We start from the raw sequence: 115343 nt of genomic DNA, 5'->3' as shown, positions 1-115343 counted from the left end.
CCAGTTTTTTAACCAATACGCACGCGTTGTGGCCACCAAAACCAAAGGTATTGCTCATGGCAACCTTTACATCTCTTTTCTGAGCTTTGTTGAAAGTGAAGTTTAGTTTTGGGTCTATGTTCTCGTCATCAGTGAAATGGTTGATGGTTGGAGGAACAATTCCGTGCTTTATTGAAAGTATTGAAGCGATTGCCTCTATAGCCCCGGCAGCACCAAGAAGGTGACCTGTCATGGACTTTGTTGAGTTAAGGTTAAGGTTGTATGCGTGCTGGCCAAATACTTCAAGTATGGCTTTAGACTCGGCAATATCCCCAAGCGGAGTAGATGTACCGTGCATATTAACAGCATCAACATCTGATGGTTGTAAACCTGCATCCCTTAAACAGTTAAGCATAACATTTTTAGCACCAAGCCCTTCTGGGTGTGGAGCAGTAATGTGGTGAGCGTCGGCACTCATACCGCCTCCGCCAATTTCGCAGTAAATAGTAGCGCCCCTTGCAATGGCATGCTCATACTCTTCGATAACAAGCGAACCTGCACCTTCACCAAGTACAAAACCATCACGGTCTTTGTCCATTGGTCTTGACGCTGTTTGTGGATCGTCGTTTCTTGTAGAAAGTGCGTGCATAGCGTTAAAACCACCCATACCAGCAATGGTAACGGCAGCCTCACTACCTCCGGTAACCATAGCATCGGCATGGCCTAAACGAATGTAGTTAAAAGCGTCTATTAAAGCATTTGTTGATGATGCACAGGCAGAAACCGTTGTGAAGTTAGGTCCTCTAAAGCCATATTTCATAGAAATGTGACCACCTGCAATATCAGCTATCATTTTAGGAATAAAGAATGGGTTGAATTTTGGAGTACCGTTACCGGCAGCAAAATTCATTACTTCTTCCTGGAAAGTCTCAAGACCTCCAATACCTGAACCCCAAATTACACCTACTCTGTCTTTATCCAGTTTATCAAAATCAAAATTGGCATCTTTTACAGCCTCATCGCTAGAAACAATGGCGTACTGTGCGTAACGGTCCATTTTTCTTGCTTCTTTTCTGTCTATAAAATCTTCTACCTTGAAATTTTTTACTTCGCAGGCAAATTTTGTTTTGAAGTTAGTCGTATCAAAATATGTAATAGGGGCAGCACCGCTAACTCCGTTGATAAGGCTGTTCCAGTACTCCTCAACGTTGTTTCCTATAGGTGTAAGGGCGCCTAAGCCGGTTACTACAACTCTTCTTAATTTCATAAGTTAAATTTTATAGTTTCAATTTATAGAACAATACCCATGCGTCTCTATTGAAAATAATAAGAAAACATGGGCATCAGGATATATTATGAAAGGAATAACCCGTTCATTTTATCAAAGCGTTTAACGCAAACGTTGGTAAGACAATAAATAAGAACATCCATGCATCAGATACATGGATGTATATTATTTATTATTTTTTTGCTTCTTCTATGTAAGAAATAGCCTGACCAACAGTAGAGATGTTCTCAGCCTGATCGTCTGGAATCTGAATATCAAATTCTTTTTCAAACTCCATAATAAGCTCAACAGTGTCTAGTGAATCTGCTCCTAGATCATTTGTGAAGCTAGCCTCTGTTACAACCTCGTTTTCGTCAACACCTAATTTGTCTACGATAATCGCTTTTACTCTTGATGCAATGTCTGACATAATCTTTAATTTTAGAATTTAAATTGATGGCAAAAATAAAAAACTTTATTTTAAAACCATGTTTTACTAAAAAAATGTGACTACTAAAATAAAAAATTAATTTCAGAAATTTGCCAGAGAGCCTTTATTTTACAGTTTATTATTCTTTTTTTTGCACTTTGAAAAAAAATTAAAAAAGGTATGAAAAACATAGTACTTTTTGCTTCAGGAGGGGGGTCTAACGCCGAAAAAATCATGGATTATTTTGGTAAAAAAGACGAATTTAATGTTGTTGGACTGTTTACTAACAATCCAAATGCGGGTGCAATCAGCAGGGCAAAAAGCTATAATGTGCCTGTTTTTGTGTTTAACAGGGAGGAGCTAAATGGCAATATTGTGCTTAAAAATGTACAAAATCTTAACCCTGATGTTATTGTTTTGGCCGGATTTTTATGGAAATTCCCGTCCAATATAATAGCTCAATATCCTGATAAAGTAGTAAATATACATCCTGCATTGCTCCCCAAATATGGCGGAAAAGGTATGTATGGTATGCATGTTCATACTGCTGTTTTGGAAAATAAAGAGGAGGAAAGCGGTATTACCATACACTATGTGAATGATAATTATGATGAGGGGAATGTTATTTTTCAGGCTACGGTAAAAGTGTCTGACTGTGTTACTCCTCAGGAAGTAGCATCAAGGGTACTTGCTTTGGAACACGAACACTTCCCAAGGGTTATAGAAGAGTTTTTGAGTAAGTAATCTGATAATTAAGTTCTTTTCAAATGAAAATCACCATATAATCAAAATACACAAAAATAATGGCACACCAAATACATATATATACTGATGGCGCGGCTAAGGGGAATCCCGGGCCGGGTGGCTATGGTGTGGTTATGGAACAGGTGGGTACCGGTTATAAAAGGGAGTTTTATGAAGGTTTCCGACTTACTACCAATAATCGAATGGAACTGCTGGCTGTTATTGTTGGTCTTGAAAAGCTAAAAACTCAGGGGATGTCGGTACTTGTGGTGTCTGATTCCAAGTATGTGATTGACTCAATTACTAAAGGCTGGGTTTTTGGTTGGGAGAAAAAAGGGTATGCCGGTAAAAAAAATCCAGATTTATGGAAACGTTTCCTGAAAATATACAGACAACACAAAGTAGATTTTAAGTGGGTAAAGGGGCATAATAATCATCCTCAAAACGAACGTTGTGATCAGTTGGCTGTAATGGCATCACAACAGCCTGTGCTTAATGTTGATGCTTATTATGAGGCTGAAGGAGAGAAGTTATTGTAAAACTATTTTGGCCAATTATAACTTAGCCATATAAAAAAGGAGCCTAATAGTAATAAACAAATTAAAGAGCTGTATAAAATCCCTGTTCCTATTTTCTGTATTAATAGATTTGTTTTTTGATATCGCATTATTAGGCCGAGTAACAAACATAAAAAAGGAATTCCGAAAGCAAATTCTGGGCTGTCGAGTACTTTGATTATGCAAACAAATAGTGTTAATACAATAAATGTGGCTAAAGCTGATATGGTTCTTACCATTGAGTTGGTTTTCTGTTTGGGTTAAAAATAGAAAATCCGCTACAAATTAATGCTGCGGATTAGTAGTATTCCTGTAAAAAAACTTTTAACTATTAAAAGTTTCTTCCAGTTTTGCGATGTCCAGTTTTTTCATCTGTAGCATGGCATTCATTACCTTTCCGGCTTTTACTCTGTCCGGATCGCTAATTAGTGTAAAAAATGCTTTAGGGATAACCTGCCATGATACCCCAAATTTATCTTTAAGCCAACCGCATTGTTGTGATTCTGGATTCCCGCCTTCGCCAAGTTTATCCCAGTAATAATCAACTTCTTCCTGGTCTTTACATTTAATAATAAAGGAAACTGATTCGTTTAAATGGAATAATGGACCTCCGTTTAATCCTACGAATTTGGTGCCGTGTACCATAAACTCAACCGTCATTACGGCTCCTTCGGGCATACGGTGTATTTCCTGTCCTTCTTTGCCATAATGAGATGTGCTTAGTATTTCGCCGTCACTAAATACTGCGGTATAAAATTTAGCAGCTTCTTCGGCATTTCTGTCAAACCATAAATTAATAGTTAGCGGCTCTAAGTTTTTTGAATTTTTCATAATATATTATTTGATTGATTTTAAGAATATTACAAAGTTATATGTAATGGTTTGAGGGTAAAGGGTGAATAACAGACAAAGCGTGGTGTATATCCCGACAAACTATAAGAAAAGGCTGTTGTGGGTATAAATGAAATTTATTGACAAATTTGTTGTTATCCAACTTATGAAGTATCTTTGCAGCTTCATTTTTAAACTGTTTATGAATAAATTACTTATTGTAGGTTCAGTTGCTTTTGATGCTATCGAAACACCTTTCGGGAAAACCGATAAGATACTTGGTGGAGCAGGGACTTATATTGGCTTAGCGTCTTCTTTTTTCAAAGTGAAGTCGGCCATCGTTTCGGTAGTAGGAGAAGACTTTCCTCAAGAACATATCAACTTATTTACAAACAGGGGAATTGACGTTTCGGCCATCGAGGTGGTAAAAGGCGGAAAAACCTTTTTTTGGAAAGGGCGTTACCATAACGATCTTAACTCAAGGGATACCTTAGAAACGCAATTAAACGTACTTGGCGATTTTCAGCCTAAAGTTCCTCAAAACTTCAAAGATGCCGATGTGGTAATGCTGGGGAACCTGCACCCGTTGGTACAGATTAGTGTGCTTGACCAAATGGAAAAAACACCTAAACTTGTAGTGCTTGACACCATGAACTTTTGGATGGACTGCGCCCTGCCTGAACTTAAGGAAGTTATAAAACGTGTGGACGTTATTACTATTAATGACGAGGAGGCAAGACAACTTACCGGAGAATACTCCCTTGTTAAGGCAGCAGCTAAGATTCATGAAATGGGGCCTGAGTATGTAGTGATTAAAAAAGGAGAGCACGGCGCATTGTTGTTTCATAACAAACAGGTGTTTTTTGCACCGGCACTTCCGCTTGAAGAGGTGTTTGACCCAACAGGGGCGGGAGATACTTTTGCAGGAGGATTTACAGGTTATATAGCTCAAAGCGAAAACCTGTCGTTTAATAATATGAAGAACGCCATAATTTATGGCTCGACCCTTGCCTCATTTTGTGTAGAGCAGTTTGGTACCCAACGAATGGAGGATGTTTCCAAAGAAGAGGTTATAGACCGCCTGCAACAATTCAAGGCATTAACCCAGTTTGATATATCACTGGATTTAGAAAACGAAGAAGAGTAAAAAATACTAAGGCCTCATTGTGGGGCTTTTTTTAATAAACACGACAATAACACAACTATGAGCGACGCTTTAAAGCATGAATGTGGTATAGCACTTTTAAGATTACGTAAGCCTTTAGAGTATTATAAAGAAAAATACGGTACGGCCTTTTACGGAGTGCAAAAAATGTATTTGCTGATGGAAAAACAGCACAACCGCGGGCAGGATGGTGCCGGGTTTGCCAGTGTGAAAATGGATGTTAAGCCAGGTCAGCGCTACATAAGCAGGATACGTTCTAACAAGCAGCAACCTATACAGGATATATTTACCCAGATAAACGGAAGGATTAATGAGGAGATGATTGCGCATCCTGAATATGCTAACGATGTGCAGCTTCAAAAAGAAAATGTACCTTATGTAGGTGAGGTGTACTTAGGGCACGTGAGGTATGGTACGTTTGGTAAAAACAGTATAGAGAGCGTTCACCCTTTCCTTCGTCAAAACAGCTGGATGCACCGCAACCTTATTGTTGCAGGTAACTTTAACCTTACTAATGTTAAGGAGCTTTTTGACAGCCTTGTAGAGTTAGGGCAGCATCCTAAAGAACTTGCTGATACGGTAACTGTAATGGAAAAGATAGGTCACTTTCTTGATGAAGAAGTGATTGATTTATACCAGGAATGTAAAAAAGAAGGTTTCAGCAAACTTGAAGCTTCTGCAGAAATTGCTAAGAGACTTAATATAGCAAACATACTTAAACGTGCCTCTAAAAAATGGGATGGTGGTTATGCTATGGCAGGTATGATGGGTCATGGGGATGCTTTTGTGATGAGAGATCCTGCAGGTATTCGTCCGGCATACTACTATCAGGATGATGAGATTGTGGTAGTTGCTTCAGAAAGGCCGGTTATTCAAACCGTTTTCAACGTTCCGTTTGAATCAGTTCAGGAATTAGATCCGGGACATGCTGTAATCGTTAAGAAAGACGGTAGTATGGACATTGAAGAAATCAACCCTGCATTACCTAAAAAAGCATGTTCGTTTGAAAGGATTTATTTCTCAAGAGGTAGCGATGCCGAGATATATGAAGAGCGTAAACAGCTTGGTCGTTTAGTGTTACCGCAGGTACTTGAGGCGATTGAAAGCGATACCGATAACGCAGTATTCTCATATATCCCTAATACGGCAGAAACTTCTTTCTTTGGTATGGTTGAGGCGGCACAGGACTTCCTTAATAAGAGAAAGAACGATTATATACTTGATAACAAGGATACATTAACCGAAGATAGCCTGAGAGAGTTGCTTTCGGTTAAAATCCGTACAGAGAAAGTAGCTATCAAGGATGCTAAGCTAAGAACATTTATTACTGAAGACAGTAGTAGGGATGATTTAGTGGCTCACGTTTATGATGTTACTTATGGTGTTATCAAACCGGAAGATAACCTGGTTATTATTGACGACAGTATTGTAAGGGGTACTACGCTTAAAAAGAGTATAATCAAAATGATGGACAGGCTTAATCCTAAGCGTATTGTTGTAGTTTCTTCTGCTCCGCAAATCAGGTATCCTGACTGTTATGGTATTGATATGGCGAAGCTGGAGGGTCTTATTGCCTTTAAGGCAGCTCATGAACTTCTTATTGAAAGAGGTATGGAGCATATTGTTGAAGATGTTTATAAGAAATCGAAAGCACAGGAAAACCTTCCTGATAACGAGGTGATAAACTACGTTAAAGAGTTTTACGCACCGTTTACAGACGAGGAGATTTCTAACAAGATAGCTGAAATGCTAAGTTCGGATGAGATTGATGCTGAGGTTAAGATTATTTACCAAAGCGTAGAGAACCTTCACAAGGCGTGTCCGAAGAATTTAGGTGACTGGTATTTTACAGGTGAATATCCTACTCCGGGAGGTAACCGTGTGGTTAACAGAGCCTTTATTAATTTTTACGAAGGAAACGACGCAAGAGCCTATTAATGAGGTTGTAAAGGTTTGTTAATCAGGATTAAAAGTTGCATTTCGTCGATTATTTAAACTTTTTACCTGATTTTTTACCGAAAAACTTGCAAATTATCAATCGTAATCTTAGTTTTACAGCAAAATAGCATTAGTAAATTAATTTTTACGGTATTTTTGGGGGCAAAGAAGGGGAAACATCGTTTCCCCTTCTTATTTTAAAAGCATTTCAATCGTTTAATATATTGCTGTTTACAGCAAAAAAGGGAGCTCAAATGAACTCCCTTTTTTATTTTTTTTATCAAACTGTAAACACAGTTTGATAATTTTTATTTTTCGTTAGCATAACGTCTTGCTACTTCTTCCCAGTTTACTACGTTAAAGAAAGCCTCAATATAGTCAGGTCTTCTGTTTTGGTAGTTTAGGTAGTAAGCGTGTTCCCAAACGTCAAGTCCCAGTATTGGAGTACCTCCGCAACCCACTTCCGGCATTAACGGGTTATCTTGGTTTGGAGTAGAGCAAACTTCAAGTTTACCACCTTTGTGAACGCATAACCAAGCCCATCCTGATCCAAACTGTGTAGCGGCAGCTTTAGAGAATTTTGCTTTGAACTCTTCAAAAGAACCAAAAGCTTTTTCTATAGCAGCTTCAAGTTCACCTGTTGGCTGGCCTCCTCCTTTTGGAGAAAGTATTTGCCAAAACAGGTTGTGGTTGTAAAAACCACCACCGTTATTTCTAACCGCACCGTTAGCCGGGTCCAGGTTAATTAAAATATTTTCAATTGTTTTACCTTCTAAGTCAGTTCCAGCTATGGCGTTATTTAGGTTGGTAGTATATGCATTATGGTGCTTTGTATGGTGTATTTCCATAGTGCGGGCATCAATATGTGGCTCCAGCGCATCATACGCATACGGAAGTTTTGGTAATTCAAAAGCCATAATATGTCAAAATTTAAAGATTAATATTAATTTTAATCCAAATTTAGAAATTTTACGCTTTATAACGAAATAAGATTTTGTTATAATTTATCTTACTAAATCCTAATTTCATAAAAAACGGAGTGAAAAAAGCTGCTTTTTCAATATACAACGCTTCTGCTGGCTCGGGTAAAACCTATATGCTTGTAAAAGAGTATTTAAAGATACTTCTGCTGGCAGGAAGCGACGATGCCTACAGAAAAATACTGGCCATTACTTTTACCAATAAGGCGGTGGAGGAAATGAAAAACAGGATTATTGCTAACCTGTCTGAATTTTCTAAAGATGAACCTGATATTAAGGCTGAAGGTTTAATGAAGACGCTTTCGGTAGAAACCGGGTTGTCACTGGCCACTATCAAAGATAAATCGAAAGCCATAATTAAGCATATAATTCATAATTATGCCTCGTTTGATATTTCTACGATTGATAGGTTTACACATAAGGTAATACGCGCTTTTGCGCACGACCTAAATCTTTCGGTGTCATTTGATGTGTCACTCGAAACCGATAACCTGCTTCAGGAAGCGGTAGACGCTATTATTGCAAAGGCAGGTGAGAATGATGTGCTTACCAATTTGCTTGTGGATTTCTCGGTAGATAAAACCGATAACGATAAGAGTTGGGATGTTACCTACGAGTTGTTTGAAATAGGGAAGCTGCTCATTAATGAGAACAATCGTAACGAGGTAGCACAGTTTAGTGATAAGCCTATAGAAGAATTTCTTTTTATAAAGGAGAAACTCAAACAGAATATTGAACAACTGGAAGAGGACAGCAGGCATACTGCCGATGCTATTTTTGCCCTGCTGGAGCAGAAAGGAATAGATCTTAAATCATTTTCCAGAGGTACATTTCCTAACCATATTGGTTACATACAAAAAGGGGAGCTGAAATCTACTCACAAGAAATACCACGAACCCGAAGATATAGCGGTGAATAAGGCGGCGAAAGACAGGGAAGTTATCGAAGGTATTTCGGGAGAATTGATAGTAATGCTAAAAAGAGCTTACGAGAATTATGAGAAAAAGAATTTTTATGAAGCCTTCCTTAAAAATATCACCCCGTTATCACTGCTTAATTCTATAAGTCAGGAACTGGAGCGTATCCAGAAAGAGCAAAATGTACTTTCGATATCCGAATTCAATGCTATTATATACAGGGAAATTCAAAACCAACCTGCGCCTTTTATTTATGAAAGGTTAGGGGAGCGATACAGGCACTTTTTTATAGATGAGTTTCAGGATACCTCACAAATGCAGTGGTTTAACCTGATTCCGCTTATTGATAACTCCCTCGCGTCTGAAGATATGGGGGTAAAGGGTTCACTTATGGTAGTGGGCGACCCGAAGCAGTCTATTTACCGTTGGCGTGGTGGTAAGGCCGAACAGTTTATAGAGCTTAGTAAGGAATACAATCCGTTTTCCAATCCCGATAAGGAAATTATAGAACTTGGTCAAAACTACAGGAGTTACAGTGAGGTAATTAACTTTAATAACGAACTGTTTGGTATGTTGTCGGGTGAATTTGATGATCCTGATTATAAAGATTTGTATGCCAATCACAGCAGGCAGGATTTTAACAGTAAAACGGGAGGATATGTAAATATCTCATTTCTTCCGGAAGTTCAGCAACCGGATGATGCAGAGGAAGCTCCCGATAAAAATCAGTTGTATCTTGAAGAGGTGCTTCAAACAATACAAAAGGTTAGGGAAAAAGGTTTTGCTTACAGGGATATTGTTTTGCTTACCAGAAAGAGACAACCGGGGGTATTACTTGCTAATTTTTTAACTGAGAATAAAATACCTATTCTTTCTTCTGAAACATTACTAATAGAGAATGCAGCTGAAGTGAAGCTTATTATTAATTTGCTTCGCTATCTGAAAAGTAATGCCAATAAGGAGGCTAAAGCACACTTTTTATATTTCGCGGCTACCAGTCAGGGTATGGGAGAAAAAATCCACGACTTTATAAGTGAGGGTATGGAACAGCCCGATGAAGAACAACTGGAAAACTGGTTGGCTGAACATAATATACATATTTCTTTCAGGAATTGCAGGAAGCGTTCCCTGTATGAGGCGGTAGAAAGCATAATAGATGCTTTTATAAAAGATAAGAGTAATCAGTCGTATGTGCAGTACTTCCTTGATCTTGTGTTGGAAAAAGATGTAAGGAGTCAGTCGGGTATATCAGACTTTTTAGAATACTGGGATAATAACAGATCAAAATTCAGTATTCCTTCTCCCGAAGGAAATGACGCTGTACGAATAATGACCATACATAAATCTAAAGGTTTGGAGTTTCCTGTTGTAATTTTCCCTTTTGCCGAGGAAGATTATGCCAAGTCGCCCCGAAGTAAAATTTGGCTGGAACTGGATGACGAGACTCTTGGTTTTCAAAAAGCACTTATAGACAGCAAAAAAGAGGTTGCCGAATATGGTGAAAAAGCATCACAGCTATACCATATAAAATCGCAGGAAGAATTACTTGATAACATTAATATACTGTATGTGGCACTTACCCGTGCAGAGGAACAGCTGTATATAATTTCGGGTAAGAACTTTACATCAAAAGGAGAGCTTACTAATAATATGTCATCCTATTTTATAAAATACCTTATGTATAAAGGGTTGTATGACGATGTGACTCTGGAGTATGAATTTGGTAGCCCTGATAAGATTTCTGATAAAGAGGAGTATGTTTCACATCAGGAAACCATTAAGGTAGTTAATGAAAGGTTTAGCCCGCGTGGGGTTAAAATTGCACAACGTGAATCACTTATGTGGGGTACTAACCAGTTAAAGGCAATTGAGTTTGGTAATGTGATGCATGAAATACTGTCATTCATCGAGACATCTTCAGATATTGATTTGGCTGTTGTTAAGGCAATAGAGGCCGGTTTGGTAACAGCTGCTCAGGAGCAGGATATTAAACAAAGCCTTGAATCTATTGTAAATCATGATGAATTAAAAGTCTTTTTTGCCGAGGGGGTTACGGTATTCAATGAGCAGAATATAATAAGAAGAGATATACAAAATATTAAGCCCGACAGGGTTGCAGTCAAAGAGAATAAGGCATGGCTGCTGGATTATAAAACGGGTGCACATCAACCTAAATATGAAATGCAGTTGGCCGAATATGAAATGGCACTGCAGGAAATGGGCTTTGAAGTTGCTAAAAAAGCCTTAGTCTATATAGGAGAAACCATAAATGTGGTACATTTGTCGCAAAATTAGAGTTGATTTATACCATAAAAATATTAAACTGATAAACTATGTACGGAAAAATCAAGAATTATTTAGAGCAGGAACTGGATGCTATTAAAGAAAACGGATTATATAAAAAAGAGCGTATTATCGCTTCTCCTCAGGGAGCAGAAATTACTCTTGATTCAGGACAAAAAGTACTTAACTTTTGTGCTAACAATTACCTGGGGCTTTCGTCTCACCCAGAGGTAATTAAGGCGGCAAAAGACGCGCTTGATACTCATGGTTTCGGTATGTCTTCAGTACGTTTTATTTGTGGTACACAGGATATACATAAAACACTGGAACAAAAAATAGCTGATTTTTACGGAACAGAAGATACTATTCTTTATGCTGCAGCTTTTGATGCTAACGGAGGCGTTTTTGAACCGCTTTTAGGAGAGGAAGATGCAATTATATCAGATAGTCTTAACCATGCTTCTATTATAGATGGTGTTCGTCTTTGTAAAGCAGGACGCTACCGTTATGAGAATAACAACATGGAAGAGCTTGAAAAGCAACTTATAAAAGCTAATGAAGATGGCAGAAGGTTTAAGCTTATTGTTACCGATGGTGTTTTCTCTATGGACGGGCTTGTAGCCCCTCTAGACAAGATTTGTGACCTTGCCGATAAGTATGATGCCATGGTAATGGTAGATGAATGTCATGCTGCTGGTTTTATTGGAGCGACTGGTAAAGGTACGCTTGAGGCTAAAAATGTAATGGGCAGGGTAGATATTATAACAGGTACTCTTGGTAAGGCTTTAGGTGGTGCTATGGGTGGCTATACTACTGCAAAAAAAGAAGTTATTGAGATATTGAGACAACGTTCAAGACCATACCTGTTCTCTAACTCACTGGCACCTTCAATTGTTGGGGCTTCAATTAAAGTTTTCGAACTGTTAAGTGAAAGTACTGAGTTAAGAGATCAATTGGAGTGGAATACCAACTATTTTAAAGATTGTATGAAAAAAGCAGGCTTTGATATTATAGACGGAGATTCTGCTATAGTTCCGGTAATGTTATATGATGCGAAGCTTTCTCAGGAAATGGCCGATAAACTTCTTGAAAAAGGAATCTATGTAATAGGATTCTTTTATCCGGTTGTTCCTAAAGATAAAGCAAGAATAAGAGTGCAACTTTCTGCTGCTCATACAAAGGAACATTTGGATAAGGCAATCGCTGCTTTTACACAGGTAGGGAGAGAATTAACGATAATTTAACTACATTTTCGGTTTTTAGGTAGGATAATTTGTATTAAATAGTTTTGTTGTTATTTCGTAACACGCTAAATTTGTCTACTATAACCTATTTGTAATTAAAATAAAAAAGTATGAAACATCTTAACAAATTAATCGTTGCTGCATGCATGGCAGTGGGCTTAAATGCTCACGCGCAGGACGAGAACAATCCATGGGCTGTCTCTTTTGGTGTCAATGCAGTTGATACCAGAACCAGTACAGCTGATGATTTTGGTGATAGATTCAGTGAGTTCTTTAATGCTAAAGATCATTGGAATATTATCCCTTCAGTTTCTTATTTAAATGTTTCCCGTTATGTTGGGCAAAACCTTTCGGTTGGCTTAACAGGATCGGTTAATAAAATTGACAAGCTTGTAGTTAAAGAAGGTGGAGAGCGTACTGTAATTAATCCGGGTGATGTAAGTTACTATGGTCTTGATGCCTCTGTTAAATACAGCTTCATGAACATGATCGGTTCAAAATGGTTTGATCCTGCACTTTATGTGGGTGGAGGTTACACTTGGATGGATGATAATGGAGATGCTACATTTAACTTTGGTGCTCAGTTTAACTTCTGGTTTACTGAAAACGTAGCTTTAACACTTCAGTCTGGTTACAAAAAATCATTTGCTGATAGCAGAATGGAGCTTCCTTCTCACTTCCAGCACATGGCGGGTCTTACTTTCAAATTTGGAGGAAAAGATACAGATAAGGATGGTATCTATGATAAAGACGATTTATGTCCAAACGAGCCAGGTTTAAAAGAATTCCAAGGATGTCCTGATAGTGACGGAGATGGTATTCCTGATAAAGATGACCAATGTCCAAACGAAGCAGGTACTGCTGAGTTTAACGGATGTCCTGATACTGACGGAGACGGTATTCCTGATAAAAATGATGCTTGTCCGGATGTAGCAGGTGTTAAATCACTACAGGGTTGTCCTGATGCTGACGGAGACGGTATTGCTGATAAAGATGATAAATGTCCAAATGAGGCAGGACCAAAAGAAAACGGTGGTTGCCCATGGCCAGATTCAGACGGTGACGGTGTACTAGACAAAGACGATATGTGTCCTGAAGTTAAAGGTACTGCTGCTAACCGCGGATGTCCTGAAGTTACTGAAGAAGTTATGAAACAACTTAACGACTATGCAAGAACTATCCTGTTCAATAGTGGTAAAGCTACTTTCAAAGAAGAGACTTATGAAGTACTTGAAAACATGAAAGAAATTTTAAAAGAGTACCCTCATGCTAAATTTAGCTTAGAAGGTCACACAGATAGCGATGGTAGTAATGCACTTAACCAAACATTATCTGAAAACAGAGCTCAGGCTGTTAAAACTTACCTTGTTGAGCATGGTATTGCTACCGACAGGTTAAGAGCTGTAGGTTTTGGTGAAACTAAGCCAATCGCTTCTAACAAAACGAGAGCTGGTAAAGCACAAAACAGAAGGGTAGAAGTTAAACTTATCAAAGATTAAGTTAACCCTCTAAAATAAATTGAAACGCCCCGGTTTTTCCGGGGCGTTTTTTTATTTTTATACCATGACACAAAATACTTTTCTTGATAAGCTAAGTGAAAAATTAGTAAGCAGTTACCCTGATAAGTTGCAGGATATTGTCATCGTACTTCCTAATAAAAGGGCAAAGGTTTTTTTGCTGGAAGCGCTAAAAAGGCAACTTGATAAAACTGTTTTTGCACCTGAGATTATCAGTATAGAAGATTTTGTGCAAAACGTTTCGGGTATTCGCGCTATAGATCCTATAGAGCTGTTGTTTGAGTTTTATTCGGTTTACCTTGGAATTACCGAGAAAGAAAAGCAACAACCCTTTGAAAATTTTGCCAACTGGGGCAAAACCCTGTTGCAGGATTTTAACGAGATTGACCGTTATCTGCTAAATCCTAAACACGTACTTTCCTATCTTAAGGATATAGAAGACATTAAGCATTGGTCACTGGATATGGAGAACAGGACTACCATGATAGAGAATTATCTGGAGTTTTGGAATCTGTTACCGGTGTATTATGATGCGCTCTATGAGCATTTGCTTAAAAAAGAGGCAGGCTATCAGGGATTAGTATATAGGGAAGCTGTTGGGAATATCAACCATTTTTCTAATGCCTTTAAAAAACATAAACTGATTTTTGCCGGGTTCAATGCACTTAATGCTGCCGAAGAGCGTATTATTAGGCATTTGCTTTCGGCAGGACAGGCCGAGATCTATTGGGATATAGATGAGACTTTCTTAAACGACCCATATCACGATGCAGGACTGTTTATAAGACGCTTTAAGCAATCGTGGAGAGAATATCATACTCAGCCTTTTGAATGGATTGCTAATGATTTTAGCAAAGAAAAGAATATAAAAATTATCGGTACACCAAAAACAGTTGGTCAGGCAAAAATAGCAGGACAGCTTGTAGAGAAGCTCCAGAGTGAAGGACACGGGTTGGATAAAACCGCCTTGGTACTTGGGGAAGAAAATATGCTTATCCCGATGCTATACAGTTTGCCAAATAGTGTGGGTAGCCTTAATATTACCATGGGCTATAGTAGTAAGAACAATCCGGCACAGTTGCTTGTCCAGAAACTGTTTAAAATGCATACCAATGCCATTAACAGGAGTGAAACCAGTTATACACTGTATTACAGGGAGGTACTGGATGTGCTTACGCATCCTTTGGTGGAACCACATTCGGGGGCATCTTACATGGTAGATGTAATCAATAAAAACAATATTACCTTTTTATCGCTCAATAAACTCTTTGAAATACAGGGAGAGGCTTCGCCTTTCTTCACTTTATTGTTTGAACGATGGGATAATGACGTGAAATCGGTATTAAGCCGACTGTCAGATATATTATTGCTGCTTAAACAGTTTATGGGTAATGACGATGAGGAGGAAAAAATAGCCAAAGCTTTTTTATACTCGGTATTCAAAGTAATCAATAAACTGATTAATTATGCCGATTCACATCCTGAGCTGAATAACCTGGCTGTGCTTTACACCATTTACAAACAGGTGGTGGAGCTGGCAGAGGTTTCTTTTGAAGGGGAACCGTTAACCGGACTGCAGGTTATGGGGGTGCTGGAAAGTCGTGTGCTTGATTTTGAAAATGTAATCATCACCTCAATGAATGAGGGGAAATTCCCGTCGGGGAAAACCCAAAACTCATTTATCCCTTATGATGTGAAAAGGGAACTGGGATTGCCTACTTACAAGGAAAAGGACGCGATTTACAGTTACCACTTTTACCATTTGCTCATGAGGGCAAAAAACATTTACCTGCTATACAATACCGAAAGTGAAGGACTTGATGCAGGGGAACGCAGCCGTTTTTTGACACAGCTTGAAATTGAGAAAAAACCGCTACATAATCTGGAAAGTACAATTTACAATGCCTACCTGCCTGATAAGGCTTATGAGCCTATGCTGATACAAAAGTCAGACAAGGTTATGGAGAGGCTAAAGGAGATTGCTACGGGTAGAGGTTTTTCGCCATCGGCATTAACAGGGTACATCCGTAATCCAATACAGTTTTACTATCAAAGGGTTTTGCGTATTCGTGAGGTAGATGAGGTAGAGGAAAGTATTGCTCTTAATACGCTAGGTACCATTATTCACGGTGCATTGGAGGAACTCTATAAACCTTTTCTGGGTAAATTCCTTACCGTTCAGGATATAGACGGAATGAAGGCTCTTGCCGATGATGAGGTAATGCGACAGTTTGTTTTGGTGTACAAGGAAGGGGAGATTAAAAAAGGACGTAACCTGCTCGCTTTTGAGGTGGCAAAACGAAATGTACACAATTTGCTCAAACAGGAACGAAGGCTGATAGAGGAAGGTGATACTGTAAAGGTACTGGCGCTGGAAGAAACCTTTGAGCGTTGGCTGGAAGACAGCAGGCTGCCTTATGCGGTAAAAATATCGGGTAATATTGACCGTATTGAACAACGCAATGGTAAAATAAGGATAGTGGATTACAAAACGGGTAAGGTGGAGAAAAACAACCTGGTGCTTAAAACATGGGAAGGACTACCTGCCGATATTAAAAATGAAAAGATAATTCAGCTGCTTACCTATGCTTTTATGTATGAGCCTAACATAAACGGTATGGAGACCGAAGCGGGAATCATATCCTTCAAGAATATGAAAACCGGATTTATGAACTTTAGTTTTAAAGAAGGTACAGAACGTAGCGCTCCGCTTATTAGTAGTATTGATACTGATATGCTTGCTGAGTTTAAAATAGAGCTTATAGGGCTGATAAATGAAATTCTTAACCCTAGTGTTCCTTTTGAGGAAAAACTGGACTAGAGCGCTTTATTTGTTGTTTAATAAGGATTAGAGGATTGCTTTATAAAACTGTAGCAGGTCGGTTGTAAGGGCTTCCCTGTTTTCTATGTGAGCCATGTGCCCATCAGGATAGGTAATAAGTTTTACGTTAGTACCGTCCAGTTGACTCAGGCTGTCCTGATAATTCATTACCGGATCTTTTTTCCCTAATATCAATAGTACAGGTATGTCGGTTGTATGAAGTAATATTTCACGGTCCTTGCGTATTTTCATGCCTTCCAGTGCAGCAACAATTCCCTGAACCGGAGTTTTAAGGGCCTCGTTACGCACCGCTTCAATCTCTGCTGTAAGGCGCTCCCTGTTTTCTTCGCTAAAAAGATTAGCAATGGCAAGACGCACGAAGTTAGCGTAGCTTTGTTTTACGGCATTAATAGCCCTGTCGCGGTTCAGTTTTCGTTCTTCACTGTCGGCTTTTGAGGTCGAGTTTTGCAATACGATTCCTTTAACCATATCAGGATACAATTCGGCTATTGCCAGCGCCACATATCCACCCATAGAATGACCTGTAAAAACAGCTTGGGTTATTTCCAACTTTTCCAGTACGGCATATACGGCATCGGCCATATCTTCCATAGTATGAATGTAGCCTAAGCAGTCGGTTTGTCCATGTCCTAAAAGATCTATGGCAATAACACGGTACTGTTTTGAGAATTCGGTTATGTAATGTTCCCACATATTACTGTTTTCCAAAAAACCATGTAGTAACACAAGGGTAGGGCCGTTTCCGGTATCGGTATAACTTATGGTAGAGTTTTTATAGTGAATATGTTTCAACTTGTTTCTTATGAGGGATTAGGGGTAATTGAGTGCAAAATTAGTTTTTACTGATTTAGTAAGCTAAAAGATATGACGATTTAGTAAAAAAATAACGGCTCATAATTATGAGCCGTTATTCTGTTATATTGTAATTAACCAGTATTAGTTACTGATTCATTAAGCTTTCAATCTCATCTGCCTCAATAGGGATATTACGCATCAGGTTAAACGGTTCACCGCTTTCCTGTATTACGACATCATCCTCAAGACGGATACCAAAGCCTTCGGCAGGGATATAAATTCCCGGCTCTACAGTGAATACCATATTCGGTTTCATTGGCTCGACCAGTAAACCATAATCGTGAGTGTCAAGACCTAAGTGGTGAGATGTACCGTGCATAAAATACTTTTTGTATGCAGGCCAGTCCGGGTTTTCGTTCTGTACATCAGCTTTGTCTAAAAGACCAAGATCTAAAAGTTCAGAAGTCATTATTTTACCCACTTCCACATGGTACTGTTTCCATAGCGTGCCCGGTACAAGCAGTTTTGTAGCTTCATCCTTAACACGTAGTACGGCATTGTATACCTCTTTCTGCCTGTCGGTAAAACGACCTGATACCGGGATAGTACGCGACATATCGCTTGAATAGTTGGCATATTCGGCACCTACGTCAAAAAGAATCAATTCGCCCTCGCGGCACTGCTGGTTGTTCTCCACATAGTGCAGTACGTTAGCATTTGCCCCCGATGCGATAATAGGTCCGTAAGCAAAACCCTTAGAGCGGTTACGGATAAACTCGTGGATAAATTCGGCTTCAATCTCATATTCCATTACACCCGGTTTGGTGAACGAAAGTACTCGGCGGAAACCTTTTTCGGTAATATCACAAGCCTTTTGTAGTAAGTCAAGTTCTTCACTTTCTTTAATAGAACGAAGGCGCTGTAGTATAGGGTTACTTTTTGCTACCTGATGTGCAGGGTATTTCTCTTTCCACCATTTTACAAAACGTGCTTCACGTGTTTCTGTCTCTACAGAAGAACGGTAATGTTCGTTTGTATTAATATACATGGTATCGCAGTAAGTCATTACCTCAAAAAGTACTTTTTCAAAGTCCTGTAGCCAGTATACGCTTTTAATGCCCGATACTTCAAAGGCACGGTCTTTTGTTAATTTCTCTCCTTCCCAAACAGCGATGTGCTCGTTAGTTTCGCGAAGGAAAAGTATTTCGCGTAGGTGCTCGTATGGAGCATCCGGGCAAAGTAACAGTATGCTTTCTTCCTGGTCTACACCGCTCAGGTAAAAAATATCACGGTGTTGCTGGAAAGGTATGGTGCTGTCGGCACTAATAGGATAAATATCGTTTGAATTGAATACCGCAACGCTTTTCGGTTTCATTTCTGCCGTAAATTTTTTACGGTTCTTTATAAACAGGTTGCGGTCTATCTGATGGTATTTCATGATAAACGTTTTTTATTTTGAGTACCAAAAGTACTAAGATTAAAACGAAATAATGTTAAACCAATAAGGGAGTTTTTTATATTTACTAAAATTAATAGCCACATCATGAGAAAAATGTATTTCGTTTTAGCTGCTTTCCTGTTGGTTTCATCAGTTGGTATGGCGCAAATGAGAAAAAAGGATCCGGCTGAACTCGAAACGGCTAAGTATGCAGGGAAATATATCTATGGTGAAGGAACCGACTTCGGGAATGGGGAGGTACTTGTTTATCCGGAGAGTGATTCAACTATACTTTTCTATATCAATATTGAAGTGGGAGAGCCTTCGTACAACATGGGTGACTTGTATGGAAGAGTAACTATTGTTGACGGTAAGGGCGTTTTTGAACGTAAAACTGAATATTCCGAAGACGGATGCAAATGGAGTATGACCTTTACTGATGATAAACTGGTTATTGAGATTTTAGACGAGCAATATGAATGCGGCTTTGGCTATGGGGTTTATGCTGATGGCGAATATGATCGCAAAAACAATATTATACCGGAGTACTTCGTTGATTTTGCCGATAAGAAACATTATTTTAAGAAGCTTAGGGTAGAATAATAATTACTCTACCCACTTATAATATCTTGCACCTGTTAAGTTAGGGTTCTCTTTTTCTATATGGTCTAAAACCCATTCATTACGGGGTTGTAAAACACTCGTTTGTTGTTCTTTTTTGTGTAAAGCCAAATAGGTTTCAAAATTGATTTCGTGGTTTTTAGCAAGCGTTTCAAAGAGCTGCGCTTTTTCTGTTGCTGCCTCCCACCCGTTTTGTATTGTCCCTTCAAACACTTTAGATTTAGAGCCGCTACCGTAGGCAAGGAAACCGAATGCTTTTCCGGTAACATCGTTGCCTTTTTCGTTGTACTGACTTAACGCCGATAATAATCCCATAAAAACTGATCCTGTATAAAGGTTGCCTATAAGTGATGATGCCGGTTCGGAAGGTTGAATTTTGTTATTTACAAAGCTTCTGTATTCATCACTTTTACTAATCTCTTTCAGTTTGGCAGTATAGTCCTCACTTCCTTCGGTTACCATAGCTGTTTCTGCGTCGAGTGCAAATATTTCACTAAACATTCTGCGGCCTTGGTAAGCATAGGGAAGGTGCATTATAATGCTTTCCCATCTGTTATAAAGTGAGCCTGAAATGTTGTTGGCTTCTTTAAACCTGAAATAGGCTTCACGGGTACGGTCGGTATAACATTGGTTGGAATATTGTCCGTCAAATACCGGCTGATCTTTGTGTATTTCGATTTCTGCTTCCAGATTCCCAAACCATTCATCGTTCTTGCTGTTGCCGTTTATAGCTTGTTTTTCTATGGTGCGGTACGGTTTAAAAAAATCAAATACCCCTTTCGTGCTAACAGTCCATTTGTGGTTAAAGGCAATAATTCTTGGGTTTACGGTAATAAGCATAGCAAGTGCGCCTGCACCCTGAGTATACTCTCCGGTCGATTCCAAATCATATTTGGCAATATCACTGGTAATAACCACCGCCTTTTGTTCCGGATTCAGTCTCACATAATCAATACAGTTTTGTAAAGCGTCTACGCCACCTATACAGGCAAAGGTTAAGTCTACCGTATCGCAATGTGAAAAACTGCCTTCTCCATGTAACTGTTCCATTAATGTTACTACAAACGAACCTATTGGCTTAGAGCTGTCAATGCCACTTTCTGTACCTACATAAATACGGGAAATCTCTTTAGGCTCAAGATTGTTCTCTTTTATAAGCGTGGTAAGTGCATTTGCAGCAAATACAACAGTATCCTGATGTATGTCGGGCAATGTCATTTTTAATAGCCCCAGTCCTTTTTCAAGTTTATCGGGGTCTATATTTCTTGCTTTGGCAAGTGTTGTAATAGGTAAGTGCAGTTTGGCGATATCGAAAGCGATAGCATCTATTCCGGTAGTCATTTAAATTCTATTTTAAAAAGTAAAATTACGCAGACCAGTCTAATAATATGTTTAAAAATATCTGTTAAAGTGATTTTTGCGGATTTGAGAAAAAACAAGGCTAAAATTTTACAATGTATTAATTTTAAAACACAGTATTATATCTTAATTTAGTCCCGTTTAAAATACCACTATCCTATGAAGAAATTACTGGCATTATTGCTGTTTTTTGCCTTAGCTACTCAGGCTCAGGATAAACAGCCCTATCAACTTTATACTAAAGACGGAAAAAAGACTACTTATAAGAAACTTTTAAAGAAAGCCGGAGAAGCCCAGGTAGTGCTTTTTGGTGAATATCATGACAATTCGTTAGTACACTGGCTCCAATTGGAATTTACGAAAGATATGTCCGCACAAAAATACCTTGTTTTAGGAGCAGAAATGTTTGAGGCCGATAATCAGGACGAGTTACAGCAGTATCTTGACGGCAAGATTGACCAAAAAGCACTTGATACCGTTGCGCGTTTATGGAGTAATTATAAAACGGATTACAAGCCTATTGTTGACTATGCTAAGGAGAATAATATTCCTTTTATTGCAACTAATATACCACGTAGGTATGCCAGCCAGGTATACAAGCAGGGGCTAGAATCGCTGGAATTACTTAGTGAAGAAGAAAAAAGCTGGATAGCTCCTTTACCAATACCGTATGACGGTACTTTACCGGGGTATAAAAAAATGATAGAAATGATGGGTGGCCACGGTGGTGAGAACATGCCAAAGGCACAGGCTATAAAAGATGCGACCATGGCGCATTTTATTACTGAAAATATAAAGGATGATTATGTTTTTATCCATTTTAACGGAACATATCACAGTGATAATTTTGAAGGGATTTCATGGTATCTAAAACAAAATGATCCCAGTGTAAAGGTGATTACAATATCGTCGGTTTCCCAAAAAGATATCTCAAAACTGGATGAAGAAAACAAGGAAAAAGCTGATTTTATATTGGTTGTTGATGAGGATATGACCAAAACTCATTAATAAAGGTCAAAAAATGTATAGGCGTATTGTGATTTTATTGTACTTTTTAAAGTTTTTTAAGATTAAAAAGATATTTCGTAAAATTTTACTGAAAAAAATGCATAAAATCGCCCTACTTTATACTGATTATAAATTAGCCCTCAAAGGTTGTAGTTAATTTGTTTTACCTTTATTTTTGTATGATTTTTTAAAAAACTATATTTCACAAATACTATGGCAAAATCTGCACTATTGAAGTCGTCGCTTGCAAAAAAATACTGGATGGCTTTGACAGGTTTATTTTTATGTTTGTTCTTAATCGGACACTTATTAGGTAACCTTCAATTGCTGGCAACAGGAGAAAACGCGGCTCTTAATTTCAACAAGTATGCGTTGTTTATGACAACTAACCCGGCAGTAAAATTACTGTCTTATCTAACTTACTTCTCAATCCTTTTTCATGCTGTAGACGGGATAGTGCTTACAGTACAAAATAAAAAGGCAAGGCCTGTGGGCTATGTTAAAAACAGTCCTTCAAGTAATACGGTTTGGGCTTCAAGAAACATGGCGGTTTTAGGTACTTTGATTTTAGTTTTCATTGTTACACACATGGTGAACTTTTGGGCAGTAATGCATTTTGATAAAAACATGCCGCTTCAAAAAGTTAAAATTGAAGTTAATGGTATGGAGCAGGAGCTTTACCTAACTACAGACGGCGGTTATATCCCGGTTGCTCAGGTTGAACAGGGAAATATAGAAATTAAGCACAGAACAGAGTTTTATGACGCAAATGCTCATGTGAAAATCAAAGAAGGTTACAAAGATTTATATAAAGTAACTGTAGATTTCTTTAAAGATGAAAAATGGGGCTTAATTGCTACTATACTATATGTATTTGCAATGTTTGTTTTAGCATTCCACCTGTATCACGGGTTTAGTAGTGCTTTCCAGTCATTAGGATTAAACAATCCAAAATACAATTCACTTATCAAAAATTTCGGAAAAGCATTTTCTGTAGTAGTACCGCTTTTATTTGCTTCTATTCCGGTTTTTATTCACTTTATTCTAAAATAAATCAACATCAATACTATGAAGTTAGATTCTAAAATACCAGAAGGGCATATATCAGACAAATGGACGAACTACAAAGACCATTTAAAACTGGTTGCTCCAAACAACAGACCTAAAATTGATGTAATTGTTGTAGGTACAGGTTTAGCAGGAGCTTCGGCTGCAGCTTCACTTGGTGAGATGGGGTACAATGTAAAAGCTTTTTGTTTTCAGGATTCTCCACGTCGTGCACACTCTATTGCTGCACAGGGTGGTATTAATGCTGCAAAAAATTATCAAAATGATGGTGACAGCGTTTACAGGCTGTTTTACGATACGATCAAAGGAGGAGATTACAGGGCGCGTGAGGCAAACGTTCACCGTCTTGCAGAGGTTTCCGGTAATATTATAGACCAGTGTGTGGCTCAGGGTGTTCCGTTTGCACGTGATTACGGCGGACTTCTTGATAACCGTTCATTTGGTGGTGTACAGGTACAGCGTACTTTTTATGCTGCAGGACAAACAGGTCAGCAGCTTTTATTAGGTGCTTACTCGGCGCTTTCAAGACAAATCGGTCTTGGCCGTGTGCAAATGTACAACCGTCACGAAATGCTTGACATCGTTAAGGTAGATGGTAAAGCTCGTGGTATTATTGCACGTAACCTGCTTACAGGTGAGCTTGAAAGACATTCTGCTCACGCAGTGATTATCGCCTCGGGTGGTTACGGTAACGTATATTTCCTTTCTACAAATGCAATGGGAAGTAACGTAACAGCTGCCTGGAAAATACATAAAAAAGGTGCTTACTTCGCTAACCCTTGTTATGTACAAATTCACCCAACATGTATCCCGGTGCACGGTACTAACCAGTCTAAGCTTACGCTTATGTCTGAGTCGTTACGTAACTCTGGGCGTATTTGGGTTCCTAAGAAAAAAGAAGATGCTGAAGCTATTCGTGCAGGTAAATTAAAACCAACACAAATTGCAGAAGCTGACAGAGATTACTACCTGGAGAGAAGATATCCTGCTTTTGGTAACCTTGTACCGCGTGACGTTGCATCGAGAGCTGCAAAAGAGCGTTGTGATGCTGGTTACGGTATTGAGGATAACGAAACAAACGAAGGTGTATATCTTGATTTCTCTTCAGAGATTATAAGCAAAGGTAAACAAACCGCTTATGCTCAGGGTAACCATAACCCGAGTGATGAAGAGGTAATCAAACTTGGTAAGCAATGGATTGAGGAGAAATATGGTAACCTTTTCCAAATGTACCAAAAAATTACTGACGAAAACCCTTATGAAACACCAATGAAAATTTATCCTGCGGTACACTATACCATGGGTGGTGTTTGGGTTGACTATAACCTGCAAAGTACAATTCCGGGTTGTTTTGTTGCCGGTGAGGCTAACTTCTCTGATCACGGTGCTAACCGCTTAGGTGCTTCTGCACTTATGCAGGGTCTTGCAGATGGTTACTTTGTACTTCCTTACACTGTTTCTGATTACCTTGCTAACGATATCCGTACAGGTAAAATATCAACTGACTTGCCAGAGTTTGCTGAAGCAGAAAACAGCGTAAAAGCACAAATCGATAAATTCCTTAGCAATAACGGTTCTAAATCGGTAGATCATTTCCACAAACAATTGGGTCACATTATGTGGAACAAAGTGGGTATGGCCCGTAATGAGCAGGGACTTAAAGAGGCGATCAACGAGATAGACCAGCTTAGAAAAGAGTTCCATAATGATGTTTATGTACCGGGTACTGCTAATGAGCTTAATACCGAGCTTGAGAAAGCACTTCGTGTTGCCGATTTCATGGAACTTGGTCAGCTAATGGCAATGGATGCTTTACAGCGTAAAGAATCTGCCGGAGGTCACTTTAGGGAAGAGTACCAGGATTCTGAAGGAGAGACGTTACGTGATGACGAAAACTTCTCTTTCGTAGGAGCTTGGGAATACCAGGGAGACGATATCAATAAAGAAACGTTGCACAAAGAGGAGCTTAACTATGAGTTTATCAAAATTGCAGCAAGGAATTACAAATAAAAAATTAGAGAGATGGCTTCAAAATATATAAACATAACCCTTAAAATCTGGCGTCAGAAAGATGCTAAATCTAAAGGACAAATAGAGACTTACAAGCTTGATAATGTTTCTACAAGCAGCTCATTCCTTGAAATGCTTGACCAGTTAAACGAGCAGCTTGTAGGAGAGAGAAAAGAACCTGTAGCGTTTGACCACGACTGTCGTGAAGGTATTTGTGGTATGTGTTCGCTTTATATTAATGGTAGAGCTCACGGACCAGATACTAAAATCACTACATGTCAGTTACACATGAGGTCTTTTAAAGATGGCGATACAATTTATGTTGAACCATGGAGATCTAAAGCTTTCCCTGTAATCAAAGACCTTATTGTTGACAGAACTGCATTTGACAGAATCCAACAGGCAGGTGGTTTCGTTTCTGTAAACACTTCCGGCCGTACTATGGATGCTAACGCAATCCCTGTAGCTAAGCATGATGCAGACAGATCGTTTGAAGCTGCTGCATGTATTGGTTGTGGTGCTTGTGTGGCTAGTTGTAAAAACGGTTCTGCTATGCTGTTTGTAGGTGCTAAAGTATCTCAGTATGCTTTATTACCACAAGGTAAGGTAGAGGCTACCCAACGTGTACTTAACATGGTAAGACAAATGGATGAGGAAGGATTTGGTAACTGTACTAATACAGGTGCTTGTGAGGTTGAATGTCCTAAAGGAATTTCTCTTGAGAACATTGCCCGTATGAACAGGGAATACCTTGTCGCAAGTATCAAATAAGAATCATTTTCTATCGATATAAAAAAAGCACCCAAATATGGGTGCTTTTTTTATTAATATGTTGTTTTATTTATTCTGTGGTATCACCGGCTTCATTGGCTACGGCTTCAAGGAAGGAGACAAAGTTATCCTCGTGGTTTACATTAAGCTTTTTTCGGACCCTGTAACGGGCGTTCTCCACGCCGCGTAGGGAAATGTTTAGTAAAGGCGATATTTCCTTATTTGTAAGGTTCATTTTAACGAAAGCACATAACCTTAGTTCTCTCTTGGTAAGGGTAGGGTTAAGTTCCTTTAATCTTTCAAAGAAATTGTGGTGTACCTTCTCAAAGTTTACATCAAATACTTCCATGTATTCCTCACCAATTTTATGCTGGTTTAGCTTTTGGAACATCTCCAGTATCTTTTTGCGGGAGTCTTCATTCTTAACGCTTTCTTTCAGTTGCTTTAGGTCGTCGGTAATTTCGGCAAAAATGTCTTTCTTACTTGCCAGTAGCATAGTGTAATTAGCTAGCTCTTTACTCTTGTTTAGTACATCTTCCTCCAGATGCATTTTGTCTCGTTTAATTTCTTCCTTGTCGCGTTGTAACTTTAGCTGCTCCAGTTCCAGTTCCAGCATTTTTTTAGTGCGCTGAGCCTCTTTCTGGCTTTTTTGGTGTTCCCGTTCCATACGCTTGCTGATGTAGCGTATAATCACAAATAAAAGTAGTATAGCACCTATTATATATAGTGCATATGCTAAAGTAGTTTGATACCATTTAGGGAGTATGGTAAACTGATACACTGTTTCTGAACCCGTAAGTCCGGCAGTATTGCGGCTTTTTACCTTAAAACTATAATTGCCCGGCCTAAGGTGGGTATATTCCTTATAAGCTATGTTTTGCCATGTAGACCAGTTTTTGTCAACATTTTCCAATATGTAACTGTACTGTACTTCGGTGCCGTGAGTCATTTTTGGTGCAGCGAACTCAAAACGTAAAATATCGGTTTGGTTGGGAAGTGTAGTTTCTTCACTGGTAGATAGCGGCAATAATTTAAGCTCCTGATCTTTAGAGTAGGATATTTGGGTGATAATGGTATTAATGCCATCGCTGTTTTTATTACTTTCTATATTGTAGAGATACAGTCCTGTAGTGGTTCCAAACAACACCTTGTTAGGGCTAAGGCTTACAATACATTCCATGCCACGGTTAAAGCTTCCTTTAAGGTTCAGGAAAAGGTCTTTGTGCAGGCTTGGGTGTTTCTCGTTGGTGAAAAAGTAGCCTGCCTCATCGTCCTGTACAAACCAGGTCTTGTCACCATATTCGGTAAGTTTACGTGTGTTTTTACTGCTGTCTAATATTGAGTTGAGTTGTGCGTGGGGTTCAAATCGGTTGTTGTTGGAATTGAAGCGATATATTCCGGTATTGGTGGTAAATACAGTCTCATTTTTCCAACGGGTAACATTTACATTAAAGGACGAACCCAGTCCGTTTTTATTGGTAAAATGGTCAACCGAGCTTACTCTTTCATACGTTGGGTTAATCCTTACCCTGAACACTCCTTTATAGCCGTGGCAAATCCAATAGGTGTCATTTTCGTCGGAAGCCATAATATCACGTGACGATTCGTCAAAACCTGCTATTTTATTGTGTAGTATCCATTCGCTATCGCGCTTTTCCAAAAGGTATATCCCATTGTACTGTGAGGCGAGGTAAAAGCCTTTCTTGTTTTTTATGGGAGTGACTTTCCAAAAGCCGTTTGTATTACCAACTTTAACCGCCTGTCCGTTTTCAATTTTAAAGAGGCCGTTATCATGTCCGGCTATAATATCTCCGTCTAAAAGCTGTAGCGACCAAGCCTGACCATGCAGGTTAGGCACCTTTTTAAAATCAAGTGCCTGTGAACCTGAGTTTTGTGTAGAATAATATACACCCTGATTGGTTGCCAGATAATAGGTGTTGTTATGAACAAGCGCATCATATACCGAAGCCTTGTTGAACAGGTAGGTATATGGCGATTTGAAATCTATAAAAGCAAGGCCAATGTTTTGCATGGCCCATACATTGTTTGACGCCGTTTTGTACAATTGGTGTATTACTGCATCCTGTAAGTTTTGGAATACAGCTGGTGTTTTAAGTACTTCACCCTGATTGTTTATTACCAGTATTTTTGAACTCAAAGTGCCCAGAAAAATAGCATCTGGCGAGTATCGTATCGCTGATATGATTTGGTCTTTTGGCAGGTTGGAAAAAACATTGTTCAGCAACTGCATTGTGCCGGTTTCAGGGTTTCCTTCATATACATTTCCTGATTTTACAGTTACGAGTATTTTGCCTCCTGCTTCAGGAAGTATAGCCGATATTTCCTCGTTGTTATATTCGGTTGAAGGGAATACAGTTGTAAGTTCCCGTCCTTTACTGTCCAGCTTTAAGATGCCATGATTTACATCCTGTATATAGTAGCTGTTACCGGCAAGGTTAGAGTAAGTAAATGAATTAGCTGCAGGGATATGTGTTGCCGTTTTTCCTGTAATTACTATAAGTTCATCGAATGAACGACACAGTAATTTGTTGTTAAGAGCATGGATTTGCCAAATGTTCTCAATGTTCTTGTTTTCAAGCTGGAGGTCTTCCATAAGGGACTTGTAAAAGTACCTTCCGTTGTTGTCTTTTTGTATCGTTCCTATTTCGTTGTAACCTCCGGCATAAACCATGTTGTCATGGCCTATCTGCAAACTTCTTACTGATGAGTTGTTAGGCAGATTTATTTTTTGCCAGTGTTCACCGTCAAAAATTACTACACCATCATTATTGCCAAAAAAAATTGTCCCGCTACTATCTTCACACATGGTCCAAAACTGCGGATCGGCATTAAAATCGTTTCGCGTATACTGTTTTATTTTCCCGGTAAAAGCCTGATTAGGCGCAATGGAGTCCTGTCCAAAAAACGATAAATGAAAAAAAAGGAGGGCGAAAATGTAGAAAATGTTTTTTTTCATGTGCTTTGTTAAGGCTTTGTCATCACTTTGTTAAATAATAAATAAGCGAAAACGATGTAAAAATAGCTTTTTAAGGGAAAGCAAAGCTATTAAAAAGATTGAAATATGCAATTATTTTTTTCTTTTAAAAAATTGGTTATTAGTTTTTTGTAAAAAAAAAGTAACTAAAAAAGTAGTGCTTTTTTAAAAGTGGTGTAAATAAAGTGTATGCAGTTTTTAACCCTGTTCTTTACATAATTATAATTTGGCACCTATCAAAATTAAACCGAAAACGATTTCGGCTTTACTAAAATTGGATTTTTCTCAATTTGGCCATTTGGGAAATTCAAAACAGCAAAGTAAGGGATTGTTTTTCATTAATTTAAATAACTCTAACTTAAAATCTATGGGATTCAAAAACTACTTAATTTTAATTGTGTTGTGTTTTACGACCGCAGCTTTCGCACAGTCTATTGATGTGAAAGGTACTGTTGTGGACGACGCAACAGGTATTACCCTACCGGGTGTTAATATACTGGTAAAGGGTAAGCAGGCTAATGCATCTACAGATATGGACGGTAACTTTGTTATCAAGGCCGACGCAGGTGATGTATTAGTATTTAGTTATATCGGATACGGAACAAAAGAAGTTTCTGTAATTGATAATAGGGCTATTGAAGTAAGAATGGCAGAGGATGCAACACTTCTTAACGAGGTTGTTGTTGTGGGTTATGGTTCACAGGATAAAAAAGATATTACAGGTGCTGTAGCAACCATTGACGGTGAGAAATTTGAGAATCGTGTAAATAATCAGTTAAGCAGCCTTATGCAGGGACAGGCTGCCGGTGTTCAGGTTACCTCTAATTCAGGTAAGCCCGGAGGAGGATTTACTGTTAGGGTACGTGGTACAAGCTCGCTTTCTGCATCAAGTGATCCTATTTATGTTATAGACGGTGTTGTAACTTCAGACACACGTTCACTTAACCCGGCTGATATAGAGAGTATGTCGATACTTAAAGATGCTTCGGCAGCAGCTATTTATGGAGCACAGGGTGCGAATGGTGTTGTTATTATTACCACAAAACAAGGTAAAAGTGAGAAACCTGTTGTAACATATGATACTTATGTAGGCTTTCAGTCTGTTTGGAAAAAAATTGATGTTTTAAATGCTGCTCAGTATAGAGACTTAATGGAAGAAATGGGTAGAAATACTGATTGGAGTTTATATACAGCTGATACTAATTGGCAGGATGAAGTATTCCAAACAGGTTTTTCTACAAGTCATCAGCTTTCGGTTTCAGGTAAAAGCAACAACACTTCATACTATATTTCGGGAGGGGTAGTTGATCAGGAAGGTGCTGTAAGAAGTGCCGAAATGAACAGGAAAACATTTAAAGTTAACCTTACTCAGGATGTAAATGACTGGCTTAAAATAGGTACACATATAAATTATGTTGATTACAGAGATGTAGATGTTACCGATAACTCTGCAGTTAATCAGGGTGGTGTAATTTTGGGTGTTTTAAATACGCCTCAAAATATTGGTATTTACAGAGAGAACGGAACGTATACAAGTAACCCGTTCCAGGATTGGGAAAACCCGATTTCAAGTACAGATGCTGCACAAAGAGGCTACAGAAACCAACGTTTGTTTGGTAATGTATTTGGAGAAATTGAGTTCTTAAAAGGACTTACTTACAGAACCAGTCTTGGTATAGACTACAGTAACGCTACCAGTGATTATTTCCTTGATCCGTTTACTACAAGTTATGGAAGGGCTATGCAGGGTATTAGCCGTTACAATACTAATCTTACAAACTACTATATTTTTGATAATACCCTTAACTACAAGTTACAGGTTAAAAAACATTCACTTGAAGCTTTGGCAGGTGTAGTATATCAAAAATATAAATGGGAAAACAGTCAGCTGGAGACAAGGAATTTTGCAAGTGATCAAATCACTACTCCAAATGCGGGATCTATAATTAATACAGCTACAGCAAACAAGTCTGAAAAAACGAACTCTGCTTTTATATCAAGGCTTAACTATGGTTTTGATGGTAAGTATTTACTTACTGCAAACTTCAGGGCAGACGGTTCCAGTACATTTGGTCCTAACAATAAGTGGGGTTATTTCCCATCAGTATCTGTTGGGTGGAGAATTTCAAGTGAAGAGTTCTTTTCAAATGTTACTACTGTAAATGATTTAAAAGTGAGAGCAGGCTGGGGTCTTGTAGGTAACGACAATATAGGTACTTACCAATGGTTTGGCGGAGTAGGTAGCGGAGGAAATTACCCAATTGGCGGTGTTATCATGCCGGGAACATATCCTAGTTCTATTGAAAACCGTGACTTAAAGTGGGAAGCTACAGAACAGCTAAACATAGGTGTTGACTTTGCTATGCTGAATAACAGAATCCGCTTTAGTGCCGATGTGTACCAAAAGAAAAGTAAAGATCTTTTAATGCGTGTACAGCTGCCTACTACAACAGGTTTTAATGAAGCAATTGTAAATGCCGGTGAGGTTGTAAATAAGGGTCTTGAATTCCAGGTTTCTACTGTGAATTTTGACGGTGACTTTAAATGGAGTACTGATTTAAATATTGCCTTTAACAGAAATGAAGTAACCAATATTTTAGGAGGAACTCTAGGAGCTGGAGATATTGCCGGTAGAGGAACTTCAATAAGAGTTGAAGAAGGGAGACCACTTGGTCAGTTTTACGGATATGAGTGGGGTGGTGTAGATGCCACTACCGGAGATGTATACTACATAGGGGCAGACGGACAGCCAACATTTGATCCTTCGGCAGATACCGACAGAAAAATAATAGGAGATGCAAATCCTGATTTTACCTACGGTATTACAAACACGTTTAGTTATAAAAACTTCGGACTTAATGTTTTCTTCCAGGGTTCACAGGGTAACGATATACTTAACGCAACCCGATTTGATACAGAAAGTATGATAGATGCTAAAAATCAAACTACTGTAGTATTAGACCGTTGGCAGCAACCGGGCGATATTACAGATGTTCCAAGAGTATCTACTGACGGAAGTATCGCTAACTCCAGAATATCATCAAGGTATATAGAGGATGGTTCTTATTTAAGACTTAAGGCTGTTACATTAAATTATAATTTTAATAAGGACTTAATGAGCAGAATAGGTCTTAGCGGACTTAATATATATGTAACAGGAGAGAATTTATTTACAATTACAAACTACTCAGGGTTTGATCCTGAAGTAAATGTTTTTGGCTCTAACAATATGGCTCAGGGTGTAGACTATGGTACTTACCCGCAAACAAGAAATATCATTTTTGGATTAAGAGCATCACTTTAAAAAATTAAATCATGAGACTTATAAATAATTCAAAAACTATATCGGCAGCAATACTTGCTCTTGCAATGTTTACTGCCTGTGACGATAAACTGGACCTGGAACCAATCTCAAATGAAACGTCTGATAACGCATATGTTACGGCAGGTCAAATTGAGGCTGCAATAACAGGTGTATATGAATCTTTCCAGTCTAATGACTACTATGTGTGGGATCATGTGTTGTTTTCAGATGTTCGTTCAGATAATCACTATGCAGGTGGTGATAATCCGGAGATATTCCAGATAGACGCTATTAATATAGAAACTACAAACTCAAGAGTTTATAAGGCTTGGACCGCTATTTACAATGCCATTTCTAAGGCAAATGTTGTTATTGAAAAAGCGCCGGGTATACAGCAGGATCTTACTGAAGAAAGAAGGGAACAAATAATAGGTGAGGCTTATTTTTTAAGGGCTTACCACTATTATACTTTGGCAAGATTATATGGGGGTGTTCCGTTGGTTTTAGAAACTGTAAAATCTGCAGAACCTTCGGTAACACATGTTTTCAGAAATACAGAAGAAGAAGTTTATGCTCAGATAATTGAAGACCTTGAGATGGCAGCTTCAAAGCTTCCTGATACTTATGGTGATGATCCAAGTGTAAACAAAGCACGTGCTACTAAAGGTGCGGCTTATGCACTAATGGCAAAAGCCTATGCTCAAAAGCCTAACCCTGATTACGGCCAGGTAATAAGCTACGCAAACATGGTGATTACCAGTCCTGCAGGATATGACTTAATGGGTAATTATGCCGATCTTTTTGATGGCAGCCATTACAATAATATAGAATCTATTCTTGAGGTACAGTACTTAGGAGGCAACGAAGGTTCATGGGGTCCGCAAATGCACCTGCCACCATCTGTAAGTGGTGATACATGGAGAAAATTTGTTACACCATCTCACAACTTAGTAGATGCTTTTGATTCTGAAGGAGATGTTATCCGTAAAAATGCAACTATTCTTTTTGAAGAAGTAGGCTGGGTAGATCAGTACTGGGGTAATACTCCAAACAGTTCTATACCATTTGCATACAAATGGAAAAACGCAATGGGTTGGGCAAGTTCAGATCATATTTACCTGCTACGTTTATCAGATATTATTCTTCTTAAAGCCGAAGCTCACAATGCATTAGGTGATATTGCTGCTGCTGAGACAGAAGTTAATAAAGTAAGACAAAGGGTAAACCTGCCTGTTCTTACTGCAGAGCAAACGGCTTCTACATCTGTTATGAAACAGGTGATCCTAAAAGAAAGAAGACTTGAGCTGGCACAGGAAGCACACCGTTGGGATGACCTTGTTAGAAACGGTGTAGTGGTTGATGTAATGAATAATGTTCAGGATATCGATCTTAGGGACGGACAGCCGGTAAACTATAATATGCAGGCTTTTGAAAAATTCCTTCCTATACCTCAGGAAGAGATTACAAGAAACCCTAACCTTGTTCAAAACGAAGGGTATAACTAAGAACAAATACTATCATGAAGAAATCGCTTTGGCTCTTTGGCTTAGCCTGTATGTTTTTATCGTGTTCAAACAGTGAAGACGGGTCAACGACCCCGCCGCCATCACCGCCGTCCCAAAACAACGGAAATGTTATTGGCAGTGCCGATGTTTGGGTAACCACGGGGAACAAGACTAAGCTTTTAAGCCAGCAGTCTTCAGTAGCTATTTATGATAACAATGCGACCGATTATCCGTCAGTTTCTGTTGATTTCTCACAGCAGTATCAGGAAATTGACGGTTTCGGGGCCGCATTAACAGGTTCATCTGCCTATGTAATAAGCCAGATGGGAGCTTCGGAAAAGGAAGCATTATTAAAAGATCTTTTCAGTACTGATGAAGGAATCGGGCTTAGTTACCTGAGGTTAACCATAGGAGCATCTGATTTTTCGCTGGAAGACTTCACTTATAATGACCTTCCTGTAGGAAGTACCGATCCTAACCTGGAACAGTTTTCCATAGCTGAAGATGAAGCACATGTTATTCCTGTATTGCAGTCAATACTCAATTATGCTCCCAATATTAAAATACTTTCCAGCCCGTGGAGTGCCCCGGCCTGGATGAAGGATACGGGTAGTTTGGGAGGCGGAAGCCTTGACCCGCAATGGTATGATACCTATGCCGATTATTTTGTGAAGTATATAAATGCTTATGCAAACCACGGTATCAGTATAGCTGCGGTTACACCTCAAAACGAACCACTGCACGAAACTGCAGGATACCCTACTATGGGAATGACTGCCCTTGAGCAGGCCAGTTTTATTAAAAACAGCCTTGGTCCTAAATTTCAGGAGGCAGGATTAAATACAAAAATAATAGCATACGATCATAATTTCGATCAGCCGTCCTATCCTATAACGGTATTGGGCGACGAGCAGGCCAGTCAGTATATAGACGGTTCGGCTTTTCACGCTTATGCCGGAAACGTTTCGGCAATGAATCAGGTACATGCGGCCTTCCCTAATAAGAACCTTTATTTTACCGAGGTTTCGGGAGGCGAATGGAGTACTGATTTTACCTCAAACCTTAACTGGAATATGAGTAATATTTTTATAGGCACCACTAAAAACTGGTCTAAAAACGTATTGCTTTGGAACCTAGCCCTTAACAGTAATCATGGCCCTGCAAATGGTGGGTGTACTGATTGTCGCGGAGTGGTAACCGTGAGTTCGGGCGGGCAGGTAACTAAAAATGTTGAGTACTACAGCCTTGCCCATTTTTCAAAATTTGTAAGGCCGGGTGCAAAACGTGTCAGCTCAACCGAGTTTGATAATTCCCTTAACCTTAAAAATGTAGCTTTTGTGAATACCGACGGGTCGAAAGTACTGGTGGTGCTTAATGCCGGTAGTATTACAAAAAACATATCGGTTATCGTAGGGGATACTAAAATAAATTATACGGTAGAAGCTAATTCGGTAGCAACTATAGTATGGCAATAAAAACCGCATTTATCAAACATATACAATAACAGGGCCTAAGGGCACTTTTAAACATTATGCATAAAAAAAATACCTCACTGAAAAAGATTGCTTTGCCGCTTTTAAGCCTTGCCATGCTGGCGGGATGCGGAACGGCAGAAAAAAAGAACGAAGCCGAATTGTGGTTAACCATGCCCGATAAGTCGGTTGCTTTTGAAAAGCAGGAGAACTTTTTAGTTAAAGAAACAGAAAATCTAAACGAAATAACAATAGATACTTCCAAAACCTATCAGGAAATGGATGGTTTTGGCTATACGCTTACCGGAGGTAGTGCCAAGCACATAACCAATATGTCGGCTTCGGCAAGAGAAAAGTTATTACAGGAATTATATGGCACCGGTGAAGGCGATATTGGCGTAAGCTACATAAGGATAAGCCTGGGGGCTTCAGATCTTGATGAGAAACTGTTCTCTTATAACGATCTTCCGGAAGGGGAGACCGATGAGAATATGGAGAAGTTTGACCTTGGTTATGACAAACAATACCTTATACCGGTATTGCAGCAAATATTGAAAATAAACCCTGATATAAAAATATTAGGTTCGCCGTGGTCACCACCGGTATGGATGAAGGATAACGGCGATACAAGAGGCGGTAGCCTTAAACCGGAATATTACCCTGCTTATGCAAAATACTTTGTGAAGTATATACAGGAAATGAAAGCAAATGGTATTACTATTGATGCCGTTACCATACAAAACGAGCCTTTACATCCGGGTAACAATCCCAGCCTTTTAATGCCGGCAGAGGCACAAAAGGAATTTGTGAGAGACCATTTAGGGCCTGAATTTGAGAAGAACAATATCAAAACCAAAATAATAGTTTACGATCATAATGCTGACCGTCCGGATTATCCTATTACCATTCTAGATGATCCTGAAGCTGCTAAGTATATAGATGGTTCTGCCTTCCATTTGTATGGCGGTACTGTTGATGCAGTTTCTCAGGTTCATGATGCGCATCCAAATAAAAACTTATACTTTACCGAGCAATGGGTAGGAGCTCCGGGCGACTTTGCAAAAGAACTTACATGGCATACTGAGAATCTTATAATAGGCGCGCCAAGAAACTGGTGTAAAACCGTGTTAGAATGGAATCTTGCTGCCGATGAGAACCAAATGCCACATACCGACAGGGGAGGGTGTGACCGTTGCCTTGGTGCGGTTACCATAACCGGAGACGAGGTTACAAGAGAACCGGCTTATTACATCATCGCACATGCTTCCAAGTTTGTGCGCCCGGGTAGTGTAAGGGTAGACTCCAATATGGTAGACGGACTGCCAAACGTGGCTTACCAAACACCAAACGGTAATGTGGTGGCTATTGTGCAAAACACTTCAAAAGAAGACAAAACAGTAAAAGTAAATGCAGGAGAGAAAAATGCTGTTGTTGCCTTAAAGGCAGGAGCGATTGCAACTCTTGTATTACAATAAAAACAAGGTTTAGCGACACATAATTTATCCCTTTAAACATTGAGTTTTTTGTGATGGCCTGACGGCAAAAGGGAAATAAAGGCTGTCCGCAATCTATTTAACAGCACAGGTGTGCGCTAAACCTTTTTAGATAAAGAGTAAAACATAGCTTTTATAGCGGCACTTAAAAAGTCAGAGCTTTCGGCGTAATGTTGTGGAAATCGTTACGACTGGTGATTACAGTGCTGTTATGATCTTAAATAACTTTTTTATTAAAGTATAGTTTATGTTTAGGTTAGTTACTGAGCCGTGCTTTTAGCGCGGCTCTTTGTTTTATAGTTGCAGGAGTACTGTTGTATTTGTACTTTTAATCAAAATACACATACAATGAAAATATCCCTTATCCAAACTGCCCTTAAATGGGAAGACCACGAAGCAAACAGGCAAAACTTTACCCGTTTAATAGACAGTATTAATGAAGAGACCGACCTGATTATACTACCCGAAATGTTTGCTACAGGCTTTACCATGAAACCGGAACCTGTTGCCGAAACGATGGATGGGGAAACGGTACAGTGGTTAAAGGCTATGGCTGTCAAAAAAGGATGTGCCATAACGGGAAGCCTTGTGATAAAAGAGGGGGAGGGATATTATAACAGGCTTATTTTTGTACACCCTGATGGGAAAATACAAACCTATGATAAGCGTCATCTGTTTACCCTAGCGGGCGAAGACAAGGCCTATACACAGGGGGATGAAAAACTGGTGGTGGAATACAAAGGTTGGAAAATCTGTCCGTTGGTGTGTTATGATTTACGTTTCCCTGCATTTTCACGTAATCTGGAAGATTACGATTTGCTACTGTATGTGGCAAACTGGCCTACGCCCAGGGTGCAGGCTTGGGACGCTCTTTTAAAGGCAAGAGCGATAGAGAATATGTGTTATACGGCAGGTGTCAACCGTTGTGGTGCCGATGAGAACAGGCACAACTATCCGGGGCATTCGCAGTTGCTGGATTGTTTTGGTAATGAGCTTGCTAAGGCTGCAAATGACGAAGAGGTTATCACCCTGTCACTGGATAGGGATGCTATGCTGGAAGCCCGTAATAAATTCGGTTTTTTAAACGATAGGGACCGTTTTATTATGGTAGTGTAAAGGTTTCCATTACATCCCAGCTTTCCCTTACGTTTATCTCTTTAGGCTTGTTGCCTTCAAGGAAATAGTGCAGCTCTTCCGGCTGTCGTTTTTCAAGGTAATTGCCCGAATCCCATTTACGGTTTTTATTGTCGTCATAAATAACCCTTACCGAATACATATCGGCAGGGATATTGTCAAACGCCATTTCGGTTTGCGATTCGTTCTCAATATAGTTTGTAGCTATTGTTTTTTCTTTTGAATCAAGAACCTCCAGTATTAAAGGGAAACGCCTCGCATTTGCAATTTTAAGGCGCAGATTCCCATAGTTAGAATACATTTTGGTTGTTACCGTATAATTAAGGGTGTCGTTCTCTTTTTCATAGAAATCTTTAATGGCACCGGGTAACAGGGTAAAACTATACTTTTGGCTTTCTTCTTTTTTAAAGTCTATTTTCAGGTTTTGCTTCATAGCATCATAAGAAGTCTTGAAAGGAACCGCTATGGAGTCTTTATTGATAAGTGAGATTTTAGTAGTATCAATATCTACAATTGGGGTGTTTGTATATATGGCAAAAGTATCCCTAAAGTGTATTGTTCCTTTTTGTATGGCAGAAACGCCTAATGAGTCAATGGCTTTCATTTCCTTAGGTTTTACTACAAACTCTTTTATGGAGTCCAGTTTTTTAACCGATATTAATAGTGAGTCGGCTACATTGTTAATATCTCTTGGAGTCCATATTTGTAGTGAATCTTTTTCAGGTACTTTGGTAACAAGTGTTTTTATAAGCTCCTGCGTAGCGGCATTTTTAACTTCAATAGATACATCTTTAGCATCGCCTTCATACCCTGCAAAGTAACGGTTTGATGAGGCTTGTATAGGTTTTAATGGTTTGAATTCTCTTTTTTCTGAGAAAAGGGTTAGTTCATAAAGCGTGTCGTTAGGGATGTTTATCGGTTCTTCAAAAAAGGCAATTTTGTCTGACTTCGGATCATACTTATAGTTGTTGTTATTGTCTTTTAAGGCGAACAGGTAGTATTTTCCTTCCTTAAGGTTTTCCAGATTGTAGTTAACCATGCTATCCAGCGTATTGGTTACATAGCGTGGTTTTTCTTTATATACGGTAGAGTCGTTAAAGGTTTCGTTTGCCTCATACAGCATTACAGTAACAAAGTTGTCAGGCTTTTTCTCAAAGGCATCTTTAATATTACCTCTTAGCATAAGCGAATCAATGTAAGGGCCTGTAGAGAAAATGAATTTGAACTGTGAATATGGGTTCCCTTCGTTATTATCGGTAATACTCTGCCCGAAGTTAAAACTGTACGTAGTGTTTTCCTGAAGGGTGTCTTTTATTTTAATTCGGATAAACTTACTGGCACTTCCCATAGGGGTAATGTCAGGGTTGTTTTTCATTGGTGGGGATATAATAAGCTGTTTGTTTATATCCTTAATTTTAATGTATTCGCTAAAGTTTATCTGTATCTCCTTGCCTGTAAAATTAGTTGTCATATTATTTGGCGTGCTGTACACCAACACCGGAGGAATGGTATCTTTAGGTCCACCCGATATGGTTCCCCTTTTAGCACAGCTGTTTAATGATAAAAGCGAAGCAAATAATACAACTGCCGATAGATATATGATAAATTTAGTATTGCGCATACAAAGTCCCTTTAACAGCACAAAATAACAATTATATTTAGTGTAAATAAAATGTTTTTGTAAAATTTAAGTGTGTGCATAGGCTATAGTTACGATACTCAACTTTGATTCCGGAATTTTTAACAGTGCTTTGCCACAGGCTTCCAGCGTTGCACCGGTGGTTATTACATCGTCAATAAGTAAAAAATGTTTGTTGCTGTCGGTTTCAGCGGGGTTAACATCAAAAGCCGAACGGGTAATTTCAGCCCTGTCTGTAAGTCCTTTTTTAGTTTGGGTTTTGGTGTAGTTTTTTCTGATTAACAGCGAGTCATTGTAATTAGCATTTAGTCCTTTGGCTAATGCTTTTCCAAATTCGGTTACCTGATTATAACCGCGCTCTTTTAATCGTTTTTTATGCAATGGTACAGGAATCACATCGGTGACCGATTGTAATGCCTCCGTTTTGAGCAGATGAGTTATGTATAATTCTCCCGAAAGTTTGCCTATTTCCTCCCGTCCTCTGTATTTAAGGTTGTGAATAAGTTGTTGTACTATACCTTCCTTATGGAAATATAGTAAAGACGAAGCGTGCTCTAACGGAAGCCTGCCGTAAAATTTGTTATAGGTTTCGTTTTCCTTATTGAGCCAATGCTGTGTATAAGGTAAGTGATGCCGGCATACGGTACACAAAACAATCTCGTTTTCCAGTAGGTTGTTATTGCAGCCGTTACAGGTTTTGGGATATAATAAGTTTACTAAACTTTTAAACATACTATTGCTTTTAAAAAGTTTTTTTCACCCATTGCCATACGCTTTTCTTCTTTTTTTCTGTATTCGGGTTTAGGGATTCTTCGGTTATGTAGAATGTTTCATCCCTGTTACGTGCTCTTCTGTACTTACATTTTCTTAACGGAACCGTAAGTTTTACTTCTTCGCCGTTGTTGTCATAATAGCCTTCAAACACCATTTCTTTACAAGGTCTCCTTGCAGGATATGTAAAAGCGGTAAGGGTGTCATTGATTTTTGCCGAATAAGACAGTGAGTTTCCTTTGTAAGATACTTTAAGGTCTTTAAAATTAAAAGCTCTACAGGTACTTATATACACTGTTTTGTAGCTGCCTGCTGTTATACCTTCATCTTTATTAAATGTTGTTTTTGCGGGTTTGCCCAGGCAAAACAAGTAGTGTCCCTCTTTTCGTGGTGCTTTGAAAAGATAGTTGTTACCCTCTTTAGAAAAAAAGACCTTTAGATTGGTTTCCTTCCATAAAGAATCAGATTTATGTTTTTGATATACTTTTAAATCAGGTTCTCTATTACTCCCTTTTGCCGAAACATATACAATTCCTCCAAACCAGTTATAAGTAAGTGATTTTATATCGATATTGATTTCAGCAATAGCTTTTACGGTCAATATGTTGTTGTTTTTGTCAATAGCATTAACGCCCTTTGCTATCATTTCTTTTGCAGAGGTATGTGATTTACAGTAAATCCCGGGATTTGGTATTTGGGTATAGCCACTATTATTAGCAATAATCCAAACTTCATAGTCTCCAAACCGTTGTATTTCCCGTTTAGGTTTTCCGTCTGCCTGTGCTAAGGAAATAGTTGTGAAAAGGAGAAATATAAGGAGAGTTATGGCTTTCATAGATAAGGTTGGTTGTGCTAAAATAATTCTTTTTGGTAACAGTCAGGTAGTAAGGTGTAAAAAGACGGAAATTTTTACCTATAAATTAATCAGTTTGTTTATAATTTAAAGTATAAAACAATCCCTTTTTATATTTTTGCACCATGGCAAAACAGGAAGATATTTTTAAGAATGTAATTTCGCATGCTAAGGAGTACGGATACATATTTCCGTCAAGCGAAATATATGATGGATTAAGCGCTGTGTATGACTACGGACAGAACGGTGCCGAACTGAAAAAGAACATTAGGGAATACTGGTGGAAATCAATGGTGCAGATGCATGAAAACATTGTAGGTATTGATGCATCTATATTTATGCACCCAACTACATGGAAGGCATCGGGTCACGTTGATGCTTTTAACGATCCGTTGATTGATAACAAGGATTCCAAAAAAAGATACAGGGCAGATGTTCTTATTGAGGACTATGCCGAAAAATTAAACCAAAAAGCCCAAAAGGAAATCGATAAGGCTAAAGCCCGTTATGGGGATGCTTTTAACGAAGAGGAATTTAAGGCGACCAATGCGCGTACTAAGGATTATCTTGAAAAGAAAGATGCTATCCTTAAACGTATGGCTCACAGCCTTGAGACCGAGAATCTTGCTGATGTAAAAGCACTTATTGAGGAACTTGGTATTGCGGATCCTGAAACCGGTTCTAAAAACTGGACAGAGGTACGACAGTTTAATCTTATGTTTGGTACCAAACTTGGTGCTGAAGCTGCAAGTGCGATGGACTTATACCTGCGTCCGGAAACGGCACAGGGTATTTTTGTTAACTTCCTTAACGTACAGAAAACCGGTAGGATGAAGGTGCCTTTTGGTATAGCTCAAACCGGTAAAGCTTTCCGTAACGAGATTGTGGCAAGGCAGTTTATTTTCCGTATGAGGGAGTTTGAACAAATGGAAATGCAGTACTTTGTTCGCCCCGGTGAGGAACTGAAATGGTACGAATTCTGGAAAGAAACAAGATTAAAATGGCATAAGTCACTTGGATTAGGTGAGGAGAAATACCGTTTCCATGATCATGAAAAACTGGCTCACTATGCTAATGCTGCTGCCGATATTGAATTTGATTTCCCGTTTGGTTTCAAAGAGCTTGAAGGTATTCACTCAAGAACAGACTTTGACCTTAAGGCTCACGAGAAGTTCTCGGGCAAAAAACTACAGTTCTTCGATAACGAATTGAACGAAAATTATGTGCCTTATGTTGTAGAAACTTCTGTTGGTCTAGACAGAATGTTCCTTGCGGTATTCTCAAGCTCATTAAAAGAGGAAACGCTTGAAGACGGTTCAACCCGTACCGTGCTTAGCCTTCCGGCTGTACTGGCGCCTACTAAGGCAGCTGTACTTCCGTTGGTTAAGAAAGACGGACTGCCGGATGTAGCCCGCGAAATTATTGAAGACCTTAAGTGGGACTTCAACGTGGCTTATGATGAGAAAGATGCTGTAGGCCGTCGTTACAGAAGACAGGATGCTCTTGGTACTCCTTTCTGTATTACGGTAGATCACCAAACGCTGGAAGATCAAACGGTAACCATCCGTCACCGCGATACTATGAAGCAGGACAGGGTGAAGATATCAGAATTAAGAGGTATTATAAATGAGGAGGTTTCGGTACGAAACTGGCTTATGAAAATGAAATAATAGTAAAGGCTTCCAATCGGGAGCCTTTTTTTTTATATTTAAATTATCAAATTATATGATATGAAAAAAATTACCTTGCTATTGTTTCTCTTTTTGGGCTTTTCCTCTTTTGCTCAGGAAAACGGAGTTTTTGTTGTAAGTGAAGGCGATAAGAAAATAACAGTAGTGCTGGATACTAAATTACCGTACCTGGAATTAAATAAACCAACACCTCTTAAAACCTATTTCGAGAATATAGATATAAAAAACAGTTCTTCAATTGCAAGGGGATTAAGAAAAAAAGAGCAATGCGGGGATAATTGTATCGCATGGGAATTAACAGTGGATGAAAAAGGAGTAGTTGATGGTTATTTTAAGATTACGTTTTACTATAGGCTTAGTGGGGACAGTGAGAATAAGAAGGTGTATGTTTCAATTCCGGTAAAGGATTAAAGGGTATAAAATGTACTACTTAATTTTACGTAAACTTTCTAAAAAATTAAAAAATAATCTTATCAGGCAGATGGATATCCATAAGCATTTATCTATAAAGAACTATTTGGAAAGCTTCTGTCAAACTTTTGAAAAAGACAATGCTTTCTTTCTTTTTGAAAAATTTGGTGTTAAGGCAGATAAGTTGAGTGTAACTGTTTTTTTTAATGGATTTAGTAATGTTATATATTTTAAAAGGGATATACATATTGAAGATGTAGATGAAGTTTATGAGTTAGAACTTAGACTAGATGTTAAACCATTTATAAATCACATGGTTAGTTGTAATTATGAGATTGAAAGGGATATAATGGGGGATTTTTTCACTAAAGAAAATGGATATATATACTTCTCTGATTATATTGATAATATTTTGTCATCTACTGAAATAGTTGGTTTTTTGGATTTATACCCTGACTCTATGGTGTTAATTCTTAATGCTAATCATTAATTATATTATTAGGTAATTGATGTTTTTTGTAACTTAGATATAGTAACTAATTGCTTTGTAGTGTTTTAGTTGTTCTTGCTCCCCAAAGCTAAGCGTGATTTGCTGATGTTTCGGTTTTAAAACCGTAATGCTTTGTGTGAACAATGAATATCTAAACTTATAAAGAAGGAAACCATGAGAAATGTATTCAAACTAATCGCCATTTGCCTGCTGTTGGCTATGTCGCCAAAAGCCATGTCGCAGGACTGGATTACAATTGCCGAAAAGAAGGTGAACTTTAAAGCTGAAAAAGATGTGGTAACCCCACGAGGCAATGAAAAAAACATAGAAAAAATCAGGATTAAGTGTACCCAGGGTACTGTAAAGCTTAAAGTTCATGTTGAAATGAGTGACGGAACCAAAAAAGAATATGACGCTAAAGGAGTAGGCGTGCTCACTAAGGGGATGACTTCACTTGCATGGGACCTGCCCGGAAAAAAGGGCGAACTCAAAATAAAAAAGATAGAACTGGAGTATGACTCAGTCGGGAATATGCTCGTTACCAAAAAAGCTGTTGTAGAGATACAGGGCAAAGTTTCGGGATGATATATAAAAAAGGCTCCCGATTAGGAGCCTTTTTTGTTATTCAAACTGTAATTGCGCTAAAATTTTCTTCTTTTTATTGATAATACTTTCGTCTGCCTTTTCCTTTAGTCGTTCCTTATCGGTAAAGTAATATTTGTATTTGGCTTTCCCCAGGCTTATATTATAATCGTCCAGATCACCTTTTATGTTTACCCCTGTTTTAAACGGTATGGGTGACTTGAGTACCGAAACATGATAATCATAAGTAAGGTCAAGGTTTTGTACACCGCCTACGGCAAGTCTGTAACGATCTATTTCCACCAGTGCAGGCAATACTTCCATATGGCTTTGCTCTATTATCATTTCCATTTCAAGAGTTTCAATGGTATTCTTCTCCTTTTGTTTAAACATAAGGGTTTTTGCCATTTCGGTAAAGGTTTCGCTGTCAAGCACCATAATATCTGTAGCCTGTAGTGCGGCAATACTGCGTACTGTAGGGATGTTAACCGTCATATCCTCATTTAGCATAGCAGTACCCTGCATTCGTAAATGGGCTTTCCCTTCAAACGATTTTGTCATAGGGAAAAGGCTGTCCATAGCAGGGAGTACCTTGGCAATATTAGCCATTTCTATATCATGCAGGTTAAAGTCAAAATCTACTTTAGCTTTGGTATTATCTACGGGGGTGTAGTTAATACTTGTGGTAAGTTTAGCAGCAAGGGTGGTAAGTTCAAACTGATTAAGCTTTAGGTGTCCTTCCTCTACCTTTAGCAATCCCTTTATATCGGTCATATCCAGTTCGCCATAGCGCAGTTTCTTTATATCACTGTTAAATACAAAGTTGATGTTCTCTGGTATTTTGAATACAGCTTTCTCATTAGTTGTTGGCTGTGCTGGTTTATTTTGGTTTTGCGCTACGGTATTAAAGTCGGGTTGTGCTTCAGGCTCATTGTCGTGCATTACCTTCATAATCTCGTTGGCATCAATATAGTTAGATTGTAGCGTAAGCTTGGCATTGATATCTTTACCCTTAGAACGTTTTGTGAACAGATTGTTTATCTGTCCGGTAAGTGTCACATCAGAATTCCAGAATGTAATACGGGCATTTTTTAGAGTTATAGCCCTGTTATTAATGGTTACTTTAGAGTGTTCCATTCGCATAGGCATGGCAAACTCCGGAGTATAGGCAAACAGGCTGTTAAACTCCACATAACCACGTGGCATCCATTGCTCGTCACGATTCTTTTTTACGGTGAATTTATAATTTCCGTTTTTAATCCCCACAAACCTTTTACCCTGCCATACACCCGCACTGTCTATAGTAAAGGTCGTATTTATAGCAGGTCGTTCCTTGGTGCTCCTCGGGCTGAGTTCAGCAGTTATATTCGCCCTGCGAATGCTGCCCTTCAGGCTATCCAGTCCCTTGTATCTAAGGTTGGTAAATTTAATATCGGCGCCCAGTGCCGCTACACTGTCTTTCAGCATTTTTGCTCTTAGCTTAATGTCCAGCCCGGCAAGGGTAAGGTCGTGCTGTTTTTTGTAATTAAGGGTAAGGTCGGTTACATTTATTTTTCCGAAAGCCTTTCGGGAGTCTGTTTCGGCTTTACGGCCAAAAACAAGCTCTGTTTTCTGCGTTTTCAGGTAAATGGTGTCTTTAGGAACACTAACCAGTAAATTGGTAAAGGTAGAGTGTCCTTTAAGCTTCATGTTATTAAAATTGCTGTTTATAATGTCGTTGCTTTTAAAAACAGCGTTCAGGTCTATCTCTGCCAGTCCCTTTATATCAATATCTGCTGCTACAGGAAACTTTTTTTTCAGAGTAGTTAAATCCAGATTCCCTTTTATGTTAGAGTCGATTTTAGGGTCTTCCAGTAGGTTTTCCACAACGGCATTGCCCTGCAGGTCTACGCCTGTTCCTTCAAGTAAAAGGTTCTTAATGGTAAGGTTTGATTTTTCGGGTTCGTTAAAATTCAATACCGAATGCATATCGGCTTCCAGATGGCGAATCTCTCCCGGGAACTTATTGTACTTCAGAATACCGTTATCTATTTTAAAAACAACATCGGTAAGCGGGAATTTACCCTGTCCGTATACACCCTTAGCAACAGCTTTAAGGGCAACGTTTCCTTCTACGTCTACATCTTCCTGCTTAACATACTGTTTTGGAATGGCTTCCCAAAGTGTTTTTAGGGAAGGGACTCTCATCTCTAGGGTAATATCGGTATCCACTTCCCGTTTTAGGGTGTCGATGCTGAAATGTCCTTCGGCTAGAAAGTCAATGTCGTTAAGTACGAGTTCGCTTTTATCAAAATCGACCTTCATCTTTTTCTTGTCAACAAATATTTTAGTGTTAAGGCTGGCTTTTAGCTTTCGGGCAAAGCGTACACCGTCTTTAGAAAAGTTTATCCTCTTGCCAGATGTTTGGGTAGTAAGCATCAGTTTCTCATCGGTATTTGCTGCCTTAAGAGCCACATTGAAACTGTCTATACGCACGTGTGCCCTGGTTACAAAATCATGATAGGACAGCTTTGCATTTTCAATGCTTAGTTTTTTAATGAAAACGGAATTGATTTTAAATGAGGAAGTAGTGTCGTTTACAACTATAGTATCGGTTTCGGTTTCCTTTACAATGTTCCAGTTGGCTTTTCCGTCCTTTCGGATAACCGCTTTTATTTTGGGGTTGGTTAACGAAAGTTCGTTAATAACCAAATTGTGTTTGGTTAAAAGTTTACTGATATTAAAAGAAGCCCTGCACTCAGTAAAGCGGGCAAGGGTATCGTTTTCCCTGTCCCTGAATGACGGTGTTACAAGGCTTCCGTTTTTTAGTGTGATGCCAAAAGAAGGGAAAGTGGAGAAGAAGGTAAGTTCTATGCTTTCGCAGTCAACCTTAGCATTAAGGTTTTCGTTAAGCATTTGGGTTACGGTAGGTGTGATCTTCTCGGGTGTGAAAACAAAATTAAGCGCAATGGCTACTACTATTGAAAAGAGTATAAATAGCGAGATGAAAAAAAATAGTGTTCTTCTAAGTATCTTTTTTATTTTCATGGTAATTGCGGTAAGTTTTTACACGACGGAAATATAACAGATTTTAAACTTTACAGTTGTGTTTTTATACTAATCCCTGTTTTAATTATACCAAATGTATAAAAAGTATAAAGGCTCCCAATCGGGAGCCTTTTTTATATACTGTTATTTTTAAAAACGGTATCCGATATTAAGGTCTCCTCTAAAAAAAGCATCAGGAGCATATTCGTTTCCGCCAAGGGTTCTTCCTGCCCCTAAAAGTAACTCCAGTACAAAACCACTCTTATTAATCCATTTTTTACCTAAAGCAAGACCAACAGCACCAACATTAAAGTCTTCTTTTCTGCTGTATGAATAACCTGCGTTAGGATCGTAGGTAGTTTCATTAGAGTGTCCCATAACATATTTTCCAAAGCCTTCTACAAAAAAGCCTTTTGCTCCATATTCTTTTGACTCCTGAAAATAAAAACGGGCAAAAGGTGTTATTGAAAAGTCTTCCGGATAATCATTATCCTGATCAAAATTATAAAGTACCGATGCTCCAAAAGAGAAATCTTTACTTTGAACATACTCATAGGTGCCTTCGGCAATAGCACCAGCTAATAATTTAATCCCACCAAGTTTTACTTCGTGTTTTTTGTCTACTGCAGAAACTTCTTCGTCCTGAGCATAACTTGAAACCCCAATAATTAAGGCTAATAGTAAGGTAATCTTTTTCATTTTTCTTAGTTTTTTAAACAAAACTAAAATATTATTTAAAATAAAAAAGGAAGAGTTTTATGTAAATAGATTAAATAATAAAAAAAGCCCCTGTAAGGAGCCTTGTTATATAGTTCTTTTTTATTGAATATTATTTTTAATCTCACTAAAGACCACATTTACCTCCTAAACTTATATCCAATACCACTCCTTTTTTGTTATTCCATTTACCTAAAGAAAATCCGTTTGAGGGATCATAGTATCGGTTATAGTTTTGTGTGTTTGTATTGAAATATCCTTCAGGTTGTTTTTCAACATCATACATTGAAAAAGAATTTTTAGAGGTATGTTTTTTTGATTTCTGAAAATCTAGATCAGTATAATTTTTACTGTATTCTGATTCAAAAAGAACTGATGCAAAAGAAAAATCCTCACTTTGCAACTGTTCAGATGTTTCTCCGGTTATAGATACGTTATATTTCCTGTCCAAATCTGAAACTCCTTTTTCCTGAGCGTTGACCGAAATTGTTATAAGTATAAGTGCTAACAGTAATATTATCTTTTTCATTTTAATGATGCTGATTTTGATAATAAAGCTAAGACTTTTTTATCTGAAATAAAAATAAAGCACTTTGTATTAGTAGGTTATATTAAAAAGCCCGATTGTTAAACTAACATCGGGCTTTTTTGTTATTCTTTATTTTCTGAAAGTGAGTTCCAACCTCTGGCCTTAAGCGGAATTTTAGTATTGGCACGGGTAATAAGATGTGTGCCTTCGCTTTCCGGGGTCATGTGCCCAATAACGGTAAAGTTAGGGTTGCCTTTTATTTTGTCGTAATCACTTTGTTTTATGGTGAATAGCAGTTCATAATCCTCCCCTCCGTTTATGGCTACCGTGGTGCTGTCAATATTAAATTCCTCACATACGTTAATGAACTGAGGGTCTATAGGGATTTTCTCCTCATACAGGTTGCAGCCCACACCGCTGGCTTTTGAAATATGGATAATTTCAGATGAAAGTCCGTCGGAAATATCAATCATAGCTGTAGGCTGGATTTCAAGCGCTTTTAAAAGCTCTTTAATATCCTTGCGGGCTTCCGGCTTTAGCTGACGTTCTATAAGGTAGGTATAAGCGTCTAAATCGGGCTGATTGTTAGGGTTTACCTTAAATACTTCTTTCTCCCTTTCTAATACCTGTAGCCCCATGTAAGCCGAACCTACATCGCCTGTAACTACAAGAAGGTCGTTATCGTTTGCACCGTTGCGGTAAACCAGTTCGTCGGCATCTGCCTCACCAATAGCGGTAATGCTTAAAATCATACCTTTTTGGGATGAGGTAGTATCGCCACCTATAATGTCTACATCATATATTTTTGCAGCAAGCTTAATACCCTCATACAGTTCGTCTAATGCTTCAACCGGGAAACGGTTAGATACCGCTATCGAAACCGTGATTTGTGTAGGTTTCGCATTCATGGCGCAAATGTCACTCACATTTACCACCACGGCTTTATAGCCAAGGTGCTTTAACGGAACATACCCCAGGTCAAAGTGTACACCCTCAACAAGTAAATCGGTAGAGATAACCGTTTTCTTATCCTTAAAATCAAGTATGGCAGCATCGTCGCCTATACCGGTAAGGGTAGAAGGGTGTTTTATCTCTATATTCTGTGTTAAGTGCTCTATAAGGCCAAATTCGCCAAGCTGACCTAAATCAGTGCGCTGTTGGTTTTTATCTTCAATCATTTCTTTTAGGTTCTAAAGGTGCAAAGTTACGATTTAGAACGTTAAAAGTTCAAGAAGTTGCTTATAAGTCTGCTTCGGGTTAAGCGCTTAATTCGGTATCGTGGTTTTCGGTATCATCCACATTTTGCCAAAAGTCGATTACCTCCTTAAGGTTTTCCGTTAGTTGTTTGTAATCAGGGGTTTTGTAAAAGTATCCCTGTATGTCGCGTTTAAAGGCTTCCTCTATAGGGTAAGCGCTGCCCATGGTCGTAAAAAAGATAAAAGGTTTTGTTTTGTAGTAAAGGGAGATGTCTTTTCTTATTTCGTCGCAAAGTTCAAGGCCGTTCATTTTTGGCATATTGATGTCTGATATGACCAAAAAGGGATGAATGTGTTCCTGTTTCAAAAAGGGGACTGCTTTGGTACTGTCGTTTATAAAAACTATCTCGTTAGGGAGATTGAATGTTTTTAGGACCTCGCCAAAAATAAACTGATCATCATCGTCATCCTCAATTATAACTATGGGGCCGTCTTTTTTCATAATGTAATGCTTATTCACATTGCAAAAATAGGGGGGCTAAATGGTAAAGCCTCGAACATTAGGGTTTTGCTAACATAAAAGAGTCATAAAGTTGTGTTTTAGAGTGCTGTCATCGCGAGGAGGAACGACACGGCAATCTGTTTTAAATGATGAATTTTAAATTTTAAATGAGATTTCTCCTGTCGTCGAAATGACAGTGTAGTATGTCATCCTGATACGTAATGCAATGGAGTGAAGGATCTTTGTTTATGTTCTTTTGTCTTGACACAAAAGAACCAAAAAGTCAAGGCTGGAACTCCTTTTGTTGTCATTGCGAGGAGGAACGACGCGGCAATCTGTTTTAAATAATGAATTTTAAATTTTGAATGAGATTTCTCCTGTCGTCGAAATGACAGTGTAGTATGTCATCCTGATACGTAATGTAATGGAGTGAAGGATCTATGTTTCTGTTCTTTTGTCTTGACACAAAAGAACCAAAAGGTCAAGGCAGGAACTCCTTAGGCTAAAAATTATGACATTCGGCTAAACCATCCGAACTCGCTTCGCTCAAACAGCGGATGCTTTTTTACGCCTCACTTATAATTTTCTTTACGCCACAGAGTTTAATGCCGTTATCTGTTGTGGTCATTGCGAGGAGGAAAGACGCGGCAATCTATTTTAAATGATGAATTTTAATTTTGAATGAGATTTCTCCTATCGTCGAAATGACAGCGTTGTATGTCATCCTGATACGTAATGTAATGGAGTGAAGGATCTTTTAAAATCATGCTTTAAACTTCCTGAAAGCCTGTGTCATTTCGTAAATACCGAAAGCTAAAACAATTTTTCCTAAAATGAAGATAATCCAACCTGTAGTATTACTATTATCAATAAAAATTCGCTTCTGTTCTAAAGGGTTGTAAAAGTCAGTAATAATTAAAAACCTAAAATAACCGGATGCGAAATCTTTTAAAGAAGATAGGTCTAGATTTAGGCTGAGCATATATTTTTCTGAAATAAAAAATAAGGAGTAGAAAATTAATGCTCCTGTTAAAACAAAACGCAACGCTTTTGTCCAGCTATGTTCAAAACCTGTAGATGTTTTGGTAGCCCATAATATAGCTTTGTCTTTAAAATTTTCTTTCCAGTTTAATTCTTGATAGTAGGCCTGTAGTTCGTAGCCTCTAAAGCGATTGTAATCGATTCTGTTTTCTGTTTTTTGTAACTCTTGTTTGATCTGTCTAAGTGTACGTCTTAATTTAAGTGCTTCATCTCCTGTAATACTTTTTATATATTTCTTATTAGAGATGCTTTTAATATTTAATTCGTCAAAAAAAGAGCCTTGATTAAATGAAGTTTGATATAGTTCAAGTGTGTTTACCTCCAGCCTATCAAAAGAAGTCTTTTTTTCAAATGTTGTATAATTGATTTGAAGATTTTCAAATTTTGATTGATTAAAGTGAGAAAAACTTTCAAAAAAGCAGCTTTCAAAAAATAATTGAATGCTGGTCGAATCTCTAAAGTTAGCATTTGAATAAAATTTACAATTTGTAAAGCAGGTTTGATTACCAAAAAATGCATTTGAAAAATTAACTTTTTTGAATTCCGAACCAAAGAAAGCGGATTCTAAAATTTTAAAATTTCTAAAATCACTTTCTTGTCCAAGAAAACCTGAAAAGTTAGCTAATTGAAATGTTGAGTTATTAAAAGTTGAGCGGAATTCAGTCTTTTCAGATATTTTATTCTTTAGGCTTAATGTGAATTGCCCTGTATCAATATGTAAATTCGAACAATTAATAGCATTTAATATTATACACTCATTTATATCAATAACACATTGAATAGGCTTTTTGTTACTATCAAGATGTAGTTTTTGATATTTACCCGAAATAAAAATTCTTTCAATCTTTTTTAAATAACTAGTCTGTAATGATTTTAACTGACAGTTTACTATCTCCAAAGTCTTCGAAAATGAACAGTTGTGAAATTTTAATTCAAGATTGTTATTTATTATTGTTTGAAATCTTATAGAGTCTTCAAATATACAATTATGGAACTCTAATTTTAATAAATCTCTTAAATCTATTTGATCAAAATATACCTGTTCGGTTATGGTTTCATCTTTAATAAGATAATTATTATTTCGAATGTAGTCATGTAATTTTTTTTCATTCATAAGGCGTGTTTTAATAAAACTAAAATAAACAAAAAAACCCGGTACATCTGCACCGGGTTTCTTTATCTTAATACTTTGTACTCAATACTTAGTACTAGTCATTCAGTTTAAGTACTGCCATGAAAGCTTCCTGCGGAATCTCCACGTTACCTACCTGGCGCATACGTTTTTTACCTTTTTTCTGTTTTTCAAGAAGTTTACGCTTACGGGAAATATCACCACCATAACATTTTGCCGTTACGTCCTTACGTAGGGCTTTTACGGTTTCTCTCGATATTACTTTAACCCCGATAGCTGCCTGAATAGGAATGTCAAACTGCTGACGCGGTATAAGTTCCTTAAGCTTTTCACACATTTTCTTACCAATGTTGTAAGCGTTATCCTCGTGGATAAGTGCCGAAAGCGCATCTACAGGTTGTGCGTTAAGCAGTACGTCAAGTCGAACCAGTTTAGAGGCACGCATACCTATAGGGTGGTAGTCAAACGAGGCATATCCTTTAGATACGGTTTTAAGCCTGTCATAAAAGTCAAATACAATCTCGGCAAGCGGCATATCAAAAGTAAGCTCCACACGCTCTGTTGTAAGATAGGTTTGGTTGGTAATCAAACCACGCTTTTCAATACAAAGGCTCATTACGTTTCCTACAAAGTCACTTTTTGTAATAATGGTAGCCTTAATGTAAGGCTCCTCTACACGGTCAAGTTTTGAAGGTTCCGGCAAGTCAGACGGGTTGTTTACTATAAGAGCATTTTCCGGCTCTTTTTTAGTATAGGCATGGTATGACACGTTAGGTACGGTAGTAATTACCGTCATGTCAAACTCACGCTCCAAACGCTCCTGGATAATCTCCATGTGCAGCATTCCAAGGAATCCGCATCGGAAACCAAAACCAAGTGCTGCCGAACTCTCAGGAGCAAAAACAAGGGAGGCATCATTTAACTGAAGCTTTTCCATTGAGTTTCTAAGCTCTTCGTAATCTTCGGTATCCACAGGATAGATACCCGCAAATACCATCGGTTTTACGTTTTCGAAACCGGCAATCATATTTTGTGTTGGCGTTTTGGCATCGGTAATGGTATCACCCACTTTTACCTCTCTTGCTTCCTTAATACCGGAAATAAGATAACCCACATCGCCTGTTTTAATTTCCTGTTTAGGAACCTGGTTCAGTTTAAGCGTGCCAATCTCATCGGCAAAATACTCTTTGCCGGTAGCCATAAACTTAACTTTTTGTCCTTTGGTAATCGAACCGTTAATTACCCTGAATATAACCTCAATACCCCGGAAAGGGTTATAAACCGAGTCGAATATAAGTGCCTGTAACGGCTCTTCCGGATCACCTTTCGGAGCCGGTATACGCTCAATAATAGCTTCCAGTATTTTATCTACACCAAGTCCGGTTTTACCACTGGCAGGGATAATATCTTCAAGTCTACAGCCTAAAAGGTCTACAATGTCATCGCTTACCTCTTCCGGGTTTGCACTCGGTAAGTCTATCTTGTTAAGTACCGGGATGATTTCAAGGTCGTTTTCCAGTGCAAGATATAGGTTAGAGATGGTTTGTGCCTGTATACTTTGTGCAGCATCTACAATAAGAAGTGCTCCTTCGCAGGCTGCGATAGAACGGGATACCTCATAAGAGAAGTCTACGTGGCCCGGAGTATCAATAAGGTTAAGGGTGTATTTCTCGCCATTATGCATATAGTCCATTTGTATGGCATGGCTCTTAATTGTAATACCCCTCTCACGTTCAAGGTCCATATTGTCCAGCAACTGTGCCTGCTGCTCGCGCGCAGTTACAGTTTGGGTGGCGTCTAACAGCCTGTCGGCCAGGGTGCTTTTACCGTGGTCAATGTGGGCAATAATACAAAAGTTCCTAATGTTCTTCATCTTCGTTCAGTATCAGTTTAACTTACCTCTGTTGCCCTGTATTTGTGTAATATCATACGGCCACTAGTAAAGGTAGTAAATTAATCGGCAAATATAGTCAAAGTTAGCAAGTTGCAAAGCGGGTTATACAAATAAAAAAGCAGCACATATATAGTGGTATATGTGCTGCGGAAAATAGGGGGATCACGAATGAAATGAATCCTGGTTTTAATCCGCTATTTAACGGATGGAGGCATATCCATCATCAGGATTCCTAAAAAATACATTCATTCCATATGAATGTATACGGTAAAAAAATGGGTATGGTTTTAAAAAACCGAAAAAAATAAAAAGCCGGCGCATGTGTGGTAGGCATGGCCGGCAAAAAAAATATGTATGGTACATACTGATTGCAAAAGGTACAGTGGGGACTGTGTTTATCTAAACGAGTTGGTAATTTTTTGGGTAGTGCAAATATAAAGAGCTGTGATGCTGATATAAAAGAGCCGGTTATTCAATTTTTCTATACTGTTATAGGGTTTGCTTATACGGTTTTATTTCATATCGCCAAAATGTTGTAATTTTGCAGAAAATGAAGAAGATGGTTAAGATTGGTAATATAGAACTGCCTGAATTTCCGCTGTTGCTGGCACCAATGGAAGATGTGAGTGATCCTCCTTTCCGCAGATTGTGCAAGCAGCATGGAGCCGACCTTATGTATAGTGAATTTATCTCTTCGGAGGGGCTTATACGCGATGCGATAAAAAGCCGCCAGAAACTGGATATATTTGATTATGAAAGGCCGATAGGTATTCAGATATTCGGGGGTGATGAAGAGGCAATGGCTATGAGTGCTAAAATTGTAGAAACGGTAAATCCCGATATAGTAGATATTAACTTTGGGTGTCCTGTTAAAAAAGTGGTATGTAAAGGTGCCGGGGCAGGTGTACTTAAGGATATCGACCTGATGGTTCGTCTTACCAAAGCTGTGGTAAACAGTACCCATCTTCCGGTTACGGTTAAAACCCGATTGGGTTGGGACGATGATTCCATAAATATTTATGAGGTAGCCGAAAGGTTGCAGGATGTAGGTATTAAAGCCTTAACCATACACGGACGTACCCGTGCACAAATGTACAAAGGGGAGGCCGACTGGGCTCCTATCGCGAAAGTGAAAAACAATCCGCGAATTCATATCCCTATTTTTGGAAACGGAGACATTGACAGTCCGGAAAAGGCACTTAAATACAGAAACGAATACGGACTGGACGGTATTATGATAGGCCGTGCCGCTATTGGGTATCCGTGGATATTTAACCAAATAAAACATTACTTCAAAACGGGAGAACACCTGCCTGAACCAACTGTTGAAGACCGAGTGGAAGCAGCCCGCAACCACTTAAAATGGTCTATAGACTGGAAAGGGGAGCGCGTAGGGGTGTTTGAAACCCGCAGGCATTATACTAATTATTTTAAGGGGATACACGGCTTTAAAGAATACAGGCAGCGAATGGTGTCTAACGACAAGCCTGAAGATGTGTATGCCGTGTTTGATGAGGTGCTTGATAAGTTTGCCGATTATAAAATGGTATAATCGTGGCGGCCTCACTTCAAAGCAAACGAACAGCGGTAAAAGCCCGAAAGAATTTTAAGGAGGTTGTAGCGTTAAACGATAATCCGTGGCGATGGGGAGTTGGCCTTGAGGCTGCCATTGCTATGGGTATACCTTTGCTGGCCTTTTATTTTTCGGGGCATTTAACATTAGGCTTTATTTCTTCCCTTGGTGGACTTACCGCACTGCACTGCCCGCAACTGAAAAGAAAAGAAAGGGCAGTAGTGCTTCCTGTAGTTATTTTGGCTATTACTTTTTCCTCCCTGTTGGGCGCTTATATGGCGACCGATGTATGGCTAAAAATGTTATGTATTGTATTGGTAACCATAATTGGCTGCGTATTTATGATAGGCTTGCGGCTTGGTCCCCCGGGACCATTGATGATGGTTTTGGTGGCGGCAGTAACGGGTAAAATAGCTTCGTCTTCTGCACCTGAGGTACAGCATTTAAGCAGTATCATGTATCCGTTGCTTGTTGGGCTTGGCGCATTTGCAGGATATGTGGTAATTGTGTTTCCGCTTTTCTTTAAAAAATTCAGGAAGCCCGAATACAACGGCAGGAAATTCAATGAAATATTTTCGGGATTAAAGTTTGATGAGGTTTCCAGAGCCATAACCCTGCGTATAGTGACCGGAGTTACATTAGCAGTTTTAATGGCCTGGGTATTTAAGGAAGAACGTATTTACTGGATGGTACTTCCGGTAATAGCGGTTTTGCAGGCAGGGCCTTCGGTTAGGCTTACGGTCATCAAATCAGTACACAGGATGATAGGCTCACTACTGGGTGTATTGCTTTACGGAATAATACTGTTAATCAATCCGCAGGGGTTGGGACTGGTATTGACTGTATTAATATTACAGTTTGGTATTGAGGTAGTGGTGATGCGTAATTACGGACTCGCACTTATGTTCATTACACCACTCGCACTCACAATAGCATCTATAGGTCATAATGTGGATATGGTGGCTACCATACAGGCAAGGGTGCTTGATACGCTTATAGGGATAGTTATCGCGCTGTTGGTTTTCTTTGTTTTTGAAAAGACGAAATTCAGAACCCAATAAATAACAAAAGGTTGTCTCAAAAGTGTCATTCTGAATGTAACGTAGAGGAATGAAGAATCTCATGTAATTAAAATTTTGAGATTTTTCCTTTCGTCAAAATGACAGCTTGTAATTGATAATTACTTTTGAGACAACCTTTTTATTTTATACCTGTACTTTTTTCCATTTTCCTTTCCTGAACAATATCATACTGGCTATGGTCATGGCGGTTTCGGCTATCGGTATGGCAATAAATACACCCGTAGGCCCCATGTTGAAATGTTTGGCTAACAGATAGGCTAACGGAATCTGTAATATCCAGAAGCCGAAAAAGTTCACCCATGTTGGGGTTTTTGTATCACCCGATCCGTTAAAGGCATTGATAAGTACCATGCCTATTCCGTAAAATACATATCCTGAACTCAGTATCATTATCGCTTTTACGGCAATGTCATGTACATGGTTGTTATTGGTAAAAAACCACATAAAACTATCGGCTGCCAAAAGTGTAATAATCATAATGACTCCCATATAAAAGGCATTGAAGCGGGCTGTTATCAGCACCGATTTTTCTGCCCTTTCTACCTGTTGTGCGCCAAGGTTTTGTCCTACCAGTGTTGCTGCAGCACCACTAAGTCCCCATGCCGGAAGCATAAAGAACATCATTATACGTAATGCACTCTGATAACCCGCTGACCCTTCGTCACCTCCGGTTGTGGCTACCAGTTGAGCTAAAAATATCCAGCTGCAGGATGCAATTACAAACTGCAATACTCCCGGAGCTGCAATTTTTACAAGGTTTTTTATCTGTTCCATATCCGGAACAAAATAAGATAAGGCTACTTTTAATGCGCCTTTACCGTTAAACAGGTTGTATAACTGATAAAGCACCCCTACGCTACGGCCTATGGTTGTGGCTATGGCAGCTCCGGTTAATCCGAAGTCCAGTACGTTAATGAATATAGGGCATAATATAATATTACAGATATTGGCTACCCAAAGGCTCTTCATGGCTATAGCAGCATTACCTGCACCACGGAAAATACCATTGAAAAGGAAAAGCAGCATAATTACAAAACTACCTCCCATCATAATCTGTACGAAGGCAGTACCGTAAATAGCCGATTCCATTGACGATCCCATCCATACCAATATATCGGTAGCGAAAACAAATCCGAATACGGCTATCAAAAGGTTAACCGCAACGGCTACCACTATGGCCTGCATTCCGGCCCTTGAGGCTGCTTCAGGATTTTTTTCTCCTATACGTCTTGCCACTACCGCTGTGGCTGCCATACTCATACCTATGGCTATGGAGTAGATTATGGTTAGTACCGATTCGGTTAAACCTACTGTCTGCACCGCGAAACTACTGTTTTCAAGGTGGCCCACAAAGTAAAGGTCTACCAGTGCAAAAACCGACTCCATCATCATTTCGAGCATCATAGGGATGGCCAGTAACAGTACGCCCCTGCGGATACTGCCCGTAGTGAAATCGATATTTTCTCCCTTAAGGGATTGTTGTAATAAGGCATAAAAGCGTGAATACGCGTTGCCTAATTTTGACTGCTGTGTCATTATGTCGTAAAATAAAAATATTATAAAGAATAGTATAAACAAAGAGAGGCATTAAGGGTTTAATGCTTCATTTGCTTTTTAAAAGCTAGCGGTGGTATGTAGTCTTAGCAGGCTAAGACGGCAATTAACTTCATATTCCTTTAGTCTTGAGGAGCAAATATAAATGAAAAATGTAATGGGAGAATAAAAAAATTATGAATTTTCCAATAATTTTGAATTTACCCTTCCGGCAGCAATTCTTGAAGCCAGTATTCCCAAGGTAAAAAGTGTAAGTAATACCACTATGATATTGGTGATATTATACTCCACAGGGAATGGTAGTGTAGGGGTGATGGTAATGAGCTGAAACTGTTGCTGCAATACTATAATTATGGTTCCGAGTATGAGTCCGGTAAAGGTACCCAGTGCCGTGATAAAAATTCCCTGATACAGGAATATTTTGCGTAGTCCTTTCACATCTACCCCAAGGCAAAACATTGTTTTTATATTTTCCCTTTTGTCCAGTATCAGCATAATAAGTGCTCCTGCCAAACAGAATAATGTAAGTACCACAACCAGCGAACAGATGAGGTAAGTAACAAGATTTTCGGTATTTAGCATTCGGTACAGGGAATCGTTAAGCTGTGCCCTGTTTTTTATTACGACCTTGTTGTCAAAAAGGGAAAGCAGTTCCTGTTTTACGGTTTCTTCCTGTGCTCCCGGAGCCAATTTAATTTCCAGTGCCGATATTTGGTTTGGCTTGTATTGCAGTAATTCCTGAGCAAGGCCAAGGTCGCAGTATACATACTTGCTGTCTACATCATCATTGATGGAGTAAATGGCAACGGGTACGAGGGCCGACTTATTAAATGCTTTTTCAGGATTGTCTATAGGGCCTTTTCCGGTTGTTGGGACATATACTTCTAGCCTGTGCCCGAAGTCGGACAGTCCTATCGATAGTTTCTCAACTGTGCCTATACCTACCACACATTGCGAGGTTTGCGGTGTTAGCCAGTAACCTGTCAGCAGTTGCTTTTCCATAGGGCTTACCTGGGTGAAAATACTGTCAGTTCCTTTAAGGTAGGCTACGTGTTCCTTTTGGTCAAAGTAAAAAAGAACGCGTTCTTCCACCACATGGCTGTAATTGGCAATGCCTTTAAGTGATTTTATTTTTTGTTCCTGTTCCGGGCTAACCGTAAATGATTTCCCTATTTCGGTAGTGATTTTAAGGTCGGGATCGGTAGCATTGGTGAAGGAAAGACTGAAATTTTTGAGTCCGCTAAAAACAGAAAGAATAACAAAAAGAGCCGTCGCGCTTATTACAATACCCGCAGCAGCAATTACGGAAATTATATTTACCGCAGTGCTTTTGCTTAAAGTCATGGTGTACCTTCGGGCAATGTAAAAAGGGAAGCTCAAATTATGATTTCTTGCGTTTGTCTAAAAGTTCAGGATTTTTAATAGGGTTGTTTTCGCCTTTAAGCTCTTTGTCAATAAGGTCTATCCTGTCTAGTGAATCGTCTATATAAAAAATAAGGTTCGGTACTTTTCTAAGCTGTGATTTAACACGCTGAGAAAGGTCGTGCTTAATAAGCGGCGTGTTAGAACGCACTGCCTCAAGTATTTCCTCTCCTTTGTCTGAAGGGAAAACACTCATATAAACCTTTGCTATAGAAAGGTCGCTGGTTACATTTACTTTAGATATAGATATGATAAGGTTGCTTATTCCGTTTTTACGTACCTCGCCCTGTAAGATATCTACAAGGTCTTTTTGCAACAGATTGCCTATTTTTTTTTGCCTGTTCGTTTCCATAATGCAAAAGTACTGAAAGTTTTGCAAGTAAAGCCGTTATTTTTTAAGGCAGCTTATTCTCTTATCTCCTGGCAAAGCTCCACTAATACACCGTTTGTGCCTTTTGGGTGTAAAAAAACAACCAGTTTATTGTCGGCGCCTTTTTTAGGGGTTTCGTTAAGTACGGTAAAACCTTCTTCCTTAAGGCGTGCAATTTCGCTAACAATATCTTCTACATCAAAAGCGATATGGTGAATGCCTTCGCCTTTCTTTTCTAAAAATTTCGCAATAGGACTATCGGGGTTTGTGGCTTCAAGAAGTTCTATTTTGTTAGGACCGTTCATAAAGAAAGAGGTTTTAACGCCTTCGCTGGCTACTTCTTCCATTTTGTATGCCGGTGTTCCTAACAGTTTTTCAAAAAGCTGGTTTGAAGTTTCTAAGTCCTTTACTGCAATGCCAATATGTTCTATTTTTCTCATTGTGTGTTTTTTTGTTTGTGCGGGTAAAGATAGTTTATAAAACAAAAAAACCGCAACTCTTTTGAAGTTGCGGTTGTGGTCCCACCTGGGCTCGAACCAGGGACCACCTGATTATGAGTCAGGTGCTCTAACCAACTGAGCTATAGGACCAGTTTTGAGGTTGCAATATTACTACTATTTTTAATTCAAACCAAATAATTTTACAGGATTATTTTATAAAACCAGTCATAAATTTTTTACCTCCTGATAATGTGAATTTTATTGTACGGTAATATTAGCAGGCTGCCTGTGCCTGTACTTCGTTTTTCGTTCGGCTCATTAAAATTAAGATAATAATTATCCCTGTCGTTGCCATGGCTGCACCCACAAGGTTTGGCGAAGCATAACTAAAACCTGCGGTAAGCGGTAAACCTCCTAAAAACGCACCAAGGGCATTGCCTACATTAAACCCGGCCTGTAAAGTGGCAGAAGCAATCATTTCGGCATCCTTGGCGGTTTTTATCATAAGTATCTGTATAGGGGCAATTAGGGAAAATGATATACATCCGGTAAGGAAAACCAGTGTTAATGACAGGTACTGGTTAGCCGAACCATAATAAACCGTTATCAACACACCTGTCATTGCCAATAGCAAAGCTAGTGCTGTTGGAGCAGGAGAGAAGCGGTCGGCAAGGCGTCCACCTAAAAAGTTTCCGGCAACCATGCCCAGTCCGGCTAATATCATGATATACGGAATATTCTCGGCGGCAAATCCTGAAATATTAGTAAGTAACGGTGCAATGTAACTAATCCAGCTGAACAGTCCCCCAAAACCAATAGCGGTAAGCAGGATTATTAACCACGAATTCAGCTTGCTAAAGAATTTTAACTGGTGTTTTATCCTATTATCCTTATTGGCTTCCATGTAAGGCATCCATACTAGTAGGGCTAAGAAGGTAATTAGCCCTATAGCGGCGATAATCACAAAGGTATAGCGCCAGCTAAAGTGTTGCCCTATGTATGTCCCTAACGGAACACCCACAACATTGGCAATGGTTAACCCCGAAAACATAATTGCGATAGACTGTGCTTCCTTACCCTTATCGGCAAGTTTACTGGCTACTACAGCTCCAACGCCAAAAAACGCTCCGTGTGGTAATCCCGACAGTAAACGTGAGGCTAACAGTATATCGTAATTAGGGGCAAAAATGGAAAGTGCATTAAAAACGGCAAGCATCAGGGCCAGTATAAGCAGCATTTTTTTGGGAGGGAGGTTTCTTCCGGCAATTACTATAATTGGGGCGCCTATTACTACTCCCAGTGCGTAGGCTGAAATTAAATATCCGGCTTTTGGTATGGATACCTTCAGGTCGGCAGCGATATCGGGCAATAGCCCCATTATCACAAACTCGGTAATACCAATGGTTAGTCCGCCAAGCAATAAGGCAAAAAGACTCTTTTTCATAGCTAATCTGTCTAAAAGTGAAGGGGCAAATTTCGGACGATATATCTCAATTAAATTGTAAATTTGTGATACATAATTGTAATAATGTGATATGAGAAGGCTTAATCAGTTTGAGACGTTGGTAATACATGAATTTGAGGAAGATAAGTTCCATTTACCGGCGCATACCCATACTTATTATGAACTTATTTATATAGTAAGCGGACACGGAATACATGAACTTAATGATAATATGATTCCGTATAAAGCAGGTGATTTGTTTGCACTGGCCCCCGAGGATCGTCATTATTTTGATATCAAATCCAAAACCCGATTTGTGTATATTAAGTTTACCGACAGTTATTTCAGCTCCAAAAAGAATTTGGTGACCGATGATTTGGTGCTTAATACGCCACAATCTATCATGCGGGAAAAGATGCTCAAGGAGACACTTTTAAAACTCGACGAGCCCTGTGCCACTATCCTGAAGAATACGGTTAATAATATCACAGCCTATAACTGCCGTAAGGATGTTTCGACTTCGCCTATCGTTTTTTACCAGATACTGTCTATTTTCGGACTAATAAGGGAAACGGTGAAGGGAATGGAGTTGCCTATACGCGGGTGTACCTTTAATGATAATCAGGTAATATCTTATATTCATGAGAATATATACAGTCCTAAAAGCATACAGAGTAAAGCTATAGCACAGCATTTTAATATTGCTCAAACTTACTTTAGCGCCTATTTTAAAAGGAACTTCGGGATTACCTACAGGGATTACATCAACAATCTTAAAGTGCAGCTTATTGAGAAAAGGATAGCGGGAAAAAATATGCCTATTAAACAGATTGCCTATGAGTTTGGTTTTACCGATGAAAGCCATCTTACCAATTATTTTAAGAAACATAAAAAAGTTAAACCAAGCGAATATGTTAAAAATCAATAGCGTATTTTAACATTTAGAGCCGTTTTTTTAATAATCTTATGGGAAAAACCTGATGTTGAGAGTTTTATATTTGAATACTAAACACATTACTAATTAAAACTAAACATTATGAACATGAGATTGCTAAAAAACACGCTTTTTGCCGGTTTATTTGTAGCAGCATTAAGCTTAACCTCTTGCGGAGAGAAGAAAGAAAACAAAGATGCTGAAATGGAAAACACTGAAACTATGGACACTCCGGACGAAAGTATGGATATGGATGTAGACGTAGATGTTAACCAGGATTCAACAGATGTAAAAGTTGAAATGGACTCGATGCATTAAAATTGTATTTAAAATAATATAGAGGCAGCCGGTTGGCTGCCTTTTTTATTCCTGTAAAAGGTGCTCGGCAATTATATTCCATTGTTTGGTGTCGTGCTGTAGCAGGTAAAAGCCCTGTACTTCAAACTGTGCCCGGTAAGTTTTGTTTTTATACACAGCCCATGCTTTTTCAAATTCGGGATAGACAAGATCACGGTACCCAATGGTCATATGCGGATGGTAATGGTTATCATGAAATTGTATTTGGGTGTTAGGGAATGCTGTGCCAAACTGTTTTATAATGCTTTGCTGAACAGAGAGTAATTGAACGGAATATTCCGGTTGTACATAAATAACCGGAGCTTTACTATTGTCAAAACACCCAAACCCATTTAATTGTAATTCGAATTTATTAATGTTGAAGCTTAGGTTGTGAAACCACTGCATTAATAAGCTGTGTTCTTTCTCTTCAAGATGAAAAGGAGTTTTTAAGGTGATATGCGGTATAACGCGTAGGGCTTTATGGCTGTTATAATTTTGGGCAATGTGTTTTTTAAAGTCAGTTACCTGTTCGCAAACTTCCTGTGGGGGTATTAGGGCGATAAAATAACGGTTTTGTAATGGCATGGCATTTTTAAACAAATATACCTATTTACCTAAAAACAAAATACAGCCCTAGGAGGGGCTGTATTTAAAAAGTAGTTTCTTGGCACAGATGCCGGAGGCAAGGTGTGCCGCTACAAAATTAAGTATTTTTAGGCTTTTTGTTGTTTTCTTAAATGTTAATATATTAAATAATATCTATTTTTTGAATATTTTAACGGTCTTTTTATTGCCGCTTTCGGTTTGTAATTCAAGTAAATAATTACCTGCCTGATATGCCGATAAATTTATGATGTTGTCTCCGTTAATAAGCTCTCCGGCTTTTAAGGTTGCACCTGTTATGGAATAGATAGTGTATTTTAATGTGGTGTTGCTTGAAATGGTAAGTATGTCTTTTACCGGATTTGGATAGATTACCGTTTTGGCTAGAGTAAAGCTGTCAGTATCTAAAACGGCTTCAATTTCATTGCAGAAGGTTTCGCTTCCGCAATCGTTAGTTACGGTTACACATACATTATAGATGTTTCCTTGTGTATAAACATGGCTTGGGTTTTCGTCTGCCGATGTGTTTTCGTCACCAAAATTCCATTCAATACTGTTGTAAGGTTGAGATCCTGTATAGGTGAAAGAATAGCTGAGCTGATTTTCATTGTCCTGCTCAAAGCTAAATTCCGGAGCCGGTAGTGTACAGTTACAGTTAGCAAATCCATATTTACCCACAAAAAAATCATATCCGTCAGCAGTGTTGGTTATTTCATCTTCTGCTATGGTAAGGTTGCCGTCAATCCTTCCGCCTATGTAATAACTATTGTGGTTATCGTTAGCTAGTGCATGGCTGTATTCATTATCTCCAAAATTGCTGTCTAACGTAATCATTTCTGTAAGGTTACCGTCTGTGGTATTAAAGTTAGCAAGTAAAATATCATAACCTTCATTGTCTTCCTGTGTAAAGGTTGTGTCTCCCCATGTTATACCACTATGGCTTGCAGTTAAGGCTACTGTAGTGTTATTTATTGTTATGGCGCTTCCCTTTGCAGAGGCATTTGTTTCTGCATTTGTGCTCCATAGTGCCTGTCCGTTAGCATTCAGTTTTATGATAAAAGGAAAAACATGTGGTTGGTTTGAGGTGAATGACTCTCCTGCAAAACTATCGTTATTTAATGTTCCTCCGGTAATGTAAAGGTTATTGCTGTTGTCTAGGCATAAATCTTCTATAGTGCCGCTTATACCGGGACTATTGGTTTGTTTCCATAGGTAATCCCCTTGACTGTTAAATGCGGCTATATACATTTTTGAGGATATTGTTTCCCCGTTAATAATAATTGACCCTTGTATATTGGTAGTGCCTCCTATGTATAGGTTTCCTGTTGAATGATTTCTTATAAGTTTATAATTTCCGGTAACCCCGGTAAATTGTATATCGGGCTGAATGGCTTCAATAAAGCTTCCGCTTGTATCGTACTTAAGTATAAAAAAGTTATCACCTTCAGTAGTGTTTTCAAATGCTCCGTTGGCATAGGTGCCTTCGGGTAAGATGCATAGCCAATAGGTATTTCCTTCGGGATCAGTTTGTATTCCTGCTGCTAAGCTGTGGGTTTGGGCTTCTGTTAAAGTTACATTTTCTGCCTGTGGCATTTCCATCCATTGAAACTCTCCTTCCGAATTGTATTTTGCCAGAAAAAGGGTTTGTTTTTCCTCTCCGTCATTAGGTGAATAAGGCAGTGTGACATCGGTGTCAATATGTACAGGGAAGTTTTGTGAAGTACGGTATACCGATCCTGCAATATATATGTTTCCCTGTGAATCGGTTTGTATACTTTTAATATAATCGGCTTCACCTCCGCCTATTACTTTTACCCATCTAAATGTGCCGTTGCAGTTATAGCTGGCTACTATGTAATCTCTATTGTTTCCTGCATCATAAGAGGTAATATCCATATCATCCAAATGAAGCCCTGTTTTTCCTACAGATGCTAAAAAATAGGTGTTACCTTCAGTATCGGTAACTATTGATTCCGTTTTTTCATTGCCCTGTATCTGATTAATGCTGCCACCTCCTGCTCCCCATTGCCAGGATTGGGAAAAAGTAGCGGTACTTGCTAATAGTGCTATGATTATTAGATGATTTTTTAGTGAGAAGTAGTTTTTTTTCATCTTATTTTTTTATGGTAAACGGTTTGTTTTTAAAGAACAAAAGCCGGCAGTGTTTGCTGCCGGCTGTTTGTAAGGTTATGATATTATTGTATGATAAGATTTTTTTGCATCAGAATATTTCCGTTTTCTTTCATTACAACAATGTATTGTCCTGCCGGGAATCGGGATGTGTTAAGTTCCCATGTTCCGTTTTGTATTGCAGGAGTATAAGAATCAAGCATTACACCCAGTAGGTTATAAACCTGAATTGTTTTTTCCGAATCTTTTTCAAGATAAGTGAAATTCATGCTTACATTTTCCTTAGCAGGGTTAGGAGCAATAACGAGCTCGTATTCACTCATGCTGTCATCCATAGCGGCAGGTCTTCCCTGTGCGCAGTCTGGGAACCTTATGTCAAGTTTGTTTAGACAAGGTTTTCCGTCAATTGTGGTTTCAGCATATCCAAGTGCCGGGCCTCCTGAGAAACCGTTAAGCGGAATCATTTGTACATTTTGTGATGAGCTTCCCGGAGGTATTGTTATAGATGATGGTACAAACATACCTTCTCCGTTTGGAAGTGAAAGTGTTACCTGTATTGGAATAGAGTAAGGGTTATAAAGATCAAAGTATACTATGTATGAACAATACCCGTTCTCATGAGTAGTTTTAATAGCTTTTACTCTGATTACAAACTCACATTCTCTACATTCTTTAATTTTGATGTCAACAGGGTCACTTTCCCTATGGCAGTATCCGTTATCTAATATAAGAGAATAGCTGCCATCACCAAATGATGCAAGAGGAAGAGGATTTACGCTGCTGTAGTATCCATTGTCTACGGTTCCTCCGTTAAATATCCACTCCCAGTAAGGGAAAGTCATATTAATACCTCCCAGAGATCCTGCTGTTAATATATCTTTACATAATTCGTAACAGCCTGATGGTACATTCCAAAAATACACAGTAGGGTCTTTAGGTATTACTATCTGGCTTGTGCTTGAGCAGCCGTATTCATTTGTAAAGCGTACCTGGTATGTCCCTCCTTCAAGAACTTCGTTTATGCTGCCATTTACGCCATTACTCCATGTAAATGTCCCTGTTCCTGAGGCTGATGCCTGAAGTTTAACTTTGTATACAGGGTTACATTGGTAGCCTAGAACAGATATACTTGGAGCTCCTGGTATTGGTTTAACAGTTACAGTATGTGTATCTGTTTCTGTACAAAAACCGCCTACACCATTAGGTGTTTTAACAATAACTTCATAGGTGTATGTAGTTAATGCTGTAGCGGTATCTGTCATACTTGTCATGTTGTTAAACGCCGTTAGTATTGAGCCGTTTTTCTTCCAGGTATATTCAGTATCTGCAGGGCCTTCAGGAGTAGAAAGTGAAATGCTGCTGTTTAAGCAAACTTCATCTGGTCCTGATATGTGTGCTGCTGTTGGTTTAACAAATGTTACAACTGTTTGGTTGTCAACACCAATGTCTGTAGAGCAACTGTATGTGCCTGATACTTTTACCCAGTAAGCACCTGATTGTGTTACATTAAAGGTGTTTGTTGCGGTTGTACCGATTACTGTATTACCTTCCATCCATTCGTATGAAGTAGGTGCAGCCGAACCGGCGGCAGGAGTATAGGTTAATGTGCTTGAACCTCCTTCACATGCTACCGGAGGAACAGCAGTAACTGTACCCTGAAGTTTATTTTCTATTACCTCTATTGTGTGAGACTTGGTATCTGTACATCCGTATTGGTTGGTTACAGTTAGGGAAATATTATAAGTCCCTGCGTTTTCATACACTTTTGAAGGAGATACCTGACGGTTTGTTGATCCGTCTCCGAAATTCCATAAGTAAGTAAGTCCTGTTTGTGGAGTTAATAACATCATATTAAATGAAGCATCTTCACAAATCTCATTTGGAGCACTAATTGTTGCATTAGGCATAGCAGGTAAATCAATAGTTACAGTTGCTGCCGAGCAAGGAGGGACTCCACTTTTACTTATTGTCAGGTCTAATGTATGTATACCCGGACTAACAGTTGTTGTGAAGGTATTAGAGGGCCCTGAATATACTGTGCCACTATCTACATTGAATACATAGTTGTCCATTTGATAACCAGGGTAGAAATTAGAATGGTCCAGCAGTGTTATGTCATAACCGCCTGCGCCATTACAGGTAACATTATATTTCAAATCGGCCATATATGGTACATCTACTTCATAGTATTTTGTAATAGCACAGCTGCCATATATTGCCCTGTAGTAAATTCTATATCTGCCTGATTCATCAAACTGGAACTGAGCTGAAGTTGGTGTTAATGATATCGGCGTTGCTGCTGGTTGGGTAAACCAGGTATAACCTGTTGGGCTTCCTGTTGCTGTTGAAGTAGCTGTTACAAGTCCGCAGTCATTTGTTGCACTAACTGTAACCGTTTCATTTATGTTACACGGTGTAACATCACAATTGTCATTGTAAATTACAGTATTTGTAGTAGTAGTACAGCCATTACTGTTTGCCACTACCGCATAATAGCTTCCGTAACCATAGCCTAATGATGCAAGGTTGATAGAAGTAGGGCCTGTAGCAATTAGTGATCCGTTATGATACCATTTAATAGATGATGTAGATCCAAATCCTGACTGGATATTTACGGTAAGTACATCGTTTATAGCTGATTCAGGACATACAGCATATATTCCTGCCGGAGTTATACTTGCAACCGGTGCCGGTTGTACTGTAATGCTTTGGGATAAATTAAGCGGATTACTACATCCGTTAGGATTGTCTACATGTACACTAATATCATAATTAGTATTTGAACCATTTATGTTAGCATATGTATGTGGTACTGTTGAAGTTGCAGAAACGACAACAGGGGTTGTTCCGTCTCCAAAGTCCCATGTCGCTGTACCAGATGTTAAGCCTGTTAAGCTTACACTGAATGAGTTTCCACCACAAATTGTAGCCGGACTTATTATTGATGCTGCAGGTGTACTTATTACATCTACATCAAAATAAAAGTCATATGGCAGGCCACATTTTATTACAGTAAGTTTTACCTGTTGCGGATTTGATATCACAGGAGGCTCGTTCCATAAGATATCTACCATGTTTGTTCCGTTACCGGCAGTAACACTACCGGCAGTATTTGGCACTACTGACCAAAAATACGATTCACCGTCTGTATAAGCTGTCTCGTAACTTGCGTAGCTACTTGAACATACTTCATCTGCTCCTGTAATATTTGCATCAACTGGAGGTAATATTACTGTTTTTGTAATAATTTCAGATGGGCAGTTCGGTTCTGCAGTATTTTCTCTCCAGGCACTTACAACATAAGGTCCTGTTGGGTCAAAGGTTACAGTGACTTCATCGCCGTGATCGCTACCTGCAATTGATCCGTTAAGTATATCCCATACTATAACCGTTCCTGGTATAGTATTGTTAACGCTATAGGTAACCGGCAAGCCAGGGCAGCTTTCATCAGGGCCAATAATTGCCGTAGGAGTTGTTTCTTTTGGTCTTACAACAATACCCATTTGGGCATTTTTACAAAATGCACCACCTGAAACTGTAAGTATATAGTTTCCTGCTGTGGTAAAGTTGTAATTAAATGAATTTCCTGATCCGGTTGATACTACTGTACCGTTTGGTTTTTTAAGGACCCAGCTTCCACTGTATCCGCCAGTAAGGTTATAACCGCCTATTGTGTTTATACATAGTGATGACGGACCGTTGATTTGGGCTTTTGGTTTAATTGTAATAACTAATTCGGCAGTACCACCACAATTTAATAATGTGTTATTGTAAGTACAGCTAAGGGTAATTGTGCCTGAAGTTCCTGCAGTTTGTACAACAATTTCATTTTGTTGCTGTCTAGGAACAAGTGTAGCACCTGTACCGTTATTGTCTAGTGACCAGTTAAATGTTGTAGACGGCCATTGTGGTAACTTGTAAACTGTTTGTTCGTTTTCACAAATTACAGTGTCTTCTACAATAGTACCGTTGTTTTGAATTACAGGTACTGGAATTGTTGTAGGTCCGGCACAAGGAATATCACATCCTGTTGCATCAATTGTAACATAACCAAAACCTGTTGGTCCTACATTGTCCCATACTACATCAATAGTTGGTCCGTATGGAGGTGTAGAGACAATAGTACCTCCGTCAACACTCCAGTTGAAGTTTCCGCCACAAATATCGCCAACAAAGTCTTCAACGGTATATGATGCTATTTCTCCATCACATACTACGCTTGGACACTCAATATTAATGCCTGGGAAGTCATGAACCTTAACCTCCATTTTGTATTTACTGGTACAATTACAAACATTTGTTACTGTAAGTATTACAGTGTAAGTAGTTGCAGCACTGTATGAGTGAGTGGGCTGGAATTCTGAGGAATAAGTCCCATCTCCAAAGTCCCAGTAATAAGAAAACAGATCACTCCCCCCGTTTGTTGTAGATAGGTTGGTGAAAAAGATTTCTTCGTCAAGGCAAGCCTGAACAGGAATGCCTACATAGGCAGGAAGAACTCCATAGAATGCTTCGGGAGCAGGAATGATTTCAATACATATTTCTACATATTCTACTGTTCCGTCCAGCTTGGTAACTTCTGCTGTAACGGTACCGTTTCCTGCACCCTGCCACTGCACCAGGCAGCTGTCAAGAGAAGAGGTTATTATGCCTCCTCCGGCAACACTCCATTGTGTGTTTGCCCAGTTACTGCTGTTTCCGGTAAGGGAATAAGTAACTTGGGTGTTTTCGCAAACCCTTATACAGGGTCCGTCTTCAATGTCTTCTCCGGGTTCTTTCTGTTCGCTGTCTTTTCTGGGACCATCGAACTGATAGCAACCCGTTTCGCTATCCGAAATGATTGATATTGCTTCCTGTGCAATCGTTCGGGCCGGAAGTAATAAAAATCCAAAAAGGATTAGCATCATTAAAGGCAATCGCTTTGATTGCCACGTAAAGTTTGTCATAACTGGTGATTTTGGTTAAACATCTTGTTTTTAGCTATTTAAAGTTAATCACTAAAAATGACGTTAAAATGTTAACGAAAAGCTAAAAATTTATGATTTAGTTATGAACTTGTTGCGAATCCTTTAACAGTAGGCTTGGTGTTAAAAATAACATTTATCGCTTAAAATGTTGTTTATGTAACAATTAATTTAAAATGTGAATAATGTTGATGTGAAATCAATAAATATAAGGATATGTTATATTTGTTTTTTGAATGTTGTTTTTTTACCTTGTTAACGACTTGTTAACCATTTATCTAACATTTGGTTAAAATTAACTTAATTTTTGTCGTCTTTTTCGTTCAAGTATTTCCAGTAACGTTTAGGAAGGTATTGAATGTGAAGCTTTATGTTCTTTCTTGCGAGTATATTAGTGCTATTAAAATAGTCTTTCCATAGTAGGGAAGTGAGTTCTTCACTATCACTAACAAGGTTGTTTGAAAGCCTTTTTTTGGAGGTATCTATATTTTGTATAAATTCAAAAGATATGGTTTGTACTGTATTGAGGTCATAATAAAGCCCGTATTTTCTTTTAATATCATAAATAATCCACTTCTGGTCGGCAAAGCGGTTTTTGTAAAAACTAGCTATTAATGGGAGTACGTTAAAGTCGGGTTCGGCAGGTGCATAAAATATACCGTCTGCTGTTTCCTGAAATCGTATAAAGGCCGTAAAGCGATGCCTTTCACGGCCTACCATGCGGTTCATTTTAGATATAGCCATTACATGCGGATTGCCAAAGTTTTTTTCTGCACCCTGAGGGTTGTCAAAAATATAGCAGGCAAAATCAAAAAGATCCTGAAAAGTTTGAGGTACTTCGCTAAGGTAGGCTCTGTAAAATTTCATGAGCCAGTCGCCGCTCATCTTTTTTTTGAGTCCTGTCCAAACCCTTTCGGCCTTTGTTTTGTCATCAATAATAGTATGTGTTTCGCCAAGCATAGTGGGTTGGTAATGTTTATCCCAAACTAACTGTACTTTGCCGGGCTTGTATTCGTAATATTCAAAGATGGCTGTTAGCAGCCCTTCCATAGATCCGTCAAATACATAGGTAACCATACTAAAATAAGCTTAATTGATTTTGGGGAACTTTAAGGTACTTGCTGTTGCTTTCAGATAATATAAGGTGTTTTATATGTTGAGGTTCGGGGTCGTTGAGCTGATAAGGACTATCGGCACAGCGCATAAAGAATTTAGCCCTGTTATAAGCAATACCTATTTTTTTTAACTGGTCGCTGCGCAGCTTTCCAAATTTACGTGCCTGAATTATTTTAAGTGCCGATTGTGTGCCGATGCCCGGTATACGCAATATCATACGATAATCGGCAGTGTTGATATCAACAGGGAACTGTTCGGGGTTTCGTAAAGCCCAACTCAGTTTTGGATCTATATCGGTATCTAAATGCGGGTTTTTTGGGTTAAGCAGTTCCTGTACCTCAAAACCATAAAAACGCATAAGCCAGTCGGTTTGATAAAGTCTGTTTTCGCGAAGCAGTGGTGGTTGACTGCCTATTTGTGGCATACGGTCATCATAGCTTATGGGTATATAGCCTGAATAGTATACACGTTTTAATTTGTAGTTCTTGTAATATTCATTGGCGCTGTACATAATTTCCATGTCGGTTTCAGGAGTAGCGCCAATTACCATTTGGGTACTTTGCCCTGCAGGAACAAATTTTGGGATACTCTTAATGAGTCCGGTTTTCTTCTCGTCCTTAAACTTAGTGATGGTGTTTTGTATAAAGCCTAATGGTTTTTTTACTTCCTCGTGTGATTTGTCGGGAGCAAGTAGTTTGAGGCCTCTTTCGGTAGGCATCTCCAGGTTTATGCTCATCCTGTCGGCATATAGGCCGGCTTCAGAAAGCAGTTCGGGACTGGCTCCCGGTATGGTTTTAAGGTGTATGTAGCCGTTAAAGCGTTCTTCCAGTCTTAACTTTTTTACAATGCGCAACAGGCGCTCCATAGTAAAATTGGCATCCTTAAAAATGCCTGAACTTAAAAAGAGTCCTTCAATGTAGTTTCGTCTGTAAAAGTTAATGGTAAGGCTAACTACTTCGTCTACGGTAAAGGCAGCACGTTTTATATCGTTGCTTTTGCGGGATACACAAAAGGCGCAATCGTATATGCAGTGGTTGGTGAGTAATATTTTGAGTAACGATACACAGCGACCGTCTTCGGTGTAGGAGTGGCAAATGCCTGATGCGCTACTGTCGCCCAGTCCTTTGTTGTCATTTTTTCGGGAGCTGCCACTTGATGAGCAGGATACATCATATTTAGCAGCATCGGCTAAAATGGAAAGTTTTTCACGTATACGATCACTCATGTTAGATTATTTTCTACAAAGCTAAGAAAATAATCTAACAGAGGTGATTGAACAAAAGTTAATTTCTTAGCTCGTGAATGCGGCTAACGTATTTCCCTATAACGTCAAACTCCAAATTGATAACCGAGCCTGGCTGTATGTATTTAAAGTTGGTATGTTCGTGAGTGTAAGGTATAATGGCAACGCTAAACTCGTTTAGTTTTGAGTTAACTACTGTAAGGCTTACTCCGTTTACGGTGATAGATCCTTTCTCGATAGTGATGTTACTTAGGCTTTTGTCATATTCAAAAGTGTAGTACCAGCTTCCGTTTGCTTCTTCAACGCTTTTGCAAACCCCGGTTTGGTCTACGTGCCCCTGTACTATGTGTCCGTCAAGCCTGTCGCCCAGTTTCATTCCTCTTTCCAGGTTTACCATATCGCCCTCTTTCCAGTCTCTTAAATTCGTTTTTTCAAGTGTTTCCTTAATTGCGGTTACGGTATAGCTTTCTTCGTTTAGGGCAACAACAGTAAGGCATACGCCGTTGTGAGATATGCTTTGGTCTATTTTAAGTTCGGGGGTTAATCCCGATTGTATGGTAACGTGAATATTATCGTTGTCTTTTTTTATTTCTTTTATAGTTCCAAGTGTTTCAACAATTCCTGTAAACATCCTCATTTTAATTTTATAAATTTGCAATTCAAAAGTAGCAAATTAAAGCACCATTATGACCAAAAAAGCAGAAAATGTAATTGTAGGTATATCTATAGGAGACCTTAACGGAATAGGTAGTGAAGTAGTACTTAAAACCTTTGAGGATACCCGAATGCTGGAAATGTGCACTCCGGTGGTTTTTGCTAATGCAAAAATCATATCCTTTATAAGGAAGATGCTTAATGTTGATATCCATATACATGGTATAGACAGCCTTGACCATTTGGTGTATGGTAAGTTTAATGTGCTTAACGTTTGGCGTGAAGGTGTGAATATTGAATTTGGTGTAAACGATGAGAATGTGGGTAAATACGCGATTAAGTCGTTCACTGCTGCTACTGCTGCTTTAAAAAATAAGGAGATTGATGTTCTGGTAACAGCTCCTATTAATAAGTATAATATACAGTCGGAAGAGTTTAAGTTTCCCGGTCATACAGATTATCTTGACGAACAGTTGGAAGGTGATGCGCTTATGTTAATGGTGCACGATAATCTTAAAGTAGGTTTGCTTACAGATCATATTCCTGTTAACGAAGTAGCTTCACATTTGACTGAAGAACTGATAAGAAAAAAAATAACTACAGTTAACCAGACGCTTAAACAGGATTTTAGAGTAAACAGGCCAAAAATTGCTGTACTTTGCGTTAATCCGCATTGTGGTGATAACGGAGTTATAGGCAGTGAAGATGATACAGTGCTTAAACCGGTATTAAGGCAATTGTTTGATGAGGGTGTGCTGACTTTCGGGCCATTTTCGGCCGACGGGTTTTTCGGGAGTAGTGCCTATGAAAAATATGATGCGGTTATTGCTGCTTACCACGATCAGGGACTGGTGCCGTTTAAGACACTTTCGTTTGGTAACGGGGTGAATTATACCGCAGGACTTGAGGGGATAAGAACATCTCCCGATCATGGTACTGCCTATGATATTGCAGGAAAAGGCGAAGCCGATTTTAATTCTTTCAAAGAAGCCGTATATTTGGCTTTAGATATATTTAATAACCGAAATGATTATAGGGAAATAACCCGAAATCCTTTAAAAACTAAGGAAAAACAGTTATAAACAAAAAAATGTTGATAACAGGTTTGGATTTGCAATAATTTTATATCTTTGCACGCTCAAAACTGTTGTGATGAAGTGAGTTGTGACTGTTTTAATAATCAGTCCGGCAATATCATGTGAACTTTAAAAAACACACCACATGAAAGTTAATAAAGAATTTTTAATCCAGTTTGCTGGGTTAAAACAGGGGAAGCACCAGTTTGAGTTTGAAATAAACAAAGCGTTCTTTGATCATTTTAATTTTGATGAATATAATGATGTCAATATTAAAGTGAACCTTGTTTTGGATAAAAAGCTCACTATGCTTGAGTTAACATTTAAGCATAAGGGTACAGTAAATGTGCCTTGTGACCTTTCTAATGAAGATTTTGATTTGCCGGTTAAAGGCAAGCTTGATCTTATTGTGAAATTTGGTGATGAGTTTAATGATGAAAACGAGGAAATGCTGGTTTTGCCACACGGGGAGTATCAGGTGGACGTAGCGCAGTACATTTATGAAATGATTGTGCTTTCGGTTCCTTCAAAAAGGGTACATCCGGGTATTAAAGACGGCACTATGAATGCAGAGATATTAAACAAACTTGAGGAGCTGGCTCCTAAAGTGGAACATAAGAAAGAAGAAGACACCGATCCCCGTTGGGACGAATTAAAAAAACTATTAACGGATAAATAATATAGTAAAATGGCACATCCTAAGAGAAAGATCTCGAAAACGAGAAGAGACAAGAGAAGGACGCACTATAAGGCGTCTGTTCCTCAAATCGCTACATGTCCAGTAACCGGAGAAGCGCATTTATACCACAGAGCTTACTGGCATGAAGGTAAAATGTACTACAGAGGACAGGTAGTTATAGACAAACAGGAAGCGGTTGCTTAATTGTTAAGATATAAGAGAAAAACTCTCACTATGTGAGAGTTTTTTTGTTAAACGCAATCTATTTGAAAATAAGAAGGAATATTACAAGGGGTTTTGTATTTTTTTTGTAATTTCCACCGCTTTTTCAAATTCCCGGATTTGAATAGAAATAACTTATCCTTATGAACAAAATAACAGCCGCCATTACTGCTGTAGGGGCTTATGTGCCAGATTATGTCCTTTCAAACCAGGTTTTAGAAACAATGGTTGATACAAATGACGAATGGATTACTAGCCGTACAGGAATAAAAGAAAGGCGTATACTTAAAGATAAAGATAAAGGGACTTCCTTTTTAGCTATAAAAGCAGCACAGGATTTGCTGCAAAAATCAGGAACTAAACCGGAAGATATTGATATGGTACTTCTGGCTACCGCAACTCCTGATATGCCTGTGGCAGCCACCGCAGTTTATGTGGCTTCACAAATAGGCGCTGTTAATGCCTTTGCATACGATTTGCAGGCTGCATGCTCCAGTTTTTTATACGGTATGTCTACCGCATCTGCTTATATTCAAAGCGGACGATATAAAAAAGTACTTCTTGTAGGAGCAGATAAAATGTCTTCAATTATAGATTATACTGACAGGGCTACCTGTATCATTTTTGGTGATGGCGCAGGTGCTGTGCTGTTCGAACCAAATGAAGAGGGTTATGGGCTTCAGGATGAATATTTAAGAAGTGACGGTATTGGCCGTGAGTATCTTAAAATAGATGCCGGCGGATCTATACTCCCTGCTTCAGAAGAAACTGTAGCAAACAAACAACATTATGTTTTTCAGGACGGTAAAACCGTATTTAAATATGCGGTATCTAACATGGCCGACGTAAGTGAAAAGATAATGAACCGCAACAACCTTTCACATGATGATGTTGATTGGTTAATTGCACATCAGGCTAACAAGAGAATTATTGATGCTACTGCGTCTAGAATGAATCTTGATGAATCTAAAGTATTAGTTAATATCGAGAAATACGGTAATACTACATCAGCAACATTACCATTACTGCTTAGCGATTTTGAACATCAGTTCAAAAAAGGTGATAACCTTGTGTTTGCTTCCTTTGGAGGTGGATTTACATGGGGTTCGATATATCTTAAATGGGCATACGATAAAAAATAGAACAGACTAAACAAAATTCGGAAATTATGGATATTAGAGAAATTCAAAACCTAATTAAGTTTGTAGCAAAATCCGGTGCTACCGAAGTAAAATTAGAAATGGATGATTTTAAAATCACCATCAAAACAACAGAAGCTGGTACAGAGGCTGCAACTACTTACGTTCAGCACGTTCCTGTAAGCCAACCGGCACCACAGGCAGTTCCGCAACAGGCTCCTGTAGCTGCTGCTCCGGCTGCTGCTGCACCTGCCGCTGCTACTACAGAAGACGATTCTAAATACGTAACTGTAAAATCACCTATTATAGGTACTTTATATAGAAAACCATCTCCGGACAAAGCTCCGTTTGTAGAGGTGGGAAGCACAATCTCTAAAGGAGATGTGGTTTGTGTGATTGAAGCAATGAAGCTTTTCAACGAAATCGAATCTGAAGTGTCTGGTAAAATCGTTAAGGTATTAGTAGACGATGCTTCACCGGTAGAGTTTGATCAGCCGTTATTCTTAGTTGATCCGTCATAAGGAATTTTAAATACTTATTGCTAAATGAGGAGTAACATCCTCATTTGCTTTATTTAAAATATACAGTTCAAATTAAAAATCTCAAGCAATGTTTAAAAAAATATTAATTGCAAACAGGGGAGAGATTGCACTACGTGTAATCAGAACCTGCAGGGAAATGGGGATCAAGACTGTGGCCGTGTATTCTACTGCCGATGCAGAAAGCCTTCACGTAAAATTTGCTGATGAGGCTGTATGCATAGGTCCGGCTCCAAGTAATTTATCATATCTTAAAATGTCTAACATTATTGCTGCTGCAGAAATTACAAATGCAGATGCAATACACCCTGGATACGGTTTCCTTTCAGAGAATGCCAAGTTCTCTAAAATATGTCAGGAGCACGGTATCAAATTTATCGGTGCATCTCCTGAGATGATTGAGAAAATGGGAGATAAGGCTACTGCAAAGGCTACAATGAAAGCTGCAGGTGTGCCTTGTGTACCAGGATCTGACGGACTATTAGAGTCTTTCGAGCATGCAGACAAACTGGCCAAAGAATTTGGCTACCCGGTTATGCTTAAAGCTACTGCCGGTGGTGGTGGTAAAGGTATGAGAGCTGTTTGGAAAGCAGAAGACTTACAAAAAGCATGGGAAAGTGCAAGGCAGGAAGCTGGTGCTGCTTTTGGTAACGACGGTATGTATATGGAAAAACTTATCGAAGAGCCAAGACACATCGAGATCCAGGTAGTAGGCGATTCTTACGGAAAGGCTTGTCACCTTTCTGAAAGAGACTGTTCAGTACAAAGACGTCACCAGAAGCTTACAGAAGAAACTCCGTCTCCATTCATGACAGATGAGCTTCGTCAGGCAATGGGTGATGCTGCTGTTAAAGCTGCCGAATATATTAAATATGAAGGTGCCGGTACGGTAGAGTTTCTTGTAGATAAGCATAGGAATTTCTATTTTATGGAGATGAATACACGTATTCAGGTAGAGCACCCTATTACAGAGCAGGTTATTGATTATGACCTTATCCGTGAGCAGATTTTAGTAGCTGCAGGTGTGCCAATTTCTGGTAAAAACTACCTTCCGCAACTACACTCTATTGAGTGTCGTATTAATGCTGAAGATCCTTATAACGACTTTAGGCCGTCGCCGGGTAAAATTACTACCCTGCACATGCCCGGAGGTCACGGTGTACGTTTAGATACTCACGTTTATTCGGGATATACTATTCCGCCAAACTATGACTCTATGATCGCTAAACTTATAACTACTGCTCAAACAAGGGAAGAAGCTATAAACAAAATGAAACGTGCATTAGATGAGTTTGTAATAGAAGGTATTAAAACTACTATTCCTTTCCACAGACAACTTATGGATGAGCAAGCCTATGTAGATGGCGATTATACCACTAAGTTTATGGAAACTTTCAAAATGAATGAGCCTAAGCAATAAGCTACAGCCATATTTTTAAAGCCCCGCTAATTAGCGGGGCTTTTTTATTTTTAAAGCAACTCATCGGGAAAATCAGCCTCTTAATCGAGGCTTTTTTTCTTGGGAATGTTTTCTTTTTATATTAGTCGCATCATTAACTAAAAATATACACCAACCATGACTAAAAAATTAACAGGCAGGGTAAAAAACCTTGTTAGTACACTAGTTCTTGCTTTACTGTTTTGTGTAACTGCAAATGCTCAGGACAAAGTTTCTGAGGGAGCTGCAAAGGTTACTACACATATGAAATCGCAGTTGTCCCTTAATGATAATCAATACACACAAGTGTTAGCCATAAACAAAGATTATCTTAAAAAACTGGATGAAAATCCGGGTGCTACTGCTGTGCAGAGAGCTAAGAAGAAAAAGACTTATGATGAGGACAGAGATAAAAAACTAAAGTCAGTTTTGAGTGATTCTCAATACAAAATTTACATTGCAAACCGTTCTGCAAACGCACGAGTGTACAAAGAGGTACTTAAATAATTAATTTAACAAAAATTTAACATATTTAAAATTTGATTGAAAGTTGTGTAAAGCCAAGTTAAATAAGGGTTTTGCGTAATTTATTATTTAAATTGATTTTGTGTGTTATATAAATCTTAAGAATTCATTAGGGTTTTTTGACCATTAGGTGTTAATTTTGTAGGCGAAAAAGAAAATTAAACCAATAAAAAACTATGAAAAAGTTAGAGATGCCCTTGTTTAACAACAGCTGTGGCAAGCTCTTTAATGACAAAATCGTTCTTGCTTCTGCCCACAGAGAGAATGAGATTGAATTTAAAGAGGTAAAAAAAATTAAATTCGGTATGAATACCGATTTGAAATCGATTATGTGGGCTTTGATGCCTTCAACTATTTTTGTATTGTTGTATATGCAGCGTAAAATGCTTGATACATCTATGTTCTTTTTACTTTCATTTGTAGCTATTGGTATTTCTGTATTTACAGTAGCCATGTCTGAAAAGAGCTATTATGTTCTTGTAAAAATGAGAGACGGTGAAAACCTTAAATTAAGGGTTTCTTCAGACAATAAGAAGGATGCCAAGAAATTTGTTGAGATGTCTGTAAAAAGGCATTCAAGGTATTCAAAATCAGATTCTAGTCTAAAAGTGGTAAAAGAAGCTGCTTAACGATATAAAAGTTGATTAAAAAAGCCCCTGAATTTTCAGGGGCTTTTCTATTTAAAAGCTTTCTGTTGAAGCTCTTTTCCAAAAATGTATCAATGACTGCGGCACGGTAGATTCGTCCAGTAAACAGCCTTTATTAAGCTCAGGATAGGTTTCTTCAAAAGTTTCAATCTTAATCCTGTCTACACGCATACTTACGGCGCTTCTCCCCACTTCGTCGGGGTGTCTTAATCCGGCAGATGCCATTAGTTCCATGGCACTCTTTACTGTTTCTTCCTGAAAACGCGCTACGCGTATTTTTTTCTCCTGGGGTACAAGTCCCTTAACCAGTTTAGGGTTCTGTGTGGCTACACCTGTAGGGCAGGTGTTGGCATGGCATTCAAGAGCCTGTATACAGCCAAGGGCAAACATCATTCCACGGGCAGAGTTGCAAAGGTCGGCTCCTGTAGCCAGTGTTTTTACAATGTCAAATCCGCTTACTATTTTTCCGCTACAAATAATTTTTATCTGGTCTTTAATGCCAAAACCTACAAGACAGTCATAAACAAAGGCAAGGGCATCCCTTAAAGGCATTCCTACGTGGTCTGAATATTCCTGTGGAGCTGCGCCTGTTCCGCCTTCACCACCATCAACTGTTATAAAGTCAAGATAGGTTTGAGTTTCTACCATGGCTTTACAAATAGCGATAAATTCTGATTTATTACCTATACAAATTTTCATTCCAACCGGTTTTCCTCCCGAACCTTTGCGAAGCAGTTTTACAAAGTCCATAAGTTCTAAAGGGGTGGTAAATGCCGAATGGTAAGGAGGGGATACAATGTCCTGTCCTTTTTTTACAATTCTTATGGCTGCAATTTCATCGGTGACTTTCTCTTTAGGGAGTATTCCGCCATGTCCCGGTTTAGCACCCTGAGAGAATTTTATCTCAATCATTTTAACCGAATCCATAACGGCACGTTTGGCATACTCATCATAACTGAATTTACCGTCGTGGTCACGACAACTGAAATATCCTGTACCAATATTCCAAACTAAATCACCCCCTTCTTTTAAGTGATAAGGCGATAGTCCTCCTTCTCCGGTATTGTGATAAAACCCGCCTATTTTGGCTCCGGCATTAAGTGCCAGTATGGCATTTTTACTAAGAGAGCCGTAGCTCATAGCGCTAATGTTATAAAGACTTGCCGAATAAGGTTGTTCACATTGCGACGAACCTATTATGACTCTTGGCTTAAAGTTAATGTCGTTAAAAGGAATGGCTTTTATGCTGTGGTTTATCCATTGGTAACCTATGTCGTAAATATTTAACTGAGTACCAAATGGCATCGTGTCAAGCTCTTTTTTACTGCGTTGATAAACCAGGCTTCTCTGCAGTCTGTTAAATGGTTTTCCTTCTAGGTCGGTCTCTATAAAGTACTGACGCATTTCGGGTCCTATCGATTCAAGTACGTAACGAAGTCGGCCCAATAGAGGGAAGTTTCTTCGTATAGTTTTTTTAGACTGGTACATGTCATAAAAACCCATAAGCATTAAAGGGAGGAATATTAATAGCAGTAAAATGGATTTCCATTCAATGTAGGTAAGCAGAGCAATAATTGATAATGATGTAACGCAGAATATAAGAAATATCTTTCTCATAAGTAATAATGGTTTTTTAATTGAATGCAGTGATTATTTTTTAAGTATAGTAAAGATATAACTTTAAGCCCTGTATTTGTTAGGTTTTATTAATTTGAATTTATTATAAACAAAAACCCCGAAGCTATTAGCTTCGGGGTTGGATTGTTATAAAACCTATTAGGTTTATTTGATGTCTAATTTTTTAGCAATAGATGAAGGAACACCACCTTTGTGTAAAAGTATAGCAGTGGTTTTGTACTTCACAAAGTTTTTAGTCATGTACATATAACCCTGATAGTCATTTGTAGCTCCCCATGAGTTTTTGATAATGTAGTACTCTTTACCGTTTTGGTCTTTAGTGATACCTACAATGTGCATACCATGATCATCGGTAGTATTATAGTTGTCAAAAGCCTCCTGACGAAGGTCTTCTGTAATTTCCATTTCAGGTTGAGGGCCTTTAAAGATAGCCTCTTTTTCCTGTGGGTTCATTTCTTTATAGTCTTTTGCAGGGATATAAGCTACACCGTTAGTCCAGCTAAATCCTTTTTCGCTAACATCGCCAGCCCAAGCTACAGAGTAACCTTTTTTAAGTGCGTTATCAATAATATCTGTAAGCTCATTCATTTTAACATTGTAAACCTGATCAAGAGACCAGTTATCCGGTACCATAAGAGTGAACTTAGTATAATAAGGATGGTCTTTGAAAGAAGAGATTTCTACATAATCATCTGCATTGATACCTACCACCTCTTTAGCAAAAGTTTGCGGAGTGTAAGTTTTTCCTTTATACTTAAATGTTTCAGGAACTTCACCAAGATAAGAGTCTATAACAGCAGTATAAGCTTTAATCCAGTTTGGGGTAAGCTCTCCGTTAGGGTTTTTTACAACAGCTTCAAGTAAACCCTGTGCCATTGTTTGCATTTCTGCAAATCGGTTACTTTTTGTACCATAGTTAAGCCCGGTGTATTCGCTTTGCGGTAAAGCACCATACTGGCGGTACATATTGATAACATCGTGCAGTGCACCACCGTCACCTAAAGTGATAGCACCGTGCATACGCACATAGTTTTTACCTTTTTCGATATAAGCATTACGCGCTGTATATATCTGAGAAATTTCGATAGGCTCTTTACCCATTCTTATCATTTCTGACTCGATGAATGAGTTTGCCGAATAACTCCAGCAGGTACCTGATGATCCCTGGCTTTTTACAGGAGTGTTTTCAATGTTTATTACTTCAGTAAATTCAAAAGAATCCTTACTGTTCTCACTCTGGTTGTTCTTTAGTGAGTTAACCAGATAGTCCTGTGCAAATCCGGCATTAATACCTGCCAACAGCATGGTTGCCGCAAGAAATGGTTTAACTGAAAATTTATGCATAGTAGTTTTAATTATTTAGTTTTCAAAATAGTCGCTAAAAGTACTTAAATGTTACAGGTATTACAAAGTTTCTTTAAGCCATTTAAAGAATTCTCTTTGCCATACCATTCCGTTTTGAGGTTTAAGTACCCAGTGATTCTCGTCTGGGAACATTACAAAACGGCTTTTTATACCGCGTAGCTGTGCTGCCTGAAAAGCTTCCTGACCTTGCCCTATAGGTACCCTGAAATCTTTATCACCCTGGAAAATAAGTATTGGTGTATCCCACTTATCCACATTATTTATTGGGTTAAACTGAGTATATGTTTTTTGTGCAGCAGCGTTGTCTTTTTCCCAGTATGGACCACCACTGTCCCAGTTGGTAAAAAATACCTCTTCGGTAGTACCATACATGCTTTGAAGGTTAAATACACCATCGTGAGCAATAAAGGTTTTAAAGCGCTTGTTGTGAATTCCGGCAAGGTAGAATACAGAGTATCCTCCATAGCTGGCGCCTACAGCTCCAAGTCGGGTTTTGTCCACATAAGGTTCTTTAGCTACATCATCAATAGCCGAAAGGTAATCGTTCATTACCTGTCCGCCCCAGTCTTTACTAATAGCTTCGTTCCACTCTACACCGTGACCCGGCATACCTCTCCTGTTAGGAGCGACGATAATGTATCCCTGTGCCGCCATAACCTGAAAGTTCCAACGGAAAGAGTAGAATTGTGACAGTGCCGATTGCGGGCCTCCCTGACAGTAAAGTAGGGTAGGGTATTTTTTAGAAGCATCAAAATCAGGTGGAAGTATTACCCATACCAACATCTTTTTACCATCGGTAGTGGTAACATATCTCTTTTCTGTTTTGCTTAGTTTTATTGTAGCGTAGGCAGCATCGTTTACGTGAGAGAGCTGATTCCAGTCTTTCTTTTTAAGGTCGTAGCTGTAAATCTCGTTTGCATGATTCATGTCAGAACGCATCACGATAATGTTTTTGCCGGAAAAACCTACAACGCTGTTTACATCCCAGTACCCGTCTGTTAACTGAGTTACCCTTACGGCTATTTTGGTAAGCCCCGGGAAATTAACTTCAAACAGTTGTTTCGTTCCGTCAATAGGCGCAAGGAAATAAACTTTTTTGCCATCTTCACTCCATATAAATGAATCTACTGTTCCGTCCCATCCGGCAGTAAGGTTAATGTCTATCCCTTTGTGGCGAACAATAATATCGTTTTTGTCAGCTTCATAGCCATCACGCTTCATCTGTAGCCATGTAAGGTCACCCTGTGGTGAGAATGCAGGCTGAGTATCATAACCCGGATTGTTTGGAGTTAGGTTCTTTGTAGTTTTTGAAGAAAGGTTGTACTCGTACAAATCAGTGTTTGTACTGGTAGCATAGGCTGTTCCTGCTTTCTTTTTGGAAACATAAACAATGTTGCCTTCAGGAGTCCAGGTATAATCTTCTTCACCGCCAAATGGCTTTTGCGGAGAGTCATATGGCTCATCCTTCATGATGTCGGTAAAATTGTCAGTGTCATTTACCGGACTGTAGCCTACATGGTTGTGTTTTCCTTCGTTCCAAGTGTCCCAGTGGCGGTAATCCAGTCCGTTGTATATTTGTACGGTAGACTTGTCCAGTTCAGGATAGTAGTCGCCTCCGTTAACTTTCTCAATCTTAATTTCCTGGCTGCTTAAAAGGTATTTTCCGTCTGGTGATAGGTTACGGTCTTTAAGCAGGTTTTTGTAATCTTCCACTTCGGTAGCATTGCCTCCGTTTACAGGTATACTGTAAAACTTCGAGTCAAATTTGTTTTCTTCTACCGATGGTACGGTTACTTTATAAACTATGTTTTTTCCGTCTTTGGTAATGCCAAGGGCGCTAACCCTCCCAAGTTTCCAAAGCAGTTCGGGAGTCATATGTTGTGCCGAAGCCGATAATCCCATAATACTCAAGGTTAAAATAAGTAGCTTTTTCATCTAAAATCTATGTTAAACGGCCTTAAAAGTAGTGAATTTATTTAATAGCAAAAATTTATAAAAACAGCTGTTTTTTTGTTAGGGAAACAATAAAGAAAGTCAGTTGCTGTTAAATGTTTGAAAAAAGCGTAAAAGAACTATTTAAAAACAATAAGAGCGCCAATGATTAAAAAAATATAGCTAATTTCACAAACTTAAAATTAAAGGCATGCCCGGGTATGGTTTTTGATAACTAATCTGCTGTTTTTTTGCCTTTGTATAGTGGTGCTTTTTTTGCACTTATTTTACCAACACGATATTTAATTAAAAAAAGATATGGACAGTTTTCACTGGACACAGTTATTAAACCCGGAATTTTATATAAACCTTGAAATTGGCGGTGTAGCAGTAGGTATTTACGTTGTATTGTTTATCATTTTTGCTGAAACCGGACTTTTTGCCGGGTTCTTCCTCCCGGGTGACAGTCTTTTGTTCCTGGCAGGGATATACAGTACAGAGCTTATGCGTTCGCTGGTTTACTTAGAAGGTGATTTTTTAAATGTTTTGGTTTTAGCATTATTAGTAGCCGGGGCAGGTGTTGTTGGAAATACCTTTGGGTACTGGTTTGGTGCCAAGAGCGGAAGCTTCCTGTATAACAAGAAAGATACTTTTTGGTTTAAAAAGAAATATCTTATCCAGTCGCATGACTTTTTTGAAAAACATGGCGGAAGGGCTATTATTTTTGCCCGTTTCTTCCCTATCATCAGGACGTTTGCGCCTATTATAGCAGGGATAGTGAAAATGGAGCATAAAAAATTTATGCTTTACAATATCATAAGTTCTATACTTTGGGCGTTTACGCTAATATTCGCCGGGCACTACCTGTATGAGCTTTTTCTTAGCAAGCTGGGTATTGACCTTAAATTGTACATTGAATATATTATACTAATTATAGTTGCCGTGACTACGGTGCCGTTAATACTTAATGCTCTTAAAGGTAAAAAGGTTACCGAGGAGGAGGCAAAAGACGAGGCCGAAAAGCACGGGCATTTTTAAAATATGAACCTTAGCTATTGGGAAATTAAAAACTGGTACACGGGTGTAGATTATACCGTGGTGGGGAGTGGCCTTGTAGGGCTGCACACTGCGCTTCGTCTTCGTGAACGTTTTCCCGACAGCAAGATACTGGTGCTGGAAAAAGGGCCTTTACCACAGGGAGCCAGTACCAAAAATGCCGGATTTGCCTGTTTTGGCAGTATATCTGAAATTATTGAAGATCTCAATACACATACCGAAGAGGAGGTTGTAAACCTTGTGCATAAACGCTGGAACGGACTTAAATTACTTAGAAGACGCCTTGGGGATAATGTTTTGGATTATAAACCTTTTGGCGGGTATGAACTTTTCCTTGAAGAGAATACCGATGGTTATGAAGAATGCCTTCGTAAACTGCCGTTTGTGAACGATGTGCTTCGGCCATTATTTAAGTCGGATGTGTTTAATAAGGAGATAGATCGTTTTGCCTTTAAAGGGGTACAGGAATATCTTGTTTTTAACCCGTTTGAAGGGCAGGTGGATACGGGTAACATGATGCAGGCTTTATTAAAGCAGGCTAATGCTCATAACATTCATATACTTAACAGCCATGCCGTAACCGGATGGCATGAGCAAACCGACCATGTTCAGGTGAATATTGGCGGATTTGCATTCAATACCAAAAAACTTCTTTTTGCTACCAATGGTTTTGCCGAAGAACTTACCGATAAAGCCGTAAGGCCGGCAAGGGCGCAGGTGCTTATTACAGAGCCTATTCCTAACCTGGATATTCGTGGTACTTTCCATATGGATAAGGGCTATTACTATTTTAGGAATATTGAAAGCCGAATTCTTTTTGGCGGTGCCCGTAACCTTGACTTTGAAGGGGAGACCACTACCGAATTTGGTGAAACCGAACTAATACAAAACAGGTTGGAGCAATTGCTTCAGGAGGTTATTCTACCTGAAACCGACTTTAAAATTGCTCATCGCTGGAGTGGTATTATGGGAATGGGCAGCCATAAAAAACCAATAGTAGAACAGGTGTCACAACATGTATACTGTGGCGTTAGGCTTAGCGGTATGGGTGTGGCAATAGGCAGTATGATTGGTACAGAACTGGCCGATTTGATTTAATAAAGGTTGTAATCAAAAATAGAGTATCCCTGTCCTTTTGCATAAAATGATATAATTCTTTCGAATCCGTATCTTAATTCTAAATTGCCAAGATTTACTTGTTTAAGCAGTTTTTTTGCTTCTCTATAGTCTTTTCTCGTATTTTTATTAAAGAGGCGTGATATAAAGGTTTCATGATTTGATTTTAAACTTTTTAGTCTTCCTTTTTTTGAAAAAGTGATAGTGTAGCCAGAGCCGTTAAATTTTTCTTCGTTATATAGTTTATCAAGTTGCTCTTTAAGAGAATTGTCAATTTGTGGTTTCATTGAAAGAAGATAATTCCTTATAGGTTTGGCATCATTCCATGCCTTTAATTCTTTTTCTGTTTTAATGTAATAAGAATAAAAACCAAAATCATAACTTCTTCCTTTTTTCAGTTTGTTTTTAAAATTATTGAAGAAGTCTTCCTGAGAATCTATTAAGCTGTCTAATTGATGTACAGCAGATTTTATATTTGCGGTCTCTTTGTTAAGCGGATGTTGGCGGACGCAACCATGTTTTCTTGACTGGTATTCTTTTATTTTTTTGAGGTTAAACGATAAATTTTCGCTTAACGATAAACTTTCGCTTAAAAGGTTATGAATTACCGATTTTTCAAATTCTTTACTATACGTTGAGTTCCATACTTTGTTTAACATGATTTTACCGGCATTTTCGGCTATACTGTCTTTCAATGCTACTTTTTCAAAAAAGTAAATGTACTTATACTGATTCTTTTTTTTATGTTTATTCTGGACAGCAACATTCATTATAAAACCTTTAAAATTTAATGTATCGTTGCTGTAAATGTCTATTATTTGAGCGCTTTTTTTATAGCGAAAATGATAAGTGTACTGTGAGTTTTTTACTTCGGGAAGGTCAAAATAAAAGTGAAGAGCCTCTTCAGAGAAATCGTAACATTTAAAACTATCTGTAACAGTTACACTTTTAAGCTTACCTTGTGAAAACACTGTGTAGCTCTGCACTAACAAAATTATGAGGATAAGTTTTTTCATAAAGGTGTGTTTTTTTCAAATATAATCAATAAGTGTTATTTGTTTTGTAATTCGTTTAGCATGTTTGTTTTAGTATTCAACTAATTTGTAATTTCGCTATATCAATCAAACTTACTATTACCTACATGATGCGAAAAATATTCCGCTTCCTTTTTAAATTATGTCTTTGGTTTATTGCTATATCGGTATTATCCGTTTTACTGTTTCGTTTTGTTCCGGTTCCCTTTACCCCGTTAATGGTAATACGTGCTTTTGAGCAAAAGGCAGACGGAAAAGAAATGCATTCCAGCCATGACTGGGTTTCTATCGATGAGATTTCGGTAAACATGCAAAAAGCGGTTATAGCCAGTGAAGACGATACTTTTTTAGACCACAACGGCTTTAACTTTAAGGCTATGCAAAAGGCTTACGAAAGCAATAAAAAGGGTAAAAAACTAAAAGGCGGGAGTACCATTAGCCAGCAAACGGCCAAAAACGTTTTTTTATGGCAGGGCAGGAGCTATTTCAGGAAAGGGCTTGAGGCTTATTTTACCATGCTTATAGAGCTGTTGTGGAGTAAAGAGCGCATTATGGAGGTATACCTTAACAGTATTGAAATGGGCGACGGTGTTTATGGTGTACAGGCTGCTGCACAGCACTGGTATGGCAAAGACGCCAAAAACCTAACGGCTTATGAAGCTGCCGGGATTGCAGCAATATTGCCCAACCCCCTAAAATACAGAGCAACAAATTCATCGGCGTATATAAACAGAAGAAAGGCGAAAATAGTGAGGCTTATGCGCTACGTGCAACTCGATTATAACGCAAATGAAAAAAAGAAATAAATTAATGGCAGCTGTAATGCTGCTAAGCTGCGGTTTCCTAAGGGCTCAGGCTCCCGCGGAAATCGGGCTGATATCGGATAACGACCTTTACACCTCCTTTAAACACGACCGCTATTATACAAACGGAATTGAATTTTACTATAGATGGCTGACCAATACTGATACTGATAAGGTGGCTAAGTTGATTGCCGAAGTTAAGGTTGGGCAGTATATGTATAATCCGCAAAGTGTAAAAGCCGAGAATATCAATGTACACGACAGGCCTTTTGCCGGATACCTTTTTGGAGAAGTTGGTGCTAATACCTTTTATAAAAGTGAGAGTGTATTAAAACTGAATTTTCAGTTGGGGATAGTGGGTAAAGAGTCGCTTGCCGAGGCTTTGCAAAAGGGGCTCCACCATATTTTTCATTATCCTAAGGTAAGGGGGTGGGAGTACCAGATACATACCACAGTAGGAGTGCAGGTTGGTGCTTTTTATTCTAAAAAAATACTGGCAAAACAGTTTCATGAAAAGGTTGATTTACACCTACAGGCTAAAGGACAGGCAGGAACTATTTTTACCGGAGTTACTTTTGGTCCCATGATGCGAATCAGTTTTAAACGACCTTTAAAACCGGTGTACGAATCCATACTGCACGGCGCGACTTTAAGTCATGATAAAAAACAGGGAGATGAAACCCGCGAGTTCTTCTTTTTTATAAATCCTAAGCTAAACTATCAGGTATATGATGCTACTATAGAGGGAAGCCTGTTTAATGATAATAGTCCGGTAACTTTCCCGTTAATCCCGTGGCGTTTTGTGGCCGAAACAGGGGTAATGTACCGCAAAAATAACTGGAACCTTTCGTTCTCTTTTAATTATCAGGGTAAAGAGCTTACCAATAATGTAATACAGGGATATTACTATGGCCGTATAGGTATAGGGTATTTGTTATAATTATAAGGCTGTCTCAATCGTAATTATCAATTACGCTTTGTCATTTTGACGTTAGGAAAAATCTCTTATACATTTTATGAGATTCTTCACTACGTAGCGTTCAGAATGACATCTTTGAGACAGCCTTTTTTATTTAGCTGTTATTTTTATTTCTTTCTGTTCGGTTTTGTTCCCATGTTGTATAAGGCAAATGCCTGAATATCGGAATACTCTTCAATAACCTGTGTAGTCGATTTTCCTGCTCCGTGACCTGCGTTAACACCAATGCGTATTAGTACCGGGTTAGTGCCTTTGTGTTTAGCCTGTAGTTCGGCAGCAAACTTAAAACTGTGTGCCGGTACCACGCGGTCGTCATGATCTCCGGTTGTAATAAGTGTTGCGGGGTATTTCTCTCCTTCTTTTACGTTATGTACAGGTGAGTACCCTTTTAGGTATTCAAACATTTCCTTGCTGTCTTCGGCAGTACCATAGTCATAAGCCCAACCTGCACCTGCGGTAAAGGTATGGTAACGCAGCATGTCCAGTACTCCAACAGCCGGGAGTGCTACCTTCATCAGGTCAGGGCGCTGTGTCATGGTTGCTCCTACAAGCAGGCCACCGTTTGAACCTCCGCTTATAGCGAGATAATCAGACGAGGTGTAGTTGTTTGCTATTAAGTATTCGCCTGCAGCGATAAAGTCGTCAAATACGTTTTGTTTTTGTTGTTTGGTTCCGGCATCATGCCATTTTTTACCATACTCGCCACCACCTCTAAGGTTGGCAACGGCATAAATACCCCCATTTTCCATCCATACGGCATTAGAGATGCTGAAAGAAGGAGTAAGGCTGATGTTAAACCCGCCATAACCGTAAAGTATTGTAGGGTTCTTTCCGTTAAGTTTAAGGTCTTTTCTGTATGTGATGATCATTGGTATTTTGGTTCCGTCTTTCGATTCATAAAACACCTGTTTTGAAACATAATCCTCACTGTTAAAATCTACTTTAGGTTTTTGGTATAGTGTAGAGGTACCGGTTTCCGGGTTGTAAGAATAAATGGTTCCCGGAGTAATGTAATTGGTGAAGGAATAGTATAATGTCTTTTCCTCTTTTTTTCCGCCAAAGCCACCTGCCGAACCAATACCCGGAAGTTCTATGTCACGAATTAATTTCCCCTTATAGTCATATTGTTTTACTACTGAGATGGCATCTTTCATATACTCCGCAAAAATATATCCTGCACCTGTTGACGGGCTTAGTACATTTTCGGTTTCCGCAATAAGGTCTTTCCATGTAGACGGAACCGGATTAGAAGCATCGGTAGTTACAATTCTGTTATTAGGAGCCTTATAGTTGGTCATGATAATAAGTTTTGAACCTTCATTATCCATTACATGGGAGTCGGTATCAAAATTATCTACAACGGTAATGATTTCACCTTTAGCATTGCTAAGGTCTTTAATGTACAGTTCGTTTCCGGAAGTCGAATTGGATGCGGTTATGATAAGATACTTTTGATCTTCGGTAACGCTGGCGCCAACGTATCTCCTTTTAACCGAGTCTCCAAAAATAACCTTATCAGATTTTTGTGGTGTACCCAGTTTGTGATAATACAGCTTATGCTGATCGGTTTTTGCAGATAGCTCACTGCCTTCAGGTTTATCGTAGCTTGAGTAGAAAAAACCTTCGCTGTCCTTCCATGCAATGTTACTGAATTTTACATCTACCAGTGTTTCGCCAACCAGTTTTTTGGTTTTGGTATCCATTATAAAAACCTTACGCCAGTCGCTTCCTCCCTCCGATATGGAATAGGCCATCAGGTCACCGTTTTTAGTGAAACTTATACCGCCTAATGAAGTCGTTCCGTCTGTAGAGAATGTATTAGGATCAAGGAAAACTTCTTCGGCACCTGTAACATCTCTTCGGTACAGTACCGACTGGTTTTGCAGGCCGTCGTTTTTGTAATAGTAGGTGTATTCACCTCTTTTAAACGGAGCTGAAATCCTCTCATAATTCCACAGCTGTTGCATGCGTTTTTTGATCTCTTCTCTAAAAGGAATTTGTTCCAGATAGCCAAAAGTAACTTCGTTTTCTGCTTTTACCCATGCGGCGGTTTCTGCCGAACGGTCATCCTCAAGCCAACGGTAGGGATCGGGTACTTTTGTCCCGAAGTAGTTATCTGTCTGATCTCCTTTTTTTGTTTTTGGATAATGTATTTCCTTATTCTCGTGCAATTGTGCGTTCATGGTAAGACTGCAAGCCAAAGCCATGCTTAAAACTGTTTTATTCATTATGGCTTAATTTGATTATACACAAAAATAAGGAAATAGACCTATCAGGTAAACAAAGCGCTGTAATTTTGACGGTATTTGTATATAAGTATCACGTTAAGTGCTACCACTACTATGGCTGTTGCTATTGCCGGAATGTCTAAAAACATGTGGAACAGCAGTATGTTTAGCGAAATTGGTGCCAATAATAGTATTACAAACGGGACCCATTTTTTAATTAACAGCATAAAGCCGATAAATACCTCAAAAATGGCAACTACAGTTAAAATATAACCTGTATCGGCAAGTGAGTTTAAAAAGTTTGCTGCTGCTTCGGGTGGTTGTGGAAGGGGAATGAAAGGATGGAATTTGTTTAAGCCGAATACGATTAGAATCACACCTAAAAGTATTCTTACAATTTTAGTGAATTGTGAATTCATAATTTAGTGTTTTTGGTGTTGTGGTGATATTTTAACTAAATTAATGAATTATTACGTAAATATTAACTTTTAATTAATTATTTGTAAACACCCCGAAGAAAAGGGGTGTTTACAAAATTAACTCAAACTAGTTAACATTTATGCTGAATGTTGCTGAAGCATCGGTACCGCCACCAGCGTTTGTAATATCTCCGTTACTTACCCCTTCGGCAGTTTTATTGGGCTCATGTCTCAGTACTATTGTAAGATCACCATTTGTTGCTGTTTCACTTGCGTTATAAGTAAAGTGTAACCCTATAGGATTTCCGTTTACATCCTGATCGTCATACGTAAATGTTCCTAGACCATTTTGCAGGAAAAATATCTGGTGTTCATCACCTTCTTCCAGTACCTCTTCGCTAATGTTATCTACAGGGTTCGCCAGTTCGTTTAAAAAGGCTACCGTACCTGTGTAGGTAGTACCGGCAGTAAAGTCGCCCGAAACGGTTATAACCGGAGCATCAGGCCCGTCGCCATCTAAATCCTGAGACTGTAAAACAATAGCAGTACCACCTCCCTGTGGAGTGAAAGTTGCCGTAAGTGTTGTAATTACTTCCTCTTCATTTACCGGAACAAGATTATCGTCGTCGCTGCTGCATGAGGTGAATGATACTGTGGCAATAATTGCCAATACTGAAATTTTCAGATTTTTCATTTTTGAAATGTTTAATGATTAATAATTGAGTTTTATCTGTAACATAAAGTTCCTGCCTGCCTCATCGGTATATAGCCTCTGGCGGTTTAGGTAGTCTCTGTACGTCGTATTGAAAATATTATTTACCGAAAGGTTAACCGAAGCTTTGGTTTTTCCCAAATCAAACTCGGTTCCTGTACTGAAGTGCAGCAGATGGTATCCTGGGGGCGGAGTACTAACATCTACTAATACCGGTACAAGTTCTCCGTTTTGAGGTACATCGGCATAAAAGTTATAATCCGGGTAACGGGTTTGGGTAAATACGGCTTCGCTTCTCAGTTCGGCAAACGAGTTGTGACTGTCATTAAAGGAGTACCTTATGGTGTTGGTAATGTTTAAGGGTGGCATATCTATAAGCGGTTCGTCGGTATCCCTGTTAGTGCCGTAAACATAAGCAAGGTTAAGGCTGTGTTTTAAATGTTTTCCCAGATACAGGTCAGAATGAAAATCTATACCTGTAAGCAAAGCATCTGCCTGAACATAATTGTATACAGGGAACGATCCGCGTATGGTATACTCGGCACCTGTAGGTTTAAGGAAAATGAAATTGCTAATAAAATTAGCATAAGGAGTAACCTCAAAGCTAAAGGTATTGCCGTGCTTTACCAGTGTTGTGGAAAGCTTATAAGATTCTTCTTTTTTGGTGCGCAGGCTACCCAGTTCTATAGTTCCGTTTGAATGATGTAATCCGTCACTAAACAGTTCCGATGGATTAGGGTTTCGCATTGCCAGTCCGGCATTGGCAAATAGCTCCCAGTTGGTGCTAAGTATTTTTTTAATACCCAGACTTGCCGATATGTTATGGAAGGTGAATTTTGGATTTGTTAGCCACTGCGAACCGTAATCGGCTACTATAAAATTGTCGAACTCCCCTTCATAGCCAAGGCTTGTCCAGCGTGATTTCTGGTAAAACTTGTCGGCATCCATATGTGAAAAATCATAACGCAGTCCGGCTTCGGCACTAAAGCTGTTGCTAAAACGGTGGGCAGCTATGGCATATGCTCCCACATCCTGACGGGTATAGTTTGGAATAAGCGGGCGGATTCCCGTTTCAGCACTTGCCTCGTTATCCTGCATGGAAAAACTTATTCCGCTTTTAAGAGTGTTGTTGTCTTTTTCATATTTCCAGTTGGCCTGAAGCGAATTGGTAATCAGGGTAAGGTCCAGGGCGGCCTGGTCTTTAAAGTCCCCGCGACGAATATCAAATTCTTTCCTGCGGTTTAACTGAAAGGCATATTGTAACGACAGTGTAGAAAACGGATTGAGTTGTGTGTTGAAATTAAGTTTCCCTAAATGGTGTTGTATTTCCTGCTTAGGTGCACCTATGGTATAGGTAAACGGATTGGTAATGTATGGTGTGCCACTGTTTATGGCATTGGCAAGATCGGCGGTGCTGCCTATATGGGTAGCCGATGCAATACCTATGGTAGCATTATAAAAACTGTAGTTTGCCGAGAGGTCGTAAGTGTCGCCAATGTATTTTATATCGCCCGAAAAGTTTCCTTCACGATTCCCTGTGTTTGACAGTACATAGTTTGGTGCTTCGCGGTCACCAAAGTATTTAAACGTCCCTCCGGCATTCCATGCCCAGCCTTTTTCGGCTCCTTTGTGGAGGCTGCTGGTAAAGCTGCCGCCACGTCCGTTTGAGTTAAGCGACAGGATTGACCGCCCGTACAGGGTGTCTTTTAAAACCGATACCGGTTCTACCAATATTAGTCCGCCAACGGCATCACCGCCATACTGCAATGCTGAAGCACCCTTGATAACCGATACTTTCCCTGCCGAATTAATGTCGAGGTTAGGAGCATGTTCGGTGCCCCATTGCTGGTCTTCCAGCCTAACGTTGTTTACCAGTACCGGAACCCTGCTACTGTGCAGTCCGTTTATTACCGGTTTTACAATGCTGTTCCCTGTTTTTAGCGAGTACACTCCGGGGATTTCCTTTAGGGCATCACCCAGTGTGCCACTACTGTATTTTTCGAGTATTTGCGCCTTTAACTTCTGTTCGTTAGTAACGCTTTTTGATACTATGGTATTTTCACTTAGCACCACTTCCTGTAGCTGAGTGCTTGCGGGTTTTAGGGTAGCGTTTAGCCTAACGGTACTGCCGTTAAAGTGTATAATAGTATCGAGTGTGGTATAGCCAATGTAGGATATCACCACCCTTTGCTGATCGTTAGGGATATTGTGTAGCTCATAAGTGCCTAGTGGTGTACTTATGGCATGCAGTTCGCCTATGTGTATATGCGCCCCGTCCAGAGGCTGGCTTTTGGAATCAGTCACCTTGCCGCTAAGCGTACTTTGCGAATAGGCGCTGTTGCCCGTTGCTATAACAGCAAAAAGCAATAGTATGTAAAATCGCATGGATATTTATTTTGGGTAATATAAAAGTGAAATCCCCGGTATAACATACGGTTATAGTCCCTTTGCCATGGGGCAAGGGTTAGGGAACAGTTTTATAGTACTGCAGGAGGGCCACGATGGGCAAAAAGGCTTCCGGCAAATGAAGGGCTTCCTTCAATGCTGCTGAAAGTGTAGTGTATTTGTTTAAAAGGGAAATCTAGCCTTAGGCAAAACTGCGGCGGAGCCACAAAGAAATCGAAGTGGAAATTACAAATGCTACAATCGTCGTCTTCGTGGCTTTGTGGATGCTCAATGCCGCTAAACTGCTTAGCCGATTGTTTTACTTCGTTATGATTGTGGTGGTGTGCCGTAGCGTGGTGCTGATGGCTAAAGGCATGAAAAGACTGAAAGCCCGTTGTAAGGAGTACAAGGGCCATAAGTGAAAGATTAAATAATGCGAACTTTCTTTTCATTACCGCAAAGGTAGGGAAAAAGATTTTACAATTGCAACAGGGTTGCAGTAATTTTATAAGAGAAAATATTTATTGGTTATAATCTGGAATTTTAATATGTTGTCTTAAGTAGTCAAATTTTTCGTCAATTGATGTTAAAAGGATAAAGAAATTTACAATTGTTAAAAAGAAGAGTGTTTTATTCCATTCTTTATCCTTTGCAATATCTATTATTTTATTATTAAATTCATCTTCAGCACTAGGTCCTCCATGAATATAAGAAGATAGTCTATTGTAAAGTGATAAAAAGTCAGGGATTACAGTTTTATTTACATCATGAAAAAAGTTACCGGGTAATCTGTTTTTTAAAATAAAGGATTGAATCTTTTTTATACCAAACTGACCTGCTATTGTATGTATTTCATCAACATCAGATTGCTTAAAATCAATATCCTTAGCTCCAAGCTTCTTTTTTAAATTTGAAAGGTTTGCATTTTTATCTATTCCTTGTAAAATACCTTCTGTTCCTAGGTCATACATGTTTCTTTTTAATGATTCAGAGATACGATAGCATCCATAATAATCTTCACCTGTTGAATCGGTATTTTTGAGCATATATTTATAAAGAATGTAATAGGCGACAATGAAATGTTCAATAGATACTCTTAAAAGTACTCTTAAAGTATAACCTGACTCAATTTGTTGTATGTCTTTATTTAAAGCTTCTATTTTTAAAATGAAATTATAATAAGCACTCAAAGTACACACGAATGGAGATTTTTCGATGTATGGTAATAAATCTTCTATTTCGTTTAATACCATTATTACCTTGTCTAAATCGTTATCATTGATTTTCATATATCTACTATAATTTTTTTTAAAAATATAAAAAAAACCTGCAACATTTCTGCTGCAGGTTTTAAGTATTGTTATGTATATAAACTACACTAACCCGTTTGCTACAAGGTATTCGGCAATCTGTATCGTGTTTGTTGCTGCACCTTTGCGAAGGTTATCGGCTACAATCCACATGTTAAGTGTGTTTGGCTGACTCTCGTCACGGCGTATACGACCTACAAATACATCGTCCTTACCTTCTGCATAAATAGGCATTGGGTAGGTTTTGGTATCAGTATTATCCTGTACGGTAACACCCGGAGTGTCGTGAAGGATAGCACGTACCTGGTTTATATCAAAGTCGTTTGCAAACTCAATATTTACCGACTCGCTGTGTCCGCCCACTACAGGGATACGGATAGCCGTAGCAGTAACCCTTATAGAGTCGTCGCCCATAATTTTTTTGGTTTCACGTACCAGTTTCATTTCCTCTTTAGTGTAGCCGTTGTCTTCAAACACGTCACACTGCGGGATAGCGTTACGGTGAATAGGGTATGGGTAAGCCATTTCACCCTTAGTACCTGTGTACTCGTTTTCAAGCTGCTGTACAGCCTTAACTCCCGTACCTGTTATAGACTGGTAAGTAGAAACGATTACTCTTTCAATAGTATATTTTTGGTGTAGCGGAGCCAAAGCCATTACCATTTGTATGGTAGAACAGTTTGGGTTTGCTATAATCTTATCTTCTTTAGTAAGCACATTGGCGTTAATTTCCGGTACAACCAGTTTTTTTGTAGCGTCCATTCTCCATGCGCTGGAATTGTCAATTACTGTAGTTCCTGCTTCGGCAAATTTAGGAGCCCACTCTTTTGAAGTGTCGCCACCTGCAGAAAATAATGCTATTTCAGGCTTCATGGAAACTGCGGTTTCAAGACCAACAACCTTGTACTTCTTACCACTGAATTCTATTTCCTTACCTACAGATCTCTCTGAAGCTACCGGAATTAATTCGGTTACCGGAAAATTTCTTTCCGCCAGTACTTTTAGCATCACTTCGCCTACCATTCCGGTAGCGCCAACAACAGCAATTTTCATAGTGTATTAATTATTGAATTATTTAAATTTTGAGGCAAAATTAGTTATAAATTTGTTTCGAAACGAAAAAATATAACAAAGAAAAACCGTCTTTTAGAGACGGTTTTGTTAGAAATATAAGAATATGCAATGTAGCGGAAACTTCTGTAACTCTATTGTTTAGTTTTCAGTAAGTCACGGATTTCTGCCAGCAGTTTCTCCTCATTTGTAGGTGCCGGAGGTGCTGCAGGAGCCGCTTCTTCTTTCTTCTTGGTTCTTTCGTACATTTTTAGGGCAAGGAAAATACAAAACCCCACAATTATAAAGTCGAGTGTTATTTGTATAAAGTTACCGTAGTTAATAGTAACGGCATCTACAGCCTTTTGTGTTACCCCGTCTACTACCGTTTCAGGTACGCCTTCTTTAAGCGTATATTTTAAATCTTTAAAATCTACCCCGTTAAGCAGCATGCCTATAGGTGGCATTAAAATGTCGTTTGTAAAAGATTTTACGATGTTCCCAAAGGCACCACCAATAATAACGGCTGTTGCCAGATTTACAATGTCGCCTTTCATTAAAAAGGCTTTAAAATCCTTGAAAAATCCCATAGGCTAAAGTTTAGGTTATATATAATTGATTGTTTCTGTTTAAGGCTAAGGTACAAAAAACTGATTATTCCTGATAAAAAACACGTTTTACACGCTGTGAAATACTTGTTAAAATTTCATAAGGTATGGTTCCCAGTGCTTCGGCCATTTCCACAACGGTTGGTGCTGTGCCAAATATTACGGCCTTATCACCTTCCTTACAGTCTATGCCTGTAATGTTTACCATCATCATATCCATAGATATGGTTCCGGTAATTACGGCTTTTTTACCGTTTATCATTACATAGCCTTTTTCGTTACCCCAGCTTCTCGGTATACCGTCGGCATAACCAATGGGCAGGGTGGCAGTGCGGACTTTCTCCGATGCCATGAATTTGCGGCTGTAGCCTACACTTTCTCCCGGTTGTATGTCTTTTATTTGTAGAATAACTGTTTTAAGGGTACCCACATTTTCCAGTGATTTGCGCTCTTGTGCATCGTTACCCACGCCATACAGGCCTATGCCCAGTCGTACCATGTTAAACTGCGCTTCGGGGAAATGATATATGCCCGATGTGTTTAGTATATGGCGTATAGGGTTTATGCTAAGACTATCTATTATTTTTTGTGACCATTGTGTAAACTTTTCAATTTGTCCCAGTGTGAAGTCCCTGTAATAAGGTACATCGCTGGAGGAAAGATGCGAGAAGATACTTTTAACCGATACAAAGTTGTTGTGCTTAAGCAGGTCGATAAGCTCGTCTAGCTGATAATCCTCAAACCCCAGGCGGTGCATACCTGTATCCAGTTTAATGTGGATAGGGTAGTCTGAAAGGTTTTTTTGTTTGGCAATTTCAATAAAAGCTCTTAGTTCCCTAACCGAATAGATTTCGGGTTCCAGGTTATAAGCTGTCATGGCGCTAAAGGCACTGGCTTCGGGATTCATTACAATAATAGGGGTACTAATACCTGCATTGCGAAGGGCTATGCCCTCATCGGCAAAGGCAACGCCAAGGTAATCTACCTTTTGGTGGGAGAGCAGTTTGGCAATCTCATAACTGCCGCTGCCATAACCAAAGGCTTTTACCATTACCATTATTTTGGTTTCAGGCTTGATGCGCGATCGGTAAAATTTCAGGTTATGGGCAATGGAATTCAGGTTGATTTCCAGTACTGTTTCGTGTGTCTTTTCTTCCAGTAATACCACTATTTCCTCAAAACGGAAACTGCGGGCACCCTTAACCAAAATGGTTTCGTTGCTAAAACTATTAGCATTGTATTGGGTTAAAAACTCCTGAGTGGTTTTGTAGGATATGAAATTAGGAAAATCTTTTAACTGTGTGCTTATGGTTTCGCCTATGCCTATAACCCTGCTAATATTATTAGCAGTTAAAAGCTGGGTTACGTGTTCGTAAAGTTCCTCTATGGTAAAACCACTCTGGAAAACATCCGAAAGGATAATGGTTTTCTTTTTATGTGTTTTGTGCTGCTCTAAAAAGTCGAGTGCTATTTTTAGCGACTGGTAGTCAGAGCTGTAACTGTCGTCTATAATGGTACATCCGTTAATGCCGTTTTTTACCTGAAGGCGCATCTCAACAGGATACAGCCCGGCAAGCCTTTCGGTTATGGAGTCGTTGTTGTAGCCCAAATGCAACATTAGCATAAGGCAGCTTATGGCATTTTCTGCCGAGGCATCATCAAAAAACGGAATAGCAACCTTGAAGCTGTTGCCATTGTAATCAATCTTTAATTCTGTACTGTTAGCATGTGTTGCTTTAGTAATGTTTACATCGGCATCACCGTTGTAGCTCCACGTAAAGGTAGGAGTGCCTTCCAGTTCCATTTCGGCTATGGCGTTTTTTTGAAGTATTACCACATCGGCACCTTTAAAGAGTTTCAGTTTCTCTTTAATTTTCTGAGGCATATCGGTAAAACCTTCATCATGCGCCGGACCCAAATGTGTAAGTATGCCTATGTTGGGTTTTATGATGTGGGCCAGTTTTTCCATTTCTCCTGTGGTGGAGATTCCGGCTTCAAACAGTCCCAGATTATGTTTTTCATTAATAGCAATGACAGATAGGGGTACGCCTACCTGTGAGTTGTAACTCTTAGGACTGCGTATAATGTTATAGTCAGGACTCAAAATATAGTTGAGCCATTCCTTAACTATGGTTTTACCGTTGCTTCCGGTAATACCTACAACAGGGAAGCTAAACAGGCTCCTGTAGTAAGCGGCAAAATCCTGTAATGCTTTAAGGGTATCGTCAACAATAAAAAAGTTAGCCCTGTTTTTGCATCCGTTTGGAATATGGGTAACAACAAAATTTAAAACACCATTTTCAATCAGTTCGGGAATGTAATTGTGTCCGTCACGGTTTTTTCCCGGTAATGCAAAAAACAGTGTCCCAATATTATTTTGCAGCGAACGGCTGTCTATAGAAACGTTATCAATTTCCATATCGGGCTGTATGCCTTCAAACGAAGGATTAACGGCCTTAATGATATTGTTTGTTTTTATGCTCAAGATGTAGGGTTTTTAATTTTTTAGAAGAGGCTGTCGTCTTCCTTGTCTTTCTTTTTCGGGTTGGCCTGTTCTTTCATGGCCTTAAAAAAAGCGGCACGGCTTAGCGGTTCATATTCTTCGGTTTCTCCCAGCAGTACCAGCTTATCGTTTTGTGCCTTTCGGAAACTGTAGTTCGCTAAATTACCCGTTCGGGTGCATACCGCGTGTACTTTGGTAACATATTCGGCTGTAGCCATAAGTGCAGGCATGGGGCCAAAGGGGTTGCCTTTAAAATCCATATCCAGTCCGGCAACAATAACCCTTATGCCGTTATTGGCAAGGTCGTTACATACCGATACTATCTCATCATCAAAAAACTGGGCCTCGTCTATACCTATCACATCACAGCCCTGTGCCAGGATGCGAAGCATGGAGGCCGATTCCACAGGGGTAGAGCGTATTTCGTTTGAGTCGTGTGATATCACCATATCATCATGATAACGGGTATCTATGGAAGGTTTGAATATTTCCACACGCTGTTTGGCAAACTTTGCCCTTTTAAGGCGGCGGATAAGTTCTTCGGTTTTACCAGAAAACATCGACCCGCAGATGACCTCTATCCACCCAAATTGTTCTTTATGATTTACTGTATTTTCGAGAAACATTTTGTATTTTTCAGGCTGTAAAACAGAAATGTTTTATGTTACTTTGTATTGAAACAAATTTATTAAAAAACTATTGCGCCACTCTTTATTATTCCAAAAGTTATGAAGAAAAAATTAGAAGCCGAACTGATAAGTATTGCACACAGGATATTGAAGCTAAAGAATAAGGCAGAGATTGAGCAGCTACAACAGGAAACACTTAAGCTGTACGAAAAACTGTCGGTGCTTAGATTTGTTGAGGAAAATTTTAATGATGTGAAGCCAACCATAGGTTTTTCTTCGGCTGAAGAAAAACTGGAAGATATTTATGGTGTAGCGGAAACGAACGAGCCTGAAATTATCGTAGCAGAAGAAACACCGGCCGATGCGGGTGAACCAAAAGAGGGTCTTGGTGAGACAGAACAGGAAGCTGTAGCTGAAGAAACTGAAGAAACTGAAGAGGCTGTCGAGGAAAAAGTAGAAGAGCCTGTAAGTGTGCCTGAACTTGAAAAGCCGGAAGAGGAAATCAAGGCGATGGAAGAGTCGGTTGAGGCTGTGTATGAAAACGAGCAGGAGAGTAGCGATGAAGAGAAAGTACAGGCTACCGATGCCGAAACGATTACCATTGAGCCTGATACTACCGTTGAGGTTGAAAAATCAGAAATTGATATAGAATTTGCTTTTGAAAGGAAAGCAGCTCCCGAGGAACCAAAGGAAGAACCTAAAAAAGAGGTTACCATTGACGACTTTAGGGATTATAAGGATCCGGAATTTGTGAAGAAATCCGACTTTGACGCTGCGCCTGTTCAGGAGGAAGTGAAAGATAAGGTTAAGGAAGAACCGAAAGAGGAACCAAAGCAGGAGGAACCTCAGTTTGATTACAGCAATCAGCCTGTTTTTGAGCCGATGAAAGAAGAACCTGTCGAGGAAGTGAAGAAAGAAGAGCCTAAAAAGGAAGAGCAGGCATGGGCACCTGCGGCTTCTACAGGTTCAAGGTCGCTTAACGATAAGTTCTCTAAAACCATTACACTGGGGTTAAATGACCGTATTGCTTTTGAGAAACATCTTTTTGGCGGTAGTGCAGACGATTTGAACCGTGTGGTTTCACAACTAAATACCATTAATACATTTGGTGAGGCAAAATCGTTTATAAACGACCTTATTAAACCTGATTACAACAATTGGGACGGAAAAGAGGAGTATGAAGAGCGTTTCTTCCAACTGGTTGAAAAAAGATTTGATTAATGTCTAAACTATATATAGTACCTACACCTATAGGTAACTTGGAGGATATGACCTTCAGGGCGATTAAAGTGCTTAAGGAAGCTGATCTGATACTGGCGGAAGATACCCGTACAAGCGGTAAGCTTATGAAGCATTTTGAGATTGCAACCCACATGCAGAGCCACCACATGCACAACGAGCATAAAACCGTTGAGAATATTGTGAAACGCCTGCAGGCGGGTGAAACCATTGCCCTGATATCTGATGCGGGTACGCCTGCAATATCCGACCCCGGATTTTTACTTACACGCGCCTGCGTGGAAAATAATATTGAGGTAGAGTGCCTGCCCGGTGCTACGGCTTTTGTGCCTGCCCTGGTAAACAGCGGACTCCCTAATGATAAGTTTGTGTTTGAAGGTTTCCTGCCTGATAAAAAAGGAAGGCAAACCCGATTTTTAGCACTTGCCGAAGAATCACGTACCATGATATTTTATGTGTCGCCCCACAAACTGGTTAAAACTCTTGGTGAGTTTGTGCAGTATTTTGGGGAAGACCGTCCTGTTTCGGTATCGCGTGAGCTGAGTAAGCTGCACGAGGAAACCGTTCGTGGTACAGCTACCCAGGTACTGGAGCATTTTACCAAAAAAGATCCAAAAGGCGAAATCGTAGTTATTGTGGGCGGAAAGCCCGAGGTGAAGAAGAGTAAGAAATTATAATTTAATTGTTATAATAATCTACACATATAAGGTAGTAATCGGTTTCTGAATCTTTCAGCTCAGTTACTTGGTTGCTTAATTTCTTAATGGTTTTATTTACTGATTTTCCCAGTTTTGTTGAGATTATAAAAATAACAGACTTTCCTTTTTTTAAGTCAATAGCCTTGTTCTGAACGTTTTTTAAATCAAATGTGGATATCTTGGTAGGCTCGATTTTGTAGTCAATGTCTTTTGAATTTATAACTCCTGAAACTACGCCGGAACAAGAATTGTCAGCTTTAAGCGAAGAGTTGTTTATTTTAAGGGTGTCATTTACTGTTATGCCATAAAAATAAGAAGTGTTTTGGGATACTAAATATTCCATGAAAGATCCTGTTTCGGTTGGATTTATAAAATATATCTTCTCCCTGTTATAGCTGTATTTTTTGGAAAAATAATCAACAGCTTCTTCTTTATTTTTAAAGTTTACTGTTTTGTTTGTGTTGTTATAAGTTCTATAGATAGGAGTACAGGATATACATGATGCTAATAATAAAATTACAGTCGTTATAGTTGTTATTTTTTTTATCATTTAATGTTTTTGTTAAGGTGTTAATATGCAATTGTATTTTTATTAAAAGTATAATAAAAGTAATCTATTATAGTACTTGTTAATTAAACTAATTTTCCGGTAACGGTATATGCTGGTAATTATCCCAAAAAGTGTCGTTAGGGTTTTTGTTGAATCGTTTTAGTTTTTTGTGGAAAGGAGTTCTTATGAAATTAATGTCTTCATAGTCTTTTTTGTCTGTTAGATAAGTGTAAAGTGTTGTTATAATTTTATGTAAATGATGTTTGTTTGTTGCTGCCGACATTACCCATTTGCCATTAATTTTTACAAAGTTTCTTTCTGTGTATGTCACGGCTTGTGTACTATGGCTGCCACTAATTTGTTTAACTATTCCAAAAGTTTCCTTGTCTATATATAGTATGGCTTTTTTGTATTCACTATAGCTTATCTTGTCTGAAGCATATTTCAAAATATAACATTCATGTCCGTTAATTGTTATTGAGCCTTCAGTGGAGATGTTGTAGTTTTTTAATTTGGCTCTTTTTAGGTAATCAGGTTTATAAAGTAACAGGTTGTTACTTCTTATTCCCCATAGGTCAATTGATGAGTCTGTTTGTAATATTTCTTCTCCGGCTTTTGTGTAAGGTACTACTCTGCTTTTGTATATAAGGGCTTTATTATCATGATTTCCGGTGTGCTTCAGTTTGCCATAATATTCCTGTATCATATCAATTTCTTTCCAGTTGTCATCATATTGAACTACACGTGTAAAATATTCGTAATATGCCGGATCTGCATCGTGGTTTTCTTTAAGGTTTTCTACAACCTTTAAAGCAATATCATATCCTGTTATTTGTTTGCCTATCACTACTTCGTTAAGTTGCAGTGATCCTTCTTCCAAAACAATATTTTTCGGGAAGCTGCTTGTTATTTTAATCTGTACAGGTTGATAGCTAAGATGAGATATTATAACGGTTTTATCTGTCTCAGGATTAATCACCATATAAAAGTCACCCGATTCGTTTGATAGGGTTGTTTTTTTACTCTCCGGTATATAAACATTAGCAAAAGCTACCGGGTTATTGTTAACGTCGGTTAGTTTTGATTTGATTGCAGTTTGTGCAATTGTATTAAACGAAATAAAAAACAGTAAAAGGTATAAGGTGTGGCTTTTCATAGCAATTGTTTATTGTAAAATTTGCGTTTTGGTTGTCAAAGCCCGTGCCATTAATTACATTTGGAGAAATTAAAATTCTTCATGCGCTGGACATTAAAACCAACCCCCGACCTTCAAAAAATAAAACATTTATCACAGGCACTTCAGGTAGATGGAGTAATAGCTTCACTGCTGCTGCAACGTGGTATTGAAACTTTTGAGGAGGCGAAGAATTTTTTCCGTCCTAAACTAAGCGATTTACATGATCCCTACCTGATGAAGGATATGGATAAAGCGGTAAAGCGTATTGAAGAAGCTATAGAAAACGGCGAAAATATACTTGTCTTTGGTGATTATGATGTAGATGGTACTACTGCTGTTTCGTTAATGTCGTCTTACCTGCATTCGTACTACCCGAATGTGGCGACGTATATTCCGGACAGGTATGCAGAGGGCTACGGAGTATCGTTTCAGGGAATTGATTTTGCTGATGATAACGGAATGACGCTTATCATTGCGCTGGATTGCGGAATCAAATCGATTGACAAAGTTGAATATGCCAAACAAAAAGGGATTGACTTTATAATTTGTGACCACCACCGCCCCGGTGATGAGCTGCCTGATGCTGTAGCGGTACTGGATCCAAAACGAACCGACTGTACTTATCCTTATGATGAGCTTTGCGGATGTGGTGTGGGTTTTAAACTGATACAGGCACTTGCAGGTAACCGAGGGCAAACCATAACCGATTTGGTTACCTATCTTGATTTGGTTGCGACAGCCATAGCGGCCGATATTGTCCCTATAACAGGGGAGAACAGGGTGCTGGCTACATTCGGGCTGGATGTTATTAATACATTCCCCAGGCCGGGTATACAGGCGCTTATCCAAAACGTAAAAAAACAGAAACTTACCATAGGTGATGTGGTTTTCCAGATAGCACCACGTATTAATGCCGCCGGGCGTATTTATCACGGTAATAAGGCAGTGGAACTGCTTACTGAGTTTAACTTAGAGCAGGCGCAGGAGTTTGCCGCAATGATTGAAGGACTCAATGCCGAAAGAAAAGATCTCGATAAGCAAATTACCACCGAAGCATTGATGCAGATTGTATCTAATAACGAACAGGAGCGTTATACTACTGTTGTGTATGATGAAAACTGGCATAAGGGGGTTATTGGTATTGTAGCATCGAGGTTAACAGAAACCTATTACAGACCTACACTGGTGTTTACTAAAAGTGGAGATATGTTGGCAGCTTCGGCAAGGTCGGTTAAAGGTTTTGATGTGTACAATGCGCTCGAAGCCTGTGCTGATCATTTGGAACAGTTTGGCGGGCACATGTATGCTGCGGGGCTAACATTAAAGCAAGAACAGTATAGTGGGTTTAAACAACGTTTTGAACAGGTGGTTTCACAAACCATAGCACCCGAACTTTTAGTGCCCGAAGTGCAGGTGGACGCCGAGATTGACTTTAGTGATATTACTTCTAAATTCTTCAGGATATTAAAACAGTTTGAACCTTTCGGTCCCGGGAATATGACTCCGGTATTCCTGTCACGAGGATTAATGGATACAGGTTACGGTAAGGCTATAGGTGCAGATGAAACCCATTTAAGGCTTTTTGTAAAACAGGGTGATGCTGAAGGGTATGCGGCTATTGGTTTCGGTTTGGCATCAAAAATGAATATAGCCTGTAGCGGTAAGCCATTTGAAGCTGTGTATTCTATAGAGGAGAATGAATGGAACGGTAATGTATCTACCCAACTTCGTTTACGTGATATACGCCCTGAGGAGTAACCGTTGAAAACTTTTTACTAAAAACAATCATTTTATTTAGAATGGTTTTAAATAATTTATATTTTTGTTTAAAACCACGACTATGAAAGAGATTGAACAAATTTACTTTAACGACTTTGGTGTATCGTTTTACTGGCGTAAAAATGACACTCTTTTAACCGATAGGATTCAGGTTATTTTTAAGGAAACCGGCTTTTATTTTACCCGTGAGGAGGTGCAGCATTTTGCCTGTATTGTAAACGAAATGTATGACAGGAATCATTGTGATGGCTGTAGTTTTAGAAACAAGTGTCATAGGTTTTTACTTAAAACCCCCGTTAGTGAAATAGATTTGGCCGTCTCAGTTCAGGAATTGATTGATATTAAAGACCTGCTTGAGGGTACACTTTTCACAGTGAACCTTAACGAGTACATTAATAATGTGTGCCGAAATTAGTTTTTGTATTCTTTCAGTTCAAATTTCTCACCATCAAAAACACCATAGGTAAAATAACCTATCCAGTCGCCCAGATTGATGTATGTTGAGTTTTGTCCTAAATCAATGGTCATAGGTAAATGCCTGTGGCCAAAAACAAAATAGTCGTAGTGTTTTGTTTTCAGTTTTCTTTTGGAGTATAAAACCAGCCATTCGTTGTCTTCGCCTAAAAAGCGTACATCGGCATCGCCTGATATAAGCTTGTTTTTTACCGATAAGTACTGTGCCAGTTTAACCCCAAGATCAGGGTGCAACCATCTAAACAGCCATTTGGAAAAAGGATTGGTAAATACCTTTTTCATCCTTTTATAGCCTTTATCACCAGGTCCAAGTCCGTCACCGTGCCCTATAAGGAATACTTTGTCGTTAAAAGTGAATTCTTTTGGTTTGTGGTAAACGGGTATGTTTAGTTCTTTTTCAAAATAATCATGCATCCACAAGTCATGATTCCCTACAAAAAAGTATATAGGCGTACCTGAGTCGCGTATTTCTGCCAGTTTTCCCAGTACTCTTACAAATCCTTTAGGTACTACTGTTTTGTATTCAAACCAAAAGTCAAACAGGTCACCCAGTAAAAAAATAGCGTCGGCATCTTTCTTAACCTCGTCCAGCCAGGCTACAAATTTTTTCTCTCTCGGAAAACTTTTTTCTTGGGTTGGGGCACCTAAATGTTGGTCGGAAGCAAAGTATATTTTGAGTCTTTGGGACATGTTAAATTCTTAAATAATATGCCAAAGATATGAAGACAATTTCAAAAAGGTGTTATTGCGTTATAATAACCGTATGTTTTTAAATTCATAACAAATAGAAATAAATTTGTTTTTTTTAGTTAAAACATAACTATTCAGCATTAAATTACAGTTAATCTTGTCTTTTTTTTTATACTTTCGGTAACTTAAACATAAACTACTAATTTATTATCTATGAAGAAAATTACTTTATTGTTTTTCATGGCATTGTTAAGCCTTTGCGGTTACTCGCAGGACGGGCTGCCATTGGAAGGCTTTGAGGGCACGTTTGCCCCAACCGGCTGGACAATACATGACAATGGGATAGGTACAGTGCAAACCTGGAAACAGTCTCAGTTTGGGAATACTTTCCAGCCTCCTTATGAGGGAGATTATGCAGCTTTCCTTGACCGTGAAAACGTTTCGAATGATGGAGATCCCGCTAAAGACTGGCTAGTTACTCCACAATTTACAATGCCTTCAAACGGGCAATTGCGTTTTTATTGTGCTTTAACGCTTGGAGGTAACCAGGGAGGTATGTACAGGATTATCATTGCACCTGCAGGCGCAGATCTTGACGATCTTGATGCCTACACTGTTGTTCAGTCTTGGACTGAGCCGGGAATTAATCCGTCACAAACCGAATATGTTGAGGTTGTGGTAGATTTACCGGGTACGGCAGGTGAGGATTATTTTGTTGGTTTCCTTATGGAAGGAGATAGTGCCGACCGTTGGTTGGTAGATAACGTAAGTATTATTGAACAATGTTTACCTCCTACAGGCCTTACTGTAACTGGTGTTACCGGTACAACTGCTGATTTAAGCTGGACCGGAGGTGCTGCTCAGTATGAAGTTGAGGTTGTAGAGTTTGTTGGTGCTCCCGATGGTACACCTGATTATCTGGTAGACGGAAATTCAACAACAATTGATGGGTTAAATCCAACTACAGCTTATAAATATTATGTTAGGGCTGCTTGTGGTGACGGTAACTATAGTGAGTGGGTTGGTCCATATAACTTTAGTACTGCGCCGGGTAATGATGCCTGTGCCGATGCTGTTGCATTAACAGTTAATCCAACCAATATTTGTGCGGTAAGTACACCGGGTAGTATAAACGGTGCTACTGCTTCTGCCGAAGGCAACACGTGTTTCGGTACAGATGATGATGACGTTTGGTTCTCTTTTGTAGCAACAAACACTACTCATCTTGTTAACTTAAATAATATTACAAACGGTACTACCGATTTGTATCATGTTGTTTATGAAGGTAACGATTGTTCTTCATTAACACAGTTATATTGTAGCGACCCTAATAACAGTATAGCTACAGGGCTTACAGTAGGTAATACTTATTATGTAAGGGTTTATTCATGGACATCTCTGGCAAACCAGACTTCAAATTTTGATATTTGTATAGGTACGCCGCCGCCGCCGCCGGCAAACGATGAATGTGCTGATGCAACTGCGGTTCCTGTTAACCCTGATTTAGATTGTGCTCAGTTTGTAACAGGTACTGTTTACTCTGCTACTGCTTCTGCCGAAGGTTCTACATGTTCGGGTACAGAAGATGATGACGTTTGGTTCTCATTTGTAGCAACAAGTACTTCTCATACAATTAACCTTAACAACATTACAGGTGGTACAACTGCTCTTGATCATGTTGTTTATTCAGGTTCTTGCGGTTCACTTACAGAACTTTACTGTAGCAATCCTAATAATAGTGTTGCAGGTGGTTTAACAATAGGTGATACTTATTATGTAAGGGTATATTCAACCGCTTCAACCCCTCAAACATCTGCGTTTGATGTTTGTATTGGTACACCTCCGCCGCCGCCGGCAAATGACGACTGTGCTAATGCATTTGATGTAACTGTTAACCCTGATTTAAACTGTACTTCATTCACATCGGGTACTATTGCATGGGCTACTCCATCAATAGATGCTAACTCTTGTGGTGGTACAGATGATGATGATGTTTGGTTCTCTTTTGTGGCAACAAGTGAGACACATACAATTAATTTAAATAATATTACAGGTAGTACAACTGATTTATATCATGCTGTTTACTCCGGTACATGTGGCTCGTTAACAAACCTTGTTTGTAGTGATCCTAATAACAGTTTAGTAGGAGGCCTTACTATTGGTGACACTTACTATGTAAGAGTATATACCTGGACTTCTGCTCCGGCTCAAACATCTGCGTTTGATGTTTGTATTGGTACACCTCCGCCGCCACCGGCAAATGATGAGTGTGCTGATGCTGAAGTTGTTTTAACAAACCCTGATCTTGATTGTGGTAACTTTGCCTCAGGTACTATTGCCTGGGCTACAGGTTCTCTTGAAGATAATACATGTTTTGGTGTTGATGATGATGACGTTTGGTATCAGTTTGAAGCAACAAGTGAGATACATCAAATTAGCCTTACTAACGTTGTTGGTAGTACAACATTTATGTATCATACTCTTTATGAGGGTACAGACTGTGGTACTATGACTCAGCTTTACTGTAGTACAAACAACACAAGTATTGCAGGAGGTTTAACTATTGGTCAAACTTATTACGTAAGAATTTATACTTCTACAAGTTTAAGCGGACAAACTACTACATTTGATTTCTGTGTAGGTACACCTCCGCCACCACCGGCAAATGATGACTGTGCAGATGCTCAGCAGGTACTTACTAATCCTGATCTTGAGTGTGGTAATACCGTTTCCGGTACTATTGCATGGGCTACAGAATCTGGTGAGCCTAACTCTTGTTTCGGTACTGATGATGATGATGTATGGTATCAGTTTGTTGCTACAAACGATGTTCATACTATAGATCTTACAAATGTTGTAGGTAGTACGACTTTCCTATACCATGTTCTTTATGAAGGAACTTCTTGTGGTTCTATGACACAGCTTTACTGTGCTACTACTAATAATAGTTTAGCTGCTGGTTTAACGGTAGGTAATACTTATTATATAAGAGTTTACAGTTCAACCAGTGTTGCACCTCAAACTACTACGTTTGACTTATGTATTGGTACTCCACCGCCACCACCGGCAAATGATGAGTGTGCTGAAGCTATTCCTGTACCGGTTAACCCAACTCAGGTTTGTGAGCAGGTAGTACCTGGTTCTTTATCATGGACTACTCCGTCTGCAGAACCTAATACATGTTTTGGTACAGACGATGATGATGCTTGGTTTGAATTTGTTGCTACAAATGATACTCATTTAATTAAAATTCTTGATATTGAGGGTAGTACAACTTTCCTATATCACGCTGTTTACGAAGGTGATGAATGTGGAGCACTTACTCAGGTGTATTGTGGTACTTCAAACAGTACAACTGTAACAGGACTAACTCCGGGTACTACTTATAAAATCAGAATTTACACTTATACTTCTACTTCAGGTCAGTTAGTTGACTTTAACCTTTGTGTAGGTACACCACCACCACCACCGGTAAACGATGAGTGTGCTGATGCTACTGTAGTTCCGGTTAACCCAACTCAGGAGTGTGTTGAGGTTGTTCCTGGTATTGTATTCTCTGCAACAGCTTCTGCCGAAGAAAATACTTGTGGAGGTTATGATGATGATGACGTTTGGTTTGAGTTTGTTGCTACAAACGATACTCACGTAATTACATTACAAAATATAACAAATGGTACTACTGATTTATATCATGTACTTTATGAAGGTGACGAGTGTGGTACTTTAACACAATTATATTGTAGTGATCCTAACCAGAGTTTTGCTACCGGCTTAACTATTGGTAACACATATAAGATAAGAGTGTACTCTTGGCCATCAGCTGCCCAGACCTCAGAATTTGAAGTATGTGTGGCTACACCACCACCACCACCGGCAAACGATGAATGTGCTGATGCTATTGTAGTTCCTGTGAACAACAGTTCAGAGTGTGTTGAGTTTGAATCAGGTACAATCTACTCTGCAACAGCTTCTGCCGAAGATAATACATGTGGCGGAACTGCCGATGATGATGTTTGGTTTGAATTTACTGCAACTAGTACTATACACTTTATTACTTTAAGTAATATTCAGGGTAGTACAACATTACTATATCACGTACTTTATGAAGGTGATGAGTGTGGTACTCTAACTCAGGTTTATTGTAGTACATCTACTCAGAGTTTAGCAGAAAACTTATCTCCGGGTACAACTTATAAAGTAAGAGTTTACTCTTCTACATCTACTCCTAACCAAACTTCTACGTTTGATATTTGTGTGGGTACTCCTGCCGGATCAATCGCTGTAGAGGAGGATTCGTTTACTGTAGAGCAGTTAGTGGAGAACGTACTTATTAGTTCTGAATGTGCACTTGTGTCTAACATCACGTCTCAAACAGGTACAGACTTTGGTCAGGCTAACGGTATATCTTACTTTAGCCAGAACAACTCATCGTTCCCGTTTGCAGATGGTGTTATATTAGCTACAGGTAGTGTTCAGGAAGCTCCGGGACCATACCCTAACAACAACACCGGTACTCAGTCAAATGTATGGGTAGGTGATGCTGATTTGTCCGCTATTATTGCTGAAGGAGGTAACACAGGAACGCTTAACAATGCGTCAATCCTTGAGTTTGACTTTACTCCGCTTACAAACCAAATCACGTTTGATTTCATGTTCGCTTCTCAGGAGTACGGTACATTCCAGTGTAGCTTCTCTGATGCGTTTGCATTTATCCTTACAGATTTAGATAACCCTGATCCGGAAACTAATACCACTAACCTTGCAGTTATTCCGGGTACAACTATTCCGGTATCGGTAGTAAACATTAGGGATGGTCAGTATAATGCTGGTTGTGATTCTCAAAACCCAGAATACTTCGGTTCTTATAACCAGGATAACCCTTATGGATCTGCCATAGGTTATAGAGGTCAAACAGTTGTTATGACAGCAGCAGGACCGGTAGTTCCTGGTGGTAACTATCACATTAAACTTGTAATTGCCGATTATAATGACTCTATTTATAACTCTGCTGTATTCTTGGCAGGTGGTAGTTTTGATATTGGCGGACTTGATTTAGGTGTTGATCTTACAGTTCCTGGAGGAAATGCTATTTGTGATCAGCAGGAAACAACTATTGAGACTGGTTTAGATCCGGATCTTTATGACTTTGCTTGGTCTGTTACAGATGATGAAGGTGTTACTACTCAGTTAGATGAAACTGGTCCGAATTTAGTAGTTAATCAAACAGGAGATTACGCTGTAGTGGTTAATTATGAAGGTACAGACTGTATACTTGAAGGTACTAAACGTGTTGAGTTTTATCTTCCTGTAGCAGAAACTGTAGGTGCTCCTATTGATCTTATAGCTTGTGATGCCAGCGGATTTGCTACATTCGACTTTACTTCTAACACTGATTTAATAGTAGCTGGTATAATTGAAGGATATGATGTTGCTGATTTTGAAATTTCATATCATGAAAGTGAGGCAGATGCTGAATCAGGAGACAACCCTATAGGTCCGGTATACGACAATACAGTTGCTGGAGCTCAGCCTATATATATAAGAGTAGTTTACCTGCCAACAGGATGTGTGGGTATTCTTAACTTTAACCTAATCATTCAGGATCTTACACCTGATTTTGATATGGGTGGAGACTTTAATATTTGTGAAGGAACAACAGATGCTACTATTGATATTCTTGCAATAAACTTTGATCCGGCTTCTCCGGATGTAACTTATACATGGACATTTAACGATGCTCCTCTTGCAGAAACCGGTTCAAGTATCACAGTTACCGGAGAAGGTTCTTATGAGGTAACAATTAATAACTCAGGTTGTGAGGCTACTCAGTCAGTATATGTAACTGTAACTCCTGTTCCGGTTGCAGATGTGATTGAAAATGTGACAGAATGTGATGCTTATGTGCTTCCTGCATTAAGTGCTAATAATAATTATTATACAGGTCCTGACGGAACAGGTGATATGTTACTTGAAGGTGACCAAATCACAACTTCTCAGGTAATATATATTTATGCTGAATCTGCTACTGCGCCTACAAACTGTACAGATGAGACAAGTTTTGAGGTTAGTATTGTTCCTACTCCTATTATTAGTGTTAATCAGGGTTGTGAAGGCGGAATTTATATGCTTGAAGTAGCTCTTGACGAAAACTATACAGAAGATACAGTTAACATTGACTGGACTGATGCCGGTGGTGCTACTATAGGTACCGGCTTAACCGCTACAGCTACAGAAGTTGGTGTTTACACCGTAACTGTAACGCCGGTTGGAGGCGATATCTGTTCCTCATCATTTGAACTTACTGTTGATAATGTTGCCTGTATGATTCCTAAAGGTATCTCTCCAAACGGGGATACAATGAACGATAACTTTGATCTTACCGGATTTGGAGTTGTTAAAATAGGCATCTTTAACCGATACGGTAAAGAAGTTTACAGTCAGGGAACTTATACTAACGAATGGTATGGCCAGGACAAAAAAGGTAATGAACTGCCAACAGGTACTTACTATTACTCTATCGAATTAGAGAATGGAGATAGTAAAACCGGTTGGGTTTACATTAACAGAGAGGAGAACTAAGAATAAATTTAAAGGCAAACAGGCTGCGGAACCCTTTACAGGGTTCCCCGGCTCTTGCTTTTGCCTAACGATAAAGAAAACACACACATGAAGAAAATATACCTAGCGGCGCTTG

At 39.0% G+C, this 115343-nt stretch carries 89 protein-coding genes and 1 tRNA gene (1 of these 90 running past the window's edge); 43 read left to right on the top strand and 47 right to left on the bottom strand.

Going from position 1 to position 115343, the window contains the following annotated elements; translation table 11 throughout:
* Positions 1 to 1246, bottom strand: the 5' portion of a protein-coding gene (gene fabF / locus ABS768_RS11755) for a beta-ketoacyl-ACP synthase II (protein ID WP_408075156.1). It extends 8 nt beyond the left edge of the window; the window shows 1246 of its 1254 coding nt (coding positions 1–1246); the start codon lies at positions 1244 to 1246; its stop codon lies off the left edge, out of view.
* Positions 1247 to 1439: 193 nt separating this feature from the next.
* Entirely contained in the window at positions 1440 to 1676 is a 237-nt protein-coding gene (locus ABS768_RS11750; protein ID WP_019037482.1) for an acyl carrier protein, read from the bottom strand.
* Positions 1677 to 1856: 180 nt separating this feature from the next.
* Here ABS768_RS11750 and purN point away from each other — a divergent pair, with 180 nt between their 5' ends.
* Both purN and rnhA read left to right on the top strand, forming a co-directional pair.
* Positions 1857 to 2420, top strand: coding sequence for a phosphoribosylglycinamide formyltransferase (gene purN, locus ABS768_RS11745; protein WP_408075155.1), 564 nt, complete (start codon positions 1857 to 1859; stop codon positions 2418 to 2420).
* A gap of 59 nt (positions 2421 to 2479) precedes the next feature.
* On the top strand, positions 2480 to 2959 hold the full coding sequence (gene rnhA / locus ABS768_RS11740) for a ribonuclease HI (protein WP_408075154.1): 480 nt from the start codon (positions 2480 to 2482) through the stop codon (positions 2957 to 2959).
* 342 nt (positions 2960 to 3301) lie between these two features.
* On the opposite strand, the gene ABS768_RS11735 is transcribed toward rnhA, so the two are convergent.
* Positions 3302 to 3808 carry a VOC family protein gene (locus ABS768_RS11735; RefSeq protein WP_408075153.1) on the bottom strand — a complete coding sequence of 169 codons (507 nt, stop codon included), beginning with the start codon at positions 3806 to 3808 and terminating at the stop codon, positions 3302 to 3304.
* Positions 3809 to 4010: 202 nt separating this feature from the next.
* Between ABS768_RS11735 and ABS768_RS11730 the strand changes: the two genes are divergently transcribed.
* Both ABS768_RS11730 and ABS768_RS11725 read left to right on the top strand, forming a co-directional pair.
* Entirely contained in the window at positions 4011 to 4955 is a 945-nt protein-coding gene (locus ABS768_RS11730) for a PfkB family carbohydrate kinase (protein WP_408075151.1), read from the top strand.
* A 57-nt stretch (positions 4956 to 5012) separates the two neighbouring features.
* Positions 5013 to 6911 (top strand): amidophosphoribosyltransferase, encoded by a 1899-nt coding sequence (locus ABS768_RS11725; RefSeq protein WP_408075150.1) that lies wholly within the window; start codon positions 5013 to 5015, stop codon positions 6909 to 6911.
* A 308-nt stretch (positions 6912 to 7219) separates the two neighbouring features.
* On the opposite strand, the gene ABS768_RS11720 is transcribed toward ABS768_RS11725, so the two are convergent.
* Positions 7220 to 7828 (bottom strand): superoxide dismutase, encoded by a 609-nt coding sequence (locus ABS768_RS11720; RefSeq protein ID WP_408075149.1) that lies wholly within the window; start codon positions 7826 to 7828, stop codon positions 7220 to 7222.
* Between the two features lie 122 nt (positions 7829 to 7950).
* Between ABS768_RS11720 and ABS768_RS11715 the strand changes: the two genes are divergently transcribed.
* The 4 genes from ABS768_RS11715 to ABS768_RS11700 all read left to right on the top strand — a co-directional run bounded on the left by ABS768_RS11715 (position 7951) and on the right by ABS768_RS11700 (position 16673).
* Complete coding sequence (locus tag ABS768_RS11715; RefSeq protein WP_408075148.1) at positions 7951 to 11103, top strand: UvrD-helicase domain-containing protein; 3153 nt, start codon at positions 7951 to 7953, stop codon at positions 11101 to 11103.
* A gap of 38 nt (positions 11104 to 11141) precedes the next feature.
* Positions 11142 to 12335, top strand: coding sequence for a glycine C-acetyltransferase (kbl, locus tag ABS768_RS11710; protein WP_408075147.1), 1194 nt, complete (start codon positions 11142 to 11144; stop codon positions 12333 to 12335).
* Positions 12336 to 12445: 110 nt separating this feature from the next.
* On the top strand, positions 12446 to 13834 hold the full coding sequence (locus ABS768_RS11705; protein WP_408075146.1) for an OmpA family protein: 1389 nt from the start codon (positions 12446 to 12448) through the stop codon (positions 13832 to 13834).
* A 64-nt stretch (positions 13835 to 13898) separates the two neighbouring features.
* A complete protein-coding gene (locus ABS768_RS11700; protein WP_408075145.1) occupies positions 13899 to 16673 on the top strand; it encodes a PD-(D/E)XK nuclease family protein in 2775 nt (924 codons plus the stop codon).
* Positions 16674 to 16700: 27 nt separating this feature from the next.
* Here ABS768_RS11700 and ABS768_RS11695 read toward each other — a convergent pair whose 3' ends face one another.
* Positions 16701 to 17486 carry an alpha/beta fold hydrolase gene (locus ABS768_RS11695; RefSeq protein WP_408075144.1) on the bottom strand — a complete coding sequence of 262 codons (786 nt, stop codon included), beginning with the start codon at positions 17484 to 17486 and terminating at the stop codon, positions 16701 to 16703.
* A gap of 148 nt (positions 17487 to 17634) precedes the next feature.
* A complete protein-coding gene (locus tag ABS768_RS11690) occupies positions 17635 to 18927 on the bottom strand; it encodes an aminopeptidase P family protein (protein ID WP_408075143.1) in 1293 nt (430 codons plus the stop codon).
* Positions 18928 to 19032: 105 nt separating this feature from the next.
* Between ABS768_RS11690 and ABS768_RS11685 the strand changes: the two genes are divergently transcribed.
* Positions 19033 to 19530: a hypothetical protein gene (locus ABS768_RS11685; protein WP_408075142.1), complete on the top strand. Its 498-nt coding sequence runs from the start codon at positions 19033 to 19035 to the stop codon at positions 19528 to 19530.
* Positions 19531 to 19533: 3 nt separating this feature from the next.
* Here the strand turns inward: ABS768_RS11685 and ABS768_RS11680 are convergent, their stop codons facing one another.
* Positions 19534 to 20889, bottom strand: coding sequence for a hydroxymethylglutaryl-CoA synthase family protein (locus tag ABS768_RS11680; protein WP_408075141.1), 1356 nt, complete (start codon positions 20887 to 20889; stop codon positions 19534 to 19536).
* A gap of 177 nt (positions 20890 to 21066) precedes the next feature.
* Between ABS768_RS11680 and ABS768_RS11675 the strand changes: the two genes are divergently transcribed.
* The 4 genes from ABS768_RS11675 to ABS768_RS11660 all read left to right on the top strand — a co-directional run bounded on the left by ABS768_RS11675 (position 21067) and on the right by ABS768_RS11660 (position 25764).
* Positions 21067 to 21915 (top strand): ChaN family lipoprotein, encoded by an 849-nt coding sequence (locus ABS768_RS11675; protein ID WP_408075140.1) that lies wholly within the window; start codon positions 21067 to 21069, stop codon positions 21913 to 21915.
* Positions 21916 to 22128: 213 nt separating this feature from the next.
* Positions 22129 to 22968, top strand: coding sequence for a succinate dehydrogenase cytochrome b subunit (locus ABS768_RS11670; RefSeq protein ID WP_408075139.1), 840 nt, complete (start codon positions 22129 to 22131; stop codon positions 22966 to 22968).
* Between the two features lie 15 nt (positions 22969 to 22983).
* Positions 22984 to 24993, top strand: coding sequence for a fumarate reductase/succinate dehydrogenase flavoprotein subunit (locus ABS768_RS11665; protein WP_408075138.1), 2010 nt, complete (start codon positions 22984 to 22986; stop codon positions 24991 to 24993).
* A 12-nt stretch (positions 24994 to 25005) separates the two neighbouring features.
* Positions 25006 to 25764 (top strand): succinate dehydrogenase/fumarate reductase iron-sulfur subunit, encoded by a 759-nt coding sequence (locus ABS768_RS11660; protein WP_035133295.1) that lies wholly within the window; start codon positions 25006 to 25008, stop codon positions 25762 to 25764.
* A 70-nt stretch (positions 25765 to 25834) separates the two neighbouring features.
* Here the strand turns inward: ABS768_RS11660 and ABS768_RS11655 are convergent, their stop codons facing one another.
* Positions 25835 to 28741: a triple tyrosine motif-containing protein gene (locus tag ABS768_RS11655; protein WP_408075137.1), complete on the bottom strand. Its 2907-nt coding sequence runs from the start codon at positions 28739 to 28741 to the stop codon at positions 25835 to 25837.
* A gap of 385 nt (positions 28742 to 29126) precedes the next feature.
* Here ABS768_RS11655 and ABS768_RS11650 point away from each other — a divergent pair, with 385 nt between their 5' ends.
* The 5 genes from ABS768_RS11650 to ABS768_RS11630 all read left to right on the top strand — a co-directional run bounded on the left by ABS768_RS11650 (position 29127) and on the right by ABS768_RS11630 (position 37649).
* Positions 29127 to 32063, top strand: a complete 2937-nt coding sequence (locus ABS768_RS11650) for a SusC/RagA family TonB-linked outer membrane protein (protein WP_408075136.1) — start codon at positions 29127 to 29129, stop codon at positions 32061 to 32063.
* Positions 32064 to 32074: 11 nt separating this feature from the next.
* Entirely contained in the window at positions 32075 to 33568 is a 1494-nt protein-coding gene (locus ABS768_RS11645; protein WP_408075135.1) for a RagB/SusD family nutrient uptake outer membrane protein, read from the top strand.
* 14 nt (positions 33569 to 33582) lie between these two features.
* A complete protein-coding gene (locus ABS768_RS11640) occupies positions 33583 to 35043 on the top strand; it encodes a glycoside hydrolase family 30 protein (RefSeq protein WP_408075134.1) in 1461 nt (486 codons plus the stop codon).
* 56 nt (positions 35044 to 35099) lie between these two features.
* A complete protein-coding gene (locus ABS768_RS11635; protein ID WP_408075133.1) occupies positions 35100 to 36515 on the top strand; it encodes a glycoside hydrolase family 30 protein in 1416 nt (471 codons plus the stop codon).
* Between the two features lie 366 nt (positions 36516 to 36881).
* Positions 36882 to 37649 carry an amidohydrolase gene (locus ABS768_RS11630; RefSeq protein ID WP_408075132.1) on the top strand — a complete coding sequence of 256 codons (768 nt, stop codon included), beginning with the start codon at positions 36882 to 36884 and terminating at the stop codon, positions 37647 to 37649.
* On the opposite strand, the gene ABS768_RS11625 is transcribed toward ABS768_RS11630, so the two are convergent.
* From ABS768_RS11625 to ABS768_RS11615, 3 genes are all read right to left on the bottom strand, one after another.
* On the bottom strand, positions 37636 to 39288 hold the full coding sequence (locus ABS768_RS11625) for an Ig-like domain-containing protein (protein WP_408075131.1): 1653 nt from the start codon (positions 39286 to 39288) through the stop codon (positions 37636 to 37638). The two genes, ABS768_RS11630 and ABS768_RS11625, sit on opposite strands and share 14 nt — an antisense overlap.
* Before the next feature lie 66 nt (positions 39289 to 39354).
* Positions 39355 to 40038 (bottom strand): ComF family protein, encoded by a 684-nt coding sequence (locus ABS768_RS11620; protein WP_408075130.1) that lies wholly within the window; start codon positions 40036 to 40038, stop codon positions 39355 to 39357.
* 10 nt (positions 40039 to 40048) lie between these two features.
* Complete coding sequence (locus tag ABS768_RS11615; RefSeq protein WP_408075129.1) at positions 40049 to 40912, bottom strand: hypothetical protein; 864 nt, start codon at positions 40910 to 40912, stop codon at positions 40049 to 40051.
* A 143-nt stretch (positions 40913 to 41055) separates the two neighbouring features.
* Between ABS768_RS11615 and ABS768_RS11610 the strand changes: the two genes are divergently transcribed.
* From ABS768_RS11610 to ABS768_RS11595, 4 genes are all read left to right on the top strand, one after another.
* Entirely contained in the window at positions 41056 to 42600 is a 1545-nt protein-coding gene (locus tag ABS768_RS11610) for a glycine--tRNA ligase (RefSeq protein ID WP_330443258.1), read from the top strand.
* Positions 42601 to 42660: 60 nt separating this feature from the next.
* Complete coding sequence (locus ABS768_RS11605) at positions 42661 to 43032, top strand: hypothetical protein (protein ID WP_408075128.1); 372 nt, start codon at positions 42661 to 42663, stop codon at positions 43030 to 43032.
* A 10-nt stretch (positions 43033 to 43042) separates the two neighbouring features.
* Complete coding sequence (locus ABS768_RS11600; protein WP_408075127.1) at positions 43043 to 43522, top strand: hypothetical protein; 480 nt, start codon at positions 43043 to 43045, stop codon at positions 43520 to 43522.
* 174 nt (positions 43523 to 43696) lie between these two features.
* Complete coding sequence (locus ABS768_RS11595) at positions 43697 to 44107, top strand: hypothetical protein (RefSeq protein ID WP_408075126.1); 411 nt, start codon at positions 43697 to 43699, stop codon at positions 44105 to 44107.
* A 36-nt stretch (positions 44108 to 44143) separates the two neighbouring features.
* On the opposite strand, the gene ABS768_RS11590 is transcribed toward ABS768_RS11595, so the two are convergent.
* From ABS768_RS11590 to lepA, 7 genes are all read right to left on the bottom strand, one after another.
* Positions 44144 to 47131, bottom strand: coding sequence for an AsmA family protein (locus ABS768_RS11590; protein ID WP_408075125.1), 2988 nt, complete (start codon positions 47129 to 47131; stop codon positions 44144 to 44146).
* Positions 47132 to 47281: 150 nt separating this feature from the next.
* A complete protein-coding gene (locus tag ABS768_RS11585) occupies positions 47282 to 47830 on the bottom strand; it encodes a hypothetical protein (protein WP_408075124.1) in 549 nt (182 codons plus the stop codon).
* Between the two features lie 145 nt (positions 47831 to 47975).
* Positions 47976 to 48377 (bottom strand): hypothetical protein, encoded by a 402-nt coding sequence (locus ABS768_RS11580; RefSeq protein WP_408075123.1) that lies wholly within the window; start codon positions 48375 to 48377, stop codon positions 47976 to 47978.
* A gap of 122 nt (positions 48378 to 48499) precedes the next feature.
* Complete coding sequence (gene thiL / locus ABS768_RS11575; RefSeq protein ID WP_408075122.1) at positions 48500 to 49555, bottom strand: thiamine-phosphate kinase; 1056 nt, start codon at positions 49553 to 49555, stop codon at positions 48500 to 48502.
* A gap of 79 nt (positions 49556 to 49634) precedes the next feature.
* Positions 49635 to 50075 (bottom strand): response regulator, encoded by a 441-nt coding sequence (locus tag ABS768_RS11570; protein WP_408075121.1) that lies wholly within the window; start codon positions 50073 to 50075, stop codon positions 49635 to 49637.
* A 763-nt stretch (positions 50076 to 50838) separates the two neighbouring features.
* Positions 50839 to 52230 carry a hypothetical protein gene (locus ABS768_RS11565; RefSeq protein WP_408075120.1) on the bottom strand — a complete coding sequence of 464 codons (1392 nt, stop codon included), beginning with the start codon at positions 52228 to 52230 and terminating at the stop codon, positions 50839 to 50841.
* A 94-nt stretch (positions 52231 to 52324) separates the two neighbouring features.
* Positions 52325 to 54121, bottom strand: a complete 1797-nt coding sequence (gene lepA / locus ABS768_RS11560) for a translation elongation factor 4 (protein WP_408075119.1) — start codon at positions 54119 to 54121, stop codon at positions 52325 to 52327.
* Between the two features lie 580 nt (positions 54122 to 54701).
* On the opposite strand from lepA, the gene dusB reads away from it, so the two are divergent.
* Complete coding sequence (gene dusB, locus ABS768_RS11555) at positions 54702 to 55694, top strand: tRNA dihydrouridine synthase DusB (RefSeq protein WP_035133323.1); 993 nt, start codon at positions 54702 to 54704, stop codon at positions 55692 to 55694.
* A gap of 2 nt (positions 55695 to 55696) precedes the next feature.
* A complete protein-coding gene (locus tag ABS768_RS11550; protein ID WP_408075118.1) occupies positions 55697 to 56776 on the top strand; it encodes an FUSC family protein in 1080 nt (359 codons plus the stop codon).
* 144 nt (positions 56777 to 56920) lie between these two features.
* Here ABS768_RS11550 and ABS768_RS11545 read toward each other — a convergent pair whose 3' ends face one another.
* The 6 genes from ABS768_RS11545 to ABS768_RS11520 form a co-directional block, all read right to left on the bottom strand.
* Positions 56921 to 58333, bottom strand: coding sequence for an MATE family efflux transporter (locus tag ABS768_RS11545; RefSeq protein ID WP_408075117.1), 1413 nt, complete (start codon positions 58331 to 58333; stop codon positions 56921 to 56923).
* Positions 58334 to 58525: 192 nt separating this feature from the next.
* Positions 58526 to 59695 (bottom strand): ABC transporter permease, encoded by a 1170-nt coding sequence (locus ABS768_RS11540; protein ID WP_408075116.1) that lies wholly within the window; start codon positions 59693 to 59695, stop codon positions 58526 to 58528.
* Between the two features lie 37 nt (positions 59696 to 59732).
* Positions 59733 to 60125, bottom strand: a complete 393-nt coding sequence (rbfA, locus tag ABS768_RS11535) for a 30S ribosome-binding factor RbfA (RefSeq protein WP_408075115.1) — start codon at positions 60123 to 60125, stop codon at positions 59733 to 59735.
* A gap of 53 nt (positions 60126 to 60178) precedes the next feature.
* Positions 60179 to 60583, bottom strand: a complete 405-nt coding sequence (gene mce, locus ABS768_RS11530; protein ID WP_408075114.1) for a methylmalonyl-CoA epimerase — start codon at positions 60581 to 60583, stop codon at positions 60179 to 60181.
* A 76-nt stretch (positions 60584 to 60659) separates the two neighbouring features.
* Positions 60660 to 60733: transfer RNA gene (locus ABS768_RS11525), tRNA-Ile, on the bottom strand.
* 124 nt (positions 60734 to 60857) lie between these two features.
* On the bottom strand, positions 60858 to 62027 hold the full coding sequence (locus ABS768_RS11520; protein WP_408075113.1) for an MFS transporter: 1170 nt from the start codon (positions 62025 to 62027) through the stop codon (positions 60858 to 60860).
* A gap of 91 nt (positions 62028 to 62118) precedes the next feature.
* Here ABS768_RS11520 and ABS768_RS11515 point away from each other — a divergent pair, with 91 nt between their 5' ends.
* Both ABS768_RS11515 and ABS768_RS11510 read left to right on the top strand, forming a co-directional pair.
* Entirely contained in the window at positions 62119 to 62955 is an 837-nt protein-coding gene (locus tag ABS768_RS11515; protein ID WP_408075112.1) for an AraC family transcriptional regulator, read from the top strand.
* Between the two features lie 114 nt (positions 62956 to 63069).
* Entirely contained in the window at positions 63070 to 63279 is a 210-nt protein-coding gene (locus ABS768_RS11510) for a hypothetical protein (protein ID WP_408075111.1), read from the top strand.
* Between the two features lie 45 nt (positions 63280 to 63324).
* Here the strand turns inward: ABS768_RS11510 and ABS768_RS11505 are convergent, their stop codons facing one another.
* From ABS768_RS11505 to ABS768_RS11480, 6 genes are all read right to left on the bottom strand, one after another.
* Complete coding sequence (locus tag ABS768_RS11505) at positions 63325 to 63885, bottom strand: 2'-5' RNA ligase family protein (protein WP_408075110.1); 561 nt, start codon at positions 63883 to 63885, stop codon at positions 63325 to 63327.
* A 174-nt stretch (positions 63886 to 64059) separates the two neighbouring features.
* Positions 64060 to 66015, bottom strand: coding sequence for a PKD domain-containing protein (locus ABS768_RS11500; protein ID WP_408075109.1), 1956 nt, complete (start codon positions 66013 to 66015; stop codon positions 64060 to 64062).
* Positions 66016 to 66098: 83 nt separating this feature from the next.
* Positions 66099 to 70979 carry a PKD domain-containing protein gene (locus tag ABS768_RS11495; RefSeq protein WP_408075108.1) on the bottom strand — a complete coding sequence of 1627 codons (4881 nt, stop codon included), beginning with the start codon at positions 70977 to 70979 and terminating at the stop codon, positions 66099 to 66101.
* Between the two features lie 318 nt (positions 70980 to 71297).
* Positions 71298 to 72074 (bottom strand): TIGR03915 family putative DNA repair protein, encoded by a 777-nt coding sequence (locus ABS768_RS11490; protein WP_408075107.1) that lies wholly within the window; start codon positions 72072 to 72074, stop codon positions 71298 to 71300.
* Position 72075: 1 nt separating this feature from the next.
* Positions 72076 to 73338 (bottom strand): putative DNA modification/repair radical SAM protein, encoded by a 1263-nt coding sequence (locus ABS768_RS11485; protein ID WP_408075106.1) that lies wholly within the window; start codon positions 73336 to 73338, stop codon positions 72076 to 72078.
* Between the two features lie 58 nt (positions 73339 to 73396).
* Positions 73397 to 73987: a riboflavin synthase gene (locus ABS768_RS11480; protein WP_408075105.1), complete on the bottom strand. Its 591-nt coding sequence runs from the start codon at positions 73985 to 73987 to the stop codon at positions 73397 to 73399.
* Positions 73988 to 74042: 55 nt separating this feature from the next.
* Between ABS768_RS11480 and pdxA the strand changes: the two genes are divergently transcribed.
* From pdxA to ABS768_RS11440, 8 genes are all read left to right on the top strand, one after another.
* Positions 74043 to 75092 carry a 4-hydroxythreonine-4-phosphate dehydrogenase PdxA gene (gene pdxA, locus ABS768_RS11475; protein ID WP_408075104.1) on the top strand — a complete coding sequence of 350 codons (1050 nt, stop codon included), beginning with the start codon at positions 74043 to 74045 and terminating at the stop codon, positions 75090 to 75092.
* A gap of 139 nt (positions 75093 to 75231) precedes the next feature.
* Positions 75232 to 75765: a YceD family protein gene (locus ABS768_RS11470; RefSeq protein ID WP_408075103.1), complete on the top strand. Its 534-nt coding sequence runs from the start codon at positions 75232 to 75234 to the stop codon at positions 75763 to 75765.
* 9 nt (positions 75766 to 75774) lie between these two features.
* Entirely contained in the window at positions 75775 to 75969 is a 195-nt protein-coding gene (gene rpmF / locus ABS768_RS11465; RefSeq protein WP_035133354.1) for a 50S ribosomal protein L32, read from the top strand.
* A 161-nt stretch (positions 75970 to 76130) separates the two neighbouring features.
* On the top strand, positions 76131 to 77129 hold the full coding sequence (locus tag ABS768_RS11460) for a beta-ketoacyl-ACP synthase III (protein ID WP_408075102.1): 999 nt from the start codon (positions 76131 to 76133) through the stop codon (positions 77127 to 77129).
* A 26-nt stretch (positions 77130 to 77155) separates the two neighbouring features.
* A complete protein-coding gene (gene accB, locus ABS768_RS11455) occupies positions 77156 to 77647 on the top strand; it encodes an acetyl-CoA carboxylase biotin carboxyl carrier protein (RefSeq protein WP_408075101.1) in 492 nt (163 codons plus the stop codon).
* An 88-nt stretch (positions 77648 to 77735) separates the two neighbouring features.
* Positions 77736 to 79085 carry an acetyl-CoA carboxylase biotin carboxylase subunit gene (gene accC, locus ABS768_RS11450; RefSeq protein WP_408075100.1) on the top strand — a complete coding sequence of 450 codons (1350 nt, stop codon included), beginning with the start codon at positions 77736 to 77738 and terminating at the stop codon, positions 79083 to 79085.
* A gap of 156 nt (positions 79086 to 79241) precedes the next feature.
* On the top strand, positions 79242 to 79610 hold the full coding sequence (locus tag ABS768_RS11445; protein WP_408075099.1) for a hypothetical protein: 369 nt from the start codon (positions 79242 to 79244) through the stop codon (positions 79608 to 79610).
* Positions 79611 to 79804: 194 nt separating this feature from the next.
* Complete coding sequence (locus ABS768_RS11440) at positions 79805 to 80257, top strand: hypothetical protein (protein ID WP_408075098.1); 453 nt, start codon at positions 79805 to 79807, stop codon at positions 80255 to 80257.
* Between the two features lie 51 nt (positions 80258 to 80308).
* On the opposite strand, the gene ABS768_RS11435 is transcribed toward ABS768_RS11440, so the two are convergent.
* The 3 genes from ABS768_RS11435 to ABS768_RS11425 all read right to left on the bottom strand — a co-directional run bounded on the left by ABS768_RS11435 (position 80309) and on the right by ABS768_RS11425 (position 85213).
* On the bottom strand, positions 80309 to 81892 hold the full coding sequence (locus tag ABS768_RS11435) for an FMN-binding glutamate synthase family protein (RefSeq protein WP_408075097.1): 1584 nt from the start codon (positions 81890 to 81892) through the stop codon (positions 80309 to 80311).
* Positions 81893 to 82057: 165 nt separating this feature from the next.
* Positions 82058 to 83257 (bottom strand): C1 family peptidase, encoded by a 1200-nt coding sequence (locus ABS768_RS11430; RefSeq protein ID WP_408075096.1) that lies wholly within the window; start codon positions 83255 to 83257, stop codon positions 82058 to 82060.
* Between the two features lie 60 nt (positions 83258 to 83317).
* The gene (locus tag ABS768_RS11425) at positions 83318 to 85213 is read right to left on the bottom strand and encodes a S9 family peptidase (protein ID WP_408075095.1); all 1896 of its coding nucleotides are present in this window, start codon (positions 85211 to 85213) and stop codon (positions 83318 to 83320) included.
* A 315-nt stretch (positions 85214 to 85528) separates the two neighbouring features.
* On the opposite strand from ABS768_RS11425, the gene ABS768_RS11420 reads away from it, so the two are divergent.
* Both ABS768_RS11420 and ABS768_RS11415 read left to right on the top strand, forming a co-directional pair.
* Entirely contained in the window at positions 85529 to 86248 is a 720-nt protein-coding gene (locus ABS768_RS11420; RefSeq protein ID WP_408075094.1) for a DedA family protein, read from the top strand.
* Between the two features lie 3 nt (positions 86249 to 86251).
* On the top strand, positions 86252 to 87364 hold the full coding sequence (locus tag ABS768_RS11415) for an NAD(P)/FAD-dependent oxidoreductase (RefSeq protein WP_408075093.1): 1113 nt from the start codon (positions 86252 to 86254) through the stop codon (positions 87362 to 87364).
* Here ABS768_RS11415 and ABS768_RS11410 read toward each other — a convergent pair.
* Positions 87361 to 88398, bottom strand: coding sequence for a hypothetical protein (locus ABS768_RS11410; RefSeq protein WP_408075092.1), 1038 nt, complete (start codon positions 88396 to 88398; stop codon positions 87361 to 87363). The genes ABS768_RS11415 and ABS768_RS11410 overlap by 4 nt on opposite strands.
* Positions 88399 to 88523: 125 nt before the next feature.
* Between ABS768_RS11410 and mtgA the strand changes: the two genes are divergently transcribed.
* Both mtgA and ABS768_RS11400 read left to right on the top strand, forming a co-directional pair.
* On the top strand, positions 88524 to 89222 hold the full coding sequence (mtgA, locus tag ABS768_RS11405; RefSeq protein WP_408075091.1) for a monofunctional biosynthetic peptidoglycan transglycosylase: 699 nt from the start codon (positions 88524 to 88526) through the stop codon (positions 89220 to 89222).
* The gene (locus tag ABS768_RS11400) at positions 89206 to 90159 is read left to right on the top strand and encodes a lipid A deacylase LpxR family protein (RefSeq protein WP_408075090.1); all 954 of its coding nucleotides are present in this window, start codon (positions 89206 to 89208) and stop codon (positions 90157 to 90159) included. The genes mtgA and ABS768_RS11400 overlap by 17 nt, the downstream gene beginning before the upstream one ends.
* 146 nt (positions 90160 to 90305) lie before the next feature.
* On the opposite strand, the gene ABS768_RS11395 is transcribed toward ABS768_RS11400, so the two are convergent.
* The 10 genes from ABS768_RS11395 to ABS768_RS11350 form a co-directional block, all read right to left on the bottom strand.
* Complete coding sequence (locus tag ABS768_RS11395) at positions 90306 to 92426, bottom strand: prolyl oligopeptidase family serine peptidase (RefSeq protein ID WP_408075089.1); 2121 nt, start codon at positions 92424 to 92426, stop codon at positions 90306 to 90308.
* A gap of 44 nt (positions 92427 to 92470) precedes the next feature.
* Positions 92471 to 92845 carry a DoxX family membrane protein gene (locus ABS768_RS11390; protein WP_408075088.1) on the bottom strand — a complete coding sequence of 125 codons (375 nt, stop codon included), beginning with the start codon at positions 92843 to 92845 and terminating at the stop codon, positions 92471 to 92473.
* Between the two features lie 127 nt (positions 92846 to 92972).
* Positions 92973 to 93539: a type 1 periplasmic binding fold superfamily protein gene (locus tag ABS768_RS11385; RefSeq protein ID WP_408075087.1), complete on the bottom strand. Its 567-nt coding sequence runs from the start codon at positions 93537 to 93539 to the stop codon at positions 92973 to 92975.
* Positions 93540 to 93557: 18 nt separating this feature from the next.
* Positions 93558 to 95942, bottom strand: coding sequence for a TonB-dependent receptor (locus ABS768_RS11380; protein ID WP_408075086.1), 2385 nt, complete (start codon positions 95940 to 95942; stop codon positions 93558 to 93560).
* A gap of 92 nt (positions 95943 to 96034) precedes the next feature.
* Positions 96035 to 96394, bottom strand: a complete 360-nt coding sequence (locus ABS768_RS11375; RefSeq protein WP_408075085.1) for a hypothetical protein — start codon at positions 96392 to 96394, stop codon at positions 96035 to 96037.
* Between the two features lie 69 nt (positions 96395 to 96463).
* Complete coding sequence (locus ABS768_RS11370) at positions 96464 to 97231, bottom strand: hypothetical protein (RefSeq protein WP_408075084.1); 768 nt, start codon at positions 97229 to 97231, stop codon at positions 96464 to 96466.
* Positions 97232 to 97315: 84 nt separating this feature from the next.
* Entirely contained in the window at positions 97316 to 98305 is a 990-nt protein-coding gene (locus ABS768_RS11365; RefSeq protein WP_408075083.1) for an aspartate-semialdehyde dehydrogenase, read from the bottom strand.
* A 152-nt stretch (positions 98306 to 98457) separates the two neighbouring features.
* A complete protein-coding gene (gene mscL, locus ABS768_RS11360; protein WP_408075082.1) occupies positions 98458 to 98892 on the bottom strand; it encodes a large-conductance mechanosensitive channel protein MscL in 435 nt (144 codons plus the stop codon).
* 64 nt (positions 98893 to 98956) lie between these two features.
* A complete protein-coding gene (locus ABS768_RS11355) occupies positions 98957 to 101395 on the bottom strand; it encodes a bifunctional UDP-N-acetylmuramoyl-tripeptide:D-alanyl-D-alanine ligase/alanine racemase (protein ID WP_408075081.1) in 2439 nt (812 codons plus the stop codon).
* 20 nt (positions 101396 to 101415) lie between these two features.
* The gene (locus ABS768_RS11350) at positions 101416 to 102039 is read right to left on the bottom strand and encodes a thymidine kinase (protein ID WP_408075080.1); all 624 of its coding nucleotides are present in this window, start codon (positions 102037 to 102039) and stop codon (positions 101416 to 101418) included.
* A gap of 102 nt (positions 102040 to 102141) precedes the next feature.
* Between ABS768_RS11350 and ABS768_RS11345 the strand changes: the two genes are divergently transcribed.
* Both ABS768_RS11345 and rsmI read left to right on the top strand, forming a co-directional pair.
* The gene (locus tag ABS768_RS11345; protein WP_408075079.1) at positions 102142 to 103263 is read left to right on the top strand and encodes a hypothetical protein; all 1122 of its coding nucleotides are present in this window, start codon (positions 102142 to 102144) and stop codon (positions 103261 to 103263) included.
* Positions 103263 to 103958, top strand: a complete 696-nt coding sequence (gene rsmI / locus ABS768_RS11340; protein ID WP_330122988.1) for a 16S rRNA (cytidine(1402)-2'-O)-methyltransferase — start codon at positions 103263 to 103265, stop codon at positions 103956 to 103958. Before ABS768_RS11345 ends, rsmI begins: the two co-directional genes overlap by 1 nt.
* Before the next feature lies 1 nt (position 103959).
* Here the strand turns inward: rsmI and ABS768_RS11335 are convergent, their stop codons facing one another.
* Together ABS768_RS11335 and ABS768_RS11330 are read right to left on the bottom strand one after the other, a co-directional pair.
* Entirely contained in the window at positions 103960 to 104529 is a 570-nt protein-coding gene (locus tag ABS768_RS11335) for a hypothetical protein (protein ID WP_408075078.1), read from the bottom strand.
* A gap of 88 nt (positions 104530 to 104617) precedes the next feature.
* Positions 104618 to 105685 (bottom strand): carboxypeptidase-like regulatory domain-containing protein, encoded by a 1068-nt coding sequence (locus ABS768_RS11330; protein WP_408075077.1) that lies wholly within the window; start codon positions 105683 to 105685, stop codon positions 104618 to 104620.
* An 81-nt stretch (positions 105686 to 105766) separates the two neighbouring features.
* Here ABS768_RS11330 and recJ point away from each other — a divergent pair, with 81 nt between their 5' ends.
* The gene (recJ, locus tag ABS768_RS11325; protein ID WP_408075076.1) at positions 105767 to 107464 is read left to right on the top strand and encodes a single-stranded-DNA-specific exonuclease RecJ; all 1698 of its coding nucleotides are present in this window, start codon (positions 105767 to 105769) and stop codon (positions 107462 to 107464) included.
* A gap of 82 nt (positions 107465 to 107546) precedes the next feature.
* Positions 107547 to 107900: a hypothetical protein gene (locus ABS768_RS11320; RefSeq protein ID WP_408075075.1), complete on the top strand. Its 354-nt coding sequence runs from the start codon at positions 107547 to 107549 to the stop codon at positions 107898 to 107900.
* Here ABS768_RS11320 and ABS768_RS11315 read toward each other — a convergent pair.
* On the bottom strand, positions 107897 to 108649 hold the full coding sequence (locus tag ABS768_RS11315) for a UDP-2,3-diacylglucosamine diphosphatase (protein WP_408075074.1): 753 nt from the start codon (positions 108647 to 108649) through the stop codon (positions 107897 to 107899). The two genes, ABS768_RS11320 and ABS768_RS11315, sit on opposite strands and share 4 nt — an antisense overlap.
* A 213-nt stretch (positions 108650 to 108862) precedes the next feature.
* Here ABS768_RS11315 and ABS768_RS11310 point away from each other — a divergent pair, with 213 nt between their 5' ends.
* Positions 108863 to 115228, top strand: a complete 6366-nt coding sequence (locus ABS768_RS11310; RefSeq protein WP_408075073.1) for a choice-of-anchor L domain-containing protein — start codon at positions 108863 to 108865, stop codon at positions 115226 to 115228.
* Positions 115229 to 115343: the final 115 nt, after the last annotated feature.

The sequence above is a fragment of the Flavobacterium rhizophilum genome, from assembly GCF_046000485.1.
In the GTDB taxonomy this organism is placed as follows: Bacteria; Bacteroidota; Bacteroidia; order Flavobacteriales; family Flavobacteriaceae; genus Flavobacterium; species Flavobacterium rhizophilum.
The sequence above is the reverse complement of the archived record's forward strand: the minus strand, read 5'-3'. Positions and strand labels throughout refer to the sequence as shown.

Coding starts and splice junctions, on each gene's coding strand:
- ABS768_RS11750 (WP_019037482.1), bottom strand. CDS start 1,676: ATGTCAGACATTGCATCAAGAGTAAAAGCGATTATCGTAGACAAATTA.
- purN (WP_408075155.1), top strand. CDS start 1,857: ATGAAAAACATAGTACTTTTTGCTTCAGGAGGGGGGTCTAACGCCGAA.
- rnhA (WP_408075154.1), top strand. CDS start 2,480: ATGGCACACCAAATACATATATATACTGATGGCGCGGCTAAGGGGAAT.
- ABS768_RS11735 (WP_408075153.1), bottom strand. CDS start 3,808: ATGAAAAATTCAAAAAACTTAGAGCCGCTAACTATTAATTTATGGTTT.
- ABS768_RS11730 (WP_408075151.1), top strand. CDS start 4,011: ATGAATAAATTACTTATTGTAGGTTCAGTTGCTTTTGATGCTATCGAA.
- ABS768_RS11725 (WP_408075150.1), top strand. CDS start 5,013: ATGAGCGACGCTTTAAAGCATGAATGTGGTATAGCACTTTTAAGATTA.
- ABS768_RS11720 (WP_408075149.1), bottom strand. CDS start 7,828: ATGGCTTTTGAATTACCAAAACTTCCGTATGCGTATGATGCGCTGGAG.
- kbl (WP_408075147.1), top strand. CDS start 11,142: ATGTACGGAAAAATCAAGAATTATTTAGAGCAGGAACTGGATGCTATT.
- ABS768_RS11705 (WP_408075146.1), top strand. CDS start 12,446: ATGAAACATCTTAACAAATTAATCGTTGCTGCATGCATGGCAGTGGGC.
- ABS768_RS11700 (WP_408075145.1), top strand. CDS start 13,899: ATGACACAAAATACTTTTCTTGATAAGCTAAGTGAAAAATTAGTAAGC.
- ABS768_RS11690 (WP_408075143.1), bottom strand. CDS start 18,927: ATGAAATACCATCAGATAGACCGCAACCTGTTTATAAAGAACCGTAAA.
- ABS768_RS11685 (WP_408075142.1), top strand. CDS start 19,033: ATGAGAAAAATGTATTTCGTTTTAGCTGCTTTCCTGTTGGTTTCATCA.
- ABS768_RS11680 (WP_408075141.1), bottom strand. CDS start 20,889: ATGACTACCGGAATAGATGCTATCGCTTTCGATATCGCCAAACTGCAC.
- ABS768_RS11675 (WP_408075140.1), top strand. CDS start 21,067: ATGAAGAAATTACTGGCATTATTGCTGTTTTTTGCCTTAGCTACTCAG.
- ABS768_RS11670 (WP_408075139.1), top strand. CDS start 22,129: ATGGCAAAATCTGCACTATTGAAGTCGTCGCTTGCAAAAAAATACTGG.
- ABS768_RS11665 (WP_408075138.1), top strand. CDS start 22,984: ATGAAGTTAGATTCTAAAATACCAGAAGGGCATATATCAGACAAATGG.
- ABS768_RS11660 (WP_035133295.1), top strand. CDS start 25,006: ATGGCTTCAAAATATATAAACATAACCCTTAAAATCTGGCGTCAGAAA.
- ABS768_RS11655 (WP_408075137.1), bottom strand. CDS start 28,741: ATGAAAAAAAACATTTTCTACATTTTCGCCCTCCTTTTTTTTCATTTA.
- ABS768_RS11650 (WP_408075136.1), top strand. CDS start 29,127: ATGGGATTCAAAAACTACTTAATTTTAATTGTGTTGTGTTTTACGACC.
- ABS768_RS11645 (WP_408075135.1), top strand. CDS start 32,075: ATGAGACTTATAAATAATTCAAAAACTATATCGGCAGCAATACTTGCT.
- ABS768_RS11640 (WP_408075134.1), top strand. CDS start 33,583: ATGAAGAAATCGCTTTGGCTCTTTGGCTTAGCCTGTATGTTTTTATCG.
- ABS768_RS11635 (WP_408075133.1), top strand. CDS start 35,100: ATGCATAAAAAAAATACCTCACTGAAAAAGATTGCTTTGCCGCTTTTA.
- ABS768_RS11630 (WP_408075132.1), top strand. CDS start 36,882: ATGAAAATATCCCTTATCCAAACTGCCCTTAAATGGGAAGACCACGAA.
- ABS768_RS11625 (WP_408075131.1), bottom strand. CDS start 39,288: ATGCGCAATACTAAATTTATCATATATCTATCGGCAGTTGTATTATTT.
- ABS768_RS11620 (WP_408075130.1), bottom strand. CDS start 40,038: ATGTTTAAAAGTTTAGTAAACTTATTATATCCCAAAACCTGTAACGGC.
- ABS768_RS11615 (WP_408075129.1), bottom strand. CDS start 40,912: ATGAAAGCCATAACTCTCCTTATATTTCTCCTTTTCACAACTATTTCC.
- ABS768_RS11610 (WP_330443258.1), top strand. CDS start 41,056: ATGGCAAAACAGGAAGATATTTTTAAGAATGTAATTTCGCATGCTAAG.
- ABS768_RS11605 (WP_408075128.1), top strand. CDS start 42,661: ATGAAAAAAATTACCTTGCTATTGTTTCTCTTTTTGGGCTTTTCCTCT.
- ABS768_RS11600 (WP_408075127.1), top strand. CDS start 43,043: ATGTACTACTTAATTTTACGTAAACTTTCTAAAAAATTAAAAAATAAT.
- ABS768_RS11595 (WP_408075126.1), top strand. CDS start 43,697: ATGAGAAATGTATTCAAACTAATCGCCATTTGCCTGCTGTTGGCTATG.
- ABS768_RS11590 (WP_408075125.1), bottom strand. CDS start 47,131: ATGAAAATAAAAAAGATACTTAGAAGAACACTATTTTTTTTCATCTCG.
- ABS768_RS11585 (WP_408075124.1), bottom strand. CDS start 47,830: ATGAAAAAGATTACCTTACTATTAGCCTTAATTATTGGGGTTTCAAGT.
- ABS768_RS11580 (WP_408075123.1), bottom strand. CDS start 48,377: ATGAAAAAGATAATATTACTGTTAGCACTTATACTTATAACAATTTCG.
- thiL (WP_408075122.1), bottom strand. CDS start 49,555: ATGATTGAAGATAAAAACCAACAGCGCACTGATTTAGGTCAGCTTGGC.
- ABS768_RS11570 (WP_408075121.1), bottom strand. CDS start 50,075: ATGAAAAAAGACGGCCCCATAGTTATAATTGAGGATGACGATGATGAT.
- ABS768_RS11565 (WP_408075120.1), bottom strand. CDS start 52,230: ATGAATGAAAAAAAATTACATGACTACATTCGAAATAATAATTATCTT.
- lepA (WP_408075119.1), bottom strand. CDS start 54,121: ATGAAGAACATTAGGAACTTTTGTATTATTGCCCACATTGACCACGGT.
- dusB (WP_035133323.1), top strand. CDS start 54,702: ATGGTTAAGATTGGTAATATAGAACTGCCTGAATTTCCGCTGTTGCTG.
- ABS768_RS11545 (WP_408075117.1), bottom strand. CDS start 58,333: ATGACACAGCAGTCAAAATTAGGCAACGCGTATTCACGCTTTTATGCC.
- ABS768_RS11540 (WP_408075116.1), bottom strand. CDS start 59,695: ATGACTTTAAGCAAAAGCACTGCGGTAAATATAATTTCCGTAATTGCT.
- rbfA (WP_408075115.1), bottom strand. CDS start 60,125: ATGGAAACGAACAGGCAAAAAAAAATAGGCAATCTGTTGCAAAAAGAC.
- mce (WP_408075114.1), bottom strand. CDS start 60,583: ATGAGAAAAATAGAACATATTGGCATTGCAGTAAAGGACTTAGAAACT.
- ABS768_RS11520 (WP_408075113.1), bottom strand. CDS start 62,027: ATGAAAAAGAGTCTTTTTGCCTTATTGCTTGGCGGACTAACCATTGGT.
- ABS768_RS11515 (WP_408075112.1), top strand. CDS start 62,119: ATGAGAAGGCTTAATCAGTTTGAGACGTTGGTAATACATGAATTTGAG.
- ABS768_RS11510 (WP_408075111.1), top strand. CDS start 63,070: ATGAGATTGCTAAAAAACACGCTTTTTGCCGGTTTATTTGTAGCAGCA.
- ABS768_RS11505 (WP_408075110.1), bottom strand. CDS start 63,885: ATGCCATTACAAAACCGTTATTTTATCGCCCTAATACCCCCACAGGAA.
- ABS768_RS11500 (WP_408075109.1), bottom strand. CDS start 66,015: ATGAAAAAAAACTACTTCTCACTAAAAAATCATCTAATAATCATAGCA.
- ABS768_RS11495 (WP_408075108.1), bottom strand. CDS start 70,979: ATGACAAACTTTACGTGGCAATCAAAGCGATTGCCTTTAATGATGCTA.
- ABS768_RS11490 (WP_408075107.1), bottom strand. CDS start 72,074: ATGGTTACCTATGTATTTGACGGATCTATGGAAGGGCTGCTAACAGCC.
- ABS768_RS11485 (WP_408075106.1), bottom strand. CDS start 73,338: ATGAGTGATCGTATACGTGAAAAACTTTCCATTTTAGCCGATGCTGCT.
- ABS768_RS11480 (WP_408075105.1), bottom strand. CDS start 73,987: ATGTTTACAGGAATTGTTGAAACACTTGGAACTATAAAAGAAATAAAA.
- pdxA (WP_408075104.1), top strand. CDS start 74,043: ATGACCAAAAAAGCAGAAAATGTAATTGTAGGTATATCTATAGGAGAC.
- ABS768_RS11470 (WP_408075103.1), top strand. CDS start 75,232: ATGAAAGTTAATAAAGAATTTTTAATCCAGTTTGCTGGGTTAAAACAG.
- rpmF (WP_035133354.1), top strand. CDS start 75,775: ATGGCACATCCTAAGAGAAAGATCTCGAAAACGAGAAGAGACAAGAGA.
- ABS768_RS11460 (WP_408075102.1), top strand. CDS start 76,131: ATGAACAAAATAACAGCCGCCATTACTGCTGTAGGGGCTTATGTGCCA.
- accB (WP_408075101.1), top strand. CDS start 77,156: ATGGATATTAGAGAAATTCAAAACCTAATTAAGTTTGTAGCAAAATCC.
- accC (WP_408075100.1), top strand. CDS start 77,736: ATGTTTAAAAAAATATTAATTGCAAACAGGGGAGAGATTGCACTACGT.
- ABS768_RS11445 (WP_408075099.1), top strand. CDS start 79,242: ATGACTAAAAAATTAACAGGCAGGGTAAAAAACCTTGTTAGTACACTA.
- ABS768_RS11440 (WP_408075098.1), top strand. CDS start 79,805: ATGAAAAAGTTAGAGATGCCCTTGTTTAACAACAGCTGTGGCAAGCTC.
- ABS768_RS11435 (WP_408075097.1), bottom strand. CDS start 81,892: ATGAGAAAGATATTTCTTATATTCTGCGTTACATCATTATCAATTATT.
- ABS768_RS11430 (WP_408075096.1), bottom strand. CDS start 83,257: ATGCATAAATTTTCAGTTAAACCATTTCTTGCGGCAACCATGCTGTTG.
- ABS768_RS11425 (WP_408075095.1), bottom strand. CDS start 85,213: ATGAAAAAGCTACTTATTTTAACCTTGAGTATTATGGGATTATCGGCT.
- ABS768_RS11420 (WP_408075094.1), top strand. CDS start 85,529: ATGGACAGTTTTCACTGGACACAGTTATTAAACCCGGAATTTTATATA.
- ABS768_RS11415 (WP_408075093.1), top strand. CDS start 86,252: ATGAACCTTAGCTATTGGGAAATTAAAAACTGGTACACGGGTGTAGAT.
- ABS768_RS11410 (WP_408075092.1), bottom strand. CDS start 88,398: ATGAAAAAACTTATCCTCATAATTTTGTTAGTGCAGAGCTACACAGTG.
- mtgA (WP_408075091.1), top strand. CDS start 88,524: ATGATGCGAAAAATATTCCGCTTCCTTTTTAAATTATGTCTTTGGTTT.
- ABS768_RS11400 (WP_408075090.1), top strand. CDS start 89,206: ATGAAAAAAAGAAATAAATTAATGGCAGCTGTAATGCTGCTAAGCTGC.
- ABS768_RS11395 (WP_408075089.1), bottom strand. CDS start 92,426: ATGAATAAAACAGTTTTAAGCATGGCTTTGGCTTGCAGTCTTACCATG.
- ABS768_RS11390 (WP_408075088.1), bottom strand. CDS start 92,845: ATGAATTCACAATTCACTAAAATTGTAAGAATACTTTTAGGTGTGATT.
- ABS768_RS11385 (WP_408075087.1), bottom strand. CDS start 93,539: ATGAAAAATCTGAAAATTTCAGTATTGGCAATTATTGCCACAGTATCA.
- ABS768_RS11380 (WP_408075086.1), bottom strand. CDS start 95,942: ATGCGATTTTACATACTATTGCTTTTTGCTGTTATAGCAACGGGCAAC.
- ABS768_RS11375 (WP_408075085.1), bottom strand. CDS start 96,394: ATGAAAAGAAAGTTCGCATTATTTAATCTTTCACTTATGGCCCTTGTA.
- ABS768_RS11370 (WP_408075084.1), bottom strand. CDS start 97,231: ATGAAAATCAATGATAACGATTTAGACAAGGTAATAATGGTATTAAAC.
- ABS768_RS11365 (WP_408075083.1), bottom strand. CDS start 98,305: ATGAAAATTGCTGTTGTTGGCGCTACCGGAATGGTAGGCGAAGTGATG.
- mscL (WP_408075082.1), bottom strand. CDS start 98,892: ATGGGATTTTTCAAGGATTTTAAAGCCTTTTTAATGAAAGGCGACATT.
- ABS768_RS11350 (WP_408075080.1), bottom strand. CDS start 102,039: ATGTTTCTCGAAAATACAGTAAATCATAAAGAACAATTTGGGTGGATA.
- ABS768_RS11345 (WP_408075079.1), top strand. CDS start 102,142: ATGAAGAAAAAATTAGAAGCCGAACTGATAAGTATTGCACACAGGATA.
- rsmI (WP_330122988.1), top strand. CDS start 103,263: ATGTCTAAACTATATATAGTACCTACACCTATAGGTAACTTGGAGGAT.
- ABS768_RS11335 (WP_408075078.1), bottom strand. CDS start 104,529: ATGATAAAAAAAATAACAACTATAACGACTGTAATTTTATTATTAGCA.
- ABS768_RS11330 (WP_408075077.1), bottom strand. CDS start 105,685: ATGAAAAGCCACACCTTATACCTTTTACTGTTTTTTATTTCGTTTAAT.
- recJ (WP_408075076.1), top strand. CDS start 105,767: ATGCGCTGGACATTAAAACCAACCCCCGACCTTCAAAAAATAAAACAT.
- ABS768_RS11320 (WP_408075075.1), top strand. CDS start 107,547: ATGAAAGAGATTGAACAAATTTACTTTAACGACTTTGGTGTATCGTTT.
- ABS768_RS11315 (WP_408075074.1), bottom strand. CDS start 108,649: ATGTCCCAAAGACTCAAAATATACTTTGCTTCCGACCAACATTTAGGT.
- ABS768_RS11310 (WP_408075073.1), top strand. CDS start 108,863: ATGAAGAAAATTACTTTATTGTTTTTCATGGCATTGTTAAGCCTTTGC.